Source organism: Brevibacillus sp. M2.1A (assembly GCF_013284355.2).
Classification (GTDB): Bacteria; Bacillota; Bacilli; order Brevibacillales; family Brevibacillaceae; genus Brevibacillus.
Genome location: NZ_JABSUY020000001.1, coordinates 2453241 through 2568583, shown reverse-complemented (window position 1 = coordinate 2568583; position 115343 = coordinate 2453241). Strand labels below are relative to the sequence as shown.

Genomic DNA, 115343 nt, shown 5'->3' with positions numbered 1-115343 from the left:
GATTGGTACATGTTCGTCTTTGGCATGGCAATGTAATCTTTGAATCGACCTGGCATCGGCTTCCACAGGGTATGCACGATACCGAGAACCGCATAACAGTCGCGGATGTCATTCACGATGATCCGCAATGCAAGCAGGTCATAAATCTCGTTGAACTGCTTGTTTTGTCTCGTCATCTTTTTAAAAATACTGTAGATATGCTTCGGACGTCCCGAAATTTCTGCCTCAATGTTTAACTCGCCCAGCTTTTCTCTGATCGTATCCGAAGCTTCATTCAGGTAGGCTTCTCGCTCCACCCGTTTCTTTTGCATCAAATTCACAATCCGATAGTACTGTTGCGGATTCAAATACCGAAGCGCTGTATCTTCCAGTTCCCATTTGACGGAAGCGATCCCCAAGCGATGAGCGAGTGGCGCAAAGATTTCCAGCGTTTCATCGGAGATCTCTCGTTGCTTCTCCTCGGACATGTGCCGAAGTGTCCTCATGTTGTGCAGACGGTCTGCCAGCTTGATCATGATGACGCGGATGTCCTGTGCCATGGCAACCAGCATCTTGCGGTGGTTTTCGGCGAGTTGTTCTTCTTTGGACTTGTATTTAATTTTTTCCAGCTTGGTCACACCATCTACCAGAAGAGCAACATCTGGTCCGAACTGCTCACGGAGGTGATCAAGCGTAATCTCGGTATCCTCTACGACATCATGCAAAAATCCAGCCGCAATCGTAACCGCATCCATGTGCAGGTTTGCGAGAATTCCCGCCACGGCGATTGGATGCATAATGTAAGGAACGCCTGATTTGCGTATTTGCCCTTCATGCGCTTTTTCGGCAAGCTGATAGGCACGTGTAATCAGGTCCATATCCGATTGTGATAAATAGGTGCTTGCTTTTTTTACTATCTCATCAATGCCGGTAATCATAGTTCCCTTCCCTTATCCTCTCAGTAAAATAACCTCGATCGAGGCCTTCTCACGGAGGAGCGACCGCATTATAGCGGAAAGTTTCACCGAAGTATTGCCGGAAGCAGAAGCTGAGGCACTTCGTGATGCGCTCCGGAAAGTTTAAGCCTGGACGCATTTCGCACTGTGAAGCACTTGAACTTTCCTATACGACTAGAAAACTTGGGCGTTGCCAAGTCTTTTGGCGCAGGCGAAGGCTTACTTGCACGTATCATGTCTGTCTATTTCATACTATTATCTTGTATGTCGTTCGTCTTGTAAAGCTGAATTCCCCTGTAAAGTATGTACAGTCGTAGAAAAAAGAAAAAAACGGGCATTTGACCCGTTTTTCCTTGTTGCATCAATTAATATTGAACGAGCGATTTGACAGGAATTTCACCTATTTTGCTACGTCCATCCAAGTAGGACAGTTCGATAAAGAAGGCAGCTCCTACTACTTTTCCTCCGAGTTGCTCAATCAAATTGATTGTTGTCTCAATGGTTCCACCTGTCGCCAGCAAATCGTCTGCAATCAGAACACGCTGACCTGGTTGGATCGCATCTACGTGTACGGCCAGTGCATCTTTTCCATACTCCAGGTCGTAATCCGCCTTGATGGATTCATATGGCAGCTTGCCAGACTTGCGGATTGGTACAAAGCCAATTCCCATTTCGTACGACAATGGCGCACCTACTACGAATCCACGAGCTTCTGGACCCGCAATCACGTCTGCTTGTACTTCACGAGCGAAGACCGCCAAATCTTGAATCGCAGCTTTGTAAGCAGGGCCATCTTTCAACAGAGTAGTGATGTCCTTGAAACGAATACCTGGCTGTGGAAAATCTGGGATAACACGAATGTATTGTTTAAAATCCATGAAAAATTCCTCCTAAACGGTGGTTGGTTCCACCAATTGATGAAGCGCTTGAATCATTGCATCGGAAGAAGATAGTAATAAATCCGTAGCAAGCTGTGCCTCTTCCTTCCAATTCGCATAGAGCACAGAGCTCTCGAGCGGCCTTTTGGCAGTGTTTGCCTGCAGCGTGTACTGCTCGGCCTCCTCTACTAAAAACTCTAGCTCCATAAAGATGGCGATCATGCCGTCTAATAGATTTCTTTTCCATTGCAGCTTTCTGGCCAATGCATCAATATGGATTTTTTTAACAGTTGGCACCTGAACGAAAAACTGGTACAACTGTTTAAAATGATCTCGGCCCGGACAGGAAAGCCGCTCCATTCCTAAATCCGGATCACCAAACAAACAGTAAATGCGCTCCGCTTGTTTGAGCAAGACACGAACCACTTCCAAGTCAGAACGGCGCGTCGGCAAATCATACAAAATCACATTGGATGAGGCTGTAATATTCCCTTCTCGACCAACCACGAACAAGGAATTCACCTGTTCGCTTGTTGCTTTCGCTGCCAATGGCTCATAGCTTTCCTCGCGAAACAGAATAGTCACCGAATTAGACTCCGCCATCACTTGCTGCCATTTCTCTATCTTGTCACGGCTGCCTCGCCAGTCAAATACTTGCTGATGTCCAACAGACAAATCACGGATCGTCAGCTGAGGCTTTCGATTTCCGTTCCATTCGTTTACAGACAATTCTCCCAATACGTGAAAACGTGCCTTGGGCGTTACTCTCTTTGTTACATGTGCCCAGTTGAAGCCAATTGCATCCAAAGAGGTCCCCGCTTTGCTCAATGTACACTTTAAATGATTGTCATCTCGCCCAATGATGCGCATACCTTGTGTCTCTACTTCTTCTAACAAAACGAGCGGAGTTGGATTCCCCATGCCATATGGGGCGAGCTGTTCGAGTTGCTCCGCTGCGGTCAAACTGATCTCTTCCATGTTCATCGCAACGTCCACTTTGGTCATCGGCGTGAAGTCTTCAGCGGACAACCACTCTCCAGCAAGCTCGTTTAATTTTTGGCGTAATAAGTCGAGATTTTCTACAGGCAAGGTCATCCCCGCTGCCATCGTATGACCGCCATAGTGCGGTAGCCAATCCTTGCAAGCAGTCAGACCTTCATACATATCAAAACCTGCAATGCTCCTCGCCGAGCCTTTTGCTGTTCCTTTTTCCGGATCGATGCCAAGCACAATCGTGGGACGGTAAAAAAGCTCAACCAATCGGGAAGCTACAATCCCTACCACGCCCACGTTCCAGCCTTCTTTAGCCAAAACGAGAACATTGTTCTGGTCTGGCGGATACAGCTCATTCACCATCTGTACAGCTTCCTCGGTCATCGCTGCGACGATTTCCTGACGTTCACGGTTTAAGTCGTCCAGCGCCTGGGCACATTTCTCTGCTTCGTCCATATCCGAAGTCGTCAGCAGTTTCACAGCGGATTCAGCCGTCTCCAGCCTTCCACTTGCATTTAGACGCGGTCCAAGCGCAAAGCCTACATGTCCCGCAGACAGCTCGGTATCGGCTAAGCCACATACTCGGATTAAGGCCTGCAGCCCAAGGTTCCTTGTATGATTTAAGCGCTTTAATCCTGCTCGAGCCAGAATGCGATTTTCATCTACCAACGGCACCAGATCCGCTATCGTCCCCAAGGCAGCCAAATCTGCCAAATGCAGAGGCGGCTCCTTCAGCAAGGCATGCCCCACTTTAAAGGCGACCCCCACTCCCGCCAACATATCAAACGGGTACGAACAACCAGGCTTCTTGGGGTTAATCACAGCAAATGCCTCCGGGATGATTGCCGGAGGTTCGTGATGGTCGGTTACAATGACGTCAAGACCCAACTGGTTCGCGTACGCTACCTGTTCGACTGCACTGATCCCTGTATCGACAGTGATGATCAGTTTATAGCCACTTTGATGCAGATGCGCCAAGGCGTCTTTATGTAACCCATACCCTTCTGTAAAACGGTTGGGAATGTAGTAGTCAAAAACAGCGCCGAGTTGGCGCAGTAGATGTACCATTAGCGATGTGGAGCTAACCCCATCGGCGTCGTAATCGCCGTATATGCAAATCGGTTCTTGCCTCTGAATGGCTTGTTGAATGCGATGCACGCTTTGTTCCATTCCATCCAGCAAGAAAGGGTCATGAAACAATTCTGGACCGGCTTGCAAAAAATCACGAGCCTTTTGTGATGTGTCAATGCCACGTATCACCAGTAGCTTTGATACGAGCGGAGTAAGCTGGCAATCTGCGGCAATACTAGCAGCAAGCTGCTCATCATAGGTGGCCAGTTTCCAGCGTGTTTTCGCTTTCAGCATGGGCTTTCCTCCAATCCTCATTCATTATAGAGGATGGAGCAGGAAGCTGACAACTGCATAAAACATACCGTTTTATGCAAAACTCTCATACGGCTTCAAACTGCAGCAAATACAGAAACAGAGAATAGAAAAACCGCAGGGTTCCCTGCGGTTTCATCCACCTTTACATTCCTTCTTTTTTCTTTTTCATATTCCGTTCTTTCAAATTCACCCATACTTGGGCTGCAATAAAGATAGAGGAATACGTACCACTCACCAGACCGAACAGCAGGGCCAAGGAGAAGTTCTGGATGCTCTCGCTTCCCAAAACAGCCAGTGCAAGAGCTGTGAAGAATACAGTCGCTACCGTGTATACAGAACGGCGCATCGTTTGCCACAGTGACACGTTTACCAGATGTTCCAGTTCAGGAATTGTCTTGGATTTCATCGTTCTCAAGTTTTCCCGAATCCGGTCGAAAATAACGATTTTATCGTTAATCGAGTAACCCAAGATCGTCAGAAGCGCGGCGATAAAGGTAATGTCTACCTCCAACCCGAGGATAGAGAACAATGCAATCGGGATAAACACGTCATGGGCAAGCCCCACGACACATGCAATACCGAACAGCCATTGGAATCGGATCGCGATGTAGATGGCAATACCCACAGCAGCAATCGCAACCGCAATCCCTGCTTTTTTCACCATCTCTTGCGCAATACTCGGATCAACCGACGAAACCTGTTTCGAGACCTGCTCACCATATTTTGCTTTGAGAGCCATTTCCACTTTCATCAGTGTGTCAGATGAAATGGTTTGGTCAAAACGTGTATAGGCCTGACCATGATTTTCCCCGTACGGAGTGACCGCGCTGAAATTCACATTAGGAACCTCTTTCTTGATCACTGCTTCTATATCTGTCGGATTGAATTGTTTTCCAATGTAAAGATCCAAGCGAGTTCCTGCCTTGAAGTCAACGCCAAGGTGAAGTCCTTGAAATAGCGTAAACAGAAGGCCGATGATAATAATCACAGAGGAAGCGATGAAAAACTTCCTGCGATTTTTCACGATGTCAAATCTGATTACTGTATGGTCTTTATCATAGCTCACGGATCTCACTCTCCTTTACCCCGAACCAAAACGGCTTTTTAAACATGTTGGAACGGACAACCAGCCAGAGGAGGAAGCGGGACCCAAACACGTTGGTAATGATACTTACGATAATCGTCATCGCCAATACAACAGCGAAGCCTTGTACGGAGCTCGTCCCGAAGAAAAACAGAACGCCCGTTGCAATCAGTGTCGTCACATGAGCATCGATAATCGTAATCAAGGAACGGCGTTCACCTGCACGGAAGGCAGAGAGAACCGTCTTGCCAGAACGAATTTCTTCCTGGATGCGCTCATAGGTAATAATGTTGGCATCCACGGCAATCCCTACCGCCAAAATAAATCCAGCAATACCTGGCAGCGTCAGCGTTGCATGCATCCAGTCGAGTACGACCATACAAAAATAAGTAAATCCAGCCAAGGTAATGTTTGCAATCATACCTGGCATACGGTATACAACTAGCATGAAAATAAAGATCAGCGCAGCCCCGATATATCCTGCATACAAGGTTTTCTCCAGAGCCAGAGTTCCCAAGGAAGCACCCACGGAGGTTACTTGCTTCTCAATCAATTTGGCTGGCATCGCACCGGAATTCAGTAGATCAGCCAATTCCTGTGCCGATTCCTGTGTGTAATTTCCAGTAATTTGCGCGCTACCACCAGAAATGACCGATTGAATGGTCGGATTAGTTTGCATCGTCTCATCCAAAAAGATCGCCATTGGCTTGTGCAGGTTTGCACGTGTGGCGTCTTCTAGCTTCTTCGGGTCAGAGAATTTCAGGGTTACGAGCGGGCGTTTCAGGTCGTCATAACCAACTGCTGCCCCGTTTGGAGCCAAGTCACTTCCTTGCAATATAATCTTGCCATGTTCATCACGGAATGTCAGATGAGCAGGCTTCCCGATCAACTCGCGAAGCTTGTCCTGATCCGCTGATTGTGATGCGATTTGAACGCGAATCCGGTTTGGCAATTCGGTAGTGGTGACTGGCTCAGCCACGCCACCGATGTTAATCCGTCTTTCAATCATGTGTGCTGTTGATTTCAAAAGCTCGATATCAACTTTGTGCCCAGCCTCGAGAGGCTCTACCTCATACAGAATCTCAAACCCGCCCTGCAGGTCCAGACCGAGTGTGATGTTTCCTGCCACCTGCTTGGTCGTTGTTGCTACGAGCGTAGCCAAAAGCCCTACAACGACCAGAAACAGGAGGAATCTTCCCCATTTAATCATAGTAGTAATACCCCTCTTTCCTAACAGGGTCCCGTCCTAGACGAGAAACCAATATGCCCATTATAACGAAGTACAAAAAAACGTGTCAATTATTGCTGGAAAGGTGAACCATGGTAACCAACCCCTTGCGTTTTTCGCGACATGTACGTATACGAAGAGGGCGACCAGAAGTTTCTATAAAATTACTAAGAATTTTTATACATTTGTATCATGAGGTAATTCATGTACTTGTTTGGCTTTAGAGACAATATGTCGTTGACAAGCTGGTGGATCGGTGGCATTTCTTTATAGCCGTTCGTGACGCATTCCCAAACATCTTCAGGCGCCACGTTGTCGTACCCCAAAAGAGCAAATTCCTCTGCCTTGCTTACACAAAGGCTTGCCACTTGCCCATACCATTCCTGTTTTTGCGCTTGGTCCATCCAATTTCCCCCTCAAAGTAGTCATGCCGACAGCGGCACGTCCATATTCTTTACTGAGTGAATTTATCCTTGCAAAGGAGCCTTCCATGAAACAATCCTTCTTTTACGGAACGGTCATCCTCATTATTGCTGGTGGCATCACCAAAGTGTTTGGCTTTGCTCACAGGATCGTGTTGTCGCGCATTATCGGAGCGGAAGGAATGGGGCTTTATCAGATGGTTGTGCCCCTTTTATACTTTCTGATTACTGTGACGACATTCGGACTTCCGGTTGCCATTGCAAAGCAAGTGGCAGAGACGGAAGCAGCTAATAATCCGCAGCAGACTCGCCGGTTTTTGTTACTAGCCTTGTCGGTCGCTGGCGGGATTAGCCTGTTCATTTGCGTCCTGCTCCTCTTGTTCTCTCAATGGATTTCCGAAATGCTATTCACAGACCCTCGTGCACACATCGTTCTGCTTGCAGCCATTCCGGTCATCCCGATTTCCGGCATTTCCCTTGTCCTGCGAGGATACTTCCAAGGCAAGCAAAACATGATCCCTACTGCCGTCTCCCAACTCGTGGAGCAAGTCGTCCGAATGGCACTGGTCGTTGTCATGACGATGTCGTTTCTTTCGGCAGGCATTGAGTACGCCACAGCAGGGGCTGTCGCCAGCATTATTTTTGGAGAAGCCGCCGGACTCTTGTACATTCTCTGGCAGTATCGCAAAGGCAGCAAAAAAGCAGCAACTCAGCTTTTGGATAAGCCTCTTCTGATGACGGTTTCAGCAAGCAAAAAGAGCTTGTCGCAACTCATCCATGTCGCTCTCCCTGTCACGCTTAGCCGCGTCATCGGCTCCATTGCTTACGTGCTAGAGCCGTTGCTTGTGCCATACGCACTGGTCATTGCAGGCTTTACCACCTCGACTGCTACTGGTTTGTACGGACAGTTTGCCGGGATGGCCGTTCCTTTGCTGCTTTTTCCTACTTTTTTAACGTATTCCTTGTCCGTTTCCCTCGTTCCTGCCGTTGCTGAAGCTGCCTATCAAAAAAATGCTCCACTCGTGCATCGCCGCATTTATCAAGCCATGCGGATTACACTCGTCATCGGAGCACCTTGTACCGTCTTGCTCACTATCTTTGCAGAACCTTTATGTGTCCTGCTCTACGGCAATGAATATCGGGAGGTTGGCGTGCTGTTAAAAGAGCTGGCACCGTTCTCCGTCTTCCTGTTTTTCCAAGCACCGCTTGCCGCCGCCTTGCAAGGTCTCGATTACGCTCAGGTCGTCTTTCGAAATACGCTGATCAGTGCCATTGTCAAAACTGTCGCTATGTTTTTTTTCACGGCTCATCCAGCATTCGGCATTCACGGCGCTGTCATTGCTCTTAATATCGGCATTACGCTTGGGACGTTATTGCATTTTGCTAGCCTGATCAAAAAAATCGGTTTTACGATCGACCTTCGGGAATTCGGCAAAATCGCGATCGCCATGCTTCTCATGGGTTATTCCGGTTCCTACATTGCCAGGCACTGGTTTATGGACATTTCGATTGGACAGCTATTGACTGCAAGCACCTTCATTAGCACCTTGCTGTACATTGTCCTGCTCGTCGCCATGCGCGTCTTGGGCAAGCAAGACGTACGTCGCATTCCGTGGATTGGCGAACAACTCGCCGTGTTCTTCCCTCGCCGCTAGCACTTATTGCTGCGGCTTGTCTTTTTTGTCCAAATACATGATGCCACGCTCGTCAATGCTGCAAAAAGACACCTCTCGAATGTCTTTGATTCCGTATTTCCGGATTTCTCGTTTGAGCCAAAGCTCGTTTTGTCCGATCTTGTTCAAGGCCTCCGTTCTCACCTTTCCATCGAGAATCAGCGGGATGGGCAGACCTTTGTACGAGACAAGACCGACCTGTGGCTTCTCCATCAACGCGAGATCTTCCCTCGAGACCTTTTCTTTTTGCTCCTTTAAAAACACACTCATCTGTCCAGTTGGCTCCAACAGCGCAAATTCAACATCCGCAATGTTTTTTACGTCTTTTTGCCGCAGATGTACCATCAAATCATCCATGTTCAAGCGATTGCGACGCATCGCATGTTCCCTGATTTGCCCATTTTCTATAATCAAATCGGCAGAGCCGTCCACTGTATCGCGGAATTTCTTGCTCTTTAATGACAGATAAGCGAAGGCGACTTCCAACAAGGCAATCAACAGCATCGGCAAATAAAACCGAAGAGCAGGCTTATCGACATCCTCAATCGCCAGTGCAGCCATTTCTGCAAGCATGATCGAGATGACCACATCAAAAACGGACAGCTTTCCCAATTCCCGCTTTCCCATTAACCGCACTAAAATCAGGAGGAAAAAATACGAGAAAAGGGTGCGAAGTAACACCATAGTAATATTATCCACTTACGCTGCCCCCCAAAGAACATTTGATAGTAGTGTTCAACAGGGGGCAGGGAAAGTATTAGCACCAATTACAGCCACTTTCGCTTGCGGAAAATGTGAAGCATGGCAAACGTCATGGCTAGCATAATCACGAGTGCCACGATCAGCATATAAGGTTCTGCTTCTTCTCCCAGCCATGCGAAAGTATTCATCCCGAACAGTCCGGTGATAAATGTCAACGGTAGGATGATCGTGGAGATGATGGTAAGAACTCGCATCGTCTCCGTTGTTTTGGCGCTAATGATGGTGTAGTACGTATCCAACGCACCGTTTACCAGATCACGGAAGGTTTCCGTTGAATCCGAAATCCGCTCCAAGTGGTCTGTTAGGTCGGTGTAGAACGGAACGTTTTCCTCGGAAATATCGAAGGAGTAACGGCCATTGACGTTCGCGAAAATTCTTTTTTGCGGCATAATCACACGCCTGATTAAAATAATTGTTCGCTTCAGCGCCAGGAACTCTTCGGTAATTTCCTCCATCTGATGTTCATAAATCTCGTCCTCCAGCTCGTCAATCCGCACACTAATCCGATCAATAATGGGAAAGTATTCATCGGTAATCCCGTCTACTATGGCATACAGCAAATAGTCGGGACCTCTGTTCAAGTAAGAAATGTTGCGGTGACACATGGCAGCGATCCGACCGATGGTATTCATCGGAGACTTGTGGATCGTCACGATGTAGTTAGGGCCGAGAAAAACGTTCAGTTCTACCGTTGTAATCTCGTCATCGCTTTCTTCATTGTAACGCAGGGCGTGAAAAACGAAGAAATAGTAGTCATCGTACTTGTCTACCTTGGCACGTGGACTGACGTGCAGGCAGTCCTCAATTGCCAGCGGGTGAAAGTCGAAAATCTTGGCAATATAGGGCAGTTCATTGTTTCCCACATCATACAGATCGATCCAGAGCAAATCCTCTGGTGATTTCAGCCATTGATCTTTCGTTGCCAGATCAACGTCGTGAAACATCTTCTGTTCAGAGTGGTTATAAAAGTACGTTTTGATCAATCTTCCTCACCCCCGTCTCGTTCCCCATCCATCATACGAAAATTCCTATCAATGTTCAACGCGAAGATGAATACGTGAGCCAAGCCTCTCATATAGATGTACAAACACTTCCAATAAGGGGGTACATACCGTGCGAAGTGCATCCACATCTGTACTGACCGGTCTCTTGTATACGACATGTCTAGTTTTAATTGGAGCGTTGCTCGCGACCCTGCTTCTTAGCTTTACCTCGATACGGGAAGGCACGCTGCCCTATTTTACGTACGTGATCAATGCCATCGCCCTCTTGATTGGGGGATTCGTTACAGGACGACGTTGTGGCGGCAAGGGCTGGTATTACGGCGGACTTACCGGACTCACATACTTCCTCTTCATCCTCTTGATCGGCTTCCTCGGCTTTGACGCACCAATGCAATGGGGGATCTTCCTGTTCTTGTTCGGCGCTTTTGGAGTGGCCGCGTTAGGTGGGATTCTCGGCGTGAATTCGGCCAATTCCAACAACAAGCACAAAGGCAGTAAACCTAAAATTATCAAGCCTCGCCGCTAAAACAAGACAGAAAAAAGCAGGTGGATCACCCACCTGCTTTTCGCATGTATTATTTGGATTCTTCTTTTGTCTCTTCGCTCTTCGCTGGTTCACTCTTCGCAGGTTCGTTGCTGGAAGAAACTACATTGTTGATCGCTCCACGATCAAAAGTAACGTTTACGTTGTGAGCAATACGCAACGTAACTGTATCATCAGACAGTTCTTGGATCGTTCCATGCACTCCACCGATTGTTACGATCTTGTCGCCTTTTTTCAGAGCAGCAAGCATAGCGTTGCGTTGTTTTGCCTTCTTTTGTTGCGGACGAATCAGCAAGAAGTAAAAAATCGCAAACATGATGATAATCGGTAAAAACTGAGTCAAGCCATCCATGAAAAAAATCCCCCTCGATTAAAAAGATCTATCTTCACCCAATCCATATTGAGCGAAAAACTGGTCGCGGAAATCTTGCAAGCGGTCTTCGGCAATCGCCTGACGCACCTGCTCCATTAACTTCACCAAGAAGTGCAGGTTGTGGTAGGTAGTTAATCGGATGCCAAAGGTTTCCTCCGACTTGACCAGGTGTCGGATGTAAGCACGTGTGTAATTTTTGCAGGTGTAGCAATCGCAATTTGGATCAAGCGGGGTAAAGTCGCGCGCGTATTTTGCATTGCGGATGACCAGTCTTCCCTGGCTTGTCATGCATGTCCCATTGCGGGCGATTCTTGTCGGCAACACACAATCAAACATGTCGATGCCTCGGATCGCTCCTTCGATAAGAGCATCTGGTGAACCAACCCCCATCAAATAGCGAGCTTTGCTTGTTGGAAGCAGTGGAACGGTATGCTCCAGCACTTCGTACATCAAAGGAAACGGTTCTCCCACGCTCAAACCGCCGATCGCGTATCCTGGGAAATCCATGGAAACGAGATCTCGTGCACTTTGTGCGCGCAAATCGTTGAACATTCCACCTTGAACGATACCAAACAGCGCTTGTTCGTTTGGACGAGTATGCGCCTTCAGACAACGCTCTGCCCAGCGGGTTGTTCGCTCCATTGATTTTTTTACGTAATCGTACTCCGCAGGATAAGGAGCACACTCATCGAATGCCATGAAAATATCGGCACCCAACGCGTTTTGAATCTGTGTAGCCTCTTCAGGACCAATAAACAGCTTCTCTCCGTTTAGGTGGGAACGGAAGGATACTCCTTCCTCCGTGATCTTGCGGAGGTTACTAAGGCTAAATACTTGAAAACCGCCGGAATCAGTCAAAATGGCACGGTCCCAATTCATAAAGCCGTGCAGTCCGCCTGCCTCGCGAACAATTTCATGCCCTGGACGAAGAAACAAATGGTACGTATTACTGAGGATGATGCCCGCACCAATCGCTTTTAACTCCTCGGGGCTCATCGTCTTTACTGTCGCTTGTGTACCGACAGGCATAAAGACAGGGGTGTCAATCGTCCCATGAGGTGTATGTAGCTTACCGAGACGTGCACCAGTTTGCTTGCATGTTTTGATTAACTCGTAGCGTACAGCCAAATCTTTGCACTCCTCAAGCTATGTATGTAAGTCTTACCTATTATAGAAAAACTTCTGGGTGAAGTAAACCCACCTGACTAATAAGTATACACTTATACAGGTGGGTTGTTCACATTTTTATAAAATTAGCATCGCATCGCCAAAACTGAAGAAACGATACTCCTCTTCCACAGCCGTTTTGTAAGCACGCATCACATTCTCTTTTCCAGCCAAAGCACTCACTAGCATAACGAGCGTAGACTTCGGCAAGTGGAAGTTTGTCAGTAGCCCGTCCAGGATGGAAAAAGTGTAACCCGGATAAATGAAAATATCCGTCCAACCAGAGGTTGCCACCAGCTTTCCTCCATTCGCGCGCCCTACTGTCTCCAATGTTCGGCAGGATGTCGTCCCGACAGCGATTACTCTTCTACCTTCTGCTTTTGCCTGGTTCACCAGCTCTACTGTGTCCTCGGGAATCTGATAGTACTCCGCATGCATAACATGCTCTTCCACGGAATCCGCTGATACAGGGCGAAAAGTCCCAAGTCCAACATGCAGTGTTACATAAGCCAGCTGTACTCCTTTGGCAGCGATTTGCTCCAAGTACGGCTTCGTGAAATGAAGCCCGGCTGTCGGAGCTGCTGCTGAACCGCGCTCCTTCGCATAGACTGTCTGGTAACGTTCACTGTCCTCCAGTTGCGCGTGAATATACGGTGGCAAAGGCATCGAGCCTAATTGGTCGAGAATCTCGTAAAAAATACCCTCGTACACAAAGCGCACGATTCGTCCACCTGTCTCTGTCACGTCTTCACAAACACAACGCAAAAGACCGTTACCAAAAACCACTTCTGTCCCCTGCTTCATCCGCTTACCGGGCTTCACCAGCGTCTCCCAGCGATCGTCACCAAGTGATTTTAACAAAAGGATTTCTATTTTCGCACCAGTCTCAGCCTTTTCACCAATCAATCTGGCAGGCAAAACGCGGCTGTCATTCATGACGAGTACGTCCCCTGCTTGGAGATGATCGATTAAATTGGTAAATTGCTGATGAACGATATTGCCTGTTTGTTTCTCTAACACGAGCAATCTCGATGAAGTTCGGTCTTCTAGCGGGTGCTGGGCGATCAAATGCTCTGGTAAATCAAAATCAAATTGTTGCACGTCCACGAAATCGTTACTCCTTTTTGCGGTAGATCTTGTGGCAAACGACTTACTTTTCGATTGTCACATCCTGGTAGTAGTGTTGCAAGATATCCTTGTAGTCATACCCTTCCTCTGCCATCGCACGTGCTCCGTATTGCGAAACACCAAGTCCGTGTCCAAAGCCAGTACCACGGAAGATGAACTGCGAACCATTGATTTTTTCTACTTCAAACTTCGTGCTACGCAGAGGGGAGCCACCTTGTTGAAAAACAGAACGCAAAGCATCCGGTGAAGAGACGACGATTGGCGTCCCGTTTGCTTCCATCGCGATCACACGTCCAGATGGACCGCGCTCTGTCACTTTCAGGCTCGTTACGTTTCCCGAAATGCGTGGAGCTTTGTTCTTGTCATGCGCGGCGTTGATCATGGCTGCGATCTCTGTAGAGGTAAATGGACCGCGCGTCCACGAATACGCATTTTCTTCTTTTACTTCTGAAAGGATCGTAACCTCTGCGCCAGTAGGGAGTACAGACAACACACGTTGTGTCGTTGTACTTGGACCTGAGCGCAAATTGGTATTCTCGGTCGAAATGACCGCGATTCTTTGGCCCGCTGAATTGCTTTGGCCCGTTTCGGTTACCAGATCATTTCTTACATAGCCGAGCGTGCCATCTGCTAAAGCCACCTTATACCATACGCTTGCATTGTCCATTGGATAGGTGTCTTTACTCTCGACAGATCGCAAATAAGGAACGGGATTGCCCCATACTTCTGTGCCGTCCGCTGTCATACCGCCTGCATTGGAATAGAAGAGCGACTCAGCAGGTTTGCCTTGGTAGTAAATGATTTCACCTTCAGTCTCGTCGACGGCCTCACGCACATCATCAGACTCTTTTGTATAACCATAATACGCCTGTTCGAAAACCGTATCAGACACATTGGCAACTCCATACTTATTGCCTTGCCACACAGCACGAGTTCTCGAAAGGACGGTCTGCGTTTTCAATGCTTCCAACGGCCAGCCTGGAGCCATTTCAGAGCCAACGACACCATACAGATACTCTTCCATTGGAAGCTCATTTACTAGTGTCAAGTGACCATTGTATTCCGACAGTTCCATCTCACCGCGATATGTACGCTGCTCTCGTTCCACAACGCCAATCACCGATTCATCGCCTGCTTTATTCGCTTCAACTGTCAGCTTAACTTGAGGGGAGAAAACATACTTCCAAATCACTTCATCTGGTGATCCGTATACATCCTGCTTCAATATAACATAAGATTGGCTGTCTGGCTCCTGATAGGAGAAAGAGGGAAATGCAGCGTTTGCTCTTCGTTTCAATTCTTTCACGGCATCAGGGCTAACCTCGTCACCGATCCAAACCGCATATTTGACTTTATCCCCATCGGATACCATCACGGGGTAAGCAGGAATACCTGCTGCTTCAAATGACGCTTGCCATTCTTGTGCTTCCTTTAAGCTTTTGAATGTACCCGCTTCGAGTCGATGCGGACCTTTTACCAGCGGATTCTGCCCGATTGCTTGGGCAACTGTTTTTGCCTGATTTGCAGCAGCCTGATACGTGTCATACGTTCCGCTTACAACCTGATAGACGGTCTGACCGTTACGATTAGCCACCTGGATTGAGCCTTCGTATTTTCGTTGACTCATTTGCTGTGCAATCTGTTGTGCGCGATTCCAGTCACCTGTTTCGGCAACGATCAGATGATATTCATCAACCCGGTAACGAGCTGCATCTCCCTTTAATTCGGGTAAATCTGTCTTGCCTTCGGGTCCATTGAGCACGACATCCATTCCATTTTCGGCAGTCAGCGTAATGGAAGGAACTACTCCCCGATAGCCTTGCCCTGTATCCACAAAAAGCGCAACTCTGATATTGTCGCCGGCTGCCTGCGCTGGTACATGTCCTCCTACGAGAACTACTGACAGCAGGCCCACCGAAAGGACTTTCCCCATCCATTTCTTTCTCATGTCGTCCATTGTCCTTTCTTCACCTGATTTACAACAAAAATTGGCATGTCTTCCCACTGTTTTTCGACAATCGCAGGCTGATCTCCTGCCTTTTTCGTAAAATGGGACCAAACGCCCGCACGCAAAAAAACCACCGGAACAATGAGCTCCGATGGTCTTCACATTTCCCCTATTTGAACAGCCGGAATAAATACATGCCAAGAGACAGGACGATGCTAATCACAATACAAGTCACGATCGGAAAGTAGAACTTGACGTTTTCCTTTTCTACCACGATATCTCCGGGCAAGCGCCCCAGCGGCAAAAATCTGCCACCTACCTGCCACAAAAGACCGATTACGATTAAAGCAGCACCACCAATAATGAGTAGCTTGGCTACAGGATTCACGATTTCATCTCCCGACCAAAGTGTTGGTACGCACTTGGGGTAAGAACCCGCCCCCGCGGCGTCCGCTGCATAAAGCCAATCTGCATGAGGTATGGCTCGCAAACATCTTCCACCGTTTGTGACTCTTCTCCGATTGTTGCTGCAATCGTATCCAGTCCAACCGGTCCACCGTCAAAGCGATCAATAATCGCTAGCAACAGCTTGTGGTCGATATGATCGAGACCGCAGGCATCCACTTGCAATCTTTCCAGCGCTTCCTTGGCAATCTCTGTCGTAATGACGCCTTCGCCTTTTACCTGGGCAAAATCGCGGACCCGCTTCAGCAAACGGTTTGCCACCCGGGGTGTTCCACGTGAACGTCTGGCAATCTCCTCTGCCCCGCCCTCTCGAATGACGACCTGCAGGATGTCGGCTGCCCGTGAAACGATAAAGGTCAGTTCCGGGACTGTATAAAACTCCAGGCGATTAACGACCCCAAAGCGATCTCTAAGCGGCGCGGACAGCATGCCAGCCCGCGTCGTAGCCCCGACCAGTGTAAATGGCGGCAAATCCAAACGGACACTGCGAGCACTTGGCCCTTTACCGATAATGATGTCCAGCGCAAAATCCTCCATAGCCGGATACAAAACTTCCTCGACACTTCGGTTGAGCCTGTGAATCTCGTCAATAAACAGGACGTCGCCTTCTTGCAAATTCGTCAAAATCGCGGCTAAATCACCGGGGCGCTCAATTGCCGGACCAGACGTCGTTCGGATATTCACACCCAGCTCATTTGCAATAATTTGCGACAAAGTCGTCTTCCCTAGTCCAGGCGGACCGTACAGCAGTACGTGATCCAATGACTCTTTCCGCATCTTGGCCGCTTCAATAAAGATTTTCAAGTTTTCCTTCACATGCTGCTGACCGATGTATTCGTTTAAATAACGAGGACGGAGGCTCAGCTCCGCCGCATCTTCTTCCCAATTCATATGCGTCGTGATGATCCGAGAATCCAAAATCCTACCCCCTCATGAGCAACGCAAGCCCTTGTTTGATGAGCTTTTCTACACCATCGCCCTCTTTTGATTTCTCAGACAGCGTGTTTCTGATTTTTTGCAGTTCACCATCAGAGTAACCCAGTGCAGTCAACGCATCGAGTGCTTCGTTCAGTGCAGACACAGCTTGTTCGCCTGCTGTCAAATCACCCGCTGCAACAGTCAAAATCGCAGATGGTGTGTACCCTACCAATTTATCCTTCAAATCGAGGATAATGCGCTGGGCCGTCTTTTTCCCAATCCCCGGAAATTTCGTCAAATAGGTAACATTCTCCTGTTGAACCGCCATCACCAGCTGCTCAGGCGTCGCCGCAGCCAGAATAGCTAATCCACCCTTTGGACCGATTCCGCTAACATCAAGCAGTTTGCGGAACAAATCGCGTTCGTCACGGGTAGCGAAGCCATACAACAAGATGGCATCCTCCCGAACGTGATGGTGGGTAAACAATTTGGTTTTGCTGCCTTCATACCGAACGAACTGGTACGGGTTTGGGCAAAACAGTCGATAACCAATTCCGCCGGTTTCGAGAACTATGTATTCCGAATCGAGATAACTAAGTGTACCTTCTACAAAATCAATCATTTCTTGACCCCTTCCGAAATGGAAATGAACGCGCGAAACTGTGCGTGCGTAATCGCAATGCCCAATGCGTCCGCCACGTCGTCAGGCTTTGGCACTTCTTTTAACCGCAATAGGAGCTTCGTCATTTCCTGTATTTGTTTCTTCTCTGCTCCCCCGTATCCAGTCACAGCTTGCTTGACCTGCATCGGGGTGTATTCATAGACCGGCACACCAGCCAGCTCTGCCGCAAGCAAAATAACTCCTCGGGCTTGACCAACTGTAAATGCCGTCGTCACGTTTTTATTAAAGAAAAGCTTTTCGACAGACATTTCATCGGGACGATATGTTTCCAGAAGGCTCTGCATTGCCTCAAAAATCTGTTTTAATCTAAGCGGCACTGGCAATCCTGCTTCTGTCTGAATGCTTCCATATTGGACGGGACGCAATTGGCTGCCCTCTTTATCCACAACCCCGAAGCCAACAATCGCAATGCCAGGGTCAATTCCTAAAATGCGCATAGTCCACTCTCCGTGAGCAAAGATTCTACTCTCTACTGTAACACAAAGCACCCAAAAAGCGAACGTGCATTTCCATTTTGTATCGAAGTTCAAAATATATAAAAACCCGCTCCCTATAAAAGGAACGGGTTATACGGCGTCTGTTAGTGTCTGTTCATTCCGAGTGAATCCGACACATCATGCTGCATGTGGGCATATTCGTCTACACCACTCTGCATGTGCTCTTTGATCTTGTTGATCTGTTGGTAATTGAGCTTGTTGTGTCCTTGGTTCAACTGAACGTACAAACGCTGATGGAACTGGTCTTTGTAGCTACCTCTAGGCATGGTAGACATGGTCTAAAGACTCCTCCTTCGATCACCGTATGAAATCAGTATGGCGTAAGCGCAAGGGCGTTATGATACCAAGATTTACGCCACATGAGCCAAACCTATTGTTGAAACGATAAGTTGTGGAGGTGTTGGTTCTTGCGCAGCAAAGTCCTTATTTTTTGTATATGCTTTTTCGCAATCGCGCTATCCATGCCGCACTCTACGCTTGCCAAAGTCAAGAATGACATCACGGTCACCGTTTCAGTGTCACCCGATTCCTCCTTCCAAACGACCATGTCCTTCCGTGATCAAAAGCAATTTGCGAAGCGGATATTGAGTTCTGCTACCGAAGTCGCCTCCTATAACCCGCACTGGGTACGTGCTACATTGACCGTAAAAAAACGAACGTATGTATATGATCACGACGGCCAGCTTTATGAAAAAAAAATGCCTCGTCGCTATGTGTTGGCACACGATGTTCGCCAGCGGATCGAAGAAATGGTCAAGTCAGTAGAGGCAGTCCATTTTGCACAAGCCATTCCTTGGGAGCAGGTGAAAAAAACGTTAAAGCGGATGGAGTTCGGTACCGTAATTGATTTAGAAACAGGACTACGTTTTGATGTCCAGCGCAGAGCAGGTAGTCGCCATGCCGATGTTCAACCCTTGACGCGCAAGGATACACAAATTATGAAAAACATTTATCAGGGAAAATGGTCATGGAAGCGCAGAGCCATTCTGGTAGAGGTAGACGGTACTTATTTTGCAGCATCCATGCACGGAATGCCTCATGGCGCTGGTGCGATTAAAGGAAATGAATTTCCGGGGCATTTTTGCATCCACTTTTTTGGCAGTTCTACCCATCGACGCTCAGAACCCGATCCTAGTCACAGCATGATGATTCTCAAAGCCTCGGGAGCACTTGCCACTACACTAAAAGGGGCGTCTCCTGAAGAATTGGTCGGCTACTTCCTCACCGCTTTGCATGAACATGACACTCATGCGATGCGAATGACAACAGATGGCTTCACACTTCCAGAAGGACTGTCCGCGATCGAGTCTGTGCGAACCTCTGAAATTGTCATCCCCTCAGACGAACGTGGTCCTCTCTTGATAGAGGTTCCTGTTCGACTCGCGTACATCGCCCGTGAAGGCGGGAATTTTCGACGAACATGGAAGTTTCTTTTGCGCCGCGAAGTCCCGGGGGAACGCTGGCAAATCATAGGGGTTGAACTGAATCCATAGCAATGAAAATAAAAATCCCTTTCCAGTACAATCCGTGTTTGTTACACGAAAGGCTCGAAAGGGATTTCTTTTGGTCCACCTGTTTTCATTGGCCACTCCATTGGTATTCGCCATAGGTGGACAATACACTGTTATACTCTGCCAAATTCCGAATGCGAATCCCTCGTTTCAGATTCTCCCATTCCTCTTTTGGCAGACTCGCTTCCATTTTCGCAGTATCGATTCGATAAAAAGTTTGCACGACATCTTGTTCAGCAGGCAGACCATGAAACAGGGTAAGCATGCCGTCCGCAGCTATTCCGATATGTCCATTCTCTTTGCACGCTGGCGCAATATCCTGCTCTCGCTTCATTAAGGTCAACTTGACAGGTTCTGCTTGTACAATTTCCCATCCACTATAGTTGCCCATGACGTCTGCCAGTTGATTGGTACGAACGGATACATGCTCTTCATCTCGCACCCCACACAAATAATGGCGAGCTAAAACCAACTCGTACGACGGACTCGCAACTACATCTGCATTGCCTGTATGGTTTAGTAAACGCGCAAGACTTGAATCGTTTCCGTCATTACCCACGAACAGGATACCGACTACGACGCCTGTAGCTAAAGCTACACCCCACGTCGCGTATACCATCCACTTTTTGTTCTCAGTCACTTAGAACCCCTTCTTCATAGGCTTTTCTTCCTATCATTGCCACAAAGAAACAGGGACATACGCGACTAAAGAGGGATTGACGTTATATTTTTTTATTTTTGTCAATACAAAAAATTAACATACTATTTCATCTCGCCATCTATCCAGCCTTTGAATCTAATGATAAACTATTTTTGCTTGGCATTATTGTAAACTTATGGAGGTCATTTCAAACATGAAAAAAACGAACAAAAAAATGCTGACCGCTTTTCTCCTCAGCACTTCTTTGATTGTTGGCGCACTCTCTTTTCCTCTTACTCCTGTAAGCGCGCAAACAGGTTCTGTCCTCAAGCTTCGCCTGCTGGAAACGACAGATATCCACACCAACATCGTTAACTATGACTACTACCAAGACAAAAACACAGACGAGTTTGGCCTCGCAAAAACAGCGACATTGGTCAAAAAAGCAAGAGAAGAAGCGAAAAACAGCATCCTGATCGACAACGGTGACTTGTTGCAAGGAAACCCATTGGGCGACTACGTGGCAAAAATCGACCCGTTGAAAGCTGGAGATACTCACCCTGCTTACAAAGCAATGAACCTGATGGACTATGATGTTGCCAATATCGGTAACCACGAGTTCAACTTTGGTTTGGAGTTCTTGGACACCAGCTTGAAAGGTGCGAAATTCCCTTACATAAACTCCAACGTCTATGTAGACGACAAGGACAAAAACCCTGACAATGACAAAAACATGTTCACTCCTTACGAAATCCTGGAGCGTACTTTTAAAGATGAGGACGGCAAAGATGTAAAACTCAAAGTAGGTGTAATCGGTTTTGTTCCACCACAAATTATGCAATGGGACAAGGCTAACCTGGAAGGAAAAGTAATCGCGAAGGACATCGTGGAAACTGCCAACAAATTCGTACCTGAAATGAAGAAAAAAGGTGCGGATATCATCATCGCAGTTCCTCACTCCGGAATTGGCCCTATCGAGGGTGGTCCTCAATTGGAGAACGCTAGCTACCAGCTGAGCAAAGTAGATGGCATCGATGCGATTCTGTTCGGACACTCCCACTCCGTATTCCCAGGCCCTGGATTCGATAAAATTCCAGGCATTGATGCAGAAAAAGGAACGCTCAACGGTAAACCAGCCGTTATGCCTGGCTTCTGGGGTAACCACCTCGGCGTGATCGACCTTACGCTGAAACAAGAAAACGGAAAATGGAAAGTGGCTGATTCTGCTACAAAAGTAGTTCCGATCTATGACAAAGCAAACAAAGCATCCTTGGCTGACGCAGACAAAGCTATCGTAGAAGCAGTAAAAGAAGATCACGATAAAACGGTTGAATGGGTTCGCTCCGCTGTAGGGAAAACATCTTCCCCGATCTTCAGCTACTTTGCACTCGTACAAGATGACCCATCTATCCAAATCGTAACCAATGCACAAAAATGGTTTGTTGAGAAAAACGTGAAGGGTACAGAATACGAAGGCATTCCAGTTCTGTCTGCTGGTGCACCATTTAAAGCAGGCGGCCGCAACGGAGTAAGCTACTACTCCAATATCCCAGCTGGTACAATCGCCATCAAAAACGTATCTGACCTGTACATCTACCCGAACACACTGAAAGCGGTTCTGGTTGATGGAGCTACGGTGAAAGAATGGTTGGAGCGCTCCGCTGGACAGTTCAACCAAATCGATGCGAAGAAAACAGATGAGCAACCACTCATCAACGAGTCTTTCCCAACGTACAACTTTGATGTCATCGACGGTGTTACTTATCAAATCGATGTTACACAGCCATCCAAATACGCTGTAGATGGAAAAGTAGCAAACAAAGATGCAAACCGCATCAAAAACCTGTCTTATAACGGCAAACCAGTAAAACCTGAAGACAAATTCATCGTCGTAACCAACAACTACCGTGCAAGCGGCGGCGGTGCGTTCCCGGGTCTGGATGGCAAAAACATCGTAATCGATTCTCCAGATGAAAACCGTCAAATCGTAATCGACTACATCCTGAACCAAAAAAATATCGACCCAGCAGCAGACAACAACTGGTCTTTTGCTCCAGTAGATGCGAAGCTGAATGTTACCTTCACTTCTTCTCCTGACGCGAAACCATTCGCTGAAAAATTGTCCAATATCAAGTTCATCAACGTATTGGAATCCGGATTTGCGAAATTCTCGATTGATTTGTCCAAGCCTGCTTCCAAGTAAGCTTGCCAACAACACAAACATCCCTCTTACGAGAGGGATGTTTTATTTTATCCGACTATCCAACAAAATGGTAATGCCCCCACGGAGAGCGCGAGAAAATTCGTTCTCCGTCGTTTAAAAAGCGTTGGCGATTCGCCATCACTTTGCCTTCCATCTGGATCAGTTGCATGACACCCCGCATGTGGTAACCTGGGCGCTGACTATACAAGCCCGTTACCTCCCGCAAGAAATTATCCGGATAACGAAGCAATTGATGAACAGCCCAAATCTGCGTATCAGATAAATAGTTGACATTACTATAGGCTTCCATCGCTTCCACAAAGGAATCCATGCGGTACTCTTGCATCAATAGCATCCGCGACATCAATTGTACAAGGTCAACAAGCTGAAGATCATGACCTACTGTATCAAGGTCAATCAAATAGCAATTGCCTCGCTCCGTAAGCAAAAAGTTATGACTCGCCACGTCTCTGTGCGCGAGCGTCCCCCTCTCCATGGCTAAAAACATTTCTGGCGTCAGAGGCAGTTTGTAGGCAGATTCCAGGAGCTCCTTGCCATCCCGAAGGACATGATCTGCCTGTTGGGAAATGAGTTGCTCCAGTTTGCTCTGGGGTCCCTTCTGTTCAATCGACCACATCAAACGCTCAAAGTATTCCAAGCGGCTCTCCCATTTATCTAAAAGAGGCGGTTTTCCTTCATACGCATAGGAATGAGCAATAGGAAAACCCTGAGCTGCGACATGAAAACGTGCCAATGTCTCTGCTGTTTTTTTAACATCGAAAAGAGAAGCGTTATCTGCTTCATGCCCATCAATCATTTTCATAATGGTGTAATGGCGGTCTTCAAATGCAAAAATTTTGGTCCCTTCCTGATTCGCCACATATTGCACCGTATGATGAAAGCCCTTCTGATGTAGTGCATCTGCTAACTCTGTCACCCACACAGCTTTTTCGACCTGCTTATATCCTTTGAGTATCCAATGCCCCCGGTCTGTTTTTAACAGGTTGACGTTTCGCTTCGGCTTCACCCCGTAGATTTGACAGCGAAAAGCCTTTTCAATGGTAGATAAGATTCCTTTGTTCATCCCATACCCTCTCAGTAAGAAGAGGATTCTTCATGCCCATCTCCCCAGTTCGGCCAAACCCCTTGTTCAGGCATGGAAGCCATACACGGGGAAGGCGGGAACATCATGTTATTGTGAATCCCCTGTGGAGAACGATTGTACTTGCCTTTTCGGCCTCTGTACTCCCGGACTTCAGAAGAACACTCACATGATGATGACTCAACTGGTTCCGGGCACACAGGCTTCTTCGCTCGTGGCCGCTTTAATGGCATGGGTGGAAATGGTGGTGGGCATGGATAAGGAAACGGCATCGGTCTGATGTGTGGTGGGAAGATTGGAAATGGATTGATTGGTCGAATTTGTTCTGGACTTACAATCGGTCGATTTGGTACAAACGGGCTAATCCACGGTGGGCAAGGCGGAAATGGTGGGAATGGTGGGAATGGTGGCATGAACGACGGTGGGAATGGCGGGAATGGGCGCACCTGTGGCATTGGCCTGCGCTCTTGCTCCGGACTTACCCTCGTCGATGGCTTCAGCTTCTGTTGCGGGCTTACTTTTGAAGGTGGCTTGTGCTGCTGTTGTGGGCTCACCTTTGAAGACGGCTTCTGCGGCCGTAACGGACTCACCCTTGGGGGTGGATAGTTTGGCTGCATTGGTTGCAACGGACTTACCCGTGGTGGATAGTTTGGTTGCATTGGTTGCAATGGACTTACCCGTGGTGGATAGTTTGGTTGCATTGGTTGCAACGGACTTACCCGTGGCGGTGGGTAGTTTGGCTGCATCGGTTGCAATGGACTTACCCGTGGCGGTGGGTAGTTTGGCTGCATCGGTTGCAATGGACTTACCCGTGGCGGTGGGTAGTTTGGCTGCATCGGTTGCAATGGACTTACCCGTGGTTGCGGATAATTCGGCTGTGGGCAAGGTGGGCATATATTTGCTGGCGGTCGTGTAGGCTGTAAGGGCAAGACCTGGGTCGGTGGTCTATATGGAATGTAGGGCACATTTTGATTCGGTGGAATCGCCGGTGGATAAATATACGGGCTCACTCTGGTTGGAGGTGGAGTCGGTATAAGTGGGCGTATAGGCACAGGCGGAACCGGAGGCTGCACATCTGGATTCCCTGAAATGTTCGGTGGTTTATACGGTGTTGGTTTCTCAATCGGTTTCTCAATCGGTTTCTCAATCGGTTTTTCACTTGGCTTCTCGATTGGTTTTTCGATCGGCTCCGTTGGTTTTGGAATCGGCTGTGTTGGTGGTGGAGGTGGTAATGTTGGTGGTAATGTTGGTGGTAATGTTGGTGGTAATGTTGGTGGTACCGTTGGCCTGACTACCTCTGGGGACACAGAAGGAACTGGTGGTCTTGGCATTTCTTTGGGAGGTCTCGTAGGAATGGGAGCCGGCGGTAGAGTAGGTCTGGTCTCCTCCCTGGATTCGATTTCCACTTCTCCTGATTCTTCCGGCTCAATTGGCCGCCTTTCAATTTCTTGCGGTACCTCCATCTCTTCCTCTTCCGTAATCGGTCTTTCTTTCACATAAGGGGCCGCCTCACTCATTGGATGCGGGGGTGTCGTTCTTTGCGATGGTCGGACAGGAACTTGTTTCGCCGGAATCTTGATTCTCGCTCCAGGATAAATTGTATCGGGAGTTTTTAATTGACTATTAAGGCGTAACAGTTCTTTGTAATCGACGCCATATCTTTTGGCGATCTTCCACATCGTATCGCCTTTTTGGACGATGTGTATTCTCAATGTTTTTCTCCTCCCTTGCACCAAACTCCCTAACATCGTATGCAGTCATGGGCGTTTTGCTCCTTGACGCCATTCCTTTGTTGGGAGAGAGCAGAAAAAGAAAAAACCAATCCCTCTAGGAATTGGTCTGATGCATATAAAATGGATATGTCCCGAGCTGACGAACTTGACAGCCAATGGCTTCAATCTCCGCAAACGCCCCTGGCAACAAGACGTCGTCCATCTTCTGCTCAATGTCGATGACAAAATAATAGCTTCCGAGTGCTTTCTTCGTCGGACGTGATTCGATGCGAGACAAGTTGACCTTTCTCCACGCAAAAGCAGCAAGCACTTGATACAATGCTCCTGGGAAATCTTCTGGCAGCGTGACCAGTATCGTCGTCTTTTCCTTGCGGGAAACCGGCAGATCAAGACTTTCCAGACCGACGAGAACAAATCGCGTGTAGTTATTCGAATAATCTTGAATTTGTTCACGCGCAAACTCCAATGGATAGATCTCTACATTTAATCGAGTACCTACAGCAGCCCACGGCTCTTCTGGATGCTCACTCACCATTTTTGCAGCCAATGCCGTACTGTTTACCGTTTCGATCGCTGCTTCTGGCAAATTCTCACGCAAAAAGTTGTGACTTTGCGCAATCGCTTGAGGATGTGACAGCACTCTCGTAATCGCGGACAATGGCAATGGATGCTCTCGTTTTGCCACCAGCAAGTTTTGCGTAATGGGCAGTGCAAGCTCCGCCAAAATAGGCAAATCTACTTCGTGAATGAGCCAATCCAGTGTAGAATTGACCGTTCCTTCAATGGAGTTTTCCATCGGTACGACACCGTATGCCACTTCCTTTTTGGAAACAGCGTCTAGTACTTCAATAATACTTGGGTACGGAACGAAAGATAGCTTTTGTCCGAGCGACAAGATACGCGCTGCTTCTTCGGTAAACGTTCCACGCGGTCCTAGAAAAGCAAGTTTCTTCTCCATGGCTACTCCTATCCACTATGGTCTATCTCTGATGGATTTCTACCTGTACGCCATTTTCGTCCGGTTGCAAGATCATCACGCGGTACGAGATGTCGTGCCCTTTCATCACTCTGTCCACAAATGCACGTAGCTTCTCTAATTCTTCATCCGAAGAGAAGAAACAGAGGATCGTCGGTCCAGCGCCGCTCAAAGCAGCCCCGAGTGCCCCGTGTTCAGTCGCTTTGTCCAGGATTTCGTTCAAGCCAGGTACAAGCTTTGCTCGATACGGCTGATGCAGCCGATCCGACATTGCCCGTCCCATCAGGTCGAGTCTGCCTTGTGCCAGTGCAGCAACTAGCAAACTACTATGACCCACATTATATACAACATCCTCTTTGCTGTACACCTGTGGCAAGACGTTCCGCGCTTTTTCTGTCGAGAGCATGAATTCTGGGATCACGACGAGAGTTTGCAATCCCGCCGGGGCAGAAAATCGCACATAAGGAACGGGGTCTCCTGGTACTTCCGGCATTGTTGCAACAATAATACCACCAAACATCGACGCTCCGGCATTATCCGGATGCCCTTCCAGGCGGGTTGCCTTTTCAAACAATTGCTCACGCGTAAACGGTTCGCCAGCGAGATGGTTGGCCGCTACGAGTGCACCTACAATCGCAGCCGCACTGCTCCCCAATCCTCTTGTCAGGGGGGCATCACTGGAAGCACGGATCGCGAGCTCAGGAATGGCGAGACCTGCTTCTTGAAACAATCCCGCCGCAACTTTGTACAAAAGATTGTTTTTGTCCGTCGGTGTTCCTTGCAGCTCCTTGCCCATCATCTCTACTGTCGTATGATCACTGATTTCCATTTCTACAACAGAATACAACTGGAAGGCCATTCCCAGCGCATCGAACCCCGGTCCCAGATTCGCTGTCGATGCCGGTATGGTTACTTTTACACGCCGTCCATTCATGATACAAATTCTCTCCCGCTTTGACGAACCAGCTCCATTACAGCTTCATGTGTCGCCGGAACTGAACGCGGCTCTTCACCTACCAGCTTCAAAGCAATATTTGGATCTTTTAGTCCGTTTCCAGTCAACACGCACACGATCTGGCTGCCAGGTTGAAGCCTTCCAGCCTCATGGAGTTTGATAATACCAGCCAGCGATGCTGCCGAGGCAGGCTCACAAAACACGCCTTCACTCTTCGCCAGCAAATGATAGGCATGCAAAATCTCTTCGTCCGTTACACTATCGACAAGACCACTTGATTTCGAAATGGCATTCAAAGCGCCATCCTTGCTCGCCGGGTTGCCAATGCGAATCGCTGTCGCAATCGTTTCCGGGTTGGCTACGGGTTCGCCATGAACCAGCGGCGCTGCCCCTGCTGCCTGGAATCCGTACATCTTCGGTAAGCGACTCGATTTTTTGGCTGCGAAATATTCCTCGAAGCCCTTCCAGTAGGCTGTAATGTTACCTGCGTTACCAACCGGAATAGCCAAAATGTCAGGTGCGTCCGTCAGCGCATCGCATACTTCAAATGCCGCAGTCTTTTGTCCTTCGATCCGGTAAGGGTTCACGGAATTCACGAGTGTAATCGGCTCTTTCGCTGTAATTTCGCGAACGATATCGAGCGCTTCATCAAAATTACCGTCAATCGCGATGACTTCTGCACCATAAGCGATGGCCTGTGCCAGCTTGCCCAGTGCGATATTGCCGTTCGGGATCAGGACGATACAACGCAAACCTGAGCGTGCCGCATACGCCGCAGCTGCTGCTGATGTATTCCCCGTCGAAGCACACATGATTGTGTTGCTTCCCTCTTCTACCGCTTTGGCTACAGCCATGACCATGCCTCTATCTTTGAAAGAGCCGGTCGGATTGAGCCCCTCGTACTTGACGTACAGCTCTACCCCCAATTGTTTGGACAGGTTCGGAGCATGGATCAGGGGTGTATTTCCTTCATGCAAGCTGACCAGCGGAGTTTTTTCCGTGATCGGGAGAAATTCCCTGTAACGTGCCAGAATGCCAGACTGTCGATTAGAACCCATTATTTGTCTCCCCCTTCTACACGGTAGCAGCTCTGCACAGTTGATACGATATCCATCTGTTCCATGTAAGCCAGTACCGCATCCATGTCACTTTTTGAGGACAGGTGTGTAATCATGATTATCTCCGCTTCACGTCCGTTGTTGAACGGTTGCTGGATGACCTGCTCGAGGGAAATATTTTTGTCAGCCAACAGCTGCGTAATTTGAGCAAGAACACCGCGTTTATCTGCAACTACGATGCGCAGGAAGTATTTAGAGAATTTTTCGCTGTCTTCTTTCAGCACTTTTTCTTTGTATGGAGCAACCATTCCGCGTCCATTCACTCCTAGCTTTCTGTTTTTGACGACAGTGACCAGGTCAGACACAACGGCGGTAGCAGTCGGTAATTCACCTGCGCCCGGCCCGTAAAACATGGTTTCTCCTACCGCTTCCCCATGTACGTACACGGCATTAAAGACACCATTTACGGAAGCGAGTGGATGAGATTTCGGAACCAGAGTCGGCTGCACACTTACCTCAATCGCCTCTTCGTCACGACGAGCCAGTCCGAGCAGTTTGATTTCATAACCCAGTTGCTTGCCATAGGCGATATCTTCCTTGCTCACGGAACTGATCCCTTTTACGTCTACATCTTCGAGCTTCATCGGTACACGGAAGCCCAGCGTTGCCAGAATCGCCATTTTGCGGGCGGCATCAAAGCCTTCCACGTCGGAGGTTGGGTCCTGCTCCGCATAGCCCAGTGCTTGCGCTTCTTTCAATACCTCGCTGTATTCTGCGCCCTCTTTGCTCATTTTGGTCATGATGTAATTGGTCGTTCCGTTGACAATCCCCATCATTTTCTCGATACGGTCTGAGGAGAACCCTTCTACTAACGCACGCAAGATCGGTATACCACCTGCCACACTCGCCTCGTAGAAAACGTCACAGCCCTTTTCTTGCGCTTTCTCTAAAATTTCGGCTCCGTGCAACGCCATCAGATCTTTGTTGGCTGTTACTACGTGCTTGCCTCGTTCGAGTGCACCCAAAATGTATTCCTTTGCAGGGTGAATGCCGCCAATCACTTCTACGATGACTTCAATTTCTGGATCATCCAAAAGGCTAGCAGGATCAGTGGTCAGCGCGCTCTCCATGGATGGAATATTACGAGATTTTTCCGCATCCTGAACTAGAATACGGGAAACCTCAATACTGAGGCCAGTTTGCTTTTGTAAATCCTCCTGATGGGCTTGGATAATGCGTACGACACCAGTCCCGACTGTTCCAAAACCCATTAACCCCAATTTAATGCTCTGCTTCTCCATGTCTCTCTCCCCTGCCTTTTCTTTGATTGTTTTTTACTTAGCCTCTACCGACGATCATCGCTTTGCGAACGCCCGGGATCAGCTGCAAGCTATCCAAAAACTCCGTGCTAGATACGCGAAGATTAGCCATATCGACTGACATGGATATAGTAGCAATCCCTTGAAGTGGAATCGTCTGATTGATGGTCAAAACGTTTCCACCTTGATCTGCTACATATGTGAGCACTTTGGACAAGTAACCTGACATGTGATCCAAAGAGAAAGTAAACGTCATAATTTTTTCGCTCATCATCGCATTGAACGGAAAAATGCCATCTTTGTACTTATAAAAAGCACTGCGGCTCAATCCTACCCGTTCAACCGCTTCATTCACGGTATCCACTTCGCCGGATTCCAGCATCTTCTTGGCTTCAATCGTTTTGGCAATCGATTCTGGCAGGATGTCAGATCGAATCAAGTAGAATTTTTCTTCCTTTTTCATGCGTTGTGTCCTCCTGAGAAAAACAGTTGTTTCTTCATAGAGGACATTATAACGGAAAGCATCTCATGTGACAATCCTTATCCGTCACTTTTTTTCATCGGATCATATTTGGTTTACTTTGATTACATGAGGGGAGGCTTCTTCGCGCACAATAATGCGTATCGTATGGAGGAGGTGAAAGGCAAATGGCCGGACGTGGAAAGTCAGATAAATCGGAGCGTCGTAACAATCACCCAGCAGGTAAGCCAAGCAGTCTCGATCAGTTTGGCAATGACATGCGGGGCAAAAAGATGGCCCAATCCCCAAACGTGATTGAAGATCCCAGCGGAAACGGATAAACAAACACAAAAAACCCGGGACATTTTCATCCCGGGTTTTCCTGATTCGATTAGTATGCCAAAGAGGACAGACCGTTGATATGAGTCAAGTAACGAACGTTACTCGCTTCTTTCATCAAGGTTGCTGGCAAGCCTTTGAGCTTCAGTTGGCTTGCACCGATTGTTCCGATTGCGTCTTTACGGCCCAGGCTACCCAGTGTACCGGAGAATACCGGTTTGAAGGTATCCATTTTGGTGCCGTTGAAGTGCGCGAAGAGATTGTGACCTACTACTTCGCCCATTTGCCATGCCAGTTGGGCAGTCGGAGGGTATGGACGACCTTCTGGCCCCATTACAACCGCACTGTCACCTGCAAGGAATACATCAGGGTGAGAAGTGGATTGCAGGAATTCTGTAACAGTTGCACGCCCGCGGTTTACTTCCACGCCGCACTCAGCTACTACGCGATTGCCTTGTACGCCACCAGTCCATACCATTGTTTTGGTTTCAATGGTACCGCCATCTTTCAGGCAAACTGTGGTTTCTTTCATTTCCGTTACAGGTACGCCTGTCAGGAATTGAACGCCACGTTTTTCCAGGCTCGTTTTCGCACGCTCAACCAGGTCAGGAGCAAAACCAGCCAAAATGGATGGACCTGCCTCTACGCAATAGATGGATACGTCTGCAAAGTCTACGCCATGTTTGTGGCACAAATTTGGCAACATATCAGCGAATTCCCCAACAAGCTCGATACCTGTCAGACCGCCACCGCCTACAACGAAGGTAACATCTGCTTTATTTTTGCTTGTCTTGTATTCAATCACGCGCTCTTCGAGGTGTGCGCGCAGACGATTTGCTTCTTCTACCGACTTCAGTGTAAAGCTGTACTCTTGCAGGCCCGGGATTCCGAAGAATGCGGTTTCACTACCCAGCGCAATAACTAAAGCATCGTATTTGATGGACTCGCCGCTCGCCAGTGTTACGCGTTGGGAATCGAGACCAATATTTTCTACCGTGTCTACTACGAGGTTAATCTCTTTGCCACGCAGCAATCTTTCCAGAGGGAGCGCTACGTTTTGTTCAGACAGGTTTCCTACTGCCAAGCGGTGCAGTTCCGTAATGATTTGGTGAGTAGGAAAACGGTTTACCACCGTGATCGACGCTTCTTCAGCCGTCATGTATTTACGTGCAGTCAATGCGCTGAGCAAACCGCCATAACCGCCGCCTAGAATCAGAATATGCTTCGCCATGCCCAATCCTCCGTCCTTGTCTTCCATTCCATAATAAAAAAACTAGCGTTTTTGTTGTTGACGTTCTGCTGTTACTTCCAAGAATGCTTGTGCGAAACGCAATGTTTTTTGTACTTGCGGATCTTTGAGCATTTTGAGAATACCGAACAAACCGATCGTAGACTCTTCTACGTGAACACGGTCATTGGCTTCAATGGCTGCTTGGGCAATACCCTTTGCTTTATCAGAGATCGGTTTTACGAACTCTTCCATTCCACCTTTGATGTCGTCGATCAATACATGATCATTTGCAACCGTTTGTACCAAATCATACGTTTTGGTCAAAAGAGTTGTCAGTTCCGCCAATTTAGGCAGATTCGCCACCAATACGTTCAGTGACTCTTGGATTTCTGGTTTCATCAGCTGATCCAGTACATCTTGTTGCTGCGCTGGTGCCAGAGTAGCAGTGCTTGCTACTTCTGCAGCAGCTTGAGCTTGTTGCGTAGTTGTTTGAGACATAAAAAAACGTCCTCCTTTGCTTTGGAATAGAGGCCTTTCATTCTCGATGCCTGTTCAAACGAGTAACGGCCGCTATTCTCCCTGAAAATCCGGTAAAAAATTATTTGTAACATTTTTCACAAAGTAAAGCAAACAACGGATTCGAATAATCAAAAGTGAATGATTTCACAAGTATTTATTCAGGAAAGCGTACACAACAAATCATAAAGTGAACAGGCTCGATTTAGAACTCTATGTACACTACTATATACCTTCTTCACAGGAACATCAAAGGAAAAAAACCGCTTCCTTAGGAAGAAGCGGTAGTTGAGAGCCTTTTATAGTAATCTTTGATGATTTCATGGTGCTTCTCATTAATATCCGTAAAGATTAATTCAATGATTGATTGCTTGTCCTGGAACGTTTTTTCCACGATTTTCGCCATCATGACGATCTCCTGCGCTTGCTTCGGTATCTTGAAAGACAAATGGAGAAAATCGCCCTTTGACACATAACCGTCCGTTCCCAAAACAAGACGGGTTGGAGAGAATTTCAGCAACACTGCCTCGCCTTTTTCTTCGATCGGTCTAGCTCCCATCACCTTGTAAGGGACAGAAATACCGAGATCTGGGGAGATGGGATCCTGCTTGCGCTTTTGTGTAATTTCTACCCCTACACTAATCGGAATCATCCCTAAAAGCTTGATCGGCCAAAGCGTTTGCTCCGAAACTACTTCCAAATCAATAGTGTTCACTGCCGCATCCGTCTCCCAACGAATGCGCACAGTTGATCCGAGAAGCTCTGCTTTTGTTTCAGGCTTCATCTCATACGAAACGACGAGATAACTGCCCTTTGCATGTTCAACCAAAACTTGGACAGGTGTCTTCACCTGCTTGGAGATGATTAGCGGTAGCGTCGCACCGCGTTGGAGTCGTTTATCCCCCAAAAATGGGTTCAGTGATGGGATATCAATCATGGTTTTTGTCACTCCACAAAGTCAAACTCTAATTTGCCGATCCGAACGGTATCCCCGTCTTTTGCTCCCAGCTTGCGCAGAGCATCATCTACACCCATACTGCGCATTTGTCTTGCAAAACGCTGGGCTGCATCATAGCTGTTCAGATTCGTCATGCGTACGAGTTTCTCGATCTTTTCACCGCTGACGACAAACACATCATTATCACGCGTAATCTCGAATGCCTCTGGTTCTTTTTCTGCTCGGAAGACCACGCGCTCTTCCACTTCCGCAACTTCCTCTACAGCAGGCTTGTCCGGAATCGTCGCCAAGGTATCCCCAATCGCATACATCAGTTCTTGTACGCCTTGACGGGTTGCAGCAGAGATTTCGTACACCTTCACATCTGGAGCCTTTTCCTTGAAAATACGCAGGTTTTCCTCTGCTTCTGGCAATTCCATTTTGTTCGCGACTACAATTTGCGGACGATCTTCGAGCTTGAGGTTATACATCGTCAGCTCTCGGTTGATCTGCAAATAATCCTCGTACGGATCGCGTCCATCAACCGCTGCCATGTCAATCACGTGGACGATCAAGCGTGTACGCTCTACGTGACGCAGGAATTGATGACCAAGGCCTACACCTTCATGCGCGCCTTCAATCAATCCTGGCAAGTCAGCCATGACGAAGCTCTGCTCCCCCAAATCCACAACACCCAGGTTCGGTGTCAGCGTCGTAAAGTGGTACGCCGCAATTTTTGGCTTCGCAGCTGTTACACTGGACAGCAGCGTGGATTTTCCTACACTCGGATAACCAACCAAGCCCACATCTGCAATCAGTTTGAGCTCCATGACAATGTAACGCTCTTGACCTGGCTCACCGTTCTCCGAGATGTGTGGAGCTGGATTCGAAGAGTTGGCAAAACGAATATTGCCTCGTCCACCACGTCCGCCTTTTGCGATCACAGCACGTTGTCCTTGCTCCACGAGATCGGCAATTACTTCTTTGGTATCATCATCAATGACAGTTGTTCCCGGTGGCACGCGCACGACCATATCTTCCGCGCCTGCTCCGTGCTGAGATTTGTTGCGGCCATGCTCTCCGCGAGGTGCTTTGAAATGTCGTTGATAGCGGAAATCTACCAGTGTACGCAGACCTTCATCCACGACAAATACGACATCTCCACCTTGACCACCATCTCCACCCGCTGGACCACCCAGCGGTACGTACTTCTCCCGGCGAAAGGAGACGGCTCCATTACCACCGTCCCCGCCTTTTACATATACTTTTACCTGATCGACAAACATGGTGTCACCTCTTTCATTCCGCGAATGGAACCACCAATTTCAGGACCCATTCTTCTTCCGTATGTATCCACTCGGTGACCTCCACCGTACTCTGTTCGCTTTTACGTATCAGCTTTTCCAATTCTTCCATTCCGGATGCACGAAGTACACCGGCCAGGTCAAAACGAAAATGAACGCCACGCTCATCCATCTGCAAGCTCAATTGCATGCTGGCTGCTTCGTATCCACTCTGGTCTACATGATCGTTCACTGTGCATAATATCTCTGACACCAACTGAAACAAGTCTTGCTCGTTCAAAACTACTCGCGTGAGATCCACATGATTGCACACGTCTACTTCTAAAAGCAATTCATTGTTCAGTGCGTTAAATGTCAAGAAGAAGACGGACAACAAGGAGCTATTCAATCGGGCCACCATCGATTCCTGCATCGCCATCTGTGCGATGCGCTTCAAATGGGCCTCTCCTTGTTCAGTACGGTTCAAATGCAAATAGCCGAGCAGAACCTGAACATGGTTCAACCAGTCATGCCGCTGCCTGTTCAGAACGGTCAGCAGTTGGTCTGTCTGATGCGTAAACAGCCTCCGCTCGTCCCCCATCACATTCACCCAAGTCGATAAGAATATCTTTCCCATCTATTGTACCATAAAAAAACCTCTTTCGAGGCAAAATCATAGAAGAGCGACCGCGTTTTACTGGAAGTTTTTATGCGCTCCGGAATTTTTAAATTCCTGCTCGTTAAAAAAGAGCCGGACAAAAAGAAAACCCAGCTATATCGCTGGGTTTTTCTTAACAAATATTTACGCTTCGGAAGCAACCGGCTCGATCACAACTTGTTTGCGATCACGGCCCAGACGCTTGAAACGAACAACACCATCTGCAGTTGCAAACAGAGTGTCGTCTCCGCCTTTCATTACGTTCGCACCTGGGTAAATCTTAGTTCCGCGTTGACGAACGAGAATGTTACCAGCAGTAACGAATTGCCCGTCGCCACGTTTCACGCCCAGACGTTTGGAAATGGAATCGCGACCGTTCTTTGTGGAACCTACCCCTTTTTTCGATGCGAAAAACTGAAGGTCCAAGTTAAACAGCATGTTCATATCAGACACCTCCCTGCCATTTACGATCATTTACTTTTACGTATTTACCGTAATTCGCCTCAACTGACAAAAGAGCAATTACCATGCTCTCTGCCAAAAGCTGTTGTTTCTCGCGTGCAGTCTCATCCTCTGAAGAAGAAAGACTCCACTTCAAGAACCCACCGCCTTCTTGTGCGACAGCGACATCAGGAGTGATGCCGGTCAAAGGTTGGATGGCGTTTAATATACCAAAGCTGATGCCTGATACAGCAGAACAAACGATGTCTGCCCCATAGGCACCCGCATTGGCATGTCCGGAAATACTAATTTCATGGATACCGTGCTGCGCACGGCTCACGATCACTTCAATCATAACAAGTCACCAATTAAGCGTTGATCTTCTCGATCACAACTTTGGTGAATGGTTGACGGTGACCTTGCTTGCGACGGTAGTTTTTCTTGGCTTTGTATTTGTACACGATAATTTTTGCAGCTTTACCGTGTTTTTCTACTTTACCAGTTACCGTTGCACCAGCTACTGTAGGAGCTCCTGCAGTAACTTTGCCGTCTTTGCTTACGAAGAGAACTTTGTCAAAAGTAACAACGTCTCCTTCGTTGCCAGCCAATTTCTCGATGAAGAGAACTGCTCCCTCTTCAACTTTGTATTGCTTTCCACCGGTTTCGATAATTGCGTACACTGTGTGCACCTCCTATACTCAGACTCGCCTTTACAGGTGCGTCGACAAGCGACGGCTTATGTACCTGATTCGTGCGGTTACAGTATGCACGAGGCATATCTGCATGACAACCATTAGGTTATCATAGCTACAATAGCCCAGTCAAGTTATTTCGATTGTAATCGCTGTGCCTCTGCCCGATTTCCGACGTATCCAATTTGAAAATTGTCTGGACTCATAGAAGGGACCAGCCGCTTATAGATCTGGACAGGCCATGTAATTCCTTCTGCTTTTTCCCACTCGTCTATCATATCCAACACTCTTGGTGGCATGTCCACGAGAACAGCCTCTGCATCTTGGCTCTTTGCCAAAGCGGTGACTTCCGCGTACAAGCGCCGGAACAGCTCGTCTACTCGCCAAACTCTCCCTCGACCCTTGCATGCCTCACATGGCTCCGTCAACCGCTCCATCAGGCTCGCACGAACTCTTTTTCGCGTCATCTCGACTAATCCGAGCGACGTCATCCCGAGAACAGTCGAAGGCACAGGGTCCTTCGCCAGCTCTTGTTTCAATCGCGCGATCACTCGTTCCTTATTGCCCTGCTCTTTCATGTCAATGAAATCAATGATCACGATGCCACCGATGTCTCGCAGCCGCAGCTGCCGGGCAATTTCAGCTACCGCCTCCAGATTGGTCGCCGTCACTGCCTGCTCCCGCTGTTGCCCTCCCCCACCAGTGAATGAACCGGTGTTTACATCGATGACCGTCATCGCTTCTGTCCTATCAATGACCAAGGACCCTCCACTCTTAAGCGGGACTTGTCGATCACGAGCACGAATCAACTCTGCCTCGACTCCCAAGAAGTCAAAGAGCGGCTGTTTGCCCTGATACCAGCGAAGCTTCTCTTGTACTTCCGGAGCAAGAGCTGCCAACGCCGCTTTTACCTCCTGATGAGTCGCCGCACCTTCTACCAACACCTCATCCATTCCGTTCGCCAAGCCATCTCGGAGCGCTACCTCAATCAACTCGGCATCCTGAAAAATCCGCCCGGTCGAGCGCAGTCCCTCCGCTGTTCGCAGCATATCCTGCCAGCGTTTGCGCAAATAAGTCAATTCACTAATAAGTGTCTGCTCTTCTGCTTCCGCTGCTTCCGTGCGCAGAATGCAGCCTTCCCCTTGCTCTACTGTCGAAGAGATAACCTGTTGCAGTCGTTTTCGTTTGGTATCATCGGATATTTTACGCGAAAGTGAAATGCTTTCTTCAGTCGGAAGGTACACCAGGTAACGCCCCTGCAAGCTGATCCGCATCGTGATTTTTGGCGCCTTCATTTCCATCGCCTCTTTACTCACTTGAACCAATACCTTTTGCCCTACGTGAACACGTTCCGCAATACTTGGTTTCGCTGTTCCACCCGGCTCCACACCGACCGTGTCATCTACGTACAAATAAGCATTTTGACCTGTACCAATATCAACAAAAGCAGATTGGATACCAGGCTTCACATCTGCGATCCGTCCTTGATAAATGTCACCAACGCTTGCGTGTGTCCCCACATCCTGTGTACGCCATTCCTGTAATTTCCCGTTTTCCATAAATGCGATGCGGATGCTGCCACCTTGTGCACTGATTGCTACTTGCTTCACTGCTTTCACTCCTTATTCCCCGTACAAACGTTGCCCAAAAGAAGGATAACCGGGCTCATAGGAAGTAATCTAACATAGCTACCAAGTCAAGGTAAAGGAGATAAACCATGATTCATACTGGTGATCTTAAAATAAGAACATTATCCCCTAACGATTCCGTTCATTTAGTCAAATGGCTTTCTGACGAGCGCGTTTTGGCCTATTATGAAGGTCGCGATCGGCCACATGACGAGTCCCTCGTACTGCAAAGCTTTTTTTCAGAAGACGACGGTGAAACCCGCTGCCTGATCATATACGCGGATAAACCAATTGGCTATGTGCAATTTTATCCGCTCGATGCCCCTGCAAAACAACAGTATGGGTATGCAAAAGACGACGTTGTCTACGGTATGGACCAGTTCATCGGAGAGCCTATTTACTGGAATCGCGGTATTGGCACTCAGCTCGTTAAAGCTATCCTCCACTATCTCCACACGGAAAAACGAGTTCAAAAAGTAGCCATTGACCCGCAAGCATGGAATGAACGAGCCCTCCGTTGCTACGAAAAATGTGGCTTTCGAAAAGTAAAAGAGCTTCCTCTGCACGAATGGCACGAAGGAAGCATGCGTGATTGCTGGCTGATGGAATGGATCGCTCCTGCTGATTAAGGACTAATGTCTAAAGGAGCTTGCCCACTGCAGCGTCGTGCTTTTGCTCAAACAAAAGGGCATACAAGAGCTGTTCCTCTGCCAAGAGACCCGCCCCTTGTACGTAGAAAAGATGGGAGCATCCTCGCCGAAGCTTGTGCGAGACAGCCAGTACCGTTTCCTCGGGATGCACGCGTATCGCTTGAACAGCAGCTTCTTTTTGCTGCCGGTCGTATTTTTCCACCAGGAAGCGAAAAAATTGATAAGGAAACCGCAAAAACGCCTGAATGTTCAACGTCAATAAATAAATCCCGATTACTGCTAAGTTGTACTTCAACTCCAGGCTGGACATCCCCACCATGATCCCCGCAAACAGCGTACTTCCGGACATCGATATCATCGTCGCCTGCCTATACGACATAAACCAGCATAGAACGGCCAACAAGATTCTCCCGCCATCCAATGGCCAGATTGGCAACAGGTTAAACATCGCAATCGTCAAATTGCTTACCAAGAAAAAGCGGGCCCACTCTTCCGTCCAAATCCCCATAAACCAAAACAAGTACGAGGCAGCCATCATCACCATATTTAAGAAGGGCCCTGCGAGCGCCACGACAATCTCATCCATTGGGTCCGTAGCATACGAGTCTTCCATCGTCGCTACTCCACCAAAAGGCAGAAGCTGCACTTCTTTTACGGTCCATCCGAGCTCACGCGCCATCGCTACATGCCCCAATTCATGGATCAGCACGATGACAAACAAGGTAATGACCTCCAAAAAATGGCCTGTCACCACGGACAAGCCAATCACCGCCCAAAATAGCAGGTGAATGCGAAACCGAATGTCGAGCCAGCCTCTCCTATTCAAACGGAATCACTTCCAGGGGGTTTACAAATTGCTCATTCACTTTGGCCCCTACATACAGATGACGTGATGTCTGATCCATTACCCGAGCGGTTCCGATGACTTTACCAGGTGCAAGGACCTCGTCCTTCGTCACCCCTATACTATCGAGATTGCCCAGCCATATCTCCCGCCCTTTGGTTAGACGAACAATCACTGTCGTCCCATAATCAGGCTTTTCACCGACAAAAGCAACCCAACCAGCTTCTCCGATCGTGATTTGATCGTTCATACCCGTATGCAGGATCACATTCGCACTCTCTGGATCATAGGATTTTACGACTTTCCAGCTATTCGGGAACTTCCATACAGCACTTGCATCCTTCGTCGTGCTCGTGGCTGGCACGGCAAGGGGATTGGTAGGTATCGAAGGAAGCATCGTCGGAATCGGTCCAAATCTCGCTTCATACCAGTCCGCTACGCCTGAAAAATTAAAGTCCCGTGTCATGACTTCCTTCGCGGAGCTTTTCCATGAGGCAGGAATCAACGTTGTTTGAAACAATACATAAGCAGCACCAATCAATAAGACAGATGCTAAAATTTGCACGCCCCACTTTTCATGGGACGGTGGTTGGTCCATCAGATCGTTCTCGCGCGGCGAATCATTGAATGGGTTTGGCGTTTCTTCGATTGGATCTTTCCAATCATCGACGTACGGAGTATAGCTGTCTCGCGACTGTGTTCGGATTCGCTCCAAACGCTCCCTCCGTCGTTCTTTTACACGATCTGCTCTTTCAAACATGTCCATCCCTCCGCAGGCCAAGCCTTTAGTATCATCCTATGACTTGTCTATCTGCTTTATGACGAGCGTTGTCCTTCTCCAACGCCCCAGCGTATCGGCTGGAAATACGCAAAAAAGACAGTCTCCCCAATGAGAGACTGCCTTTGAATCTGTCAATTTTTACAGTTTAGTTACGCTAGCAGCTTGTGGTCCACGGCTACCTTGAACGATTTCGAACTCAACCTTTTGACCTTCGTCAAGAGATTTGAAACCTTCTGACTGGATTGCGCTGTAGTGTACGAATACGTCGTCGCCACCCTCAACTTGGATGAAGCCGTATCCTTTTTCTGCGTTAAACCATTTTACGATACCTTGTTGCATGAAACAAAACCTCCCTGAACATTACGCCCCACGAGGCGAAAGAGTGTAGCGTTAACCTCTTTTTTACAGATAAGCCTTTTGCGTCAAGGAAAAAAAGTCATACGAATTGCGAATGACAATTGGTGACGTCACTCACAATACGTACGACTCCATACCAATCAATCAAACACTATAACTTGTAAAAATGGTTAACTTAGGATGATTTTAGCATAAGTATTTGCATTTGTCACGCATTTCATGAGTGTTCAAAAAGTCTTCTATTCAACACCGAGAAAGTGGCGAGAACCGAAGACTTTTTGAACAACTATTTAATCAAAACGCAACTTGTCCTTACGCATCCCAATGTTAAGGACCACACCAATGATCAGGAAGTTGGTTACAAGCGAGCTCCCTCCGTAGCTAATGAACGGTAGCGGAATACCCGTAATCGGCATCAACTGAATTGTCATCCCGATATTCTCAAAGATCTGGAAGGTAAGCATCCCTACGACACCCGCGACAACGTAGGAGCCGAACGGATCTTTTGCCTCCATCGCGATGCGGATCATTCGGTAAATCAATACGAAAAACAAAATCATCAGCAAGCCCGCTCCGACAAAGCCCAGCTTTTCTGCAATGACGGTAAAGATAAAATCACTTTCTCCTACCGGCACCCATCCAAAGCTCGCTTGTGTGGGCGTATCAATCCCTTTTCCGAACAGTTGCCCTGAGCCGATAGCAATCAAGGCTTGCTTGAGCTGGAACCCTCGTCCCATCGGTTCAAGATCCGGGTTCATCCAAAAGACGATCCGATCCCACTGATACGGCTTGATAATCTTGAAAAAGATATCCTGCTTGTATTGATACAACAGTGTCATAGCGGCAAAAAAACTGCCGACCAGCCCGCCCATATACAATACATGCTTCATCCGTATACCACCAACGATTAGCATAGTGGCAAGCATACCCGTATAAACCATCGCTGTACCCAAATCGGGCTGAATTAAAATCAAAAGCAGTGGTACACCAACCAAAGCCATTACCGGAATCAGCTTATAAAAATAGTAAAACCGATCCTGATCGTTTGCCCTCTTGGACAAGAAGCGGGCAACCGTTATGATCGTGAACAGCTTCATTGGTTCAGAAGGCTGAAACAACACAGGGCCAAGGTCATACCAGCTCGTCGTATTGTTAATGGGCTTTGTTTGAAATACCCCGATCAACAGAATAAGACCGAGTGCATATAAGACATAGGCCGTGTTGTGGAATAGACGATAGTCAAATAGCAATGTCACACCTAACACAATAAAGCCGATCACATACCAAATGACCTGCTGATGCGCCTTATCTACACCTGCCGCAGAACCGGAAATCCCCAAATAGCTGAAGACACCCAGACCTGCCATAATCAAAATGATGGTCCAGTCAATGGTTTTTAAATGACGTTTTTCCAGGTCCATCCGTTTCCTCCTAGAAAACGTGACTCCCCTCTATAAAAGAAGGGAGCCATGTATTACCTATTTTAGTCCAAAGAATTTACGCATTTTGTGGAACACGCCCGCTTTTTCTTCCAATGGTTGCAATGGGACAGCTTCACCCAAAAGTCGACGAGCGACGTTCCGATACGCGATAGAAGCACGTGATTCATGATTCATTACAGCCGGCTCACCTTGGTTCGCGGATTTAATGATATGATCATCATCCGGCACTACACCAATTAAGTCAATGGCTAACAAATCCAAAATGTCTTCTACATCCAGCATGTCGCCATTTTTCACCATATGGGAGCGAACGCGGTTGATCACCAGCTTAGGCATTCCGATTTTTTCTCGCTCTAACAGGCCAATAATCCTATCCGCATCGCGAACGGCCGCTTTTTCAGGTGTAGTCACGACGATTGCTTGATCAGCCCCTGCCACCGCATTGCGGAAGCCTTGCTCAATACCCGCAGGGCAATCGATGATGACATAATCATATTCCCGCTTCAGTTGCGTAATGATTTCCTCCATCTGCTCAGGAGTTACTGCTGATTTGTCCTTGGTCTGAGCAGCCGGGAGCAATGCCAGATTGTCAAACCGCTTGTCTTTGATCAGAGCTTGCGGCAATCGGCATGCGCCTTCTGCAACATCTACCAGATCATAAATAATTCGGTTCTCAAGTCCCATGACTACATCCAGATTGCGCAAGCCAATATCGGTATCTACCATGCAAACTTTTTGTCCCAACAATGCGAGCGCCGTTCCTAAATTGGCGGAAGTGGTCGTCTTACCCACGCCGCCTTTACCGGAAGTTACGACAATTCCTATCCCCACGTCCGTTCCTCCTCTTTCCCTCAACCCTCACGCTTTTTCTCACCCAAATCAGGGCGAATTCGCGACAAGTAGTTCATTTTCGCTACCAGCATGATCTCATTTTCCAGATAGGCAAATTCTGTGCCTCCGGAATTATTCGTCCATTCCTCACCCGGCTTGCTAATCACATCTGCAATCCGCAATTGAGTAGGACTCATGACTGCAGCCGCAATAATTACCTGTGAGTCACCGGAAATACCTGCGTGTGCGTACCCTCTGAGATGTCCCAGCACGTAGATGCTTCCTGTACTGCGAACCGTCCCACCGGGATTGACATCTCCCAATAAGAGCAAATCACCGTCAAACTCCAGAACTTGCCCAGAGCGTACCGTATTTACCTGTATGGAAAAATGGGTTTTTAGGCGTTCAGCCATAGCTTCTTCCCGCGTGATCAAATCGGATTCGATTGTATGGATCACCAGGTTGCCCTTTGTCCGAATAATTTGAGTCAACTGCTCTTGTTGCTCGGGTGAGCAGTATCGTTTTCCCAATTTTATAGATACCCGAATGAGTGGCCCCGACAAAATCTGTTGGTGGCTATGCTCTATTTTTTCACGCATATCGGCCAGCAGTTCGTCGAAGGAACAGGTATCATCCATAAAGAAGACGAGACCCTCTTTAGTCCCTTTGATCGTGACCTTGCTTTTCACAGTCGTCACCGGTTTCACCTCGACCGATACCATTCGCCATGCAGAAAGATTTTTCCTGCTCTGCGTGAAAAAATTGCCGAATCGGGTCAATTGGTGGCGTTTTACAAGAGCTTGACTCGATTATTCTCTCGGGCTTGATTGCCCTGGACAACCATTGCGGTTACTTCGAGGACGATGGATTTGGCTTCGGAACCCCACCAGTTAGGACCCCTGGATTCAGTTCATTGTAAGCTTCGAGCAATCGACGCGAGATCGGACCAGTAGCATCCGAACTGGATGTACCATCTCTCAAACTGTTCGGCGCAACGACGACGAATACCAGTTGAGGATTTTCATAAGGCGCAAAGCCGACAACCAGTGCATTTTCCGCTGGCTGCGACGTTTGTGCCGTACCAGACTTGGCTGCAACCGTGAACGGCAACCCATTGAATCGTTGAACGGTACCACCTGGTTGAGTAACCAACCGCATCCCTTCTCTTACCACCTGTATATACTTCGGATCGATATCAACCCGGTTGAGCACTTCAGGTTCAATGACGGAGAGCGTCTGTCCTGGTTTCTTCGGATCGGTGGTTCCTTTGCGAATTTCTTTTACAAGATGGGGGCGTACCCGATATCCTCCATTGGCAATGGTCGATACGTATTGACCCAGCTGCATCGGCGTGAACAAATCATATTGACCAATCATCACGTCCGCCAAGTTCCCGAAGTACATGTTCTGGTTTTCCCAACCGGTATGTTCATTCGGTAGATCCACACCTGTTTTCACACCAAGTCCAAACTGGGCATTGTAGTAATCATAGACAGAGAACTGCTTCTCCCAGCCATCTTTCCCTTTTCTTGCTAAGCGAAGCGCCATTTCGTACATATACGTATTGTTCGACACCTGCAAGGCACGACGAGCATTAACGGCTCCATGACCACCCGCCTTCCAGTTGCGTTTATACGTGTTTCCGACATACAATCCGCCTCGGTCATAGATGACTTCGTTCGGTGTAGTCAGCCCCTCCTGAAGCGCAATCATGACAGACAGTGGCTTGTAGGTAGAAGCAGGAGGATACGGCGTATAAATGAATCTGTTTGATTCGTTCGGCAAAATAAGCGAGGCGTAATTCTCGTTGAATTTCTTACGGTCGTAATACAGATTCAAATTGTAATCTGGATAACTCGCCATCGCCAATATTTCGCCCGTATTCGGATTCATCACCAATACATGTGCGTCTTTAAATGCTTTTGGAGTAGACGGGCGCTTCTTGAATGCTTCAACCTCTTCTTTCAAGATGGCCTCTACCTTGCTTTGATAACGCCAGTCCATTGCCAAAACAAGATCGTTTCCTGGCTCAGGGGATTGGCGCATCTTTTTCTCTACGGTCTCCGAATTTTTGTTCACGTGCACTTCCATGATCCCGTTTTTGCCACGCAAATAACGTTCATAGGAGCTCTCCAGTCCGGTTACACCGACACGATCAATAGCGTTGTAGCCTTGGGCCTGATATTCTTTCAAGCTCTCAGGGCGAATCGCGTTGATATAACCGAGAAAGTGAGTACCAAATGCTGAACCATCCGGATCTTCGAAAATTTGGCGAACAGGCTCCAACTCTACACTAATTCCTGGTAGTTCAGTACGCCGTTCTTCGATTTGGAACATTTCCTGCTCCGTGATGTTTACCTTGACACGTCTCGGAATGTAGCTGGCCATCTGCGGTGAACGCATCTCTTGTAGTAAAGAGAGCTTGTGCCACTGAAATTGGCGTTGCTGCTCTGTCAGCGGAAGTTTGATATCCATGTCGAACAACGAGGCATAGCGCAGCAAATCCATGTCAGACTTATCTGCCAAGCCCACGGGAGTTGGCAAAACTCCGATCTGATCCTTCACTTTTTTGGCAAGGTCATTGCGATCTTCCTTGTCCAATTTCAGAGTGAGGGTCATATTGGCGTTTATCGCCATTTTTAACAGCTCGAAGTCAGTAGTGTTCGCTTCCGTAATCGCGGGTGTACCAGGCTTGGCGGCATTCAGCTTCTTAATAAGGTCTGCTCTCTCCTTGTCATCAAAAGGAGAACGAACGCGCATCCCGAGATACACAGCAGTTTTTACCAGCTCAAAGTCCGACATCTGATCAACGGACCCTGCTTTCGGAACGGCTTTTAACTTCGCCGCAACCTTTGCCTTGAGATCGTTTGTTTCTTGCGCATTGAAAGCAACAGGCAAAGTTGATCTCAATTCAATCGTCTTCTTTAACAGTTCCTTATCCGTACCAATTTTGCCACCATCGGGAATGAGGATTTTAGCCAGACGATCCGCGACTTTCTCTTCATCAATGTCCTGCCCTTGTTCTTCAACGTATTGAACGGTGTACACCGGCTTATTCGAAACAAGTACCTCGCCATTTTTATCCAAGATACGGCCACGAGGAGCAGAAATCGGTAGTTCACGAATACTGAACTTTTCCAATTCATGCTTGTACTGTTCACCTTCCACCAGCTGCACGAAGGCTAGTCTCAAAATAATGGCGGCGAAGAACAAAAATACAATCACAAACAATATATTGAGCCGAATAGGTATGTCTGATTTCGGTTCTTTGACTTCTTCCACGAACTCTCCTCTCCTTCGCCCTTACTGCATGTGCATTTCCTTTTTCGCCAGAATCTTGTTGCAGACATTCTTGATCGGAAAGTATACCAGTAAGCCAAAAGCGAGATTAAACAGCACACTAGGCAAAATTTGATGCGTCAAAATCCATTGAACATCAAAGGGGGCAGCGGAAAACAAGCGGAACAAGGAATACAAAAGCCACTCATGTCCGAACAAAATCAGGAAGCTGGTTATGAAAACCATCCCGAATCCTCTCTGGAACAAAAGAACGATCATCCCTGCAAAGTAGCTGGCCACCATCATGGACATGGTATAGATTCCAATTAGTTGCCCAAACAGGACATCTTGTAAAAATCCGAAGGCAATCCCGTAATACAAGCCCTCGCGCCTGCCGAGATACATCGAAATAAAGATGCAGCAGACAAGTGCAAACCGGGGTACTGTCATCCAAGACAGACCCCATGTATCAGGTGAAAATACTTGCATCACAGTTCCTTCCAAAACAAACATAACCACGACGCCCAACGTCAATAAAAACCGAGCCATTACTGACCACCCCCGCTAGCAGGTGGAGCCGGAGGCACAGTTGTCTGCGTTTGTGTCTGGCCGGCTGGCTGTTGCGGGATCAATTCACCATTGGGAGCGATTGTGAAGTCTCGTTCCACAACCATGACTTCATTCAATTGTGAAAAATCAGCGCTTGGCTGGATGTAGGCGGTTTGAGTCAAGCCATAATCATCTGGTTCAACGCGAACAATATAGCCAATCGGCAAATTGCGAGGAACAACTCCTCCCAAACCGGATGAAATAACTTGCTGATCTTTTTTAATGGCCTGCCCCCAAGGGATTTTGCGCATGACGAGCAATCTCTTTTGCGCGTCGTACTCTTCAATAACACCACTAATTTGATGGTACACAGGCTTGCCATCGACCACCTGCTGCGTCAGAATATCCGCAGAAATATGGTCACGTCGCTCGTAGCTCGTCAACAATTCCACTGTAGCTGAAAAATTGGCTACACTCTGTACGCGGCCGATCATTCCTTTGGCTGTAATAACCGCCATATCCTTTTTGATGCCATGTTTCAGTCCTTTGTCGATCGTGATGACGTTGTTCCAAGTATCCGGGTTTCTCGCCACGACTTCCGCATAGCGGAGGCGGTAAGACTTGAGTGAATCTTTTGCCTGCAGCATTTCTCGAAGGCGATCATTCTCAGCCTTGAGCGTGTGCAGTTCAGCACTTAGACTGGCGTATTGATCCAGCCCTGCCTTAAGCGCCTTGTTTTCTTCATATACGCCGTACGCTTCCTCAATTTCCTGAAAAAAGCCAGAAACAGCCTGGGCAGGGCGATAGAAAAAGCCCTGCACCACGCTGAAGGTATCTTTGAAGAACATTTCTGGCCAGGTCAGGCTAACCCGTTCACGAGAAGTGAAGCCCACGACGGAGATAAGCAGGACCAAGCCTACAAGTACAATGATAAGCCGCTTATTCCCGAAAAACGACATGCCCTACCCTCCGTTTATTTACCCCGTTTTAGTCGGGAAGAGGTGATGCCTTGCTTGGATTTGAACAGGTGAATGTTCTCCAATGCACGACCTGTTCCAATCGCTACGCAATCCAGTGCGTTTTCCGCGACATGCACGGGCATACCCGTTTCCTTACTTAACAGGCGATCCATGTTGCGCAAGAGCGCACCGCCGCCTGTGAGTACAATTCCACGATCCATGATGTCCGCCGCGAGCTCAGGCGGGCTTTTTTCGAGTGTTACCTTCACCGCTTCTACGATAGCAGAAATGGTTTCTGCCAATGCTTCCGCGATCTCTGTGCTGCTTACCGAGAGCGTTTTTGGCAATCCGGTTACAAGGTCACGACCGCGAATGTCAACGTTTTCGACCTCATCAGGAGCAATCGCAGAGCCGATTTCCAACTTCAATGTTTCTGCTGTCCGTTCCCCGATCATCAAGTTGTAACGGCGCTTGATGTACTGAATAATCGCCTCGTCCATCTCATCCCCGGCCACACGAATGGAGCGGGATGTAACAATCCCCCCGAGAGAAATGATAGCGACTTCTGTCGTACCACCACCAATGTCAACGACCATACTTCCAGTCGGCTCCCACACTGGCAGGTCTGCACCAATCGCGGCTGCAAACGGCTCTTCAATCGTATATGCTTCCTTCGCCCCAGCCTGCTTCGTAGCATCTTCGACCGCGCGTTTTTCCACCGCAGTAATTCCCGAAGGTACACAGACCATTACGTTTGGACGACGTGTAAACAACCCTTGATTTTTTTGTGCTTGATTGATGAAATAGCGCATCATTGTCGCAGTTGTGTCAAAGTCAGCGATAACCCCGTCTTTCATTGGGCGAACCGCTACGATATTACCTGGCGTACGACCGATCATGCTTTTCGCTGCATTCCCTACTGCTTCAATGGAATTGTTATTAGTGCGAATCGCTACAACAGAAGGTTCACGCACCACAATTCCTTTACCCTTCACAAAAACAAGTGTATTGGCAGTGCCGAGGTCAATCCCCAAGTCACGTGTAAATCCACCAAACATAAAAAAACTCCTTCCAAATATTAATCCAAATGACAAGCATAAGAGAACCTCTTTCGAGGCCTCTCCAAGGTAGAGCGACCGCGCTTTTGTGGAAGGTTTTCATGCGCACAAGAATTCATAGAAGGATCGATGATAAATCTTGCGCGTAAAAACATGTTACAAGTACCCTTGCTCTTTGAGACTAACGTACTTGCCTTCCCCGATAATAACATGATCCAACAATGAAATCCCCACCAGTTCACCAGCGTCACGCAATGTATGCGTAATCGCGATGTCTTCCCTGCTAGGTGTCGGATCACCGCTCGGATGGTTATGTAGGCATATCACCGATGCGCTGCTACGACGGATCGCTTCTTTAAAGACTTCTCTCGGGTGTACGATGGAAGCGTCCAGACTGCCTACGAAAATCGTCTGCTTGCCAATCACGTGGTTCTTGGTATTCAGAAAGAGACAGACAAAATGTTCCTGTGTCAAATGAGCAAGCTCAGGCGACATCAAATCAGCTACGTCCCGTGGTAAACGGATAGAAGCCCTATACTCTCGAGGCACTCCCATCAATCTACGCCCAAGCTCAAACGCAGCATGCAATTCAATCGCTTTGACTGGACCAATTCCTTTTAGCTCTGTTAACTCAGCATGAGAGGCTTGGGCTAAACCACGCAGGTCTCCAAACCTGGCTAACAAGCGCTGAGCCAGCTGATGAGCCGTCTCTTGTTCCCTGCCTGTCCGCAGTAAAATGGCAAGAAGTTCAGTATCAGACAGATGGACCGCTCCTTCGCGAAGCAGTCGTTCACGTGGACGGTCATAGTAAGGGACGTTTTTCAACAGCGTTTTGTTACAGGTATTTGTTGCCATTTTATATCCGCCTCCAGCCATATTCACATTAACGAAAACGGCTGACATGGAGATGTTCATGAGGCGTATGGCCGTCGCCGCTTGCTTCAAGCATGACAACTTTACAATATAGGCATCCCAAAACGTGTCAAAAGTGTAGACGTCAGGCCTAACGGAAGACCAACGACTGTGAAGTAGTCTCCGGTTATTCCTTCCACGAGCGTGGCTCCAATACCCTGAATGGCATATGAGCCCGCTTTATCCATCGGCTCACCTGTCGCAATGTACGACTTGATTTCTTGCTCTGTTAAAGCTCGAATTCTTACGTGTGTTAGACTATGTGAGACTTCCGCACGGCCTGTCTCCACATCTATCAAGGCGACTCCACTATAAACGGTGTGCTCTTGCCCCTGAAGCATGGACAACATACGATATGCGTCCATTTCGTCAACAGGCTTGCCCAGTATTTGGTCATCAAGAACGACTACCGTATCAGATCCTAAAACGACGCCTTCCGTCAAGCGAGAAGCCACTTCTTTGGCCTTGCGCAAAGACAATTCTTCTACTACTTCGCTCGCAGATAAATGCTCTGCTGTCGTCTCATCTACATCACTGGTGATGACGGTAAATGATAAGCCTAAAGTTTGCAGAAGCTCTCTTCGACGCGGCGAAGATGAAGCCAGAATGAGAGGAACATTTTTTTTCGTCATTTTTCAACCTACTTTATTCGTCGATGTATCCAAAATGCGAGGGCTAAGCCTCCGATACTGGCTAGATTTAGTTTTACCTGAAAGTTCAGTTCGTACTTCAAAATTTCTAAATCTGCCGCAGGCGACCAAGTAATCTCTTTGCTCTTGGTCAAAAAAGGTAGCCAGGGACTTAAAATCTCCCCGATAATGCTGCCAAACAAAAGTCCACTCACCAACAGAAACACGAGAGTAAGCGTTTCTTTCCCCATTTTCCCAACTCCCTTTTTATAAGGGATTCTCTTTTTGCCAAACATAAGTTTAGCAAATGGGGAGAAGCGAAACAATCCCTGATTGCTCCTGGTAGTTACTGTATAGAAAGAAAAGGCCTCCTGCAAGAAAACCTTGCGGAAGACCATATAAACATATTTTTATGTCGATGTGCGTGCATTTTGAATCCAGCTCGCATAGCTCTCGAAAAAGGCAAGAACACCTGCCTGCACTTGCCACGCATAGGATTCGGCGCTTTCCACCTTTTTGCCAGCGCTCGCTTCTGCCATTTTGTCCCTAGCTGCCATCGCTTGATTCACCCCATTTACCATCCCATCTAGCAGTGGCTTCCAGGCTTCCTTGGCTTCCATTTTACGGCTTTCCTCCAGAAATTGGCGGTGAATTTCTTTTAATTCTGCCGTTTCTTTTGCCGCTGGCGAAAGCTGACCCGTCGTAATAATCAACCCTGATTGTGCCGAAAGCGTTTGGACGAGTTTAAGTCCGTGGGTGAAAAAGGCATTCACGTTAGGATCACCAGATGCGTTCGCGGCTTTTCCGACAGGGACAGACCCTTCAAAAGCGGGAAAGGTAAATTCTTTGACGTAAATATCCATGCCTTTGTTTTTCAAGCTGGCAGCAAAGCCTAGCACAGCATCTCTTGTGGGAGCAGCGGCTGCGAACATGTACTGCTTGCTCGCGTCCTTATACAGCAGATGAGGAATACCAGCCTTCTCCAGTGGTTCTACAGCTGTTTGCGGCGATGCATCCGGTTGAAATACACCCGCCTGTGCAACGTACATGTTTACGGCTGGAAATTTTAGAGCTACTGCTGTTTGACCCGCTGCGTTACCTTTCATCGACGCACCTTGCGTTTGCTGACTTTCATCTGGCAAGGCAGGACCTGCCACACCATTTTTCCCAACCGTTTGTTCAGTGCCTGCACCCGGCGCGGTCAGTGTCTGAACCGTTTCACTCAGAACATTTCCGTACGACTCGGAAAACTCCTTTTGGGAAAAGACCGTCAAAACAAGAAATCCGAACAAGAGGCCAATTGCTACAGCCCCACCTGTTGTTAAAGTCGTACGCCAAAAGGGTCCCTTTGGCCATAGCGCTGCAAGCCGACTCATCGGACTACTTCTGTATGCCTTCTCTTCGGTATCCTCGAAGGAATAATCGATTTCGTGGGAGTAGTTTGTCGTCTGGTCGAATTCAACGTTCGACTTCGTTTCTTTGGCTGCAGCTCCTCGTAGCTGCATCATGCGTTCCCATGCTTCGTTGCCCTTCTCCTTAAACGGGTCAGTAAATGGTAAGGGAGGAGCTTGAAAACGAATGCGTGGCGTATCATCCTTTGGGGTGCGCTTTCTACTTTCTTCCTTTGGGATGTCATCCCGCTTTTCATCCCAAAATCTGCCGTTCATTTTGACCGTCACACGATTTTTATTTTGTCCGCTCATACGCTTGCCCTCCTAGTCACAGGCTCTTTGTACTAGCATACGTTTTGCTCGGACGGGTTATGACTTCTATCTAGTGATTCTATCGAATTTGTTACTACTACTATTCCCCATGCCAATTCAAGAGGTTTCGCTCATAACCAAAAGGACAGCTAGCCCAATCGTCACAAAAGGCGCAAACGGCACCTCGCATTTGATACTTCCTTTTCGTATCAGCAACAAAACGAGAGAAACGAGCAAGGCTGCCAAGCTCGCAACCGTAAGAACAAGAACAAAATCACGAACCCCAATTCCATAGCAGACGAGAGCGAACAGTTTCACATCCCCCATCCCAAGTGCAAGCGGCCTGTACCAGCTGATGCCTCCAAACACGAGTAAACAGAGAATCGAAAAGAGTCCAGCCATCAGCCATTCCATCGGCGAAAAGAGAACAAACTCGAAAAATGAAATCAATACAAACCCTGCAACTAACGCGCGATTAGGTATTCGTCTATGATGAAAATCTACCCACGAAAGGTAAAGGCAGAGCACGAATAATATCACAGCGTTAGTCATTTTTTCTTCCCCCAGTCGAAAACAGTCCATAAAGGATATCTGCCATTCCCGGGACAAAAAAACTGCCCAGAACGGTTCTGGACAGCCTCTCTATTTTCGATCTATGACCACTTTTACGGATTCCACGTAAACAAAAGACCACCGTGGACGAGACCACCGCCAAACCCATACATCAGGATCGTGTCCCCTGCCTTTACTTTGCCTTCCTTGATCCCCAGGGCGAGCGACAATGGGATGGTAGCCGCTGATGTGTTCCCGTAATGTGTCAGACTGTACAATGTTTTTTCAAGAGGGAACTGACTCTTCTCACAAATGGATTCGATCATGCGCAAATTGGCACTGTGCGGGATGAACCAGTCCACATCTTCGAGTAATTTGCCCGCACGGCTCACTACCTCCTGCATCCCCTTTGGAACAGTAGTTACTGCCCACTTGTAGACTTCTCTCCCGTTTTGGACCATGCATCCATTCCCGCTCAATTCTCGTCCATCCATATGCGTTGACAAGCCCGAGCGGTATACATGAATCCCTCCGTCCCCTTTTGAACCTAAGTAGGCGGACAAAAAACCAGGAGCTGTAGAGTCTTGCTCAACCAGCACCGCGCCCGCACCGTCACCGAACAGAATGCATGTCGTACGATCCGTATAGTCAGTAACTTTTGTTAACGTTTCTGCACCTACCACCAGCACTTTGCGATGCAAGCCAGAGCTAATGAGTGCATTTGCCGTATGGAGCGCATACGTAAATCCTGCACAGGTAGCGGAGAGGTCCATGGCTCCCGTCTGTTCGACTTGAAAATGCGCCTGGATTTGACTTGCTACACTTGGGAATGGATAATCTGGCGTACTGGTCGCCACCAAAATCATATCGACATCGCGGACATCCTTCCCGTAATTTGCGATCATATCGTGGATAGCAGCGATGGCCAAATCACTGGTAAATTCATCTTCCCTTGCCATACGGCGCTCATGAATACCCGTTCGTTGCAAAATCCACTCATTCGATGTATCCACTAGCTTTTCCATATCTGTATTGGTAAGAACGCGACTCGGCACATACGTACCGATGGCGGTAATTCGCGACTTGAAGGGGCTTGTATTTGTCATCATCCAATCATCACCTTCCGTTTTTATGATCTGATTATAACACTAGATATTAGTATCTAGTACTAATTTTTTAAGAAAAAAGGCATTTTGGTTTGAGTCAACATAGTGGTGGAGAAGAAAAAGCACAGTTCTCTTCGACTCTGACACGCCCACAAGGGAGATTCACTGATCGTCTCCACTAAAAAAAGGGGACCGTCGAGCCAAAGCCACCCCTACGGGCGGACGTTTCTCAAAGAAGAAGTGTTCGACAAGCGCGGTCCCCTTTTTGTAGTTCCGACTGGGTAGGCGTTGTCAAGGTCTGCGAGCCCTGTGCTTTTTCTTCTCACTAGCTTGGTTGGTTCATCGATGCCTTTTAAAATATAGGTAGATCATTCTTAGCAGTATTTCACAAAAACTTTGCGATCGTAAATAAAAAGACTTGAAACCCGTAGGTTCCAAGTCTGTATACGTCTCTATCCGTTACTTCTCAAGCTTTTCAGCCAGCCAGTAAGCGGATTTCCAAATGTCTCCTGCACCCATTGTCAACACGAGATCGCCCTCTTGCAATCCTTTGAAGACATGCTCCTGCATTTGTTCCTTCGTCGGAATGTACTGCGCACGCGGGTGGCTGTTGGTGCGGATTTTTTGCACCAACACTTCGGAGGTTACTCCTTCGATTTTTTCTTCTCCCGCTGGGGAGTAGATATCCGTGATGATCACTTCGTCTGCTTCTGCAAAGGCACGGCTGAATTCATCCATGAGGAAATAGGTGCGTGTGTAGCGTTGCGGCTGAAACACAGCGATTACACGACGGCCTGACGCCCTTGCCCCGCTTAGTGTCGCGATAATTTCTGTCGGATGATGCGCATAGTCGTCTACGACCAGGACGCCTCGTGCATCCCCGATAATTTGAAATCTGCGCTTGGCACCGCTGAAAGTAGACAGTGCCTGTGCAATTTTATCAAAGGATAGGCCAATATCCAGGCATACAATGATCGCAGCCAGTGCATTTGCAATATTATGCTTGCCTGGAACTACGAGACACAATTCACCCAACCGTTCATCCTTGTGATAAATCTGGCATGTGCTGCAACGATCTCCACATTCAATCGAAGTGGCAGAAAACTGTGCTTGTGCCACAAAGTTCGGATCGACTGCATACGTCACGACCGTTTTTTCGACGGACGGCATGACTTCTCGCACATGTGAATCATCGATACACAGGACCGCTTTTCCATCCGGTTTGAGATGGCTCAAGAACTGGACGTACGCCTGTTTCAAATTATTGAAGTCGCCATCGAAATGCTCCAGATGATCTGGTTCGATGCTCGTCACAATTTCATACATCGGTCTATATTCCAAAAAGGAACCGTCGCTCTCGTCTGCCTCGGCAATGACATAGTCACTGGCACCTGCCTTTGCGTTGGTACCAGCACTCATCAATTCACCGCCGATGATGAAAGTCGGGTCTACACCGCACTCTTCCAGCACGTGAGAGATCATCGAGGTCGTGGTCGTCTTGCCGTGTGCTCCGGCTACTGCTACTCCTGTGCGCTCATTTAATATGCGAGCAAGCATTTGGGAACGGTGCATGACCGGAATTCCTAGCGCTTGGCCTGCGATCACCTCAGGATTGTCTTTAGAAATACTGGTGGAGTATACGATGCTGTCTGCTCCCTCCACGTGGGCAGCGTTATGGCCAATATGAATGACCGCCCCTCTTGCTTCCAGCTTTTTCGCCAAATCGTTCATGGCGACATCAGAGCCGGTTACCTTGTATCCAAGGTCGATCAAGACGCGGGCAATGGCACTCATGCCATAACCGCCGATGCCCACAAAGTGGACGTGTTGGGCCTGATCCACCCTATTCACCTGCCTCTTCTACTATAGTGGGAAAGAATGCGCGTACTTGGGCGATGAAGTAGAGCGAACCGCAGACGACCAACCAGTCATCCGCCTTCGCTGATTGCTTCTCCCGCATCCAAGAAAGGAGAAACGCCCGCCAGTCTGGGACTGCATCGAGATGCTCTTGCTCCCAGCCACCGGCTAAAAACGACTCTTGTAAGCTATTGGCTACGGCTGCACGCGGGAAGTCAAAGGTTGTCACATGCAGCTTTTTAATTTTTGACTTTACTGGCGCGAGCGACTCTGCCATTTTGGCAAGCGGCTTATCTGCCAAGCCAGAAAAGAGCAAATGCAGCTGTACTCCATCCGGTAACAACCGCTCCAGACTGCTTACAAGTGCCTCCATTCCTTCCTGATTGTGTGCCCCATCCAAGATAACCATTGGTCTTGGAGAGATGACTTCTAGACGACCAGGCCAACGCGTTTGTTGCAAACCGCGAGATATTTCTTCTTCCTCCAGCAAGAAAGAGAAGTAATTTCGCAGGACATCGATAGTCATTAAAGCAACGGCTGCATTGGTTGTTTGGTGAATGCCATTCATGGTAAGACGGTAGGATGCTTCCGCACGACGGTGAATGCTTTTGTAACGAAACTGTTGGTCACCCAACTGCTCCTCTACCTGCTCTGCCTGGAAATGTTCACCTATATGGTATAGCGTACTCTTCATTTGTCTCGCGCGCTCCTCAAAAATCGCGAGAAGTTCCGGCCTAACCTCACCTGTGACTACAGGAACACCCGGCTTGATAATCCCCGCTTTTTCCCGGGCAATATCTTCCAGGCTTTCTCCCAACACCTGTGTATGGTCCATGCCGATATTCGTGATGACTGAAACAAGCGGAAGGACGACGTTCGTCGAATCCAATCGCCCGCCTAATCCTGTTTCCCATACGACTACCGCTGGTCTCGCCACTCTTGAAAAATAAAGAATGGCGATCAGCGTAATCACTTCAAATTCGGTAGGGGAACCGAACTCTGTTTCTTGTTCGCATCGTCGCACCCATACCTTGACTTCATTCACCAGTTGCAATAGGTCTTCTTCCGTGATCATGCTGCCGTTGTAACGGATGCGTTCACGGAAATCCACCAAATAGGGGGAGGTAAATGTACCTACACTATATCCGGCTTCCATCAGCATTTGCGTCAGGAATGCGCAGGTTGAACCTTTTCCATTGGTCCCAGCCACATGAATAAATGGGATTCTCCGCTCAGGATGTCCTAGTTGCTCCAAAACCCACTGCATTCTCTCAAGCCCCGGCCGTTGACCGAACCTGAGCAGTCCATGCAGCCAGTCGAGCGCTTGCGTGTATTCTACAAACCCTTCTTCTGCATGCATACCACAATGCTCCATTCTCAAAAATATGCGATGGTATGGCGGATCATTCGCCCTTCAATTCAGCAAGTCGTGCAATCACCTTATCCCGCTTATCCATGTAGTCTGCCATCTTCGCCTTTTCCTCTTCGACTACTTTTTCAGGTGCCTTGGCCATAAATCCGGCATTGTTGAGCTTTTTCTCAATGCGCTCCACTTCGCCGTTGAGTGTCGCCACTTCTTTTTCCAGACGCTTCAGCTCTTGCTCGATATCGATCAAGCCTGCCAGTGGAAGGAACAATTCTGCTCCCGTGATCACAGCAGACATCGCTTTATCAGGCGTAGCCAGATCCAGGCTGATTTCCAGACGCTCAGGGTTGCAGAAACGAGTGAGGTAGTGCTCACCGCGTGTCAGTCGTTCAGCGGACAATGCATCGCTTGGCTTGATCAAGAGCTCAATTTTCTTGGACATCGGTACGTTTACTTCTGCGCGGATGTTGCGTACGCTGCGGATGATATCCATCAACTGGTTCATTTCGCTTTCTGCTTCCGCAAAAATCCATTGCTCGTTAACAGTTGGCCAAGGTGCTACTGTGATGCTCTCGCCTTGGTGAGGCAATGCCTGCCAAATTTCTTCCGTGATGAACGGCATGAACGGATGCAACAGCTTGAGCGTTTGATCCAAAACCGTAACCAGAACGGATTGGGTCGTTTTCTTTGCCGCTTCATCTGTACCGTACAGCGGCAGCTTCGCCATCTCGATATACCAGTCACACAGGTCATCCCAAATGAAGTTGTAAAGTACACGGCCTGCTTCACCGAATTCAAATGCGTCAGACAGACGGGTTACATCTGCGATTGTCGCTTGCAGGCGGGAGAGAATCCATTTGTCTGGTGTAGTCAGCTCACCGCTCAAATCGATTTCCTCGTATTTGAAGTCAGCCAGGTTCATCAGGGCAAAACGAGACGCATTCCAAATCTTGTTCGCGAAGTTGCGGTTTGCCTCCACCTTTTCCCAATAGAAGCGTTGGTCATTCCCTGGGGAGTTTCCGGTCGCCAGTGTGTATCGCAGCGCATCTGCTCCGTACTTCTCGATCACTTCCATCGGATCGACACCGTTGCCGAGTGATTTGGACATTTTGCGGCCCTCGGAGTCGCGAATAATGCCGTGGATCAAGACAGACTCAAACGGACTTTTCCCGGTAAACTCAAGACCTGAGAACATCATGCGAGCAACCCAGAAGAAGATGATATCGTAGCCTGTTACCAGGACATTCGTTGGGTAGAAGTATTTCATGTCCTCGGATTCTTCCGGCCAGCCCAGTGTCGAGAACGGCCATAGACCAGAGGAGAACCATGTATCGAGGACGTCGTTGTCCTGCTCCAGTTTGTGGCTGTGGCAGCTAGGGCACTCAGTCACATCCGTGCGAGATACAATCGTTTCGTTACAATCTCCGCAATACCATGCGGGAATTCGGTGACCCCACCAAAGCTGACGAGAGATGCACCAGTCGCGGATGTTTTCAATCCAACGCAGGTAATTTGTCTTGAAACGCTCCGGGACAAATTTCACACTCTCAGGGCTGTTTGCATTAGCCAGTGCTTCGTCAGCCAAAGGCTGCATTTTTACGAACCATTGGGTAGAAAGATATGGTTCTACGACTGCATCGCTGCGCTCACTATGTCCAACCTGATGAATATGCTCCTCAACCTTGAACATAACACCTTGCTCGGTCAAGTCCTTGATGATTTGCTTACGGCAAGCAAAGCGATCCAAGCCTTTGTAGATACCTGCCAGCTCGTTCATCGTGCCCGTCTCATCCATGACAACGATTTGTGGCAACTGATGACGAAGGCCCAATTCAAAGTCATTCGGATCGTGTGCTGGCGTAATTTTTACAGCGCCAGAACCAAACTCAGGATCAACGTAGTCATCCGCTACGATTGGAATTTCGCGTCCTACGATTGGCAAAATCACGGTTTTTCCGATCATGTCTTTATAACGCTCATCTTCCGGATGTACCGCTACAGCCGTATCACCGAGCATCGTTTCAGGTCGGGTTGTAGCTACTTCGATATAACCAGTGCCATCTGCCAATGGGTAACGCATGTGATGTAGCGCACCTTTTACTTCCTTGTAGATTACTTCAATATCGGAGAGAGCCGTGCGAGCAGCAGGGTCCCAGTTAATGATGCGGTTGCCGCGATAGATCAAGCCTTTTTCATACAGACGAACAAATACTTCGCGTACAGCTTGGGACAAGCCCTCATCCATGGTAAAACGCTCGCGCGAGTAATCCAGGGCAAGACCGAGCTTTTCCCATTGCTCACGAATATGCGAAGCGTAAATGTGCTTCCACTCCCATACCTTTTCCACGAATTTTTCGCGACCCAGATCATGGCGAGAGATGCCTTCTTCACGCAATGTAGCTTCTACCCGCGCTTGGGTTGCGATACCGGCGTGGTCCATACCTGGCAAGAACAAGGCGCTGTAGCCTTGCATACGTTTGGTACGGGTAATGATATCTTGCAAAGTTGTATCCAGCGCGTGGCCCAGGTGCAATTTACCCGTTACGTTCGGCGGTGGAATAACAATTGTAAACGGGCGTTTATTCGGATCACGTTCTGCCTTGAAAAATTGTTTTTCAATCCAATACGGATACCATTTGTTTTCTGCTGCTTTTGGATCATAGTTTTTCGGCAGCAATTGGTCGATGTCGGTTGTTGGCTGTGTAGACATGTACGACTCCTCCTATTCGCATAACTTGCTTTGCAAAAAATAAAAAAACCCTTCATCGCAAAGGACGAAAGGATTATTTTCGCGGTACCACCTTTGTTAACACACGATAAACGTCATGCTTATGGCGTGTTCACTCTGACAAGATAACGGTTGCGAACCGGTCTCGGCTAGGCGCATGCTTTCACCGAAAAAACTCCTGGGCGACCTTCAGCCATTCATGACCTTAGAGAATCTCGCAGCATCTGATTCTCCTCTCTGCCAAGGCGTCCTGACTTACTCTTCCCACTCATCGTTCATATCGTATGTAGTTGTCTTATTATTAGCTTTCACTATTATATACAATCACGCTGTTTGGCGTCAAACCCGGGTTTCGCCCACTTTTCCAACTGCAATGCCCAGTGCTTCGGTAAAACCGAGAACGCCCAAAATATCGAGAATTTCTTCTCGGACATTGACGATTTCTACCTGTTTGCCCATGGCCAATAGTTCTTTCGTGGTAAAAAACAGGCTTCCAATACCGGAAGAATCTACAAAGGAGACACCTTGAAAATCGACGGTAACGGATTGATTTCGCCCTCCATACTGCTGGAGCAATTCACCTACTCGATCTCCTACAGCCATGTCCAACTCTCCGACGAAAAACAATGTAGCTTGTCCGTTCGCCTCTGTTGCGCGGTAGTCCATGCTCAAACTCCTCTCAATAGGTATCGGTACACCCAATCTGCTCGTCCTTTTACTATATTACCCATTTTCATTCACTTGCAAACATTTGGCTTTTTGGAAATCGTTGCTTAACGCGGAAGGATACATTCTAAAATAAGCTTTGTACCCGCCAGCGAGCTACTCAAATATACACGATCACAGTATTGCAGGATCACATGAAAACCGGCCCCAAGCGAGTGGCGTGTAGAAAATCCTTGCTGTAGGGTAGCTCGCGGAATATCCTCGAGCAAAATTCCTTGTCCTTCATCATGGATCACAGCCCGGCACATCTGCCTGTCATTCGATAAGTATAACGTGACCACACCGCCATTGCCGTGCTTCAACGTATTCGAAGCAGCTTCGTTGACCGCAACGAGAAACTGCAGCAATCGCTTATCAGAAATTCCTTGTGGTTCCAAAGCCTGCTTGAATAATTTTCGCAGTTCTGCAAGCTGCTCCGGTAAACGGATATCGATCGCCAAGAGCTTATGCCCTTCCCGAAGCAAGAAAAATAATTCTTCATCACTAAGCAACAACAGCTTACCTTCTGTGACCACACCCAGAATATCCCTGTAGATCTCCCATTCCCGTCTTTTGCTTTTTCGCTCTTCTGCAATGACGGCGGTGACATCAATCAAAGCGATTCCACAGGTCCGATCTGGCAAGACAGATGTGTATAATTCGAACACCTTTGTACCATCCGAGGTGACAATTTGCTCCCTCACAGGTCCGCCCATTCCCGCTGCCTCTTCGACCAGTCGTTGCATTTCTCGCTCGACTTCCAAACTCGCACGAACGTCACCCAGCGGACGCACTTTCCCTTCATCGTAAAGATAGAGGAAAACGGTCTCGATCTGACGCAGTATCGATAACTTTTGAATCTCTTGTTTGATTAATCGCCCCCGCTCGTCGTCTCGATCCTTCCAATGTAACAAGACGTCTGTAGGGTCCAATTCGCCACTCATGTGCCACGTGTGAAATTCTTCCAGGAGCAATCGCTCCAGAACATCTTCCCGTCGCAAAACTTTTTCGATGTCGATAATATAGTAAGGATCACCTGCTATACCACGCAATCCGCTACCGATAATTCGAAAATCATAGGCGAGCTCTATTTCTATGCGTCCGTGCAAATCATGATCAGAACTGCTTAACCCAATGGTCGTCCGACTCACTGCTACCAGCTTCGCCTGGAACGATTCCATCGTTGCTAGGTTCGTCACCTTTACAGTGCGGGGCGGAACAACTTTGTTTGCTGCACCGCCAGAACGTAGCGCGACAAGGCAATTATCACAAGTGGGATTGTCCGGACAACGCTCACACAAAATCACAGTTCATCCTCCTATTCACTGACGCAACTACACGAGGGCTATACTCTCTTCAGGCTCAAATTGAAGAATCAACACAGAAATATCATCCGTTTGTTGTCGCTGCTGTGTTATCTCCATTAAGTAGGCCTCAACTCGATTCATCAAGTCCTGCTTAGTGTCACCAGGCATCTTTAATAAGGAGGTTAGTTCTTCAAGCCAATGCCTGCTGCCTCGAATCACTTCTTTTCTCCCTGTATCCAGCAAGCCATCTGTGTAGAGTAATAGCATGCCCTCTTCTTCTAAGGGTACCTCCTCCATTTGGTACGTGCTATCGGGCAAAAGCCCTAGACCGACCCCGCCCTTGCTAGTTAAAATGGTTTGATTCGACCTGGACAAATAAAAAGGCTGCGGATGCCCTGCTCTGCTAAATCGAATTTTGTGTTCCACTTCATCATAGACTGCAACCAGCATCGTAATGTAAGAACGGGTTTTCACCAAATCTGCATAAAGCAACTGATTGAGTCTTTCCAAAATCTCGTCTGGCAGATAGCTGGACTGCAAAACCTGTCGTACGGCAATCCTAATCCCCGTTGCCCAAATACTGGCCAAAAAACCGTGCCCAGACACATCCGCTATGATAAAACAGGTGTAGCGATCATTGATTTGTCTATAGTCGATGTAATCTCCGCCTACATAATCAACTGGTACGTAAACCGTTCTTGTTCGCAAACTGGTCAACTGCAATTCCTCTGTCGGAATGAGCATCGACTGCATTCGTCTAGCCAGCTTCATCTCCATCTCGATTTCTCGCTGTCCTGATGACTGGTCCTGTTGACATCTGAGGATCAACGCCCGAATGTTTACGAGGAGCAGTCCATAAAAAGATTTCTCCAGTTCCTTTAGATCACGGTCGTTGACGTTACTCTGGGCGAACAAGCGGACATAACGCGGTGTTTGAGCGGTGTCACACTGTTCCGAGACAACTATACGCTCCTCTACTTCGCGCTGCGCTATTGCACTCTCTTTGTTCCCACGCTCGATTCGAAAATAGACAGCACCTAGCGCCGATTCAAACGTGATCGACAGGAAGCAAGGCTTGTCCATTTTCACGAACCACGTATCGACCAACTCTTCTATAAATGGCATGAGACTCTCGTAATTGACCTGGCGCTTGCTTTGCTCATTGCTGGTCAATACCAGATACTCGTAGTTCTGTTTCAATTCCATTAGTTTGACCAATTGATGATTCATCCCCGAGCCACTCCCATACACACTTTAGCATAATTCTTTCTTTCGGGAATTGCGAAAAGGGTTTTGGCAATTTTCAAAAACATTGTGATCACCTTTATTCGTTTCGTCCTAGCCTTCATGCCCTACACCTTCCCTTTTCGGGCACTATTCAAACCACTATCTACTTTCCATGAAAATGTTTTAGGCGTTTGCTCAAGGTTGTAGACACTGTCCAAAGTCACCGCGCATATGCTGGAATGAGGTGATTGTGATGAATTTTCGTTGGAAGTATAACCCCACGTATTTACGGATCAAATACGGTTGCAAACAAGTGCTCTTTCCGCTGTTGGTTTTTCAGTTTATTCGAACGGTTGTGTTTCCTACCTCTTTTGATGTCATCCTTCTCGGTTTGTTAGCCATGCTCTATGTTGCCATCTCTCTTGAATGGTTATAAAAAAGAAAAACAACGCCCCACGCGGTGAGACGTTGCTCGCTAAAAGGCTTGCTGGACCCAACGATGCAGGCGCATCAGGCGGTCCATATCTTTTTCAAAACGTTGGACAGCGTAAAGCTCACTCCACTCGCGAGGATGATGGTAATAAATATCCAAGTCCCTCATGATCCTCTCCGGATAGGACAAAAACGAAGCCATCAGTTCAATTTCTTCCGGTTCCAGCGGAAATATCTCGGCGTAGCGATGAAATAGTTGAGAAGCTCCAGCCTCATCCCCCGCCATTTGAAAATAAGTACGATAAAACAGCGTCAAATCGCGTACTGGTGTATCAAAACTGGCACGATCAAAATTAAGCAGCCGTCCTTTTCCCGATCGATCTGGCACAACATGCTCTGGATTCGGGTTGCCATGGATTAACGATAAGCGAAAATGAGCATGTGTCTCATGACGTTCTCGCCAATCGGTCAACAAGTCTGTCGCTGTTTGAGCCATTTCCTCAATAAACTCCTTGTTTGCCAGAAACACCAGATCAAAAGGGGAAGGGTATTTGCGTTCCTGCGCAAGAGTTGCCGCCTTATTCATTTGGTCTTGCCAATATTGCCAACGGTTTAGCAAGGAGTCCACAAGCGGCTCTACCTGTCTCGGGTCATCGTAGCGATAGTTTTGCGTCAAATGATGAAGCTCCGCCAAACGTTCCAAGGCGGGGGTCGCCCAAGACAAGGGCTGCTCGGCCCATTCCTCACTTCCTGGCTGCCAGGGGGTTACGTAAAAGGCAGTATTCCCCTGTTGAACAAAAGGATCATCGTATTTCGTGTACGTAAACGGAACGGCCCCATCCCATCCGCGGTGCTGCAATTGGCGAAGCATATCGCTGACGAAAACCAGACGTTGAACGGGTATTTGCGCTCGTTTGCATACGAAGGAGCCGTAGGGAGTCGTCGCCTTAAATACATTTGGCTCCTTTAAAACGTCAATGCTCTGGGCATACATGTCATACTCTTTAAACAAAGGAGCAATGTCATCATACCGACTCATAGACTCCCTCCCTCCTCGAACGCTCGGCTCGCTCTGCAATATGCCGAAGCAGCAAGTCAACAGATTGTTGACTCTGCAAGGCGTGCTCAATACCAGCGATCGACGCTTCTTGATCCAGCGAAACGCGTTTCACGTAAGATTCGATACTTCTGTACACTTCACGAGGACGAGCCATAAAGGCGAGAATCAACGAATAGTTTCCATAGGTAAGTGGCTTGATTTCTTCATAGCCGTCAAAAAAAGCGTCAATCTGCTTCAGATCCTTATGGGTTAAAAAATGATCGCGTAAAAAGGTGGCAACATCGCGTTGCTGGACAGAAATCACCGGCCTGAAAAAGCCTCTCAAGTACAGCTTCCCGTTTATCGTTCCCCAGTTATCACGCAAAAGGTCCCGATGGGATACAGCGACCGCCTCCGTGGTAATTCGCTCATGGGCCAACATCGCGGCAGAACGGTCCATTCTTTGCAGCATAGGGTTCATGAGCTCCGATACCCAACGATTTTCCTTAGAATTCTTCTCATATTTGGCTCGAAATGATTCGACCAGCTCTTTGGCACGCCTGCCTTTTTCCTCCACTTGCTGCTTTTCCTGCTTGAGCAAATCACTACCGGACAGTAAAGGACTTTCCTGCTGAGACTGATGCATCATCGCGATCACGCGTCCGCATTGCCTCGCAATGTCCTGGCCGGGCTGATAGTCTTCGAATTGTCGGTGATGGTCGGTCATGGTAACGCCGCGTTTACCCAAAATTAAAAATGGCTTGGTGTCTCTCGTCCGAATAAACCGCTCCACTTCTCGAAACCCCTGACGAGCCAGTCGTTCGCGCCAGGCAAACGACCAGCGCATCACATCTACACGCGGCCAAACGTGGAGTTCTTTGGGGCCCCGGTTTGTCTCCAATAAATAGCAATCATCAAGGGGCGTAATTCGGATTACGCGCGCCCGATATTGCTGGCAAACTTCGGAGAGATCAATTTTATCCACGGTCCCCCACTCCTCTATTGTGGGATGTACAAAATCTGGCCTGCTACAAGCTGTTCGGAAGTCAATCGGTTTACTTCCACGATTTTGGAGACAGGCAAGGAGTATCGCTGTGAAATATGCTCTAACGTTTCATCTCGCTGAATAATGCACATTTTCAGCTGACTGGAGCGCTCTTCTTTTTTCCGGACAAACGATGTGAGATTTTGCATGGCCTCCATCGTAGAAGGGCTGGCATTCGCCGCAGACCCATGTCGCGAAGAGCTGGATGAAGATTCCGCCTCCAACGCCATCGCTTCCTGTTTGGCACGACTCGCTTGTGAGAAGATGGAAGTAATGTTCACGTTACTTCTTTCTTCCTGGGAGGGTTTCCCTGAAATCGCCACTCGCACTTCAACATCTTCCGCGGCAGTCTCTGGTTGTGCAACGACTGGTTCTGCTTCTTGCTCAGGTTCCGGCTCGGCTACAACACTGGCTTCCACCGCTTCTTGCACTGCTTCCTGCGACTCTGCCTCGACTGACGAACCAGTAGATTCATTGGAAACTTGCATGTATGCGATTGCCTGTTGATCGTGTATAGCCAGTATAGGTTCCTCATGTCCTGAATCTTTTTCGGCTATTTCTCTCATTTGCTCCTGCTCATCCGCCAATACTGGCTGTTCGGAATAGGAGTCAGAAGAATCGTACGAAGCAGATTGTTGGGAATCAAAGTCATACGAAATAGGAGCAGTCTCCCAGGATTCTGGAGGATTGGACTGTGTCACTTCCAGCACATCACCATATTGTTCGTAGTATTCCTCTTCATTGGATTGAGCAATAGCCGGAGTATCGAACATGGAAGGAGATTCGGTTGATTCATAGGATGCCGGCAATGCCTGCCGCTCCAATTCTTCCTCCAGCGCACTCAGTTTTTGATCAATATCATCGAGGGACGTCGGTTCCGTATATTCTTGCCCATCCTCTCCAGCAGCGAAGGTGTATTCCCATGCTCCTTCGCCTGGACTAGCAGCCCGTGTTTCGATCTGCTCCGCTTTTTCAGCTCTATCCCCCAGGACGATCCCCAAAATCTTCAGATCGGCATCAATTAGCATTTGATGTGGTGACTCCAGTTTGTAGTCAAAACTGTCCACAATTGCGTAGATGTCTCCGATCTCGGTAATCCGATCCAATGGGATTGTGATGTTTAATGGAATGCGATGACCGATCTGTTCCTCCCAGCCATAAAAGGCTTGATCCGATGCTTCCTGGCGAAAGGGCGTAAAAGTCATGGCCTCAACCAGCGATTCTCCTTCGCCGCCTGTCGCTTCTGCGGCTTCCCTGATTGGCTCGTACTTCCCTACTAATTGCAAGCAGCCCGTGATCGAGATGTAGGAATCGTTTTCCAGCACCTCTACATCTGGAACCAATTCCAGCTCTTGCAATTCACCTATTCCAGCTCTATCGGATGAGAGGAAAATGGTCTCCTTGATGGCAAAAGAGAGTTGCCCATCCTGTAATGCCATTCGTGCTCCTCCTTTCAAGTGCAGGACATTTCCCTATACTATATGGACAGGACGAGCCGTTTAGCACCGAAAAAAAAGGAAAAACCGGGGTTATCTATCTCCCCGGTTTTACAGACGCAATCCATTCTGCTATTGCTTTTTTCCCCTGATTAATACAATCTGGTACACCTACACCACTGTACGACGCACCTGCCACGATAACACCAGGGAGTTTTTCTTTTAATTGATTGTTCACATCCTGCACCCAAGCCTGATGTCCGACAACATATGGAATGGCATTTTGCAAGCGTGATACGTTATAAAAATCCGGCTCTGCTCGAATCGTCATGATCTTGCGCAGATCGCGGAGGATGACCTCCAGAATTTCCTCGTCCGTCTGCTCCATAAAGGATTGCTCTCCTGCTCTCCCTACAAAGCTACGCAGCAAGGCTTTGTTTTTCGGCGTCGTATGTGGCCATTTGCGATGCGCCCACGTACACGCCGTAATTTTTGCGCCAGAATTCCGCGGTACAATAAATCCTGTCCCTTCCATCCCTAAATCAATTGCTGACTCTGGAAACGCCATTGCGATGGTTGCAACCATATGCGGCTTCGCTTGTGGCAGGGTAGGAACTTGTACATAAGGTCGGAACAATGGCTCTGCGACAGCATGTGGTACGGTCAACAGCACCGTATCCGTCTCAATCGCTTCTCCATTTTTCAATACCAAGGTGTACTTCCCGTCTGGCCGTTTCACCAGTTCTTTGACACCAGTATTCTTCGAGATGACATCTTCAGGCAAGCTCTTCTCGATTGCCTCAACCAAAGACTGCAAGCCGTTCTTCAACGTCAGGAAGATGCCTTTTGGCTTTCCCTGCGTTTTTGCTTGCGGGCGAGAATGCTTCATCGCTACGATCAAGCTGCGATGTTGCCTCTCCATTTGCGCGAATTGAGGAAAACTCGCAAGTAAGCTGAGATTGTCGAGATCCCCGGAGTAGACACCGGACAATAAGGGCGCTATAAGATTATCAATAACTTCATTACCTAGCCTACGCCGAAAAAAGTCACCCACAGAGATATCGCCGTCTCCTTTGGAGGCAGGAAGAACGAGATCCAAAGCTGCCCGAAGCTTGCCCGGCCAAGAAATGAGATCGGTTGTGACAAAAGGCATGACCTTTGTCGGCACACCCATGACCGCTCCCTCTGGTATAGCCTTCAGGCGATCCTGATGCCAAATATAAGCTTGTCCTGTACTGTTGCGAACGAGATCATCCCCAAGCCCCAAGTCCACTGCCAACTCAGCCGCGCTTGTTTTTCGCTCGAGAAACGAATCGGGACCTTGCTCAATCACAAATCCTTCGTGACGCCATGTCTTGATTTTCCCACCAAGTCGTCCTTGCTCTTCAATCAGTTGAAAACGGATGGGCAGGCGCTTTGCTTCGATTTCCTTTTGCAAGTAAAAAGCAGCGGTCAACCCTGTTATACCGCCGCCTATAATCGTAATATGATAGGTATTATCGCTCATATGATCGATCCCCTAATTCGCCAGCTTCTTTCCGACTGCATCTGCCAGACAGGAAATGAACGCAGGTCTGGCGTTAGGCATCGCTGGACGATAGTAATGTACCCCTAGCTCATCTGTAACCGCTTTGCATTCCACATCATTATCAAACAGAACTTCCAAATGCTCTGCAATAAATCCGACAGGACAGTAAACAAATGCTTGGTAGCCTTTTGCTTCGTACAGCTCTCTGGTCAAATCCTGTACATCTGGTCCCAACCAAGGATCGGGTGTATTTCCTGCACTTTGCCATCCAATTGCATAGGAAGTGATCCCCGCTTGCTCGGCAATGAGCTTTGCTGTCTCTTCCAATTGCATTGGGTACGGATCACCTGACTTCAAGATTTTTTCCGGCAGGCTGTGAGCGGAGAATATCACGACTGCTTGTCCACGCTCTTCATCCGTCATCTCGCCAAACGTCGATTGAATGGCATCTGCCCAATATCCAATGAAGCCTGGTTCCAGATACCAGCTCTCAATGCTGTGGATGACAGGTCCACCAATTGCCACGGAATGCTCTTGTGCTCGTCCGTTGTATTCTTTGACGCTGTAACTGGAATAATGAGGCGCCAGAACAAGACTGATCGCTTCGGTAATTCCATCGCGTTTCATTTGCTCTACTGCGTCTTCGACAAACGGAGCGATATGCTTCAAACCAAGGTACCCTACAAATTCACGGTCTGGGTAGCGTTTGTTCATTTCCTGCTCGAGAGCGTGAACCTGCTCATCCGTAATGTCTGCAAATCGATTCAATCCATCTACAGCCTCGTAACGAGCCATCAAATCATCGAGCAATTCTTGTGGTGGCTTGCGACCACGGCGAATGTGCGTATAGTATGGTTCAATCTGTTCAGGACTGCGTGGCGTTCCATACGCCATTAACAAGAGTCCGATCTTCTGCTTTGACATGTAAGCGCCCCTCCTGATTAGACGTCCCTTTTGTAACTATGGATGAACTTCGTCAGTTGTTGCAGCGTTTCTACTTTGGCGTCAGGGAATACGCCGTGGCCTAGGTTGAAAATGAAGCCTGGCTGTTTTGTGCCTTCATCCAAAATTTCCTTCGCCTTCGCTTCGAGCTTCTCCCAAGGTGCCAATAGCAGCGTTGGGTCCAAATTGCCCTGAAGCCTCTTCGTCACACCCATTTCACGAGCAGTTGTAATCGAAGTACGCCAGTCCAGACCAACCACATCAACAGGCAAGCGGTTCCAATCCATCAAAAGATGACCCGCGCCGATACCAAAATAGATCGTTGGCACGCCAGTATCTTTTAGGGCGTTGAAGATCCGCGTCATGACTGGTGTAATGTACTCGCGGTAATCTTCGTCATTCAATGCACCGACCCACGAATCAAATACTTGCACAGCTTGTGCACCTGCTTTAATTTGCGCTTTGAGGTAGATGATAGTCATATCGCCCAGTTTTTCCATCAGCGCCTGCCAAGCAACTGGCTCCGTATACATGAATGCTTTTGTCTTATGATAATGCTTGGAAGGGCCGCCTTCGATCAAATAGCTAGCCAGTGTAAATGGTGCACCCGCGAAACCGATTAATGGAACAGATAATTGCTGACGCAAGATCTTAATGGACTCAAGAATGTACGGCACATGTGTTTCCGGATCGAGCTCAAGCAGACGCTCAACATCCTTCAAGGATTCGATTGGGTTTGCGATTACAGGACCAATACCCGATTCGATATTCACATCCACGCCAATCGGTTTTAGTGGCGTCATGATATCTGCAAACAAGATTGCAGCGTCAACACCCAGTTGCTCAACGGGCAGACGTGTCACTTCCGCGCAAACTTCCGGTATGTAATTCATTTCAAAAAAGCTATGCTTCGCGCGGATGGCGCGGTATTCTGGCTGATAACGCCCCGCCTGACGCATGTACCAAACCGGAACATGCTCTGTCGCTTCACCGCGACATGCTTTCAAAAACGTATCGTTAAAAGTTTTTGCGGTCATGAATAAACCTCGCTTTGCACAATTATGTTTCCTTCAATATGATACCATTCGTCATTCGACAAGTAATGTCTCTTTTGTGTCAAAATCTTTTCGTTTCTTCCGTTTCCAATCCTATCCATCAGTGTTTCCAAACTTCTCCTATTGAATGCGAACATCCCCGGTCGAACTTCTCACAGTCATTTTGGGTCCACCTGATCCAATCGATGCCTTCACCCTGTATTCCTCGTCCTTTTCATAGATGAGGTTCGACCAGGTGGTTGAGATGGAACCTGTATCTGTCGTTACTTCCAACTGTGCTGCAGCAGGCTCCTTGGCCACTGTCACTCGAATATCCCCCGTATCCGTTCGAATGGAAACGTCATGGGTTAGCTCAGGCATTGTCAGTTTATCAATCTCGCCTGTGGAGCTTTCGATTACAACGGCCGAGCGAACATCCTCAAGATTGATATCACCTGTAGCTGTCTGGACGTTAAGTGCTTCTCCTTCATAGCCCGATACGTTCACATCTCCATTGCCGGTGGATATTTTCGTGTTCTTTGCACGCAGCATTCCACTCTTGATATCCCCTGTCATCGTTTCGAGCTGGACGTTCTCATACACTTTTTCTGGCAGGAAGACTTCCAGCTTTACCTTCCCGTTACGAGGATAAAACATATTGACGTGGGGGAGTTCACGCAGTTCTACGAGCAGCGTACCATCTGGTGAGACTACACTCCGAAACTCCAGTCGCTCCTGCTGTTGTTCGGATACTTCCCCGACCATTCGTACGCTCGCTTTTGGTTGCTTGCTTGCCATGATTTCCACATCAGCCGCTTCCGTCAGCAACTCAATCGCTTTTACCTCTTGTTCGATCACGTGCTCTTCATTGACTTGTTTTAACGAAAAGGAGAAATTTTCTTGCTTCGTAAAGAGCCAGATGATTCCACATACACCGATGATGAATAAAAGAAGACTTATGCCAAAGAGTCTTTTCCCTAAATTTCGCATCTCATTTCCCCCTGATCATCTTCACGTTGAACTGGAGATAACGCAAGAACTGACGATACAGCCATTTCGTCAGTCGCAGCAAGCCAATGGCAAACATTCCGCCCAATCCTACGGAAACCATGCTGGAGAACAACAAGAAAAGTCGCTCTTGAGAAGGGGCAGGAATCCCGTAATCCAAGAATATTCCAACTGGCGCAACCAGAAGCGCCGCAGTCATCGCATACAACCCCATCAGTATGCCGATCAGGCCTAGAAATGGCCCCAAAACGAAGACGAGATTGAAAAATCCCAAGCTGATTGTCGCGATAATCGCTCTCGTCATATTCCCTACCGATGCGGTGGACTGAGCTTGATCAATTCGGTAGCCAGCCAAAAGCTCGCGTGCCACTAGCTTCGGACTTCCCAATCCTTCCGCGATTTCGTGCTCCGTCTTCCCTTGATTCATACCCAAGAGAAAATGCTCTGTATAATCGGCAAGAATGTCTAAACGTTCTTTATCGGGCAAAGCGCTAAGCAAAGCATTTAACTCATCCATAAACTCACGCCTTGTCATATTCGAGTCCCTCCTCTATGATCTCATTTACCCCGCGGTTAAATATTCGCCACTCCAAGACGAGGTCATTCATGTATTGACGTCCGCGATTTGTCAGCTGGTAATATTTCCGCGGGGGTCCCTCTTGTGATTCCGCCAAATAGGTCGTAAAAAATCCTTCCTGGGTCAAACGGCGAAGCAAGGGATAAACCGTTCCTTCAGAGATATGGAATTTTTCCGAGATGCTTGCAACCAGTTCGTAGCCGTATCTGTCCTGCTTAGCTGTCAAGACGAGAACACACAGCTCCAGAACCCCTTTTTTAAACTGTACGTTCATCAATATCACCCATGTAAAAGCTTACCAAATCGCTACTATATATTGCAAGGTACTTCATAATAAAAGACGGACAGGGAGGTTTTTCTCCACCCCTGTCCGGTCAAACCTTATTTTACCTCAACAATGCGGTCTTCTACTTTTGGATTGACAGTTTTCCGCTTGATCAGGCCTTCCTCCACAATGCTGTACATGGACAGGCCTGTGTTGAAGAATGGCTTTTTCAAAGATTCGTAACCATCTCCACCTGCTGCCAGGAAGTCAATCGTAGCCAATTTATATGTTTTGGTCAGGTCAAGCGGCTTTTCGCCAACTTTTACTTCTACTACGCGCTCGCCTGCTGGCTTGGATGGGTTGTACGTGAAGCTCATGCCGCTCACTTGCGGGAAACGTCCTGCTCCCTCTTCTACCTTGCTCACGCCGTTTTCGAGGGCTTTCTTCAGCTCTTCGCCTGTTACTTCTACGACTGCCAGTGTATTGTTCTCGAATGGCAGGAGCGTGTACAGACCTTTTTTCGTGATATCGCCTGCTGGCAGCTGTGTACGGATGCCTCCGCCGTTAGCAAGTGCTACATCTGCCTCATAGCCTTTGATGGACTGCGTGCGCTCCAGCATGATATCTGTGATCAGGTTACCGACGTTTGTTTCTTTCGTACGTACCAGTGCACGGTCACCGTCGAGTGGTACTTCGGATTTCGCAATGACAACATTCATGACCGTATCGATCTTGCTCACGATTTCTTTAACCATCTTATCTACATCTGGATCAGCCACAACTGCTTCATCGTACTCTTTCAAACCGCCGCTGAATGCTACCAGTTCTTTTCCGAGGTAGTAGAGGTCAGCGCGTCCGAGTGACTTGCCGTACTCCCAGTCTTGTACGATGTATGTGCCGTTTACGAGTTCAGGTTCTTTCAGCGGAGTATGGGAGTGACCACCAACGATCAGGTCAATGCCAGGAACGTTTTTCGCGATTTCACGGTCTACGTTCACTCCGATATGGGAAACAACAATCACGTGATCTACTTCTTTTTTCAGCTCAGGTACAAGTACTTTCGCCACTTCTACCGGGTTTTTGAATGTCAGCCCTTTTACGTTGTCAGGGTGAGTCAATACAGGGGTATCTTCCGCTACGAAACCAACAAAGGCGAATTTCTTTCCGCCAATCTCTGCTTTGAAAACAGGCGGCAGCAATTCTTTTCCATCTGACTTGAATACGTTAGCTGAGATAACTGGATGCTCGAGCATATCACGCAGCTTGAGCAATTGCTCATAACCGAAGTCAAACTCGTGGTTACCTGTTGCCATTACGTTGTAGTCAAGGCTGTTGAGGATCGGAACAACAGATTCGCCTTTGAATTGGTTCACGAAAACGGTACCTTGGAAGGTATCACCAGCATCCAAGAGCAAGAAGTTTTCGTTCTCTGCACGCCATTCCTTGAGCAAGGTTGCGATTTTGGCAAAGCCGAATTCTTTTTGGTTCTTGTCTTCTTGAATATGACCGTGTGTATCGTTGGTGTGTGCAATCGTTACATGCGTGGTAGCCGCATCACCCAATGCTTGGAAAAACTCGCCGCGCGTTACAGTCGCCTTGTTTTCGAGCTTCACTTTGTAGCCCAGTTTGTCAGCCATTTGTGTAAGCTTGGCAGATGTTACCGCTTGCGCAGGGTTTTTATAATCTTCTTGTGTGAGAGCACCTTGGCTCTTCGCCCAGTCGAAGTAAGGAGTGGACCAATGAGCACCTTTAGCGGCAGCTCCCACTTTTGCCACTTTCAATTTAGAGAAAACAACAGTAGCTTCGGCGAGAGTCACGGCACGATCCAAAGCAAGATCGCCATTTTGACCCGCTGATACAATTGCCTTTTTTACCATCCAGTCAACGTGCTGTACGGGATGCAAAGGTGCTGCAAATGCTGAGGAAGACATCAGCGATGCAAATACGATAGATGCAAACGCCGTCATCGTAATCCGACGTGCCTTTTTCATGATAATTTCCCCTCTCGTCTATGTATAAATAAATAGGATAACGTTTTCATTATAGCAAAATTTGCTAGGACTATGGTGTGATATTTGTTTACTTTCTGTTTAGAAAGCTCTTGAAGGCTTCTGCCATTTTCTCTGGTGCCTCTACCATGCCCATATGCCCTGCATCGGGCAGCAACACTTGCTCGACGTTATTTTTATCTACTGTAAAAGTTTTTTCAGCAGGAATGATCTGGTCCTCTGATCCTGCGACTAATAGCACAGGCAAAGTTGTTTCTTGCAGCACATGATTGCGATCCGCTCGATCACGCATGGCGATTAATGTTTGAATAGCTCCAACCGGGCTTGTCGCAAAGCCAATCTCTTTTGCCAGCTGGACTTCTTCTCTCATCGTGTCGATATGGGAAGGTGCGAACAGCTTCGGTATGAGCGCTTTGATAAACGGCTCCATTCCATTTTGGCGGATGTTGTCTGCGCCTTTATCCCGATTGGCCTTTGCAGCGTCGTCATCCGGATATGGCGTCGAATGAATCAAACCAAAGCTCGCCAGCTTGTCCGCGTATTGATTGGCAAATGCCAAGGTCACATAGCCACCGAGCGAATGTCCAAACAGATGAATCTTCGCTACCCCCAGCTCATCTACAAACAAAGACAGATCGTCTGCAAAGCGCTCCATCGAATACGGTTCATCAGGGGCCGTGCTATCTCCATGACCACGCAAATCGATCGCAATGACACGATGCGTTTTTGACAGGAGTGGCATTAGTTTGTGCCAGTAAGATGAGCTCCCGCAAAAGCCGTGGATCAAAACAAGCGACTCCCCCGTTCCTTCTTCTACGTAAGCTATTTTGATGCCGTTACTCAGTTGGACTTCCTTTTTCATCGAATCATTCTCCTTTATCGTTTGTTTACTTCTTGTCAACAAATGCTACTAGCCCTTACGATTGGAAAATACCCCTGTTCCGAAGAACATGAAAGAGGTGCAGCTAGTAGATGGTATACCCAAAAACAGGTTCCGTGATCGTCAGGGACGGCAGAGAAATGACGTACACGCACATTCAGGCAAATCAGACGCCATCTCGCTCCGTCTGTTTTTTCTTTCCCGGAGCCAGCTATTCGTTCGACAGACCTTATCTGTATTATTCTACCATGATTTTTTTGAGCAAACAGATCGATCTCGTCCATGTACACGCAGAGTATGGACGAGACAATACGGATTTTTGGAATTGCTCATTCGCCAAACGAAGTGCTTGGATCAGCGAAGAGATGCAAATGGTTGTCTCACATGTGCTGGATGCTCATGAGTATGAACGAGTTTTCTTCCTCGGGAAGTCACTCGGTACGGTGCCGATTACATGTGAATTGCTCAAGGAATCTCGTTTTGCCCGTTCATCAGCTATCCTGTTGACGCCATTGCTGACTGAGGATGTGGTCCATACTGAATTGCTGACTCTTGCCCAACAGGTATTTCTCGTCTCAGGCACTGCCGATCATTACTACAACCAGGGTGTGGTTGATCAGCTTGCCGCATCCAAACCAAACATCCAGCTCCATCTCCCGCAAAACGCCAAGCACTCCCTCGATGTCGATCTCTCCATCGATGATTCTCTTCAAGTGCTTCAGTCTGTCATGGGTGAACTATCACGCTTCTTGGACAAGCAAATGGATTGACATCAAAAACAACACCTCTTGCTCGTGCAAAGTAGGTGTTGTTTTCTTGTTTTTTACCGAAGCGGGATAAAAATTTCATACGCATTGTCGACGCAAGCAGACTGATGCACAGAGGGAATGTACCGCTGGTCGTAGCGCTCCATGCGAAGGGCTTGGTCGTCCACTTGATGGCCATTCTCGTTGAGCCAGCCAAACAGACTGTGGTATGTGTTTTGGACCTGTTCCATCGGTCCTGTGTGGGTAAAGCGAGCGTATGTCTTCGCAGGAATCGTAAACCCTACCATGCCCTCAGGGATCTGCTCAAAACGCTCGACTTCCACCACAATGTACTCGGTATACATTTGGTACGTCCGATTCTCGTTGCTGATGTCGTAACGAACATCTGGTGAAATCACGAAAGGAATCTCATCCTGACGCTTCAAAAAAGTCTCCCACAGTTTGGGCATGTATTCGACAAGCATCGGAAAAGAACCGGAGAAGCTAAGTCCAATCAGATGTTTTTGCGGTACGTGAACAATCGTCCCTTCCATCTTTCCACCTCACTCATCTGCATTTTCCTTCGTATTTTGACAGGGGGTGGAAAAATCCTGCAAAAAATCAAAAAAAGCACTTCCTGCATCAGCAAGGAAGTGCTTTCTTCTTTTGATTCTTTATTCAAACGCTTTTTTCATCGCTTTGTAGCTTGCTTCAATCGTCCGTTCGATATCTTCATCCGTATGAGCCAAGGAAACGAACATACCCTCAAACTGGGACGGCGGGATCATGATGCCTTCCTCGAGCAGATAGCTAAAGTACGCCGAGAAACGCTCCAGATCGGATGTTTTCGCTGTTTCATAGTTGATAACCGGCGTCTCTGTGAAGAACAGGCAAACCATGGAGCCTACGCGATTGAGCGTGTGCGGGATGCCCAGCTTCTTGGCATTATCAGCCAAGCCTTCAGCCAAACGAGCGGACATCTTCTCCAAGCGCTCGTAAGCGCCTGGTTTGCTGAGCTCTTGCAAGGTAGTCAAGCCAGCAGCCATTGCCAAAGGATTTCCTGACAGCGTACCTGCCTGATAGATTGGTCCTGCTGGAGCCACTTGCTGCATGATCTCCCGTTTGCCACCGTATGCACCTACTGGCAAGCCACCACCGATGACTTTCCCCATCGTTGTCAGATCCGGAGTAATGCCGTACAGCTCTTGTGCACCGCCTAATGCTACACGGAAGCCAGTCATGACTTCATCGAAAATGAGCAGTGTCCCATGTTTCTCCGTAATTTCACGCAGTCCTTCGAGGAAGCCCGGTTGTGGAGGAACAACCCCCATGTTGCCACCGATTGGCTCCACAATAACTGCTGCCAGATCATCGCCAAACGTTTCAAATGCCAGTTTGACGCTTTCGAGATCATTGTAAGGAACCGTAATCGTGTTGTGTGCTGTTCCTTCTGGTACCCCTGGGCTGTCTGGCAGTCCAAGTGTAGCCACACCGGAACCAGCTTTGATCAACAGGCTGTCGGCATGTCCATGGTAGCAGCCTTCGAACTTCATGATTTTGTTGCGTCTGGTATAGCCACGCGCGAGGCGCAGAGCGCTCATCGTCGCCTCTGTACCGGAGTTCACCATGCGCACCACTTCCACAGATGGCACGATCTCACAAACGAGCTTTGCCATTTCGGTTTCCCGCTCAGTGGGTGCGCCGAAGCTGGTTCCAAGTGCAGCTACTTCCGTAATCGCTGCAAGGACACGCGGATGCGCATGACCCAAGATCAATGGACCCCACGAGCCGATGTAGTCAATATAGCTGTTTCCATCGACATCAAAAATGCGGGAGCCTTCTCCTTTTGCGATGTAAACAGGATTGCCTCCAACGCTTTTAAAGGCACGAACCGGACTGTTAACTCCGCCTGGTATGTAATGCTGTGCTTCTGCAAATAACTGAGTAGATTTTTCTCTATTCATCTCGTGCTCACCTCGCCAGCCATTTTGCAACATCTTTTGCATGGTACGTAATGATCATATCCGCACCTGCGCGCTTGAAGCCAACCAATGTTTCCATAACGATACGCTCTTCATCGATCCAGCCATTCAAAGCTGCCGCTTTTACCATGGAATACTCTGCACTCACATTGTAAGCCACGATTGGCAGGTTGAAGTTCTCACGCAGACGAAGAACCATGTCCATGAAGGCAAGACCTGGCTTCACGATCAAGAAGTCCGCGCCTTCTTTTACATCGGAAGCTGCCTCGCGCAGACCTTCTCGTGCATTGGCTGCGTCCATTTGGTAGCTTTTGCGATCACCGAATTGTGGAGTAGAGCCTGCCGCATCGCGGAATGGCCCGTAGAAGGCAGAAGCGTATTTCACCGCATAGGACATGATCGGAATGTGCTCAAAACCAGCCTCGTCCAAAGCTTCACGGATTGCAATCACGAAACCGTCCATCATGTTGGAAGGTGCAATAATATCTGCTCCAGCTTTTGCTTGGGAAACAGCGGTCTGACCCAAAAGCTTCAATGTTTCGTCATTCACGACTTCTCCTTCGTGAATGACACCACAGTGACCATGATCGGTGTATTCACACAGGCATGTATCTGCAATCACGATCATTTCCGGATGGGCTTCCTTGATCAGACGCATCGCCTGTTGGGTAATCGCATCATCATTGTACGCCTCTGTTCCGCATGCGTCTTTATGCGTCGGTACCCCAAACATCAAAACAGCCTGAATGCCGAGAGCTACGATTTCCTTCATTTCTTCGGCCAGCGTGTCCAAGGAGAGCTGATACACGCCTGGCATGGACGGAATCTCATTCTTAATACCGGTTCCTTCCACTACGAACAACGGATAAATCAAGTCTTCCACCCGTACGTGGTTCTCCCGCACCAGATTGCGCATAGCCGCGCTTTTGCGAAGACGGCGATGACGGTCAAATGTTTGTGCCATGTCGATTCCCTCCCAGATTCTCTATGATAGCTGCTAGTAGTCCTTCCACGGTGTACTCACTCGCTACCACATGAACAGAAAGCCCGTTTTGCTTTGCGGTGTCTGCCGTTATTGGTCCGATACAGGCTATCTGAACATGCTTGAGCCAGTCTAACGATGCATAAAGCTCCATCGCTGCCATGAAATGTGTCACCGTTGAAGAACTGGTAAACAAGATGATATCGATGAGTCCTTGCTGGAGCTTTTCCGCTGCGTCTGGAGCCTGCTCTGCATCGATGACAGTGTGATACACGTCTACCTCTGTCACAGCAAGTCCCAAGCGAGCCAACTCCTTCGGCAGTGCCTTGCGGGCAATATCTGCACGAGGCAGCAGAACGCGCTGACCAGAAAGCAACTGATCATACAAGCTCGACAGCAAGCCCTCCGCCACGTAATCAGACGGGATGACAGCTACTTCGAGCCCGTGATGCTCAAGTGCCTTGGCCGTCTTCGGACCGACTGCTGCAATTTTGCCAGTGAATGCTTCAAGGCCTACCCCGACCTCGCGCATGCGCTCCAAGAAGAAGCGTACACCATTCACACTTGTGAAGACCACCCAGTCGTATGTTGGCAACTGGGTGATGGCTTCATCGAGCTTGGCAGTGTCCGTCGGCGGCATCATTTTTAACAGGGGAAATGCATACGCTTCTCCACCCAACCGCTCGATATGTTCAACGAGCTCGCGAACTTGACTTCTTGCCCGCGTGACCATGATGCACTTGCCAGTCAGCGGCTTGTGCGATCCGTGGACAATCATTGCTCATTCTCCCGCAATACTTGCGCAAGTACGTCTCCCGCTCCTTGCGCCAGAAGAGCTTCCGCCACTTGAATGCCAAGCGCTAACGGATCCTGGCCAGTCGCCGTGTTTTTGAACATTTGTTTTCCATCAGGGGAGCCAACCATTCCGGTCAACGTAATTTCATTGTTCTCTCCAACTGTCGCGTATGCGCCAATCGGTACCTGACAGCCTCCTTGGAGCTTGTGCAGGAAGCTCCGCTCTGCTGTTACCGCCAAGCGTGTCGGTGCGTCATCAAACTGCTTCAAGAGAGCGAGTGTCTTCTCATCGTCTGCACGGCATTCGATGGCAAGCGCACCCTGACCGACTGCTGGCAAGCTGATTTCAACAGGCAGGAACTGCGAGATTTCGCCTTCAAAATTCACGCGCTCAAGTCCAGCCGCAGCAAGGATAATCGCATCAAAATTACCTTCCGCAAGCTTGCGTATGCGCGTATCAATATTTCCACGCAGAGATTCGATCTGAATGTCAGGGCGATGTGCGAGAATTTGTGCAGAACGGCGCAAGCTACTGGTCCCTACCAAAGCTCCTTGGGGCAATTCATCCAACGTCTTGCCGTCCTTGGAAAGCAGAACATCCCGAGGATCAACACGCTTCGGAATCGCGCCGATTACCAAGCCCTCTGGCAATTCAGCCGGCATATCCTTCAAGCTGTGTACGGCAAAATCGGTTTCCTTATCGAACAAGGATTGCTCGATTTCTTTGACAAACAATCCTTTTCCGCCTACTTTGGACAAGGTCACATCGAGAATTCGATCGCCTTTTGTTACGATTTCATGCAATTCAAAATCAGCTTCAGGTGCGAACCCCTTCAGTTTATCTACGACCCAATTCGTTTGGGTGAGCGCCAATTTGCTGCGACGCGTTCCCACTTTCCATTTTCCCATGACAGCCTCCTTGATGAACAGCTCCTACCACCAGTCGTGAAATGTAGAAGTAGTGAAGCCCAAAAAATTGATAAGCAGTAACAAAAACGCCAGGACGTTCCACTGCGCGAGTCTGCGCATCTGCATCGTATCCCGATAGCGTTGGTACAGCCACAACGAATAAATCGCAACGACGAGCACGGAGAGCACTACTTTAGAATCTAGCAGAAATTTCTCCGGCAAAACCATTTTACCCCAAATGATCCCTAATACAATCGAAAGCAAGAGCATTGGCACGCCGAGCATGTTCATTCGGTACGCGTAGCCTTCCAATTGATCGAGGCTTGGCAAACGCCTGAGCAACGGCGACCACCGTCTTCCCTTGAGCATTTTGTGCTGAAGCAAGTACATGGCCGAGAAGATCATGGAGAGCGAGAACGCCCCGTAGCTGAACATGGCCAGTGTCACATGCGTCAGCAATAGCTCAGAGGTCAAAATGCTCGATACAGCCTCAATCGGCGTTTCCGGCAAAAACATCGACATGACGAGCACGACGAACCCGATAATATTAGTAAAAAAAACCAGCAAATCAATCCGAAAAAAATAGTGAATGGCAAGCGACAAGCCTACCAGCACCCATGAATAAAAAAAGAGCGTCTCAAACAGCGTAATGACTGGAAAATACCCCTTCATGACTGCTTGCGAGACAAAAAATGCGGTTTGCAAGGCCCAAACGACAACAAGCAACCCGAAAGCCAGACGATTGACTTTCCGGTTGCTTTGCAAGAAGTCGTTAAAATAGAAGAGAACACTTGCAGCGTAGAGAAAGATCGTCAAGTCGTAGATCCATCTCACCTCGGCCATGCACTCTCTCCCCCACTTTCCCAATCGGTTTCTAACAGTGCGTGTTCAAAAAGTCGGCTTTTTAGCACCGAGAAGATGGCGAGAACCGAACGAAGGAGGAGCGCAGTGTAGGTAATCTACATGAGCACCGGACTTCGGAGGTGAACGCCATATTCGATGTCGAATTAGCTTTCGGAGCTACTTCGTGATCAAAAGACGACTTTTTGAACAACCTCTAGTAGCAGATAGATTGTCAGGTCAGCTTAGTCAGGGAACCGGGAAGCCAATACCTGTTCCCGAGAAGAAGATGTCTGTTTATTTTTATCGTTAGCCCAGATTGCTTCCTGTTCTTTTCGCTCCAGGATCTCCTCCAACGCAAACATTTTCTCGAAAATATCCAGTACTTCTTCCCCATCTTTGGTCGCTGCCATTTCCTTTAAACGCACGACCGGATCGTGCAACAGTTGATTGACAATGCCCTTGGTTGTCTTGCGGATGATGTGCATCTCCCGCTCAGACAGATTCGGCAGCTTGTTTTCGATTTTTCGCATCGCTTCGCTTTGGATCGTGTTTGCCTTGTCACGCAGTGCAGCGATCAGTGGCGCCACGCCAAGCGTCTGGTACCAGGTCGTGAATGCCACGATCTCTTCTTGAATCATGACATCCAGACGTTCCGCTTCACGAGAACGTTCCGCAACATTACTCGCAACGATTCCTTCCAGATCGTCAATATCATATAAAAATACGTTATCAAGATCATGCAAGTCTGGATTCAGGTCGCGAGGAACTGCGATATCCACCATGAACAACGGACGATGCTTCCGTTGTTTCATGATCGGAGCCAGTTCTTTTTTTCCGAGGACATAACCTGTCGCTCCGGTCGAGCTGATGACGATGTCTGCTGTGAGCAGTGCCTCTGGCAACTGCTCCATCGTACAGGAGTCACCCTTGAACTTTTCTGCCAAAAGCTGCGCTCGTTCCAATGTACGATTCGCTACCATGACGCGTTCCGATCCATTTGCGTGCAGGTGCTTGGCGGTCAGTTCGCTCATTTTGCCTGCTCCGACGATCAGAACAGACTTCCCTGCGAAGGAACCGAATATCTTTTTGCCCAGTTCGACAGCAGCGTAGCTGACAGAAACCGCATTTTGTCCAATCGCTGTCTCTGTATGGGCACGCTTGGCGAACGTAATCGCTTGCTTGAATAAGGTGTTGAAGACAGTTCCTGTCGTTTGACGCTCCTGCGCCAACAGGAACGCATCCCGGACTTGTCCGAGGATTTGTGTTTCTCCCATTACCATCGAATCAAGACCGGAAGAGACGCGGAACAAGTGCTCGATTGCTTGTTCGTTCTCTTTTATATAGAGATGATCCTTAAATTGTTCTTTCTCCACGCCGAACCATTCAGCCAAAAAACGGCGGGTATAGTCTCGGCCAATATTCGCCTGATCGCAAACGACGTAAATTTCCGTCCGATTGCACGTCCCCAGGATGATACATTCTGCGATACTCTTCGTCTGGGAGAGAAGATGAAGAGCGCGTGCTGTCCCGTCGTCGCTGAATGTAAACTTTTCGCGAATTTCGACAGGAGCTGTTTTATAGTTTAGACCCAGCAAAAGAATATCCATAATGTCCTCCCAGAATACCAAACCTGTTAGCGGCATATGTAAAATGCACTATTATTATATCATTATGTCCCGAATCGGATAGGAGTAATTGTGAAAAGTTTTTTAACGGAGTGCACTTTGGGTATATCCTGTATAATCCGCTTGCGTTCCTTCCGGGAATACCTTATGATGTCGGCTATACATGAAGCAGAAGAAAAATTGCGAAAATGTCGGAAAGGAGAGGAAAGAAGCTTTGAGAAAACCATGGATGGCAGACATAACGCTGCTCCTCGTTGCTTTTATCTGGGGAACCACGTTTTTGATCGTTCAGCAGGCAATCGCATCGCTGCCTCCCAATACGTTTAACGCTGTTCGTTTTACCATTGCTGCGTTATTTTTATTGATCATTTATTTCATCCGCAATCGTCATCGTGGGCAGACCTCTGAATGGAGAGGGCCACTGCTTCGTGCCGGCGTCATTCTCGGTTTTTGGCTCTGTTTGGGGTACGCCTTTCAGACCGTAGGACTTTTGTATACATCGCCGTCCAAAGCTGGATTTATCACTGGCTTATCTGTCGTATTGGTGCCGCTCTTCTCATTTTTGCTCTTGCGTGAGCGTGTCAAACCATTCGCTATCGTCGGTGTGATTCTGGCAGCATTCGGCTTGTATTTGCTGACGCAGAACCAGTCATTCTCCTTTAACCTTGGTGATGCCCTGATATTCTTCGGTGCAATCTGCTTCGCCATGCAAATCGTCTCTACAGGCAAATACGCACCTCGTTTTGCAGCCTTGCCCCTTGCCATTACGCAATTAGGCACGGTAGGTGTAATGAGCTGGCTGTACTCCTTTTTCTTTGAGGATTGGAGTCGTGCTTTTGATCCGGCGATCTTGTTCATACCCGAGGTGGCCTTTGGTTTGATCGTCACTTCTATTTTCGCCACGGCACTGGCCTTTCTCGCGCAGACAGCCTTGCAAAAGCAAACCAGCTCGACGCGGGTCGCTCTCATTTTCGCCTTGGAGCCTGTATTTGCAGCCCTCACCTCCTACGTCTTTATTCATGAAGTACTGAGTGGAAGACAGTTAACCGGATGTCTCCTGATTTTCACCGGCATGATTCTCGCAGAACTGCCGATTCAAGAATGGTTGCGGAATTTCCGTCAGAGAAAACCCAATGACGGGCGTGAATCCGCCTGATGCGAAAAGCAAAAAAAGTTCCTTCACCCCTGCGGGAAAGGAACTTTTTTTATGAGCTCTTCTTAACCTCTAGCATTACCGCATCCACAAAAAGTTGCATGACCGGTCCGCACACTTCTTGCGGGTAACGCTCCGTTCGTTTGAGCCACTGTTTGAGCCGGAGCAAGTGATAGGCTGCTTGTGGAAGTCTTCCTCTTGTCCCATGATCGATGAGAGCGACTGCCGAAAGACCGACTTTGGTCCACAGATGGAACTTCTCCAACCATGGCCTCGTTTCTTCTGCAAGCTTCCCATTCGTCATCCCTGCCAACAGCTTGTCAGCAGCCGCCTCCATCTTCTGGAAAAGAGCAGTCAAATCGGCAATGGCTTTTTGCCGATCTCCCTGCAAAAAATGAAAGCGGAAGGTCAGGATCGCTTCCAGCAATCGCGGCGATTCCACCTCACATAAAAACGAGCTTTGCACGTTATCCGCAAAGGTGAAGAAAGCATCCGCATCCTTTTGTCCCGCTACTTCCTCGACCGCTTGTTTCCATACTGTATCAGGATCGTAGCCGACCGGATCTCGCAAATAAGCTGCCGTCGTAATCAAAGGAATCTTCGAGCATTCTGGTCTGGACATCGCATTCGCCACATATCCTGCCGCGTATTGCCACAGGTCAGGGTCACGGTGACGCAATGGACCGATATGTAGTTCGTTCGCCATGGCCAAATCATTCACCGGGTAGTTGTCCCAATAAAATGGTTGATGACCCGTGTACTCTTGGAAACGAATCGCATCGCCGTCCGTCAGATAGGGCGAACAGACGAATCGTCCCGTCCAGAACAAATCGATTTCTGGCGGCAAATGCTGACCGAGGTACATAATGTACGCTTCTTTTCCAATCCCATTGTATTGCGTAGGACAGACAACCAGCTTGACTGGATCGCCCCAGCTGCGTATTAAATCCCACACGTAAAGCGTCGTATGGGCATGCGCTTCCGCCAAATGGGCAAACTCGGCTACATCCTTGTCATGCAACAGGTGCATGGGGATATCATCGAACAATAGCGCAAAGTAACGCACACCACGATCATACAAATCCCGATACTTCCTGCCCAACAGCTCCAAGTGCTGACGATTCGTATATTCCATGCTGAGTCCAGGACCCAGACAATAAATAAACTGCATGTTATGAGCCTTTGCCCGCTGGATCAGCTCATCTAACTGTTGATTGGCTTTCGCAGGAAACGGCTCCATCCAGCGTTCCCGCAGATACTCGTCATCTTTGGGAGCATAGAAATACGCGTTGTAATCATATCGGTGCAAAAAGTCGATCATATCCAGCCGCTCTTCATGTGTCCAAGGTGTTCCATAGAAACCTTCGATCACACCACGTACAGCAAAGCAAGCACTCCCGCTCACTCAGATGCTCCCTTCCCCACGACGAATTGGGTCTAAGAATTACTCATTGGCTGGAGCAGTCTCTTCATCCATAGCAGCCGTCTCCCTAGCCATTTCCTCTCCAGCACGGATACGACGCATGATTTCTGCCCACAGTTCATCCTTGCCCTGACCTGTCTCCGAAGAAAATACAATGATCGTATCATCCCCGCGCAAATTCAGGCTTTGACGGATGACCTTCGTATGCTGCATCCAACGCCCGCGAGCGATTTTATCACCTTTCGTCGCTACGACTACGGTAGGAATCCCGATTTGCTTGCACCAGTCGTACATCGCAATATCGTCTTTACTCGGAGCATGGCGAATATCAACCAGTTGAATAATGAAACGAAGCTCTTTCCGGTTTTTCAAATAGCCCTCGATCATTTTTCCCCATTGTTCCTTGATCGTCTTCGCTACCTTTGCATACCCATAACCCGGGAAGTCAACGAAGTAGAGCATTTGATTGACACGGAAATAGTTCAATGTCTGGGTTTTACCCGGACGAGAACTGATCCGGGCTAGCCCTTTGCGATTCATCATTTTATTGAGCAATGATGATTTTCCTACGTTCGAGCGTCCTACCAGCGCGATCTCATGGAGGCCATCCGTCGGATACTGCTTCGGTCCAACCGCGCTGATAATAAACTCTGCTGATGTTACTTTCATGCTTTGTCACCTACTGGCTGTTTAGTTAGCGCGTGACGCAGCACTTCATCTAAATGATCAACTGGATAGAATGTCAGTTCACCACGTACGCTCTCCGGAATATCCTCGATATCCTTCTCGTTGTCTTTTGGCAAAATGATCGTGGTTAAACCTGCACGGTGAGCAGACATGCATTTTTCTTTCAGCCCGCCAATTGGCAGAACCCGACCTCGCAACGTAATCTCCCCGGTCATCCCCACTTCTTTTTTCACAGGGATTTTCGTGAGGGCGGATACGAGTGCGGTTGCCATAGTAATCCCAGCAGACGGACCGTCTTTTGGAATCGCCCCTTCTGGAAAGTGGATGTGGATGTCGTTCTTCTCGTGGAAGGAAGGATCAATTCCCCACTGATCTGCACGGGAGCGAATATAGCTGAATGCAGCCTGCGCAGATTCCTTCATGACGTCACCCAGTTTTCCTGTCAGGGTGAGCTTTCCTTTTCCAGGCAAAATGCTGACTTCTACATTCAGCGTATCGCCGCCTGCCTGTGTCCAAGCCAGACCTGTAACGGAGCCGACTTGATCTTTTTTCTCCGCCAGTCCATAGCGGTAGCGCGGTTTGCCGAGCAGTGTCTCCAACGTCTTGGCTGTAACCACGACTCGCTTCTTCTCACCGCCCACAATCAGCTTGGCAGCTTTGCGGCATACGTTGGCTGCTTCGCGATTGAGGTTACGAACCCCCGCTTCCCGCGTGTACAAACGAACGAGCTTCAGCATCGCATCGTCGTTCATTTTCAGCTTATCTTTGCCCAGACCGTGATCCTGCATTTGCTTCGGCAGGAGGTAATCACGCAAAATGTTCAGCTTTTCCAGTTCGGTATAGCTGGAAATCGAGATGACTTCCATCCGGTCCAAAAGCGGACGTGGAATCGTATCGAGACTGTTTGCAGTCGTAATAAACATCACGTTCGTCAAATCATAGGTCTCTTCGATATAGTGGTCACTGAATTTATCATTTTGATTTGGATCGAGTACTTCGAGCAGGGCAGACGCAGGGTCTCCGCGGAAATCGGATGCGAGCTTGTCGATCTCATCCAGCAAAAAGACAGGATTAATCGTACCGGCTTGCTTCATTCCTTGTATGATTCGTCCTGGGAGAGCACCTACATACGTGCGGCGGTGACCGCGAATTTCTGCTTCATCGCGTACTCCACCCAAGGAAATGCGAACGAATTCACGCCCGATTGCACGCGCTACGGAACGGGCCAGAGATGTTTTTCCGACACCCGGAGGACCTACCAGACAAAGGATTGGTCCACGCATGGAGTTTACCAGCTTTTGTACTGCCAAATACTCCAAAACGCGCTCCTTCGGTTTATCCAGGCCGTAATGATCTTCATCGAGTACTTGCTGCGCATGATGAATGTCCAGATTGTCCTCTGTCGTCTTCGTCCACGGCAGAGCAAACAAGGTATCGATATACGTGCGGATAACCGAGCCTTCCGCAGAAGTCGCCGGCATCTTTTCCAGACGCTCGAGCTCCTTCTCGATCTTCGCTTTGATTCGCTCAGGAGCGTCGGACTTTTCGAGCTGAGCACGCAGCTCATCTACTTCGCCCTGGCGTCCGTCCTTGTCGCCCAGCTCTTTTTGGATAGCTTTCATTTGCTCACGCAGATAATATTCCTTTTGCGTGCGCTCCATCTGTTTCTTCACGCGGTTGCCGATCTTGCGCTCCAGCTCCAGTACCTCGCGCTCGTTGTTCAAAATGGTCAAAAGAATTTCGAGACGCTCCTTGATGTTGGTCGTCTCCAAAATTTCTTGTTTGTCCTTCATCTTGAGCGGCAAGTGCGAAGCAATCACATCCGCCAAACGTCCCGGTTCCTCAATGTCCTGCACAGAGGTTAGCGTCTCTGGAGAAACCTTTTTGGACAGCTTGATGTACTGCTCAAAGTGGCCCAGCAAGGAACGCATCAAGGCTTCCACTTCGTTTTGCTCTGTTTTTTCATCTTGCAAATATGTAATCGACACGACGAAATAATCTTCCTGCTGAAGATACTCCTCGATCTTCGCGCGCTGCAAGCCTTCTACCAATACACGGATTGTCCCATTCGGCAGCTTCAGCATTTGTTTCACACGCGCAACGGTACCAATACTGTAAATTTGCTCAGCATCTGGCTCTTCTATATGGACCTCTTCCTGTGTCGCAAGCAAAATCTTGTTATCGTCTACCATGGCTTGCTCCAATGCGCGGATGGACTTTTCCCGTCCAACGTCCAAATGGAGTACCATTGTCGGATAAACAAGCAATCCTCGCAACGGGAGAAGCGGTAATTCTCGTTTACCGGAACGTTCGCCCAAGCGGATGCACCTCTCCTTGTTGATCTACCCTCTTGCAAAGAGCCTTATAACAGACAAAAACGGCCCTCAAAGCCGTTTTTCTAACGCCCACCCAGCCCCAAAAACGAGACAAAAAAGATCATACACAATCATTTTTTGTGGAGCTCGTTTCAGGCTGGGCAAGGCCTCAGGCTCTTTGCAAGCAGAAGCTTTTTTCCATTGTAGCGCAAACACAATCCGATGTCTAATCCGCGAGCATACCCGACTGTTACAGGGATAGCGGAGAGGAAGCGAGATCCTCTGCTGGGATCTGCAAAGTAAATCCCGTCGCCTCTGCTTCTTGCATGGCAGCTTGCGGTACAGCTAGCTCAATTACTTCAGAGACGGTAGACACCGGAATGACTTCGATCCCTTTCATGTCGGCAAAAATGCTTTGCCAGTTTTCCTGGGGAATGAGGACTCGGGTCGCTCCCGCCTGTTTAGCAGCCTCCACCTTTGCGACTACACCCCCAACTGGCTTTACCTTCCCATGAATACTCACTTCACCAGTCATAGCCAGTAAATTATCAACAGGCTGATTCACAATCGCCGAGTAGATCGCAGTGGCAATGGTAATGCCCGCAGAAGGCCCATCCACAGGGATGCCTCCCGGAAAATTGATATGCAGATCATAATCATACGGACGGACGCCCATTCTGTTCAATACAGTCAAAACGTTTTCGATCGAGCCTTTTGCCATCGACTTCCGGCGAATCGTCCGGTTGCGGCTGCCCATTTCCTCTTCCTCTGCCATTCCTGTCATCGCCATTCGACCTTGACCCGGAATAGCTGTAGGTGAAGCAGTCACTTCCAGCTCCATCACACTACCCATGTTCGGACCGTACACAGCAAGACCGTTGACCAATCCGACCTGCGGTGCATCATGCACCTGCTTTTCGGGGCGAGGCGATTTTTGACTGCTGTGCATCACCCATTCCACATCGGCAGCCTGGATGTCCTGGCGTTCTTCCGTTAAGGCAATTCCCGCAGCGATTTGCAATGTATTGATCGCTTCACGTCCATTGGTCGCGTAACGCTCGATCACGGAAACAGCGCTGTCTTCTATATTCATATTCATTTTAGGAACAGCTGTACGCACGATACTCCCAATTTCCCCAGCCTTCAATGGGCGGAAAAAGATTTCCAGGCAACGGGAACGAAGCGCAGCAGGCAGTTCTTCTGGCAACCTCGTCGTCGCTCCAACCAGACGGAAGTCGGCGGGCAAACCGTATTTGAAAACGTCATGAATATGCGAAGGAATTTGGTTATTTTCCTCGCTGTAGTAAGCACTCTCCAGCATGACTTTGCGGTCTTCAAGAACCTTTAGTAACTTATTCATTTGAATAGGATGAAGTTCCCCTATTTCATCAAGAAAAAGCATACCACCGTGCGCTTTCGTCACTGCACCTGGCTTTGGTTGCGGAATCCCCGCCTGCCCAAGCGAGCCTGCCCCTTGATAGATCGGATCATGTACAGAGCCGATTAACGGGTCCGCAATCCCGCGCTCATCAAAACGAGCAATCGTCGCATCGATTTCAATAAACTTGGCATCAGAAGAAAACGGCGATAGCTGATTTTTCTTCGCTTCTTCCAGCACGACCCTAGCCGCTGCGGTCTTGCCTACACCAGGTGGTCCATAAATAATGACATGCTGCGGGTTGGGACCACACAAGGCGGCACGCAACGCACGAAGTCCATCTTCTTGTCCTACAATTTCTTCCAAAGTCGCTGGTCTTGTTCTCTCTGACAGAGGTTCTGTCAACGCAACCATTCTCATTTTACGAATGGAATCCAGATCCTTACGCGATTCCTTTTCGGTTGAGGTTTTCGTGTTTCTCTGCGCTCGCAGCAAGTTCCAAAAGTAGGTGCCGATCACGATACCAACAACCACTTCAATGACAGCAATGACCAATGTCGTATAGTCCATATGCAGTCCCTCCCATGCGTCTTCGCTTGCGGTCAACTTTTGTCCCCCGAAGAGAGAGGAACACGTTCATGACCGTTTTGTGCATATGTAAAGCTTCTCTTGAACGATATCAAGTAGTATTGCCCCGCAAGCGTAGACGTAAACCAACAACAAAAAAACCACCTCGCTTATCGCGAGATGGTTCGTGTAGACGATGCTTAGGCTGTTTCTTCGTGCAATTCCTGTCCCTCTTTGGTCAACAGTTGCGGCTTCACTTTGTCGCGTACCGTTTCTTCGGTAATGACGCACTTGTTGACGTCTTCTCTGGAAGGAAGCTCATACATCATATCGAGCATGATTTGTTCGATAATCGCACGCAGTCCGCGCGCACCAGTGTTGCGTTTAATCGCTTCTTTCGCGATTTGCAGCAGCGCACCGTTATCGAACTCCAGCTCAACACCGTCGAGACTCAGCAGTTTTTGGTACTGTTTCACCAAAGAGTTTTTCGGCTCTGTCAGGATACGCACGAGCGTCTCCTCATCCAGCGGCTCCAAGGTAGCCAGCACTGGCAAACGACCGACGAACTCCGGAATCAGACCGAATTTCAGCAGGTCTTCCGGCAAAATGTATTTTAGGTATTCTCCGGCTTTCAGATCGCCTTTTACGCCATCGCCGAAGTCTGCACCGAAACCGATGACTTTTTTACCCAAACGACGCTTGATAATCTGCTCGACGCCATCAAATGCACCACCGCAGATGAACAAAATGTTCGACGTGTCGATTTGGATGAACTCTTGGTGAGGATGCTTGCGTCCGCCTTGTGGTGGAACACTCGCAACGGTCCCCTCCAAAATTTTCAAAAGCGCTTGCTGAACGCCTTCACCAGACACATCACGCGTGATGGATGGGTTTTCCGATTTGCGGGCTACCTTATCAATCTCGTCGATGTAAATGATTCCTTTTTCAGCCTTCTCCACATCATAGTCGGCAGCCTGAATCAGCTTGAGCAAGATGTTTTCAACGTCTTCGCCCACATAGCCTGCTTCTGTCAGAGAAGTTGCGTCCGCAATCGCGAAAGGCACATTCAGAATGCGCGCCAACGTTTGCGCGAGCAGCGTTTTCCCGCTACCAGTCGGCCCGATCAGCATGATGTTGGATTTTTGCAGCTCCACATCCTCGATCTTCGCCCCGGAATTAATCCGTTTGTAGTGGTTGTACACCGCTACAGACAAGGACTTCTTCGCCATATCTTGACCGATCACATAGTCGTCCAAGATTTTGCGAATTTCCACTGGCTTTGGAATTTCTTTCATATCGATTTCTTCTTCAGTGCCCAGTTCTTCCTGTACAATTTCATTGCACAGTTCGATACATTCGTCACAAATGTAAACACCAGGACCAGCTACCAGCTTGCGCACCTGTTCCTGGGACTTGCCGCAGAAGGAACACTTCAGTTGGCCTTTGTCGTCGTTAAACTTAAACATGCGCTTCACCTCACAACGGGTCAGTTTTTGCGTTCGATAATAGAGTCAATCAATCCGTAGGCCTTTGCTTCTTCTGCGCTCATGAAATTATCGCGGTCTGTATCTTGCTCTACGCGTTCATAAGGCTGACCTGTCCGCTCAGACAAAATCTCATTCAGCTGGCGCTTCGTTTTCATAATCCATTCCGCATGAATACGGATGTCTTCTGCTTGCCCACGCACACCGCCGAGCGGTTGGTGAATCATGACTTCGGCATTTGGCAGAGCGAAGCGCTTGCCTTTTGCACCAGCAGCCAACAGGAACGCACCCATGCTGGCAGCCATGCCCACACAAATCGTGGACACATCCGGTTTGATGTACTGCATGGTGTCATAGATGGCCATTCCAGCTGTAACAGAACCACCTGGAGAGTTTATGTATAGCGATATGTCTTTGTCCGGATCTTCTGCTTGCAAGAAAAGCAGTTGAGCAACAACCAGATTGGCGATTTCATCATCAATCTCGGTGCCCAAGAGAATAATCCGGTCTTTCAGGAGGCGCGAGTAAATATCGTAGGAGCGCTCTCCCCTGCTTGTTTGCTCGATGACCATTGGGATTAGCATTATGTATTTTCCTCCTTTGCCGAAAAAAGTCAATGGTGGAAAAACAAGGCACGATACACTCGTGCCTTGTGGTCTTGACAGCCAGCGCTCAGGGTTAGCCTGCCCACTGACCAATCATGCGTTCTTCTAAGCTTATGCTGTTACTTTGCTTTCTGCAACCAGCAAATCTACTGTTTTGCGAGTTTGCACATCGCGGTACAGAGCAGCCATGCCATCTTGTGCGGAGAAGATTTTGCGCAGCTCATCTGCTGGGCGGCCGTATACGCCAGCCAGTTTATCCAGCTCTGCGTTTACGTCTTCTTCTGTTGCTTCGATGTTTTCTGCTTTGCCGATTGCTTCCAAAGTCAAGGAAGTGCGAACGCGGGATGTTGCGTCTGCACGCAATTGATCACGCAGTTGGCTCTCATCCATTCCGGAGAACTGGTAGTACAGTTCCAGCGTCATGCCTTGGTATTGCAGACGTTGACCAAATTCATTTACCATTTGATCCAATTCATGCTCAACCATTACTGCTGGCAAATCGATCTCAGCGTTTTCAGCTGCTTTCAGAACGAGCTGCTCACGAACATATTGATCTTTTTCTTGCGCAGTTTTTTCTTCGAGTTTTTTCTTGGTGTCTGCTTTCAGCTCTTCCAGCGTGTCGAACTCGCTCACGTCTTTGGCAAACTCATCATCCAAAGCAGGCAGGTTTTTGCGCTTCAGGCTGTTCAGCTTCACTTGGAATACCGCTTCTTTACCAGCGAGGTTAGGAGAGTGGTACTCTTCAGGGAAAGTTACGGTAATTTCTTTTTCTTCGCCGATGTTCAGGCCAACCAGTTGCTCTTCGAACCCTGCGATGAAAGTACCGGAACCCAGTTCCAGAGAATAATCTTCCGCTTTACCGCCTTCAAAAGCTACTCCGTCTTGGAAGCCTTCGAAATCGATTACAGCGATATCGCCTGTTTGTGCGGCACCCTCTTCTACTGCTACGAGCTCAGCATGACGCTCTTGCATGCGCTTCAGTTCAGCGTCAACGCTCTCTTCTGTTACAGAGAAGTCTTTATCTTCGATGGACAGACCTTTGTAGTCGCCCAGCTTCACTTCAGGCTTCACAGTTACAGTCGCTTTGAAGATCAGGTTTTTCCCTTGTTCCATTTGCGTTACGTCTACTTCTGGACGATCTACTGGCTCAACACCAGCTTCACGAACAGCTTGTCCGTATGCAGTTGGAAGCAGAATGTCAAGAGCGTCTTGGTACAAAGATTCTACACCAAAACGGGATTCGAACATTTTGCGTGGTACTTTTCCTTTGCGGAATCCTGGAACTTGAACTTTTTGAACCACTTTTTTAAACGCTTGATCCAATGCTGCGTCTACTTGCGTAGCATCTACTTCAACCGTCAGGACTCCCTGGTTATTCTCTACCTTTTCCCAATTTGCTGCCACGTAAACTTCCCCTCCTAAATCGAATCAACAGAACATCGCCAGCCGCGCCATGGTATCTTCGCAGGCTCGGATGATAATATTCTAGCCATTATAACCATTCTAGTATAGCACAAATCTTTTAGTTTTCAAGAAGACCTCATTGGTCGACGAACAGAATAGTTCCCTCCCAATTGTGAAACCGGGTTGCCTACATGATCATAAAACGCCACTGATATGTAAGTTTCTGTCGGACTCGTTCCTGTCTCTTCTAAAAGAGCATATGTCGGTACATGAAAGCCGCGTGGCATTTGCAAGCTGCCCGGATTCAGAAACAAGATGTCTCTTTCCACACCACAGACAGGCACATGGGAGTGACCGAATATGACTACGTTTGCTCCGACCTCTTCTGCACGGTAATGAAGGCGCAGAAGAGAGCCTTTCACGCCATAAAGATGCCCGTGCGTTTGCAGGATGTGAAGGTCGCGCCATTTGGTCTCTTGCTCGGTCGGCACCTCTTGTGTCGAATCGCAATTGCCTCGGACAAGCGTCATGTTGGAAAACGGCTCGCGCTTATGGTCCACACAAAAATCGCCACAATGCAAAATTTTTTCGACATGATGTCGGTTGACGACCTGGCTTACTTCCCGAACCAAGCCGTGGCTATCGCTCATGATGAGAATTCCCATCACGCCTCACTCTCCTGTTTTCTCTCTTGTCTACTTGATGATTTCAAGCAGTTGCTGCATGGCACGAGCACGATGGCTGATCTGGTTCTTTTCTTCTGGCATGAGTTCGGCCATCATTTTGTCCATCGATGGGATGTAGAATACCGGATCGTAACCGAAGCCGTTTGTCCCTTTTGGTTCACGTGCGATCACACCCTCGCAAGCGCCAGTGGCAATGATTGGCTCTTCGCCCGGAATCACCAACGCCAACGTACAACGGAAGCGAGCTGTGCGTTCCTGTGTCGAAACCTCTTCCAGCTCTTTCAACAATTTACGCCAATTCTGCTCGTCTGTTGCATCTTCCCCAGCGAAGCGTGCGGAGTAAACACCAGGGCGTCCTTCCAGCGCATCTACTTCCAGACCGGAATCATCTCCGAGGGCAGGCATGTTCAGGTATGTAGAGATTTCGATTGCTTTTTTCAGCGCGTTTCCTTCGAAGGTGTCCTTGTCTTCTACTACCTCAGGCACACCGTCAAATTCAGCGAGGCTGATTCCTTCCCAGCCTGCATCTGCGAACAGCCTGTTGAATTCTTTCACTTTTCCCTGGTTACGTGTTGCAAGAACGACTTTTTTTCGATTAGGCATGACTTTCCTCCGCTACTGATTGTGCAAAAGAGAGCGTAACATCAGCGAGCGCCTCTTTTTGGCTGTTAATCAAGTTGTCAATGCCGACTTTTGCAAGGGCAATCATTTCTTGTAGCTGTTCAGGAGAAAACGGAGCATCCTCCCCTGTTCCTTGCAGCTCGACAAACTTTCCTTTTCCCGTCATGACGACATTCATGTCGACAATCGCTGTAGAATCTTCTTTGTAGTTGAGATCGAGCACGGCTTCCTCACCGACTACCCCTACTGAGGTCGCTGCCAGGAAGTCGTTGAGCGGCAGCTGTTTCCAGGTGCCACTATCCACCAGCTTTTGCATCGCGTCTACCATTGCCACGTAAGCTCCGGTAATCGAAGCTGTCCGTGTACCACCGTCTGCCTGAATGACATCGCAATCCAACCAAATGGTGCGTTCACCCATTGCTTCGAGGCTCACAACGGAGCGCAAAGCACGTCCGATCAGACGCTGAATCTCCATGGTTCGTCCACCGACTTTTCCTTTGGACGACTCACGCGCGTTGCGGGTCGCTGTTGCTCGGGGAAGCATGGAATACTCGGCTGTGATCCAGCCCTTCCCGCCACCACGCATAAAAGGCGGTACCCGGTCTTCCAAAGTCGCCGTACAAATCACCTTTGTGTCTCCGACTTCAATCAGGCACGATCCTTCTGCGTGTTTAATGTAATTGCGCGTAATGGTTACAGGGCGCAATTGATCATGGGCACGGCCATCCACTCTCATTCCAAGTTCCTCCTAAATCGCTTTGTTACACTCCGCTCATTATACCAGACGCAGGAAACGATCTGCCACTGCACAAACGCCTCTTCCCTATTTACGTTAATTGCAAATATTCTTTTCACTTCCTTCCACATAAAAAAAGCTCTTGCTACCACCCGTTACTTTGAATATTATCTAATTAGATATTTGATTAATTTGATGGTAGGTGAATTTAGGTAATGAGCTTCCTGTTTCTTTTGAAAAAGCCGAATTTGCGGCGTCTTTTAACCGCCAATTTCCTTAGCGGAATCGGTGATTGGTTTAACAGCGTTGCTGTGCTCGCTCTGCTGCTCGAAATAACGGGAACAGCTATCGCTGTAGGCATTACCCTTGCCCTGCGTACGCTGCCTCACTTGATTTTTGGTCCGCTGGGCGGCTTGATGGCAGACCGTTTTGATCGAAAAAAAGTGATGGTCGCCTGTGATCTCGTTCGCGGATTCGTTGCTCTTTCGTTTTTGTTTGTATCTGAAAAATCAGATTTATGGATCGTCTATGCAGGCACGTTTTCGTTAGTTGCCTTTTCTTCCCTTTACAATCCGGCACGAATCTCCCTGCTCCCCAAAATCGTTGACCCTGAGGAATTGGCGACTGCGAACGCCCTTGATCAAAGTATCTATGGAATCGTCATGGCCATCGGTTCGTTGATCGGCGGTATTTTTATAGCACTGTGGGGAAGTGATCTCGCTTTTCTTTTCAATGCCCTCTCCTTTTTCGCATCCGCTCTGTTTTTGGCTCGACTGAAGGTACCCTCCTCCCCAGACCAATCCGTTAATAACGTGCAGTTGCAGCAGACGGTTAAAGTCTCTTCCTACGGAGAGGTGATTCGCGCCATCACATCCACACCGCTTGTCTACGCAATCCTTTTGCTGAAAGCCGTGTGGCCAATCGGCGGGGGGATCATCAATGTCCTGATCAGTGTCTATGCTTATCAAGTGTTTACTGCCGGTGAATGGGGAATTGGTTTGTTGTACGGTGCGATCGGAATTGGCTTCATCATCGGGGGACTGCTTGCTCAGCGCTTTCAGCGCTACTTTAACGAAGTGGCTGCCAGCAGCTTCGCTTTGGAAGGCTTTGCGCTGCTTTTGACCAGCTTTTCACCTACGATTTATGTAACGGCACTGTTCTTTGCGCTGTCCACCGTTGCAGGAGGAATGGGGAACGCCAGCCTGAATACGCTGATCATGCGGCATGTCGCACCCAGCTACCATGGCAGAGTATTTGCCTTGGATGCGACGATTTCAAACATCCTGATCGGTCTATCCATGCTCCTTGGCGGTTGGATTTTGACGATAGCAGAGCCTCGCATAGTCGGCTTTGTGGCGGGCTTTTTGGTCACGATCCCATCACTTGTGCTCGGGCTGGTTATTTGGAGAACTGTACGCGGTAGTGGCAACGAATCATTGACGAACAAAAACCACGCTCGTTAATACGGGCGTGGCTCGTTCCTTACATCTGTATGGGATTGAGTTGAACCGGACGGCTCACTGGCTTGGTGAACTCGCCACTAGCTAGCGGTTTTCCTTCCACCAGCAGCTGCACTTGCTTGGCTCCTGTCGTCTCTGTCAATGACAAGACGAGCGATTGCAGAGCTTCTGGGCTCGCTTCCTTGCCATCGTCATACTTGAGGATGTCACTGCTCAAATTGACCGTCACCAAATCTTTTTCCTGCTTCACATTTAGAACACGTGTCGTACGCAGCAAGGAGCTGAAGAGATGAGATCCTTGTTTCGGCCCTTTGATCAACTCTTCAACGGTTGCCTTGGCGATATCAGCCGTTTCAGGAACCAGGCGAGTGACTGGGACATAATACGTACGGGTATCATCCAGCTGTCCCTGGAAATAAACCGTTACGCTGGAAGTGTCTCCTGGTACTGCTCCATCGCCCAATTCGAGATTGACTCCTTGATTACGGTCTAATAGCGTTATGGGCGTTTTGGCTGCTGGCATTTCTGTTAATGGAGTTCCGTTCACCCAAATTTGCACAGTCTTGACGTTGCTAAATTCCGTCAGCGCCCGGGTGACGGCATCGACAATTTTCTTCTCGTCTTTCTCCTCGTACGTCTTGAAGTCTTTGGAAAAATCGACAGTGGCTACGCCGTTTTTGATGACAAGTCCTTTTACTTCCGTCCCTTTCGGCAAGACAGCGGAGAAGCCACCCTGGAGCATGCTCTCTACCGGTCCACCTTTTACCATGTAGCTCAATACTTGTTTGGCAGGACCTTCTGATTTCGGAAGCGTCATCGAGACAGGAACGATATATCCGTTGGCATCCTGCAAGTACACCATTCTCTCTCCAGTCTCCTGAACGACCGGTTGTGCTCCTTCTTTTGAAGCATCCGGGGACGGCGTGCCGTTTGGCAAATCAACTGATACCTCAGACTGTGGTGGTGCATCAATACTTATCGTTTCCTTTTCCGGGCCAAAGAGACCGCAGCCCGACAAAAGCACTGCGCTAACCCCCAGCACGGCCGTCATTTTCCCGATGTGCCTTATCTTCATTTCCCCAGCCTCCTCCACACACTTTGTACTACCATGTATACGAGCTAGGCTTGGGTTTATGCGTTGAAAGTTTGTCTCGCCAGACAAGGCCTTTCATTAGGGCTGGACGGTTTTTTCCAATGAGTTGTGCTGGACGTTTACTTTGCAATCCAGCCATTCTTCTGCAATGGTCCGGAATTTGTGGGCGTCCCCACTGGTCACAAACAAATGCTCCGGGCGCTCTATTTGCTTGCTTTCGGCGTCCGTCGCAATTTGCAGGGACAATTCTCGTGCTGTCTCCTCTGCGGAGTTAATCAGGCGCACTCGATCTCCCATCACTTCCGAGATAATTGGAGCTAGCAACGGATAGTGTGTACAACCCAAAATTAACGTGTCCAAATCTTCGTGCAAGAACGGGGCAAGCGTTTCTTTTACTACTCTTCTTGCTTCCTCTGTGTTCGCCATGTGGCTCTCCACCAGTGGCACAAATGCGGGACAAGCCATGCCTGCGACGTACAGATCCGGCTGAATCCGTAAAAGCGCACGTTCATAAGCCCTGGTACGAATGGTCGTTTCCGTCCCGATGACACCGATCCTTCCGTTTTTCGTCACTTGAACAGCTGCACGCGCCCCTGGTTCAATCACCCCGATGACGGGCAGCGGCAAATCACCCATCGCTTCCTCCAGCACGACGGCAGTCGCAGTATTACAGGCGATCACCAATGCCTTTAACGGTGTACGCATCACATAGTCGATCATTTGAAAGCTGTAGGTACGAATCTCTTCCGGCGATTTGGAGCCATACGGACAACGGGCGTTATCGCCTACATAAACAATCCGTTCTTCGGGTAGCTGACGCATGACTTCCTTCGCAACAGTTAATCCTCCCACTCCTGAATCAATAACGGCTATCGCTCGTTCTCTACTCATGCTAATGTGTCTCCCCTGTTGAAATGAATATAGTACAGCATACCACTCAAACATTTGTGCTACTACCATATGCCGAGATGAAATTTCTTGTACTCCGCAAATGTCGCACCTTCTCTAGGCACCTTTCATAATGTGAGGAGTGATGATGTGCCCACGAGGAGGAGAATCTTTTGGTAGAAGAAGCCAAGAATTTGCTGGACTGGAGCCAATGGGGCCGCCAATGGATCGATCATTTACGAAGACATAAGACCCTCAACCGAGAACTCGAACGGCATCTGCACAAATTCGAGGAAACATTTACACAGATCGGAAGGCAAGCATCCAAGCTCCATTCGGCAAAAGACAGCGACGAACTCCCTGCTCTCATCACTCGCGCCGAACAAGTGCAGCAGCAATTCCATCACTTTTTACGACTGGCTCAGTTGAGTGAAGATGACCAACTGGAAGGAGAAACGAGGGAACCTGTTGCGGAATCAATGAATGCACAGCCAGCGGTGGCGGAAGAAGCACAAGTGCCTGTTGTGCCAGAACCCGTTTCCTATCCCAGTGCACGCGAGCCAGTCCGTGCGGCACGCCCCGTGGCTGTCGGCCGGCATACCCTCCCCCCGCTCCCTTATGCGTACAACGCTTTAGAGCCGTACATCGATGAAGCAACCATGCAAATCCATCACAACAAACTGCACCAAAAGTATGTAGACGATCTCAATACAGCAGAGAGGAAGCTATCGGATGCCCGAGAGAGTGGCAACTTCGATCTCATTCGCCATTGGGAACGTGAGCTAGCCTTCAACGGGGCCGGTCATTACTTGCATACGATCTTTTGGCCCTCCATGAGTCCAAATGGGGGTGGCACTCCCTCTGGTGATCTCGCGGCGGCAATCAATCGGTATTTCGGTTCATATGACGCCTTTAGGAGACAATTTAGTCAGGCGGCAGAAAAGGTAGAAGGTCCTGGGTGGGCGATCCTCGTTTGGTCCCCGCGGGCACATCATCTGGAGATTCTTACAGCCGAAAAGCACCAGAACCTGTCACAATGGGATGTGATTCCGCTACTGGCCCTGGACGTATGGGAGCATGCCTATTTCCTGGCGTATCAAAACCAGCGAGACAAGTATGTAGAGAACTGGTGGAATATCGTCAACTGGCCCTATGTGGAAGAGCGATTCGAGAAGGCACGCAAACTGCGCTGGGAGCCGTATTGACTTGCATCTCCCCTTCATTGACAACCCCCCTCGTCATCCCAAATGCCAGGAATGAGAGGGGGTTTTTGCTTTGCTGGCGAAGCTTATTCGTTATACGGGACAAATTCGATCTTTTGCACCTTGATCGGATTTTGGATGGGCTTCGCATTCTCATCTGTTTTCTGGGCAGCGATCTTGTCAACGACTTCCATCCCGGCAAATACATGACCAAAAACAGTGTGGCGGTTGTCGAGGTAAGCCCGTCCGCCAATTTCTTTATACTTTGCTTCTGCGTTCAACGGCAGCGCCGACAAATCGAGGTACTCCTGATCTACCTTGGGACTTTGTACAATGTAGAAATGCGTGCTGTTCGTATTGGGTCCAGCATTCCCCATACTGAGCGCTCCCCTGAAATTGAACAGATCCCTGCTAAACTCGTCCTCAAAGGACTCTCCGTAAATACTCGGGAGCTCCTTGCCATCCGGCCCTTTCAAATCTCCCGCCTGAATCATGAAATCGTTGATCACACGGTGAAAAATCATATTGTTGTACTGCCCTTTTTTGGCGAGAGTCTTAAAGTTTTCCACCGCTTTTGGAGCTTTGTTCGGGAACAGTCTCAGCTTGATCACACCAGCATCTGTCGTGATCACGCATATTTCTTCGCCTTTGCGTGGCTTCTCCAACTGAATCAGCTTCACATCTGACACATCGATGCCAGAGTCCTGCCAAACGACTCCCCACGCCTTCCAGTTCACCGGGTCTGTACCGAGTCTGGCTAGGCCGAGATAATCCGTTTTTTCAATGGCCTTGTTATCTGCGGTATACCCGACGTATTTGAATTTCACAATCGCACGGTAGTTATTGTAAGCATCCTCCTTCGTGACGGTGTACAGCTTGTCAACTTTTGCTTCGATCACCTGAATGTTTTTGTATTGCGCCAGTCCTTCCACATAGGTTTTCATCGCAAAATTCGTCAAGGAGTCATCTGCCACCAGCTTTGCTACCTCAGCAGGATTGGAGCGTTGCTTCACCAAGGACGCTATGTAATCATTCACTTCCTGCTTATCTCCACCATGTGGTCGGAACTGGTTGACCTGAGCTTCGCTACGATAGTCATGAATAGCATTTGCAGCAGCATGTTGGACAAACGTTGGACTTAGTAACGGGATCGCAATACTTGCAACGACTGCCAGTGAAACGAGTTTTTTCATATTTTCCGCCCCCACTAATTAGAAGATTGTTCCATAAAAACAGTATAGCTTAATCTGCGAATCGTTGTCTGAAATATTTTAAAAATTCTGCTAAATTCAGTAGCGAAATCCCGTTTTTTCCATGAAACATCTCGCATCTTTTTTGCACCCTTCCCCCTTTTCAGTCGTCAGATTATTCTGGGAGGATAGAAAAGCTGTGAACAAGATAGGAAAGCTTCTGGCGACTCTATATAATAGGCTCTCAAGAGCGCTCTTTTTTGTTTGTCAGTTTGAATTGGGAGGTTTCATGATGAATACCAAAACTGTAGTTTATGAAGTCAGCTATCGTGATCAATTGGTAGATATTTGGTATCGTGCTGTTTGCCATACGCACCATTTTTTGACGAAAGAAGATATTGAGTTTTATAAAAACATGGTAAAAAATGAAGCACTATCTGCTGTTGAGGTATGGATGGAAATTAACGAGAAGAAAGAGCCTGTAGGCTTCATTGGCCTTGATGGAGCGAAAATCGAAATGCTGTTCGTTGATCCAGAATACCACGGGAAAGGGATTGGGCGTAGATTACTCGAACATGCAGAACGTAAGTATGGTCCGAATCTGAAAGTAGATGTCAACGAGCAAAACGAAGGGGCTTATGCTTTCTACAGAAGGTATGGGTTTGTGCAGACAGGACGGTCTGAGCTGGATGGTTCGGGGAGGCCGTTTCCTTTGATTCATTTAGGTTTAGAACGGTAATTCTTGGTTGTATAAAAAATAGGACTGTCTCTTGTAGTGGAATTCTTTACTTGTGAGACAGTCTTGTTCTACATGATTGATCTTGTATGCTTCCAACAGGGGTTCGTGGAAATGTGGATGCCGAATAATTGCTGTAATCGTTCTTGTACAAGCTGAAAGAAAATGGGAATATCTGATTGTTCGATTGCTTTGACATTATTTCCATAAAGCAGCTTAGGAATGGAAACTTGAATAGTTAAAGTGCCGCTTGCTTCCTGATATTTGATATATGGAATGATCTCGTCTTGCATTTGGAATGTGGTCACAACACCTGTTTTCTGATTGCGGTATGTAAAAGATGCAAGGTTATATTGTCGTAATATTTCAGGTTGAATAAATACGGAACTTACTTTCATTTTGATGGAATCAAACAATTATATACTCTCCTTTTTACTATAAATTTTAATATATTGAATATGATTTGGACTGTTATAACAAAAGATAGCGACTTATACGTTTGATCACCTCCCTTATCGATTTACAATAAATTTTTAGTTTTATATTGTTTTCCCAGAGGAATTACATCCTCTTAGGTGCGTTACTCGTACAATGCAGCAATCATGTCTGGATTTATGAAGTCTTTTAATCCCCACCACATATACTCCAGCTAGTTGCCATTCTTCAAAGCTTTATTCTGATCTTCCGTTGTTGCCGCTAAACTCCACATCACTTTAATTTGTTCTTCTCTGGTACAAGAACTACCTCCCCAAGCTTTGATTTTCCATAAGTTATGTATCCAAGATGAACATCACTTATAAACGTCGAAAAAGAAACCCCAGACGAGTAGTTGGTTACTCGTTTGGGGTCAAGCTAATATATTATCTTTTTTGTTCCAATATCTTCACAATTACTTTATATAAAGCAAACTCTACTGTCCCGCCTTTTCCCATGTAGTTCTTTCCTTCTTTGCATACGTCAACTTTATAACCATACCCTCTTTCTTTAGACTCAATTACAAACGTAAAGTCATGATCTGATAGCCAGTAAAGTAAATCTTGTATACTCGGCAACCATATTCCTCCAGAAATAACTTCCTCAGGTGCTAATAAGTCTCCTTGTGGTAGAATTCTGCCACCTAGTATCCATTCTTCATCTTTAAAAGAGTAAAAGTCACAAGGCGCTATTTCTCCATCATAATAAGTTTTTAGGAATCCAAGCTTATGCAGTTCCAATGCTTGTTCTTTAGTCAAATACATGTAATCACCTCACTATTTTATCTTAATTTTTAGACCAGTTGGACCTTTATGGACGTTCGGTAAATAATTTCCATATTTATCAGCGTCAGCTACCCATCGTAATTCATTTCCCCGCTTTTCGAACACCTTGTAAGCTTTTCCTTCTTGACCATCCCTTCCTGCATGCCCTTCTGTATCCCTAGCCCAATAAAGCCCAGTTTTCGGGTCTTGGTATGCAGATACTTTAGAACCATTTATATTATAGTCAATTTTACTACTAGCACCTGTCTTAATATCCCATGGTGTAGTAGAATTCTTTAAACCCGCATAAGACGTTAATGAGCTAGGATCATAGTTAAATCCTGCCTGAAAATCTGGAAACCCTTTTTCAATCTGGTCTACCATATAACCTTGAAGCAATCTTGTCTTTAATTTTGACCTCATTTCTTGGTCTAGACTATAGTAGAACTCATTATCACCACTTACCCATCTTACGTAGTTATAGTCTTCTTTAAACGACGACCAGTAATTCTGTTGACCATAACCTGGTCCAGCAACTCCAATATAACCACTAACACTTCCGTTATCTATAACAGGTCGACCTGCAAAGTCTCTATCGTCACCCAGATAAATACTACTTTCTGAATTACATCCACCTCCATGAGCATATTTACCATTTGCAGAAACGCAGTAGTTTCCAGTCGGGTCAATATTAGCAATAGGATTATTATGCACGTACGTATATCGGTTTAAGGATAGAGGATTATCCACCGAACCCTTATAAGTATCCTCCATGATAAAGCGCTCAATGGATAAAGGTTAGGTGGCAACATTTCCGCTACCACCCTGCTACTACGCCACCTGTTCTGTAAGGACTGGCATTTTATATTCCGTCTTGTTCTTCATCATGCTGTATATGACATTGACCAATTTACGCATGACGCAAATAATCGCTTGCCACTTGGTTTTCCCTTCTGCCAGCTTTCTTTCGTAGTATGCATGGTAAACAGGATGATTGGGTTTCTTCGCCCTTGATACACCCAGTTGACGAATGGCAAGATTATAGAAGATATCATACAGGCTACGGTTGCCTAACTTGCTCTTTTTACTCTTCTGCTTGTTCCCTGAACTATGCTGAACGGGTGCAATTCCAGCGAAATTAGCTAACTTGTCAGCATTGGAAAAACGTGAAATATCGCCAATCTCCGCGATTAGTTCCGCTGCCGTGACCGTACTAATTCCGTGCATGGTCTCTAGTTTGTAATCCAGTAATGCAAGATGCTTAGCCAACTCTGTGTCAATTTGTGATAGCTGATGGTCTCTGGCGATCAAGTCCCGAACCACATTTTTAACAAGAAAATCATTGACTCCTTGATAGTCTTTCGATGTGTCTCCATCTTGCTGTACGAGAGATAGAATGTCCTTTGCCTTCTTGGTAGACATGTAGCGATTGCTCTTCTTGTATAAGAAGTTAGCCAATTCATCCACATTCACCCCGCTCAAACAACTTGGAGAAGGATACTTCAGCCAGAAAGCTAATGCTGTTTTCCCATCTACTTGTGAGAAGAATTTCTTGTAACTTGGATAGTGATAACCTAGCAATTGATGAAGCTGTAACTTGATTCCTGTTACAACACTCACAATGTTCTCTCTTCTTGTGACAAGCTGTGAGATTGCATAATAAAGGTCATGTGGATTCGCAGTCGGCAATGTATCCAAGTTGGAAATCAGGATTCGAGCCACACACTCTGCATCCCACGCATCTGTTTTCTTGTTATTCGGACTGCTTCTCCGAATAGATATCGTAAGGGCAGGGTTAACCGATTTTACTTCGTATTTGTTTACCTTAAGGAACATAGCCAATCCTCTTCCGTAGCCCCCTACATCCTCCAAGCCAAACACAGGGGTCAAGCCTTCCCTCTTTGCCATTTTTTCTACCTGTTGCAGAAACTTAGGAAACGCTGACGGCTTGTTCTCGAATTGGATTTCGTCTCTCTTTTCATGGAAACAGGTCATCATCACCGCTGTATGATGACGTTTATGTAAGTCTACTCCGATATATAGGTACTTCAATTTATGATGCAAAAAGACTTCACCCCTATCTTTGATGAGTAATGATGTAGAGAAAAGGAATGCCAGCACCCTCCGAACAAGCATTATTCAAGGATGAACACGCACGGATACGTTAGCTCGTACATTCTTTTCATGTCATTATCGTTCTATCATTACGGTTGTAATTTGGTGCTAGACAATGCCTTCGCTAAACGGATTTGCAACAAGTATTCTCGTTGATCCACTTCCACTTGAAAAATGACTCTGATGATTTCCTCTATCGTAGCGACGTTAAATACAGCGTTTTCCTGTTGAACATAGTCAAAGATTAATTGCGTACCTATTTCACACGTCTGAATCTTTTCAAGAGAGCGTATCTCTTCCTGTTGATAGTGAGTGAATTGCGCTTCCACGTTCGTTCCTCCCGCTACATAATGGCTTCGTGAAGTCCATTTGCTTCAATCTGACCATAGCGGTAGGTACCCTTGTAGAAGGCTTCACGATCAATAATTCGTTTGACCTGTACCTTGGTAAAAAACTTACCATGTGTCGTTGTATACCCTTCTGCATTCAGTTGGTCAGCCAATTGGGACAGTGACCAAGTGGGATGCGTTTCACGTAAGGAGAACAATCTACGTACCGTCTCAGCCTGTCTCTCATCTATCTGAATCGCTTTCTGTCCTTTCGTTGCCGTATATCCGAAAGCAACGCCACCTCCTGCATATCCTCCTTGTTGCGCTTTCTTTTTTCTTCCCCTCCCTAGTTTTAGTGCGATCTCCAAACGTTGGTATTGATCGAGTAATTCCATCACGCCATTAATCAGAAAATCATTCGGGTCATGGGCATAAATACTATAGTTGGGCTGTTCGATTGCTTTTACATCTACCGCGTGCCGTTTTAACTCTCTTTGGATAAGGACTTTCACCATATCCGCTCTCCATAATCGGGAAGTGTTGAGAACGATAATATGGCTTACTTTTTGCCAATGAAGATTAGCAAGTAATTCCTGTAGACCTGCACGTTCAATCGTTAATCCATCCTCGTCCACCTTTGCTCCGCTGATTCCTTCATCTTTGTAGATTCCGAGTAATTCTAGGTTATTCTCCTTGCAATAGCGCTCGATCTCTTCTACTTGATAGGATAGGCTGTACCCATCTTTTACTTGTCCTTTGGTGGATACTCTCACATAACCGACTACTTTCTCCATGCGTTTCACCCCTACCGTTACAGGAATTGAAATTAATGTAACGCTTAACCGAAACATTATGGTTTTATTATATAACTCTTAACCGTAACATTCAATGACTTCCTCCTTCTTCGATGCTATAATGAAAACAAATTCCGTCTCTTAGGAGTCACTTTTCAGGAGAGAAACTACATGGCAATTCGTATAAAATTAAGAGAAATTCTTGAACAAAAAGGGATAACTCAGCGGGAGTTGGCTAGATTGACTGGGTTGCGAGCCAGCACAGTCAATCATCTTTGTTCTGAAAAGGTTGATCGGGTTTACTTGGAAACACTAGAACTCATCTGCAAGACTTTAAACATTCCTATTGAGCAGCTTATTGAAATTGAATAGCTGCTTATTGTAATTTCTACAACTTCACCGTGGAACTCGATGTGCAAGGCGCTTATCTTCGGTGCTAGATTCGGCTTTAGATGTAATTTGCCCCCCACCGTTCCAATCGTCAATGCATCGTTTTCCCCTCGTTTTTCCATAGGTTGTACCAATTTGTCCTTATTTCTCCTACTTTTCACGCTTTGGCACCTTGAATCAGATACAATATTCTGTAATTATTATCGCTATCGTAAACGTAACAGATTCAATTGGGTGGATGTCTTCAGCCCTGAACTGAATCAACAATCTCCAATCTTTTTAACCCTTCCTTTTTCGGGATGGTTATTTGCTTTGCCAAACTCCTACGATTAGGAAGAGTGGATGTTGTATAAATTGCTCTTATTCCACTTTCTTGGAACAAATTTTTGATCATGGTGTAGGCTAGATAGGTCTCAATCTTGGATATGTCCTTCTTATTTTCCAAAAGCCATTCATAATCAATGGTTTCCACATTTTCTGTGTATGGCAATCCCTCAAGTGTCTTGTTGATTATGTAGGTAAAAAAGGAATGAGTGACGAGATGAATGGCTCTCTTCTCTTTGGTATATTTCTTCATGTCATTGTCGCTCGGTCTAATTTCTAATCGTAAAATTCCCTTGGATTGCTCAATGATCTCCTTCGGTTCCTTCGCTCGCTTACATTGCTTGTATTTATCGTATAGCATGACTCTGCTGCTTTTGTTATAAAACTCTACCGTTTCATCATGATTATAATTTCGTGTATCTTTATATGGCATTTTCCCTTTGCTCAACTGACGAACATATTCCCCTGTTCGATTCCCAACATGGAAATTGCAGCAAACATCTAAACGGGTAATTCTCCAATCTTCATGGGCAATATGGATACCGAATAATAACTGTAATCGTTCTTGTATACGCTGAAAGAAGATAGGAATATCTGATAGTTCGATTGCTTTGACATTGTTTCCATATAGCATCTTGGGAATCGAAACTTGGATAGTTAAAGTGCTGCTTGCTTCCTGATATTTGATATATGGAATGATCTCGTCTTGCATTTGGAATGTGGTCATAACACCTGTTTTCTGATTACGGTATGTAAAAGATGCAAAGTTATATTGTCGTAATATGTCAGGTTGAATAAATACGGAACTTACTTTCATTTTGATGGAATCAAACAATAATATTCTCTCCTTTTTACTATAAATTTTAATATATTGGATATGATTTGGACTGTTATAACAAAAGATAGCAACTCATGTGTTTGATCACCTCCCTTATCAATTTACAATAAATTTTTAGTTTTATCTTGTTTTCCCAGAGGAATTACATCCTCTAGGTGCGTTACTCGTACAATGCAGCAATCATGTCTGGATTTATCAAGTCTTTTAATCCCCACCACATATACTCTAGCTTGTTGCCATTCATTACTTTGCTTACGCTGAACCGTTCACATATCTCATAATACTGCTCTTTTCCGAGTTCACCATCACGTTCTAACAGTTGTTTTCCCATCCAGATCATCCCGCTGCGTTGAATCGTTTTCACTCGTAGATTGTCCAAACCAAAGTATTCTTCTAATGCATGTAATCTCCCATAAATCAGATGAGGACTGACTTGTTCCATATGAACATTTCTTGTCTTGGCTGGTCTGATTACATAGCCTGTTTCAATTAATTCACTTGTTTCTTTGAGATGATCTCGTCTCATCTCCCCATTCCCTTTGAGATAATCCTTTTGCTTGATTGCGCCATTTATTAATTTCAGACACTGCTCGGATATTGGAATTTCTCTTGTTTCTTCTTTATCGTTAATCAATATCAATGTTCGTTTCTCATCATTGACTTGATCACGTTTTAGATTGCGTAGTTCACTTACCTCTCTTCCACCCGCACCTTCGAATAGCAGGGAGAGAATCACAGAATCCTGATCGTTATTACATTGGTCAATGATTGCATCGATTTCTTGCTTCGTAATAAATTGTTGGTGGGTGTTACCTACCATGTTCTTAAACCATTCTTTTGAAACGAACTCCAGTGGATTGATGTCCTCTCTAAGCCCCTCTGCCCTTGCCCAATTCAAGTAAGCAGAAATCGTTCTCCCAGCCGTATTAAGAGAGTCTCCTGTAGAAGCATGGAAGCTGTGCAGGGCAGTTTCAATCTCATCCAGTGTAAAGTGGAGCAAATCCTTATCCTTTTCCACTTCGAACTTCATTGTCAGGTTGAACACTCTAGAATAAGCTTTTTGGGTATTTTCTTTATATCCTTGAAGAAAGGCTGTTTTTGTTTCGGGGTTAAACATGGTTACACACCTTTCTTTGAAACACGTGTACTATAAATTTACAGTTTGACTTCCTTGAATTTATATTACTATAAATTTTCACCTTAAAGCAAGAATAGAGTTTTTGCTTTTTTCATGAATAAATTAAAGAAGCCCCATACGAGTTTTGGTTACTCGCTTGGGGCTAATCATTATTTATAGTCTACTTCCACAAATGTGGATGGGTACTTATTATTTTTTTTCTCAATTAACTTTTCTAAAAACTCTGCATCCTTAGGTAGGTTTCTTACTAAATCATCCCATCCTATAAAAACTAGTTTTTCTGGTAACATAACTAGTCCAGTAATAGCATCCCAAAAAGCATCCCAATTTTTACCGTAAAAATCAGGAAACCCCAATTTCTCCTTCAATACATTCTGTAACTCGAAAGGATCTTTGACTTCCGACACATCAATAACAACCATTGCAACACGTACTTCATCATCAAATTCGTTCATAAAGACACTCCTTTATTTTATGTCATATTTCCATTATCAAAATAATTCCCAATGTAATAAAAGTTATCATAATGGTCTATAGTAATCCACATTTGACCATCATTTGAGTATACCAATCTAGTACCGGGCTGCTTATTTCTACCCATTGTATTTACAAGTCCTACATCTGCCTCATACCACACCCTTCCATTTATCATTGGTAATGTACCTTTATTGTTCTCAAATATGTCTCCACCTATTTGTGCATTAGGGATATGCTTTACCCAACTTCCAACTGCTTTACCTTCTGCCCATCCATATGCCCGAGCTTGGTCTTTAGTAAAATAGTTTGACGGTAGTTTACCAGTACTTCTTAAACTCTCAATTAATGGGTTAGCATCCTGCCATGTCTTTAAAACCTCTTTGTATTTTGTTAATTGGGCTGCACTCTTCGCATTCCTGAATGATTTTGAGACTTTGTCTGGTCCCATAACTGATAGTAATACCGTTCTTTGAGCACCTTGGACAACTGTATCGGAAAACTTTCCACTTGTCGATAATATCGTAAGAGCTTGTGACAAGTCCAAATCTTTGGTGCTTACATAAATATAATGCAGACGTGACTCGTAATCTCCATCACAATTATTCGCGCCTTCACATTGTTTATTACCACTTGGATCGACAAACCGCAGTGGATTATTACTTACATACGTATACCGATTCAACGACAACGGATTATCCACTTGCCCCTTATACGTATCCTCCGAGATAAACCTCCCTATCTTCGGATCATAATACCGGGCACGCAGGTAGTAAAACCCGCTCTCTTTATCAAACATCTCCCCCGCATACATAAACGGGTTGGAAATCGTTTCTTTGACCTTATCCGCAATCAAATTGCCCCAGATGTCGTAGTCGTACGTATTCAGAACATTCCCATTAGGAGCCTTGATTTTGACAACATCACCATGGCTATTGTAATAGTAATTACCTTCAAGATTCGACGCATAGTCTTTTCGCCAGATCAACTGGTTACCAAACACATTCCGCGCCTTGACCCTGCCATCCTGCGTCAGCTCTTCAATCACTTGCCCATCCAAATAGACGTAGTGAGTCGTATCCGTCACGCTGCCAGTCTGTTGCTTCGTCGCCCGCAGTCCACCTGGGTAATACGTGTATGTCGTTGTACCCTTCTCATCCTTGTACTCCTGCAAACGATTAAACAAATCGTGCTTCATTTCATAGGAGCGCAGGATATCTACCGGAGCGTTTGCATACACTTGGCGGTTGCCGCGTTTGTCATAAGCGTATTGCTTGACGTTTCCTTCGACCGATTCTTCCTTGATCCGGGAAAGCTTGTCGTACACAAACAATCCATAATTCGTACCGGATCGCTTTTGGCTGGTGATATTCCCAAACAGATCGTAGCCATTTGTCTCGTTCCAGCCGTCTGCGTGATTCAAGGCTGTTTTTTCACCGAATGAGCTGACCGATTGCTGCATCGCTGTCGGTTGTCCCGGATACGATACAGCATTGGTTTCACCTGTGTTGCTGATATCGTACGTGTATGTGGTCGTTCCCACTCCCGGGATCGCCACCGAATTTAATCGGTTTGCGTTGTCATAGGTGTATCCGACACTTAGAGATGGGGCAGAACCAGATACCGCACTTCTTGCAGGGTATACGAGTGTATCTATCGTATCGTCGTTATCAGAATACAGAAGCTGGTAGTCCTTGCCCATCATCGTTTGACGATTCTTCCGATGGAACCCATCGTAGCCATAGCTGATAGAGTTTCCGGTGTGATTATTTTCACTCAGAAGCAGGCCAGATTGTGGATCATACACGCGGTCTTCATAGAAAGAAGCGCCGGAAGAAACTTTCTTTAATTCATTGAAAGGCGTGTAGTCGTAGTTGAATGTGACACCGTTTTTATCCTTGTAACTCTTCACAAGACCGCTTTTGTCGTAGGTGTACGTCTCCGCTTTTGTCTCTGGATTCTTCTCCGAGAGCTTCCACGACAAACTATTGTAGGTATACTCTGCCGTAGTCGTGCCATTCTCCAATACACTGGTGAGATTGCCTAGCCCATCGTACCCGTATACATTTACGTTATTTTCAGGGTCCTGCAAATACACCAGGTTGTCGTTATGGTCGAAGCGCATACTCCACGCTTGGGAAGTTTTGCCGTCTGAGATTTCTTTATTAGTTACTTTCCCGAATCGATCCGTCTGGTAGTTCGTCACGCGATGATGACTGCCGCTTTGCGTCGTCTCCTCAGTGCTCTCCACTTTTCCATACAAATCACGGTAGGTGGTCGCGATATAGCCATTCGGAGAGAGCGTTTGTTCCGTCAGACGGGGTAAGTATCTTGTTCCATCCGAGTAGGCATTGTTTCGATGTTGCTTGGTGGTTCCTAAAGAATTCGTCGTTTGGTACACAAAGCCGTCCCAGTCATACAGGTACGAGGTGCTTTGCTCCTGCTTCCCGTAAGGAACCGTGCGGCTTATCTCCATGCCATCTGGCGTAAACTCGTTTTCTACCAATGGACGCTTCGCACCTGTCGTGCCCACCTGCTCTTGATAGGCGGTATCTCCATACGGGGTGTAGTAAGTGATCAGCTTCGATTGATCCGGGGCAATTTTCTCCACGATGCCCGGTCCTTCTGAACTCGATCCAGAAGCTTCGCCGTCCCGATACACATACGTTATGGTTCGTTTTGCGCTTTGATTGTGAAAAGTCTCCGATAACGGTCGGCCTAACTCATCGTAATCGTATGTAGCCTTACTTCCATTTGGATAGGTCTGGCTTTTGATTTGGCCTTTGTCATCGATTTCGTAGGAAAAATTCAATACATCCGATTTGCCGCTTTCCAGCTCAACACCTGCGAGTGCGATTTGTGTTGGCTGAACGCCATATTGATCATAGGCGGTAAAGGTCTGCGTCCTTGTCTTTCCTGCGCCAAAGTCTTCCGTAATCGAGTAGAGCTGGTTATTGGTGTACTCATATGTCCGTTCAACCGATTGGCTCTTGTGATTATCGATCAAATTTGCAGGGAACGAGTTGATCTCCGTTTCTTTTCGGAGCAAATATTGATTGTTGTATTCGAATGTCGTATTCGAATAATACGGATCGCCCGAAGCGGAAGTAGATTGAGTTCTGGCTGCCTTCAATACAGAAAAGGTCCGGAAGCCCCATGGATTTACCCCTTCTGCATCATATGTCCATGTACTTACAATCCCATCCGGTGCAATCTGCTTGATCAGTTGTCCGTAATCGTTATATTCCAAATACGTCTCTTGAGCGTAATTGTTGATCTTGGCCGCATACCGTGAGCGATTGGAAAGGTTCGGGTCTTTCAAGTAGGAATTGTAAACATCCAGATCGCTAACTGCCGATGTCGGTTCCAGGAAAACGTATTGATAAGTCGGCTTTGTGTTCCGGCCGGAATAGGCGTAGGTTGTGTACGTAGTTGGATTGTACTCGACCCGATACTTCGCGCCAGATACATTTGTTCCGCCTTTGCTCACGCCTGTTGTCTTCTCGCTCCGCAGCAACGTATTTCCATCTTGATTAACCTTGTAAATGGAATTCTTCGTGTAACGGGAAGCCTCAGATTCGGTGACTTGGATGGTATCCCCATGTCGTTCCGCAAAATTCTTCAATCTGGGCAGTTGTTCCTTTGGTACCTTCCATATCTCGCGGAGGTTGTCGTTATTGGCATAGTTCTTTTCGAGCCTATACGTATTAGTTCCTTTTGGCGTTTTCTGCGTATAGCTGTACGATACTTTATTGACTGGATGATAAGCTACATAGCTTAGTGCATACTTGTCTTGAAAAATCCGTACGAGACCGTCATTGAACGTCGTTTGACCTAGTTGATAGGGGCGATATTCGTAATTGATTTTTAATCCTTGCAGCGGATAGGAAACTTCTTGCATGAGCAAGTAATCGATTTCCTTACGCTTCTTTGTATCCGATTCCCAATACTTTGCTGAATCTTGAAGACTTTGATCAGTAGGGAGCTTATCCAGTGTGTATTCTTTGTTTAAATTGAAATAAGCAATACCCTTGGTAGTAGGATTATGATACGAATAATTTGCTACTGTATAAGAACCGCTTCCACTCCCTGCTGTCGGCAGGACTTCTACTCGGACGAGCTGATGGTAACCGTTCAATGCTAGCTTTCGTTCAAAGTGGTAGCGAATGTGCTTGAGCACAGTAGTCTCAGTTTTATCTTTATAGACAATCAAGTCTTGCGTTGTGTTGTTTTGCTTTCGTTTCAGCACCACATAACGACCGACACTGTCTTCAATGCTGACTGGCTCTCCGTCGCTGTTAACGTTGTATTTGATCGTGTCCCCATAAATATTGGATTTGACGACCGTTCCAGACTTTACATCAAATTCATATCTCAGATTACGGTAATACAACGTGTACTTCTGATTCACTTTGTCAGTGATGAACATGATGTCCTTATACGGATAATTCACAAACTTGTTGAACCGATATTCTAAAGATGTCCCGTCCTCTAAGCTAATGTAATAACGATTCGCCGTTGGACTCTTGTCTATGTTGGTGGAGTAAATTTGCTGGCCTGGATTATAGGGGTCGTCCCTTACTGTAGCTGCCTGCTCCCGCGTGACGATATCCAGTCTTGGCATATTAAAATCCCAACCGGTTGCAAATTTCTCATTGGTTAGGGCTTCATTCTTGTCTAGATCATCGTCCCAGCTTGGTACACTGATTTTACTGCTCAGGGAGTGGTATCTGCGCTTTATATCCAGATCTAGTCCATGCTTTCCTGGCAAGTAGAGATCTTGCTCGACCAGGTTCGCAGCTCGATATACATCATCTACGGCTTGCTCTGTTTTTGAACGAGCAAAGCGAAACTCTTGATCTTTTTCTGTGTAGAGAACTTCTGGAGGAGTTGTATTCACTGCTTGAATGTCGAGCGTTTCTTCCAGACTCTTGAGTTCATTTACTTTCGATTGTACGAGGGGAGTAAGGCGATTTAAGAGGGCCTTATTTTCCTGACTGAGATTATCGAATTGAGAAATGAGCTGGTCACTGGTAAAAGCTTTGACTTCTGCTTGTTCTTCAGTTGAAAGCAGCTGCAATAGATCCGGATAAAAATAGGCAGCGTATTTTAGTAAGGATCGGTCGAATGTTTGGTGGATTTCGATTGCTGTGTTTGCATCCAGCTCGGTCCATGTTAGTGAAGCGATGTCCTCTGCGTTATATGATGCGGGATTTTTTGCTTCTCTTTTTTCTGGTAAAGGGGTGAGAGTTTGCTCTGCGATGGATTGCTGGATTTCATCTATTGTGTCGGTAGGAGTTGATTCTTCCACACTTTGTACGTCGTATGAGTTTGGCACTGACGGTGAATTTGCCAGGATACTCACTGGTGGTATAAGCGTTGCAAAT

Annotated in this window: 110 protein-coding genes, 2 pseudogenes and 2 other annotated features (1 of these 114 only partly in view); of the genes and pseudogenes, 14 read left to right on the top strand and 98 right to left on the bottom strand. The window is 47.6% G+C overall.

The features are described from left to right. The 6 genes from HP567_RS12445 to HP567_RS12420 form a co-directional block, all read right to left on the bottom strand. Nucleotides 1-917, bottom strand: partial view of a RelA/SpoT family protein gene (locus HP567_RS12445; RefSeq protein ID WP_017247578.1) — the beginning only. It extends 1255 nt beyond the left edge of the window; the window shows 917 of its 2172 coding nt (coding positions 1-917); the start codon lies at nt 915-917; its stop codon lies beyond the left edge, outside the window. A 383-nt stretch (nt 918-1300) separates the two neighbouring features. After that, on the bottom strand, nt 1301-1813 hold the full coding sequence (locus HP567_RS12440; protein WP_173608447.1) for an adenine phosphoribosyltransferase: 513 nt from the start codon (nt 1811-1813) through the stop codon (nt 1301-1303). 12 nt (nt 1814-1825) lie between these two features. Continuing rightward, nucleotides 1826-4171 carry a single-stranded-DNA-specific exonuclease RecJ gene (gene recJ / locus HP567_RS12435; RefSeq protein ID WP_173608448.1) on the bottom strand — a complete coding sequence of 782 codons (2346 nt, stop codon included), beginning with the start codon at nt 4169-4171 and terminating at the stop codon, nt 1826-1828. Nucleotides 4172-4334: 163 nt separating this feature from the next. Next, entirely contained in the window at nt 4335-5258 is a 924-nt protein-coding gene (gene secF / locus HP567_RS12430) for a protein translocase subunit SecF (RefSeq protein WP_173608449.1), read from the bottom strand. Beyond that, the gene (gene secD / locus HP567_RS12425; protein WP_173608450.1) at nt 5248-6486 is read right to left on the bottom strand and encodes a protein translocase subunit SecD; all 1239 of its coding nucleotides are present in this window, start codon (nt 6484-6486) and stop codon (nt 5248-5250) included. The genes secF and secD overlap by 11 nt, the downstream gene beginning before the upstream one ends. Nucleotides 6487-6671: 185 nt before the next feature. After that, nucleotides 6672-6908: a post-transcriptional regulator gene (locus HP567_RS12420; RefSeq protein ID WP_173608451.1), complete on the bottom strand. Its 237-nt coding sequence runs from the start codon at nt 6906-6908 to the stop codon at nt 6672-6674. Between the two features lie 86 nt (nt 6909-6994). Here HP567_RS12420 and spoVB point away from each other — a divergent pair, with 86 nt between their 5' ends. Beyond that, complete coding sequence (spoVB, locus tag HP567_RS12415) at nt 6995-8581, top strand: stage V sporulation protein B (RefSeq protein ID WP_173608452.1); 1587 nt, start codon at nt 6995-6997, stop codon at nt 8579-8581. A gap of 3 nt (nt 8582-8584) precedes the next feature. On the opposite strand, the gene HP567_RS12410 is transcribed toward spoVB, so the two are convergent. After that, a complete protein-coding gene (locus HP567_RS12410; RefSeq protein WP_173608453.1) occupies nt 8585-9298 on the bottom strand; it encodes a DUF421 domain-containing protein in 714 nt (237 codons plus the stop codon). Between the two features lie 68 nt (nt 9299-9366). Then, entirely contained in the window at nt 9367-10344 is a 978-nt protein-coding gene (gene corA, locus HP567_RS12405; protein ID WP_007717563.1) for a magnesium/cobalt transporter CorA, read from the bottom strand. A gap of 130 nt (nt 10345-10474) precedes the next feature. Between corA and HP567_RS12400 the strand changes: the two genes are divergently transcribed. Next, on the top strand, nt 10475-10891 hold the full coding sequence (locus tag HP567_RS12400) for a TIGR04086 family membrane protein (protein WP_173608454.1): 417 nt from the start codon (nt 10475-10477) through the stop codon (nt 10889-10891). A gap of 49 nt (nt 10892-10940) precedes the next feature. Here the strand turns inward: HP567_RS12400 and yajC are convergent, their stop codons facing one another. The 9 genes from yajC to HP567_RS12355 form a co-directional block, all read right to left on the bottom strand. Further along, nucleotides 10941-11261 carry a preprotein translocase subunit YajC gene (gene yajC / locus HP567_RS12395; protein ID WP_173608455.1) on the bottom strand — a complete coding sequence of 107 codons (321 nt, stop codon included), beginning with the start codon at nt 11259-11261 and terminating at the stop codon, nt 10941-10943. A gap of 18 nt (nt 11262-11279) precedes the next feature. Next, nucleotides 11280-12410 carry a tRNA guanosine(34) transglycosylase Tgt gene (gene tgt / locus HP567_RS12390; protein WP_012685587.1) on the bottom strand — a complete coding sequence of 377 codons (1131 nt, stop codon included), beginning with the start codon at nt 12408-12410 and terminating at the stop codon, nt 11280-11282. 117 nt (nt 12411-12527) lie between these two features. Further along, nucleotides 12528-13556, bottom strand: a complete 1029-nt coding sequence (gene queA / locus HP567_RS12385) for a tRNA preQ1(34) S-adenosylmethionine ribosyltransferase-isomerase QueA (RefSeq protein ID WP_173608456.1) — start codon at nt 13554-13556, stop codon at nt 12528-12530. A 43-nt stretch (nt 13557-13599) separates the two neighbouring features. Further along, nucleotides 13600-15534, bottom strand: coding sequence for a SpoIID/LytB domain-containing protein (locus HP567_RS12380; RefSeq protein ID WP_173608457.1), 1935 nt, complete (start codon nt 15532-15534; stop codon nt 13600-13602). 160 nt (nt 15535-15694) lie between these two features. Beyond that, the gene (locus HP567_RS12375; protein ID WP_012685583.1) at nt 15695-15913 is read right to left on the bottom strand and encodes a DUF2905 domain-containing protein; all 219 of its coding nucleotides are present in this window, start codon (nt 15911-15913) and stop codon (nt 15695-15697) included. Next, on the bottom strand, nt 15910-16908 hold the full coding sequence (ruvB, locus tag HP567_RS12370) for a Holliday junction branch migration DNA helicase RuvB (RefSeq protein WP_012685582.1): 999 nt from the start codon (nt 16906-16908) through the stop codon (nt 15910-15912). The genes HP567_RS12375 and ruvB overlap by 4 nt, the downstream gene beginning before the upstream one ends. A 4-nt stretch (nt 16909-16912) precedes the next feature. After that, nucleotides 16913-17530 carry a Holliday junction branch migration protein RuvA gene (gene ruvA / locus HP567_RS12365; RefSeq protein WP_047072771.1) on the bottom strand — a complete coding sequence of 206 codons (618 nt, stop codon included), beginning with the start codon at nt 17528-17530 and terminating at the stop codon, nt 16913-16915. Beyond that, entirely contained in the window at nt 17527-18027 is a 501-nt protein-coding gene (gene ruvC, locus HP567_RS12360) for a crossover junction endodeoxyribonuclease RuvC (protein ID WP_106656748.1), read from the bottom strand. The genes ruvA and ruvC overlap by 4 nt, the downstream gene beginning before the upstream one ends. 143 nt (nt 18028-18170) lie before the next feature. Next, nucleotides 18171-18362 (bottom strand): hypothetical protein, encoded by a 192-nt coding sequence (locus tag HP567_RS12355; protein WP_173608458.1) that lies wholly within the window; start codon nt 18360-18362, stop codon nt 18171-18173. Between the two features lie 132 nt (nt 18363-18494). Between HP567_RS12355 and HP567_RS12350 the strand changes: the two genes are divergently transcribed. After that, entirely contained in the window at nt 18495-19580 is a 1086-nt protein-coding gene (locus tag HP567_RS12350; RefSeq protein WP_173608459.1) for a hypothetical protein, read from the top strand. A gap of 85 nt (nt 19581-19665) precedes the next feature. Here HP567_RS12350 and HP567_RS12345 read toward each other — a convergent pair whose 3' ends face one another. Then, nucleotides 19666-20238, bottom strand: a complete 573-nt coding sequence (locus tag HP567_RS12345; RefSeq protein WP_173608460.1) for a BofC C-terminal domain-containing protein — start codon at nt 20236-20238, stop codon at nt 19666-19668. A 214-nt stretch (nt 20239-20452) separates the two neighbouring features. Between HP567_RS12345 and HP567_RS12340 the strand changes: the two genes are divergently transcribed. Continuing rightward, nucleotides 20453-22441 carry a bifunctional 2',3'-cyclic-nucleotide 2'-phosphodiesterase/3'-nucleotidase gene (locus HP567_RS12340; protein WP_173608461.1) on the top strand — a complete coding sequence of 663 codons (1989 nt, stop codon included), beginning with the start codon at nt 20453-20455 and terminating at the stop codon, nt 22439-22441. Between the two features lie 55 nt (nt 22442-22496). Here the strand turns inward: HP567_RS12340 and HP567_RS12335 are convergent, their stop codons facing one another. Together HP567_RS12335 and HP567_RS12330 are read right to left on the bottom strand one after the other, a co-directional pair. Continuing rightward, nucleotides 22497-23525, bottom strand: coding sequence for a phosphotransferase (locus tag HP567_RS12335; protein ID WP_173608462.1), 1029 nt, complete (start codon nt 23523-23525; stop codon nt 22497-22499). A gap of 378 nt (nt 23526-23903) precedes the next feature. Then, a complete protein-coding gene (locus HP567_RS12330) occupies nt 23904-24428 on the bottom strand; it encodes a hypothetical protein (RefSeq protein ID WP_229088000.1) in 525 nt (174 codons plus the stop codon). A gap of 204 nt (nt 24429-24632) precedes the next feature. Here HP567_RS12330 and HP567_RS12325 point away from each other — a divergent pair, with 204 nt between their 5' ends. Further along, on the top strand, nt 24633-25043 hold the full coding sequence (locus HP567_RS12325) for a hypothetical protein (RefSeq protein WP_229087999.1): 411 nt from the start codon (nt 24633-24635) through the stop codon (nt 25041-25043). Nucleotides 25044-25168: 125 nt separating this feature from the next. Here HP567_RS12325 and HP567_RS12320 read toward each other — a convergent pair. The 6 genes and pseudogenes from HP567_RS12320 to HP567_RS12295 form a co-directional block, all read right to left on the bottom strand. Beyond that, nucleotides 25169-25222, bottom strand: a pseudogene (locus HP567_RS12320) (LysM peptidoglycan-binding domain-containing protein); the annotation flags it as partial. 148 nt (nt 25223-25370) lie between these two features. Then, a complete protein-coding gene (pheA, locus tag HP567_RS12315; protein WP_088906742.1) occupies nt 25371-26234 on the bottom strand; it encodes a prephenate dehydratase in 864 nt (287 codons plus the stop codon). A 22-nt stretch (nt 26235-26256) separates the two neighbouring features. Further along, nucleotides 26257-27186, bottom strand: coding sequence for a homoserine kinase (thrB, locus tag HP567_RS12310; protein ID WP_173608464.1), 930 nt, complete (start codon nt 27184-27186; stop codon nt 26257-26259). Then, nucleotides 27183-28265, bottom strand: coding sequence for a threonine synthase (gene thrC, locus HP567_RS12305; protein ID WP_173608465.1), 1083 nt, complete (start codon nt 28263-28265; stop codon nt 27183-27185). Before thrC ends, thrB begins: the two co-directional genes overlap by 4 nt. Then, nucleotides 28265-29566 carry a homoserine dehydrogenase gene (locus tag HP567_RS12300; RefSeq protein ID WP_173608466.1) on the bottom strand — a complete coding sequence of 434 codons (1302 nt, stop codon included), beginning with the start codon at nt 29564-29566 and terminating at the stop codon, nt 28265-28267. Before HP567_RS12300 ends, thrC begins: the two co-directional genes overlap by 1 nt. A gap of 37 nt (nt 29567-29603) precedes the next feature. After that, nucleotides 29604-30047, bottom strand: a complete 444-nt coding sequence (locus HP567_RS12295) for an ACT domain-containing protein (protein ID WP_106656758.1) — start codon at nt 30045-30047, stop codon at nt 29604-29606. Nucleotides 30048-30232: 185 nt separating this feature from the next. Between HP567_RS12295 and HP567_RS12290 the strand changes: the two genes are divergently transcribed. Then, nucleotides 30233-30385 (top strand): hypothetical protein, encoded by a 153-nt coding sequence (locus HP567_RS12290; RefSeq protein WP_164724500.1) that lies wholly within the window; start codon nt 30233-30235, stop codon nt 30383-30385. Between the two features lie 50 nt (nt 30386-30435). On the opposite strand, the gene HP567_RS12285 is transcribed toward HP567_RS12290, so the two are convergent. The 9 genes from HP567_RS12285 to HP567_RS12245 form a co-directional block, all read right to left on the bottom strand. After that, on the bottom strand, nt 30436-31614 hold the full coding sequence (locus HP567_RS12285; RefSeq protein ID WP_173608467.1) for an NAD(P)/FAD-dependent oxidoreductase: 1179 nt from the start codon (nt 31612-31614) through the stop codon (nt 30436-30438). Between the two features lie 42 nt (nt 31615-31656). After that, nucleotides 31657-32112 carry a DUF1641 domain-containing protein gene (locus HP567_RS12280; protein ID WP_047072800.1) on the bottom strand — a complete coding sequence of 152 codons (456 nt, stop codon included), beginning with the start codon at nt 32110-32112 and terminating at the stop codon, nt 31657-31659. Nucleotides 32113-32401: 289 nt separating this feature from the next. Continuing rightward, nucleotides 32402-33067, bottom strand: coding sequence for a PilZ domain-containing protein (locus HP567_RS12275; RefSeq protein ID WP_173608468.1), 666 nt, complete (start codon nt 33065-33067; stop codon nt 32402-32404). 8 nt (nt 33068-33075) lie between these two features. After that, nucleotides 33076-34353 carry a GTPase ObgE gene (obgE, locus tag HP567_RS12270; protein ID WP_173608469.1) on the bottom strand — a complete coding sequence of 426 codons (1278 nt, stop codon included), beginning with the start codon at nt 34351-34353 and terminating at the stop codon, nt 33076-33078. 13 nt (nt 34354-34366) lie between these two features. Continuing rightward, complete coding sequence (locus tag HP567_RS12265) at nt 34367-34951, bottom strand: Spo0B C-terminal domain-containing protein (protein ID WP_173608470.1); 585 nt, start codon at nt 34949-34951, stop codon at nt 34367-34369. A 201-nt stretch (nt 34952-35152) separates the two neighbouring features. Next, entirely contained in the window at nt 35153-35446 is a 294-nt protein-coding gene (gene rpmA, locus HP567_RS12260) for a 50S ribosomal protein L27 (protein WP_005832382.1), read from the bottom strand. A 7-nt stretch (nt 35447-35453) separates the two neighbouring features. Next, nucleotides 35454-35804: a ribosomal-processing cysteine protease Prp gene (locus HP567_RS12255; RefSeq protein WP_173608471.1), complete on the bottom strand. Its 351-nt coding sequence runs from the start codon at nt 35802-35804 to the stop codon at nt 35454-35456. Nucleotides 35805-35817: 13 nt separating this feature from the next. Further along, complete coding sequence (gene rplU, locus HP567_RS12250) at nt 35818-36129, bottom strand: 50S ribosomal protein L21 (protein WP_047072807.1); 312 nt, start codon at nt 36127-36129, stop codon at nt 35818-35820. A gap of 10 nt (nt 36130-36139) precedes the next feature. Then, nucleotides 36140-36218, bottom strand: a sequence feature (ribosomal protein L21 leader region). Between the two features lie 57 nt (nt 36219-36275). Next, nucleotides 36276-37751 carry an Rne/Rng family ribonuclease gene (locus HP567_RS12245; RefSeq protein ID WP_173608472.1) on the bottom strand — a complete coding sequence of 492 codons (1476 nt, stop codon included), beginning with the start codon at nt 37749-37751 and terminating at the stop codon, nt 36276-36278. A gap of 107 nt (nt 37752-37858) precedes the next feature. Between HP567_RS12245 and aac(6')-35 the strand changes: the two genes are divergently transcribed. Next, on the top strand, nt 37859-38398 hold the full coding sequence (gene aac(6')-35, locus HP567_RS12240; RefSeq protein WP_173608473.1) for an aminoglycoside 6'-N-acetyltransferase AAC(6')-35: 540 nt from the start codon (nt 37859-37861) through the stop codon (nt 38396-38398). A gap of 10 nt (nt 38399-38408) precedes the next feature. On the opposite strand, the gene HP567_RS12235 is transcribed toward aac(6')-35, so the two are convergent. The 22 genes from HP567_RS12235 to HP567_RS12130 all read right to left on the bottom strand — a co-directional run bounded on the left by HP567_RS12235 (nt 38409) and on the right by HP567_RS12130 (nt 62614). After that, nucleotides 38409-39245, bottom strand: coding sequence for a M50 family metallopeptidase (locus HP567_RS12235; protein ID WP_173608474.1), 837 nt, complete (start codon nt 39243-39245; stop codon nt 38409-38411). Continuing rightward, on the bottom strand, nt 39238-40023 hold the full coding sequence (locus HP567_RS12230; RefSeq protein WP_173608475.1) for a M23 family metallopeptidase: 786 nt from the start codon (nt 40021-40023) through the stop codon (nt 39238-39240). The genes HP567_RS12235 and HP567_RS12230 overlap by 8 nt, the downstream gene beginning before the upstream one ends. A gap of 159 nt (nt 40024-40182) precedes the next feature. After that, a complete protein-coding gene (locus tag HP567_RS12225) occupies nt 40183-40383 on the bottom strand; it encodes a cold-shock protein (RefSeq protein WP_005832370.1) in 201 nt (66 codons plus the stop codon). Between the two features lie 308 nt (nt 40384-40691). Beyond that, the gene (gene rodA, locus HP567_RS12220) at nt 40692-41822 is read right to left on the bottom strand and encodes a rod shape-determining protein RodA (RefSeq protein ID WP_173608476.1); all 1131 of its coding nucleotides are present in this window, start codon (nt 41820-41822) and stop codon (nt 40692-40694) included. Between the two features lie 57 nt (nt 41823-41879). Further along, on the bottom strand, nt 41880-42674 hold the full coding sequence (minD, locus tag HP567_RS12215; protein WP_048032107.1) for a septum site-determining protein MinD: 795 nt from the start codon (nt 42672-42674) through the stop codon (nt 41880-41882). A gap of 20 nt (nt 42675-42694) precedes the next feature. Continuing rightward, nucleotides 42695-43372: a septum site-determining protein MinC gene (minC, locus tag HP567_RS12210; RefSeq protein WP_026042972.1), complete on the bottom strand. Its 678-nt coding sequence runs from the start codon at nt 43370-43372 to the stop codon at nt 42695-42697. Between the two features lie 151 nt (nt 43373-43523). Then, entirely contained in the window at nt 43524-45956 is a 2433-nt protein-coding gene (locus tag HP567_RS12205; protein ID WP_173608477.1) for a peptidoglycan D,D-transpeptidase FtsI family protein, read from the bottom strand. A gap of 21 nt (nt 45957-45977) precedes the next feature. After that, complete coding sequence (gene mreD / locus HP567_RS12200) at nt 45978-46502, bottom strand: rod shape-determining protein MreD (RefSeq protein WP_173608478.1); 525 nt, start codon at nt 46500-46502, stop codon at nt 45978-45980. Next, nucleotides 46502-47461 carry a rod shape-determining protein MreC gene (mreC, locus tag HP567_RS12195; RefSeq protein WP_173608479.1) on the bottom strand — a complete coding sequence of 320 codons (960 nt, stop codon included), beginning with the start codon at nt 47459-47461 and terminating at the stop codon, nt 46502-46504. Before mreC ends, mreD begins: the two co-directional genes overlap by 1 nt. 14 nt (nt 47462-47475) lie before the next feature. Next, the gene (locus HP567_RS12190; protein WP_173608480.1) at nt 47476-48519 is read right to left on the bottom strand and encodes a rod shape-determining protein; all 1044 of its coding nucleotides are present in this window, start codon (nt 48517-48519) and stop codon (nt 47476-47478) included. A gap of 156 nt (nt 48520-48675) precedes the next feature. Continuing rightward, the gene (gene radC, locus HP567_RS12185; protein WP_047072826.1) at nt 48676-49374 is read right to left on the bottom strand and encodes a RadC family protein; all 699 of its coding nucleotides are present in this window, start codon (nt 49372-49374) and stop codon (nt 48676-48678) included. Between the two features lie 101 nt (nt 49375-49475). Then, nucleotides 49476-50063 carry a Maf family protein gene (locus tag HP567_RS12180; protein WP_173608481.1) on the bottom strand — a complete coding sequence of 196 codons (588 nt, stop codon included), beginning with the start codon at nt 50061-50063 and terminating at the stop codon, nt 49476-49478. 8 nt (nt 50064-50071) lie between these two features. Continuing rightward, nucleotides 50072-50311 carry a DUF4321 domain-containing protein gene (locus HP567_RS12175; RefSeq protein ID WP_007726664.1) on the bottom strand — a complete coding sequence of 80 codons (240 nt, stop codon included), beginning with the start codon at nt 50309-50311 and terminating at the stop codon, nt 50072-50074. Nucleotides 50312-50470: 159 nt separating this feature from the next. Further along, nucleotides 50471-51763, bottom strand: coding sequence for a hypothetical protein (locus HP567_RS12170; RefSeq protein WP_173608482.1), 1293 nt, complete (start codon nt 51761-51763; stop codon nt 50471-50473). Between the two features lie 117 nt (nt 51764-51880). Continuing rightward, nucleotides 51881-52315 carry a prepilin peptidase gene (locus tag HP567_RS12165; protein WP_173608483.1) on the bottom strand — a complete coding sequence of 145 codons (435 nt, stop codon included), beginning with the start codon at nt 52313-52315 and terminating at the stop codon, nt 51881-51883. A gap of 113 nt (nt 52316-52428) precedes the next feature. After that, complete coding sequence (locus HP567_RS12160; protein ID WP_173608484.1) at nt 52429-53424, bottom strand: ketoacyl-ACP synthase III; 996 nt, start codon at nt 53422-53424, stop codon at nt 52429-52431. A gap of 456 nt (nt 53425-53880) precedes the next feature. Beyond that, nucleotides 53881-55263, bottom strand: coding sequence for a UDP-N-acetylmuramate--L-alanine ligase (murC, locus tag HP567_RS12155; protein WP_173608485.1), 1383 nt, complete (start codon nt 55261-55263; stop codon nt 53881-53883). Between the two features lies 1 nt (nt 55264). Next, nucleotides 55265-56638 (bottom strand): bifunctional folylpolyglutamate synthase/dihydrofolate synthase, encoded by a 1374-nt coding sequence (locus HP567_RS12150; RefSeq protein ID WP_173608486.1) that lies wholly within the window; start codon nt 56636-56638, stop codon nt 55265-55267. A 43-nt stretch (nt 56639-56681) separates the two neighbouring features. Beyond that, nucleotides 56682-59354 (bottom strand): valine--tRNA ligase, encoded by a 2673-nt coding sequence (locus HP567_RS12145; RefSeq protein WP_173608487.1) that lies wholly within the window; start codon nt 59352-59354, stop codon nt 56682-56684. A gap of 57 nt (nt 59355-59411) precedes the next feature. Next, nucleotides 59412-59653, bottom strand: a binding site (T-box leader). Nucleotides 59654-59711: 58 nt separating this feature from the next. Then, complete coding sequence (locus HP567_RS12140) at nt 59712-60038, bottom strand: STAS domain-containing protein (protein ID WP_007726674.1); 327 nt, start codon at nt 60036-60038, stop codon at nt 59712-59714. 107 nt (nt 60039-60145) lie between these two features. Further along, nucleotides 60146-61384 carry an ATP-binding protein gene (locus tag HP567_RS12135; RefSeq protein WP_173608488.1) on the bottom strand — a complete coding sequence of 413 codons (1239 nt, stop codon included), beginning with the start codon at nt 61382-61384 and terminating at the stop codon, nt 60146-60148. Nucleotides 61385-61411: 27 nt separating this feature from the next. Then, nucleotides 61412-62614: a PP2C family protein-serine/threonine phosphatase gene (locus HP567_RS12130; RefSeq protein WP_173608489.1), complete on the bottom strand. Its 1203-nt coding sequence runs from the start codon at nt 62612-62614 to the stop codon at nt 61412-61414. 250 nt (nt 62615-62864) lie between these two features. On the opposite strand from HP567_RS12130, the gene HP567_RS12125 reads away from it, so the two are divergent. After that, the gene (locus HP567_RS12125; RefSeq protein WP_217366939.1) at nt 62865-63047 is read left to right on the top strand and encodes a hypothetical protein; all 183 of its coding nucleotides are present in this window, start codon (nt 62865-62867) and stop codon (nt 63045-63047) included. Between the two features lie 39 nt (nt 63048-63086). On the opposite strand, the gene HP567_RS12120 is transcribed toward HP567_RS12125, so the two are convergent. From HP567_RS12120 to HP567_RS12070, 11 genes are all read right to left on the bottom strand, one after another. Continuing rightward, nucleotides 63087-64082, bottom strand: coding sequence for a hypothetical protein (locus HP567_RS12120; protein ID WP_173608490.1), 996 nt, complete (start codon nt 64080-64082; stop codon nt 63087-63089). Further along, complete coding sequence (locus HP567_RS12115; RefSeq protein WP_173608491.1) at nt 64069-65067, bottom strand: phosphotransferase; 999 nt, start codon at nt 65065-65067, stop codon at nt 64069-64071. The genes HP567_RS12120 and HP567_RS12115 overlap by 14 nt, the downstream gene beginning before the upstream one ends. A 14-nt stretch (nt 65068-65081) precedes the next feature. Next, the gene (locus HP567_RS12110; protein ID WP_173608492.1) at nt 65082-66566 is read right to left on the bottom strand and encodes a LysM peptidoglycan-binding domain-containing protein; all 1485 of its coding nucleotides are present in this window, start codon (nt 66564-66566) and stop codon (nt 65082-65084) included. A 94-nt stretch (nt 66567-66660) separates the two neighbouring features. Beyond that, complete coding sequence (gene hemY, locus HP567_RS12105; RefSeq protein ID WP_173608493.1) at nt 66661-68070, bottom strand: protoporphyrinogen oxidase; 1410 nt, start codon at nt 68068-68070, stop codon at nt 66661-66663. A gap of 12 nt (nt 68071-68082) precedes the next feature. Beyond that, nucleotides 68083-69015 (bottom strand): ferrochelatase, encoded by a 933-nt coding sequence (gene hemH, locus HP567_RS12100; RefSeq protein ID WP_173608494.1) that lies wholly within the window; start codon nt 69013-69015, stop codon nt 68083-68085. A 17-nt stretch (nt 69016-69032) separates the two neighbouring features. Further along, nucleotides 69033-70070 (bottom strand): uroporphyrinogen decarboxylase, encoded by a 1038-nt coding sequence (gene hemE / locus HP567_RS12095; protein ID WP_173608495.1) that lies wholly within the window; start codon nt 70068-70070, stop codon nt 69033-69035. 138 nt (nt 70071-70208) lie between these two features. Beyond that, nucleotides 70209-71057, bottom strand: coding sequence for a DUF4097 family beta strand repeat-containing protein (locus tag HP567_RS12090; RefSeq protein WP_173608496.1), 849 nt, complete (start codon nt 71055-71057; stop codon nt 70209-70211). Nucleotide 71058: 1 nt separating this feature from the next. Then, complete coding sequence (locus tag HP567_RS12085) at nt 71059-71610, bottom strand: HAAS signaling domain-containing protein (protein WP_173608497.1); 552 nt, start codon at nt 71608-71610, stop codon at nt 71059-71061. Then, nucleotides 71597-71926: a PadR family transcriptional regulator gene (locus tag HP567_RS12080; protein WP_173608498.1), complete on the bottom strand. Its 330-nt coding sequence runs from the start codon at nt 71924-71926 to the stop codon at nt 71597-71599. The genes HP567_RS12085 and HP567_RS12080 overlap by 14 nt, the downstream gene beginning before the upstream one ends. Nucleotides 71927-72033: 107 nt before the next feature. Further along, nucleotides 72034-73908 (bottom strand): bifunctional metallophosphatase/5'-nucleotidase, encoded by a 1875-nt coding sequence (locus HP567_RS12075; protein ID WP_173608499.1) that lies wholly within the window; start codon nt 73906-73908, stop codon nt 72034-72036. Between the two features lie 88 nt (nt 73909-73996). Beyond that, nucleotides 73997-74788: an alpha/beta fold hydrolase gene (locus tag HP567_RS12070; RefSeq protein WP_173608500.1), complete on the bottom strand. Its 792-nt coding sequence runs from the start codon at nt 74786-74788 to the stop codon at nt 73997-73999. Nucleotides 74789-74898: 110 nt separating this feature from the next. Between HP567_RS12070 and HP567_RS12065 the strand changes: the two genes are divergently transcribed. Continuing rightward, entirely contained in the window at nt 74899-75576 is a 678-nt protein-coding gene (locus HP567_RS12065; protein WP_173608501.1) for an alpha/beta hydrolase, read from the top strand. Between the two features lie 53 nt (nt 75577-75629). Here the strand turns inward: HP567_RS12065 and HP567_RS12060 are convergent, their stop codons facing one another. The 7 genes from HP567_RS12060 to hemA form a co-directional block, all read right to left on the bottom strand. Continuing rightward, the gene (locus HP567_RS12060) at nt 75630-76106 is read right to left on the bottom strand and encodes a GyrI-like domain-containing protein (RefSeq protein WP_173608502.1); all 477 of its coding nucleotides are present in this window, start codon (nt 76104-76106) and stop codon (nt 75630-75632) included. A gap of 120 nt (nt 76107-76226) precedes the next feature. Next, the gene (hemL, locus tag HP567_RS12055) at nt 76227-77516 is read right to left on the bottom strand and encodes a glutamate-1-semialdehyde 2,1-aminomutase (protein WP_173608503.1); all 1290 of its coding nucleotides are present in this window, start codon (nt 77514-77516) and stop codon (nt 76227-76229) included. Between the two features lie 7 nt (nt 77517-77523). After that, on the bottom strand, nt 77524-78498 hold the full coding sequence (gene hemB / locus HP567_RS12050) for a porphobilinogen synthase (RefSeq protein WP_064200736.1): 975 nt from the start codon (nt 78496-78498) through the stop codon (nt 77524-77526). Then, nucleotides 78482-79294: a uroporphyrinogen-III synthase gene (locus HP567_RS12045; protein ID WP_173608504.1), complete on the bottom strand. Its 813-nt coding sequence runs from the start codon at nt 79292-79294 to the stop codon at nt 78482-78484. Before HP567_RS12045 ends, hemB begins: the two co-directional genes overlap by 17 nt. Then, nucleotides 79291-80220: a hydroxymethylbilane synthase gene (gene hemC / locus HP567_RS12040; protein WP_173608505.1), complete on the bottom strand. Its 930-nt coding sequence runs from the start codon at nt 80218-80220 to the stop codon at nt 79291-79293. The genes HP567_RS12045 and hemC overlap by 4 nt, the downstream gene beginning before the upstream one ends. Before the next feature lie 24 nt (nt 80221-80244). Further along, entirely contained in the window at nt 80245-81063 is an 819-nt protein-coding gene (locus HP567_RS12035; RefSeq protein ID WP_047072880.1) for a cytochrome C assembly family protein, read from the bottom strand. A 242-nt stretch (nt 81064-81305) separates the two neighbouring features. After that, nucleotides 81306-82670 (bottom strand): glutamyl-tRNA reductase, encoded by a 1365-nt coding sequence (hemA, locus tag HP567_RS12030; protein ID WP_047072881.1) that lies wholly within the window; start codon nt 82668-82670, stop codon nt 81306-81308. Between the two features lie 232 nt (nt 82671-82902). Between hemA and HP567_RS12025 the strand changes: the two genes are divergently transcribed. Next, on the top strand, nt 82903-83844 hold the full coding sequence (locus tag HP567_RS12025) for a DMT family transporter (RefSeq protein WP_312027551.1): 942 nt from the start codon (nt 82903-82905) through the stop codon (nt 83842-83844). 49 nt (nt 83845-83893) lie between these two features. On the opposite strand, the gene HP567_RS12020 is transcribed toward HP567_RS12025, so the two are convergent. The 10 genes from HP567_RS12020 to rph all read right to left on the bottom strand — a co-directional run bounded on the left by HP567_RS12020 (nt 83894) and on the right by rph (nt 95747). Beyond that, nucleotides 83894-85246, bottom strand: a complete 1353-nt coding sequence (locus tag HP567_RS12020) for a protein O-GlcNAcase (RefSeq protein WP_173608506.1) — start codon at nt 85244-85246, stop codon at nt 83894-83896. A 39-nt stretch (nt 85247-85285) separates the two neighbouring features. Beyond that, nucleotides 85286-85933, bottom strand: a complete 648-nt coding sequence (yihA, locus tag HP567_RS12015) for a ribosome biogenesis GTP-binding protein YihA/YsxC (protein ID WP_173608507.1) — start codon at nt 85931-85933, stop codon at nt 85286-85288. Then, on the bottom strand, nt 85930-88269 hold the full coding sequence (gene lon / locus HP567_RS12010) for an endopeptidase La (protein WP_173608508.1): 2340 nt from the start codon (nt 88267-88269) through the stop codon (nt 85930-85932). The genes yihA and lon overlap by 4 nt, the downstream gene beginning before the upstream one ends. A gap of 247 nt (nt 88270-88516) precedes the next feature. Then, nucleotides 88517-90214, bottom strand: coding sequence for an ATP-dependent protease LonB (lonB, locus tag HP567_RS12005; protein WP_173608509.1), 1698 nt, complete (start codon nt 90212-90214; stop codon nt 88517-88519). Between the two features lie 197 nt (nt 90215-90411). Continuing rightward, complete coding sequence (clpX, locus tag HP567_RS12000; protein WP_012685515.1) at nt 90412-91677, bottom strand: ATP-dependent protease ATP-binding subunit ClpX; 1266 nt, start codon at nt 91675-91677, stop codon at nt 90412-90414. A gap of 20 nt (nt 91678-91697) precedes the next feature. Beyond that, nucleotides 91698-92279: an ATP-dependent Clp endopeptidase proteolytic subunit ClpP gene (gene clpP / locus HP567_RS11995; protein WP_007722241.1), complete on the bottom strand. Its 582-nt coding sequence runs from the start codon at nt 92277-92279 to the stop codon at nt 91698-91700. Between the two features lie 132 nt (nt 92280-92411). Next, entirely contained in the window at nt 92412-93704 is a 1293-nt protein-coding gene (tig, locus tag HP567_RS11990) for a trigger factor (RefSeq protein WP_173608510.1), read from the bottom strand. 125 nt (nt 93705-93829) lie between these two features. Continuing rightward, complete coding sequence (locus HP567_RS11985; protein ID WP_173609121.1) at nt 93830-94369, bottom strand: metallophosphoesterase family protein; 540 nt, start codon at nt 94367-94369, stop codon at nt 93830-93832. A 30-nt stretch (nt 94370-94399) separates the two neighbouring features. After that, the gene (locus HP567_RS11980) at nt 94400-94993 is read right to left on the bottom strand and encodes an XTP/dITP diphosphatase (protein WP_048032069.1); all 594 of its coding nucleotides are present in this window, start codon (nt 94991-94993) and stop codon (nt 94400-94402) included. Beyond that, nucleotides 94986-95747 carry a ribonuclease PH gene (rph, locus tag HP567_RS11975; protein WP_173608511.1) on the bottom strand — a complete coding sequence of 254 codons (762 nt, stop codon included), beginning with the start codon at nt 95745-95747 and terminating at the stop codon, nt 94986-94988. Before rph ends, HP567_RS11980 begins: the two co-directional genes overlap by 8 nt. A gap of 215 nt (nt 95748-95962) precedes the next feature. On the opposite strand from rph, the gene HP567_RS11970 reads away from it, so the two are divergent. Beyond that, the gene (locus HP567_RS11970) at nt 95963-97210 is read left to right on the top strand and encodes an MFS transporter (RefSeq protein WP_173608512.1); all 1248 of its coding nucleotides are present in this window, start codon (nt 95963-95965) and stop codon (nt 97208-97210) included. A gap of 19 nt (nt 97211-97229) precedes the next feature. Here the strand turns inward: HP567_RS11970 and HP567_RS11965 are convergent, their stop codons facing one another. Continuing rightward, complete coding sequence (locus HP567_RS11965) at nt 97230-98282, bottom strand: GerMN domain-containing protein (protein ID WP_173608513.1); 1053 nt, start codon at nt 98280-98282, stop codon at nt 97230-97232. Nucleotides 98283-98378: 96 nt separating this feature from the next. Beyond that, nucleotides 98379-99191: a glutamate racemase gene (gene racE / locus HP567_RS11960; protein WP_173608514.1), complete on the bottom strand. Its 813-nt coding sequence runs from the start codon at nt 99189-99191 to the stop codon at nt 98379-98381. 170 nt (nt 99192-99361) lie between these two features. Here racE and HP567_RS11955 point away from each other — a divergent pair, with 170 nt between their 5' ends. Next, complete coding sequence (locus tag HP567_RS11955) at nt 99362-100393, top strand: superoxide dismutase (protein WP_173608515.1); 1032 nt, start codon at nt 99362-99364, stop codon at nt 100391-100393. A gap of 83 nt (nt 100394-100476) precedes the next feature. On the opposite strand, the gene HP567_RS11950 is transcribed toward HP567_RS11955, so the two are convergent. Then, nucleotides 100477-101583: a peptidylprolyl isomerase gene (locus HP567_RS11950; protein WP_173608516.1), complete on the bottom strand. Its 1107-nt coding sequence runs from the start codon at nt 101581-101583 to the stop codon at nt 100477-100479. Nucleotides 101584-101872: 289 nt separating this feature from the next. Between HP567_RS11950 and HP567_RS11945 the strand changes: the two genes are divergently transcribed. Further along, nucleotides 101873-102319: an acetyltransferase gene (locus tag HP567_RS11945; RefSeq protein WP_173609122.1), complete on the top strand. Its 447-nt coding sequence runs from the start codon at nt 101873-101875 to the stop codon at nt 102317-102319. A 68-nt stretch (nt 102320-102387) separates the two neighbouring features. Here HP567_RS11945 and HP567_RS11940 read toward each other — a convergent pair whose 3' ends face one another. From HP567_RS11940 to HP567_RS11915, 6 genes and pseudogenes are all read right to left on the bottom strand, one after another. Further along, nucleotides 102388-102732, bottom strand: coding sequence for a hypothetical protein (locus HP567_RS11940; protein ID WP_173608517.1), 345 nt, complete (start codon nt 102730-102732; stop codon nt 102388-102390). A 444-nt stretch (nt 102733-103176) separates the two neighbouring features. Next, complete coding sequence (locus HP567_RS11935) at nt 103177-103554, bottom strand: hypothetical protein (RefSeq protein ID WP_173608518.1); 378 nt, start codon at nt 103552-103554, stop codon at nt 103177-103179. A gap of 671 nt (nt 103555-104225) precedes the next feature. Next, a pseudogene (locus tag HP567_RS30115) lies at nt 104226-104343 on the bottom strand (RHS repeat-associated core domain-containing protein); the annotation flags it as partial. 42 nt (nt 104344-104385) lie between these two features. Then, nucleotides 104386-105618 (bottom strand): IS110 family transposase, encoded by a 1233-nt coding sequence (locus HP567_RS11925; protein ID WP_173608520.1) that lies wholly within the window; start codon nt 105616-105618, stop codon nt 104386-104388. Nucleotides 105619-105758: 140 nt separating this feature from the next. Then, nucleotides 105759-105998 carry a hypothetical protein gene (locus HP567_RS11920; protein ID WP_173608521.1) on the bottom strand — a complete coding sequence of 80 codons (240 nt, stop codon included), beginning with the start codon at nt 105996-105998 and terminating at the stop codon, nt 105759-105761. A 14-nt stretch (nt 105999-106012) separates the two neighbouring features. Continuing rightward, nucleotides 106013-106792 (bottom strand): recombinase family protein, encoded by a 780-nt coding sequence (locus HP567_RS11915; protein WP_173608522.1) that lies wholly within the window; start codon nt 106790-106792, stop codon nt 106013-106015. A gap of 171 nt (nt 106793-106963) precedes the next feature. On the opposite strand from HP567_RS11915, the gene HP567_RS11910 reads away from it, so the two are divergent. Further along, the gene (locus tag HP567_RS11910) at nt 106964-107164 is read left to right on the top strand and encodes a helix-turn-helix domain-containing protein (protein ID WP_007722198.1); all 201 of its coding nucleotides are present in this window, start codon (nt 106964-106966) and stop codon (nt 107162-107164) included. 262 nt (nt 107165-107426) lie between these two features. On the opposite strand, the gene HP567_RS11905 is transcribed toward HP567_RS11910, so the two are convergent. The 4 genes from HP567_RS11905 to HP567_RS11890 all read right to left on the bottom strand — a co-directional run bounded on the left by HP567_RS11905 (nt 107427) and on the right by HP567_RS11890 (nt 115267). Continuing rightward, nucleotides 107427-108341 carry a phage/plasmid replication domain-containing protein gene (locus tag HP567_RS11905; RefSeq protein WP_173608523.1) on the bottom strand — a complete coding sequence of 305 codons (915 nt, stop codon included), beginning with the start codon at nt 108339-108341 and terminating at the stop codon, nt 107427-107429. Nucleotides 108342-108504: 163 nt separating this feature from the next. Beyond that, nucleotides 108505-109461 carry a tyrosine-type recombinase/integrase gene (locus tag HP567_RS11900; protein ID WP_173608524.1) on the bottom strand — a complete coding sequence of 319 codons (957 nt, stop codon included), beginning with the start codon at nt 109459-109461 and terminating at the stop codon, nt 108505-108507. Nucleotides 109462-109631: 170 nt separating this feature from the next. Further along, nucleotides 109632-109937 carry a barstar family protein gene (locus HP567_RS11895; RefSeq protein ID WP_173608525.1) on the bottom strand — a complete coding sequence of 102 codons (306 nt, stop codon included), beginning with the start codon at nt 109935-109937 and terminating at the stop codon, nt 109632-109634. Between the two features lie 17 nt (nt 109938-109954). Continuing rightward, nucleotides 109955-115267, bottom strand: coding sequence for an RHS repeat-associated core domain-containing protein (locus tag HP567_RS11890; RefSeq protein WP_229087997.1), 5313 nt, complete (start codon nt 115265-115267; stop codon nt 109955-109957). Between the last annotated feature and the right edge of the window lie 76 nt (nt 115268-115343).

Excerpts from the sequence above, each read along its gene's own strand:
- HP567_RS12170 (WP_173608482.1), bottom strand. The coding sequence starts at position 51,763 with ATGAGCGGACAAAATAAAAATCGTGTGACGGTCAAAATGAACGGCAGA.
- hemL (WP_173608503.1), bottom strand. The coding sequence starts at position 77,516 with ATGAATAGAGAAAAATCTACTCAGTTATTTGCAGAAGCACAGCATTAC.
- HP567_RS12035 (WP_047072880.1), bottom strand. The coding sequence starts at position 81,063 with ATGGCCGAGGTGAGATGGATCTACGACTTGACGATCTTTCTCTACGCT.
- ruvC (WP_106656748.1), bottom strand. The coding sequence starts at position 18,027 with ATGCGCATTTTAGGAATTGACCCTGGCATTGCGATTGTTGGCTTCGGG.
- clpP (WP_007722241.1), bottom strand. The coding sequence starts at position 92,279 with ATGCTAATCCCAATGGTCATCGAGCAAACAAGCAGGGGAGAGCGCTCC.
- hemB (WP_064200736.1), bottom strand. The coding sequence starts at position 78,498 with ATGGCACAAACATTTGACCGTCATCGCCGTCTTCGCAAAAGCGCGGCT.
- clpX (WP_012685515.1), bottom strand. The coding sequence starts at position 91,677 with ATGTTTAAGTTTAACGACGACAAAGGCCAACTGAAGTGTTCCTTCTGC.
- HP567_RS12265 (WP_173608470.1), bottom strand. The coding sequence starts at position 34,951 with ATGGGGGACGAGCGGAGGCTGTTTACGCATCAGACAGACCAACTGCTG.
- HP567_RS12180 (WP_173608481.1), bottom strand. The coding sequence starts at position 50,063 with ATGACGAAAAAAAATGTTCCTCTCATTCTGGCTTCATCTTCGCCGCGT.
- HP567_RS12160 (WP_173608484.1), bottom strand. The coding sequence starts at position 53,424 with ATGATGACAAATACAAGCCCCTTCAAGTCGCGAATTACCGCCATCGGT.
- HP567_RS11970 (WP_173608512.1), top strand. The coding sequence starts at position 95,963 with ATGAGCTTCCTGTTTCTTTTGAAAAAGCCGAATTTGCGGCGTCTTTTA.
- HP567_RS12080 (WP_173608498.1), bottom strand. The coding sequence starts at position 71,926 with ATGAACGTACAGTTTAAAAAAGGGGTTCTGGAGCTGTGTGTTCTCGTC.
- HP567_RS12355 (WP_173608458.1), bottom strand. The coding sequence starts at position 18,362 with ATGTCTACCATGCCTAGAGGTAGCTACAAAGACCAGTTCCATCAGCGT.
- HP567_RS12440 (WP_173608447.1), bottom strand. The coding sequence starts at position 1,813 with ATGGATTTTAAACAATACATTCGTGTTATCCCAGATTTTCCACAGCCA.
- HP567_RS12255 (WP_173608471.1), bottom strand. The coding sequence starts at position 35,804 with ATGATTGAAGTGATCGTGAGCCGTGCGCAGCACGGTATCCATGAAATT.
- yihA (WP_173608507.1), bottom strand. The coding sequence starts at position 85,933 with ATGAAAGTAACATCAGCAGAGTTTATTATCAGCGCGGTTGGACCGAAG.
- yajC (WP_173608455.1), bottom strand. The coding sequence starts at position 11,261 with ATGGATGGCTTGACTCAGTTTTTACCGATTATCATCATGTTTGCGATT.
- HP567_RS12090 (WP_173608496.1), bottom strand. The coding sequence starts at position 71,057 with ATGCGAAATTTAGGGAAAAGACTCTTTGGCATAAGTCTTCTTTTATTC.
- HP567_RS11965 (WP_173608513.1), bottom strand. The coding sequence starts at position 98,282 with ATGAAGATAAGGCACATCGGGAAAATGACGGCCGTGCTGGGGGTTAGC.
- HP567_RS11985 (WP_173609121.1), bottom strand. The coding sequence starts at position 94,369 with ATGGGAATTCTCATCATGAGCGATAGCCACGGCTTGGTTCGGGAAGTA.
- HP567_RS12190 (WP_173608480.1), bottom strand. The coding sequence starts at position 48,519 with ATGTTTGGTGGATTTACACGTGACTTGGGGATTGACCTCGGCACTGCC.
- HP567_RS12130 (WP_173608489.1), bottom strand. The coding sequence starts at position 62,614 with ATGAATCATCAATTGGTCAAACTAATGGAATTGAAACAGAACTACGAG.
- HP567_RS12285 (WP_173608467.1), bottom strand. The coding sequence starts at position 31,614 with ATGGCGAAGCATATTCTGATTCTAGGCGGCGGTTATGGCGGTTTGCTC.
- HP567_RS12175 (WP_007726664.1), bottom strand. The coding sequence starts at position 50,311 with ATGGGGAAAGAAACGCTTACTCTCGTGTTTCTGTTGGTGAGTGGACTT.
- HP567_RS12150 (WP_173608486.1), bottom strand. The coding sequence starts at position 56,638 with ATGCATGCAGAAGAAGGGTTTGTAGAATACACGCAAGCGCTCGACTGG.
- HP567_RS12335 (WP_173608462.1), bottom strand. The coding sequence starts at position 23,525 with ATGAACAAAGGAATCTTATCTACCATTGAAAAGGCTTTTCGCTGTCAA.
- HP567_RS12230 (WP_173608475.1), bottom strand. The coding sequence starts at position 40,023 with ATGTTTGAAAGAGCAGATCGTGTAAAAGAACGACGGAGGGAGCGTTTG.
- mreD (WP_173608478.1), bottom strand. The coding sequence starts at position 46,502 with ATGGCTCGGTTTTTATTGACGTTGGGCGTCGTGGTTATGTTTGTTTTG.
- rodA (WP_173608476.1), bottom strand. The coding sequence starts at position 41,822 with ATGGACCTGGAAAAACGTCATTTAAAAACCATTGACTGGACCATCATT.
- hemE (WP_173608495.1), bottom strand. The coding sequence starts at position 70,070 with ATGACCGCAAAAACTTTTAACGATACGTTTTTGAAAGCATGTCGCGGT.
- HP567_RS12380 (WP_173608457.1), bottom strand. The coding sequence starts at position 15,534 with ATGGACGACATGAGAAAGAAATGGATGGGGAAAGTCCTTTCGGTGGGC.
- HP567_RS12280 (WP_047072800.1), bottom strand. The coding sequence starts at position 32,112 with ATGTCTCAAACAACTACGCAACAAGCTCAAGCTGCTGCAGAAGTAGCA.
- hemY (WP_173608493.1), bottom strand. The coding sequence starts at position 68,070 with ATGAGCGATAATACCTATCATATTACGATTATAGGCGGCGGTATAACA.
- HP567_RS12075 (WP_173608499.1), bottom strand. The coding sequence starts at position 73,908 with ATGAAAAAGGCACGTCGGATTACGATGACGGCGTTTGCATCTATCGTA.
- lonB (WP_173608509.1), bottom strand. The coding sequence starts at position 90,214 with ATGGACTATACGACATTGGTCATTGCTGTCATTGAAGTGGTTGTTGGT.
- thrB (WP_173608464.1), bottom strand. The coding sequence starts at position 27,186 with ATGAATGGACGGCGTGTAAAAGTAACCATACCGGCATCGACAGCGAAT.
- HP567_RS12045 (WP_173608504.1), bottom strand. The coding sequence starts at position 79,294 with ATGATTGTCCACGGATCGCACAAGCCGCTGACTGGCAAGTGCATCATG.
- rph (WP_173608511.1), bottom strand. The coding sequence starts at position 95,747 with ATGAGAGTGGATGGCCGTGCCCATGATCAATTGCGCCCTGTAACCATT.
- HP567_RS12125 (WP_217366939.1), top strand. The coding sequence starts at position 62,865 with ATGAATTTTCGTTGGAAGTATAACCCCACGTATTTACGGATCAAATAC.
- HP567_RS12225 (WP_005832370.1), bottom strand. The coding sequence starts at position 40,383 with ATGCAACAAGGTATCGTAAAATGGTTTAACGCAGAAAAAGGATACGGC.
- HP567_RS12275 (WP_173608468.1), bottom strand. The coding sequence starts at position 33,067 with ATGATTGATATCCCATCACTGAACCCATTTTTGGGGGATAAACGACTC.
- HP567_RS11935 (WP_173608518.1), bottom strand. The coding sequence starts at position 103,554 with ATGTATTTGACTAAAGAACAAGCATTGGAACTGCATAAGCTTGGATTC.
- obgE (WP_173608469.1), bottom strand. The coding sequence starts at position 34,353 with ATGTTTGTCGATCAGGTAAAAGTATATGTAAAAGGCGGGGACGGTGGT.
- HP567_RS12070 (WP_173608500.1), bottom strand. The coding sequence starts at position 74,788 with ATGAAAAAGGAAGTCCAACTGAGTAACGGCATCAAAATAGCTTACGTA.
- HP567_RS12060 (WP_173608502.1), bottom strand. The coding sequence starts at position 76,106 with ATGGAAGGGACGATTGTTCACGTACCGCAAAAACATCTGATTGGACTT.
- HP567_RS12120 (WP_173608490.1), bottom strand. The coding sequence starts at position 64,082 with ATGAGTCGGTATGATGACATTGCTCCTTTGTTTAAAGAGTATGACATG.
- HP567_RS11945 (WP_173609122.1), top strand. The coding sequence starts at position 101,873 with ATGAATACCAAAACTGTAGTTTATGAAGTCAGCTATCGTGATCAATTG.
- HP567_RS12165 (WP_173608483.1), bottom strand. The coding sequence starts at position 52,315 with ATGACTAACGCTGTGATATTATTCGTGCTCTGCCTTTACCTTTCGTGG.
- spoVB (WP_173608452.1), top strand. The coding sequence starts at position 6,995 with ATGAAACAATCCTTCTTTTACGGAACGGTCATCCTCATTATTGCTGGT.
- mreC (WP_173608479.1), bottom strand. The coding sequence starts at position 47,461 with ATGTCGTTTTTCGGGAATAAGCGGCTTATCATTGTACTTGTAGGCTTG.
- hemA (WP_047072881.1), bottom strand. The coding sequence starts at position 82,670 with ATGGATATTCTTTTGCTGGGTCTAAACTATAAAACAGCTCCTGTCGAA.
- HP567_RS12140 (WP_007726674.1), bottom strand. The coding sequence starts at position 60,038 with ATGGACTACCGCGCAACAGAGGCGAACGGACAAGCTACATTGTTTTTC.
- HP567_RS11950 (WP_173608516.1), bottom strand. The coding sequence starts at position 101,583 with ATGAAAAAACTCGTTTCACTGGCAGTCGTTGCAAGTATTGCGATCCCG.
- HP567_RS12325 (WP_229087999.1), top strand. The coding sequence starts at position 24,633 with ATGTTCGGTGGTTTATACGGTGTTGGTTTCTCAATCGGTTTCTCAATC.
- HP567_RS12290 (WP_164724500.1), top strand. The coding sequence starts at position 30,233 with ATGGCCGGACGTGGAAAGTCAGATAAATCGGAGCGTCGTAACAATCAC.
- HP567_RS12065 (WP_173608501.1), top strand. The coding sequence starts at position 74,899 with ATGGTATACCCAAAAACAGGTTCCGTGATCGTCAGGGACGGCAGAGAA.
- racE (WP_173608514.1), bottom strand. The coding sequence starts at position 99,191 with ATGAGTAGAGAACGAGCGATAGCCGTTATTGATTCAGGAGTGGGAGGA.
- HP567_RS11980 (WP_048032069.1), bottom strand. The coding sequence starts at position 94,993 with ATGCCTAATCGAAAAAAAGTCGTTCTTGCAACACGTAACCAGGGAAAA.
- hemC (WP_173608505.1), bottom strand. The coding sequence starts at position 80,220 with ATGGGAAAATGGAAAGTGGGAACGCGTCGCAGCAAATTGGCGCTCACC.
- HP567_RS12300 (WP_173608466.1), bottom strand. The coding sequence starts at position 29,566 with ATGGAGAAGCAGAGCATTAAATTGGGGTTAATGGGTTTTGGAACAGTC.
- rpmA (WP_005832382.1), bottom strand. The coding sequence starts at position 35,446 with ATGCTGTTTAACTTGGACCTTCAGTTTTTCGCATCGAAAAAAGGGGTA.
- HP567_RS12145 (WP_173608487.1), bottom strand. The coding sequence starts at position 59,354 with ATGTCTACACAGCCAACAACCGACATCGACCAATTGCTGCCGAAAAAC.
- HP567_RS12295 (WP_106656758.1), bottom strand. The coding sequence starts at position 30,047 with ATGAAAAAGGAAGAAAAATTCTACTTGATTCGATCTGACATCCTGCCA.
- hemH (WP_173608494.1), bottom strand. The coding sequence starts at position 69,015 with ATGTCAAAGCAGAAGATCGGACTCTTGTTAATGGCGTATGGAACGCCA.
- HP567_RS11915 (WP_173608522.1), bottom strand. The coding sequence starts at position 106,792 with ATGGAGAAAGTAGTCGGTTATGTGAGAGTATCCACCAAAGGACAAGTA.
- secD (WP_173608450.1), bottom strand. The coding sequence starts at position 6,486 with ATGATTAAATGGGGAAGATTCCTCCTGTTTCTGGTCGTTGTAGGGCTT.
- recJ (WP_173608448.1), bottom strand. The coding sequence starts at position 4,171 with ATGCTGAAAGCGAAAACACGCTGGAAACTGGCCACCTATGATGAGCAG.
- HP567_RS11895 (WP_173608525.1), bottom strand. The coding sequence starts at position 109,937 with ATGAACGAATTTGATGATGAAGTACGTGTTGCAATGGTTGTTATTGAT.
- HP567_RS11900 (WP_173608524.1), bottom strand. The coding sequence starts at position 109,461 with ATGTTTAACCCCGAAACAAAAACAGCCTTTCTTCAAGGATATAAAGAA.
- HP567_RS12110 (WP_173608492.1), bottom strand. The coding sequence starts at position 66,566 with ATGGCATTACAGGATGGGCAACTCTCTTTTGCCATCAAGGAGACCATT.
- pheA (WP_088906742.1), bottom strand. The coding sequence starts at position 26,234 with ATGGAGAAGAAACTTGCTTTTCTAGGACCGCGTGGAACGTTTACCGAA.
- HP567_RS12085 (WP_173608497.1), bottom strand. The coding sequence starts at position 71,610 with ATGACAAGGCGTGAGTTTATGGATGAGTTAAATGCTTTGCTTAGCGCT.
- ruvA (WP_047072771.1), bottom strand. The coding sequence starts at position 17,530 with ATGATTGATTTTGTAGAAGGTACACTTAGTTATCTCGATTCGGAATAC.
- HP567_RS12340 (WP_173608461.1), top strand. The coding sequence starts at position 20,453 with ATGAAAAAAACGAACAAAAAAATGCTGACCGCTTTTCTCCTCAGCACT.
- radC (WP_047072826.1), bottom strand. The coding sequence starts at position 49,374 with ATGGCAACAAATACCTGTAACAAAACGCTGTTGAAAAACGTCCCTTAC.
- HP567_RS11910 (WP_007722198.1), top strand. The coding sequence starts at position 106,964 with ATGGCAATTCGTATAAAATTAAGAGAAATTCTTGAACAAAAAGGGATA.
- HP567_RS12420 (WP_173608451.1), bottom strand. The coding sequence starts at position 6,908 with ATGGACCAAGCGCAAAAACAGGAATGGTATGGGCAAGTGGCAAGCCTT.
- thrC (WP_173608465.1), bottom strand. The coding sequence starts at position 28,265 with ATGGGTTCTAATCGACAGTCTGGCATTCTGGCACGTTACAGGGAATTT.